Source organism: Mycetocola tolaasinivorans, from assembly GCF_003667565.1.
GTDB classification, from domain to species: Bacteria; Actinomycetota; Actinomycetes; order Actinomycetales; family Microbacteriaceae; genus Mycetocola; species Mycetocola tolaasinivorans.
The window spans coordinates 1-114,281 of the sequence record NZ_RCUX01000010.1 but is presented as its reverse complement, the minus strand read 5'-3'; the positions used below and the strand labels follow the sequence as shown (position 1 = coordinate 114,281).

General features: G+C 66.6%; 111 protein-coding genes and 1 pseudogene (1 of these 112 running past the window's edge). 49 read left to right on the top strand and 63 right to left on the bottom strand.

Translation table 11 applies throughout. From position 1 onward, the window contains the following. From D9V32_RS12880 to D9V32_RS12865, 4 genes are all read left to right on the top strand, one after another. Positions 1-1,446 carry the 3' portion of an MDR family MFS transporter gene (locus D9V32_RS12880; protein WP_121649322.1) on the top strand. It extends 234 nt beyond the left edge of the window, so the window shows 1,446 of its 1,680 coding nt (coding positions 235-1,680); its start codon lies off the left edge, out of view; the stop codon is at positions 1,444-1,446. A 712-nt stretch (positions 1,447-2,158) separates the two neighbouring features. Continuing rightward, entirely contained in the window at positions 2,159-2,683 is a 525-nt protein-coding gene (locus tag D9V32_RS16505; protein WP_245982325.1) for a hypothetical protein, read from the top strand. Beyond that, positions 2,661-3,179: a hypothetical protein gene (locus D9V32_RS12870; RefSeq protein ID WP_183086313.1), complete on the top strand. Its 519-nt coding sequence runs from the start codon at positions 2,661-2,663 to the stop codon at positions 3,177-3,179. Before D9V32_RS16505 ends, D9V32_RS12870 begins: the two co-directional genes overlap by 23 nt. A 167-nt stretch (positions 3,180-3,346) precedes the next feature. Further along, the gene (locus tag D9V32_RS12865) at positions 3,347-4,384 is read left to right on the top strand and encodes an aldose 1-epimerase family protein (protein WP_183086312.1); all 1,038 of its coding nucleotides are present in this window, start codon (positions 3,347-3,349) and stop codon (positions 4,382-4,384) included. Positions 4,385-4,396: 12 nt separating this feature from the next. Here the strand turns inward: D9V32_RS12865 and D9V32_RS12860 are convergent, their stop codons facing one another. After that, positions 4,397-4,846 carry a hypothetical protein gene (locus D9V32_RS12860; RefSeq protein ID WP_121649319.1) on the bottom strand — a complete coding sequence of 150 codons (450 nt, stop codon included), beginning with the start codon at positions 4,844-4,846 and terminating at the stop codon, positions 4,397-4,399. 281 nt (positions 4,847-5,127) lie between these two features. On the opposite strand from D9V32_RS12860, the gene D9V32_RS12855 reads away from it, so the two are divergent. Next, on the top strand, positions 5,128-5,553 hold the full coding sequence (locus tag D9V32_RS12855) for a hypothetical protein (RefSeq protein WP_121649318.1): 426 nt from the start codon (positions 5,128-5,130) through the stop codon (positions 5,551-5,553). On the opposite strand, the gene D9V32_RS12850 is transcribed toward D9V32_RS12855, so the two are convergent. From D9V32_RS12850 to D9V32_RS12805, 10 genes are all read right to left on the bottom strand, one after another. Then, entirely contained in the window at positions 5,550-5,909 is a 360-nt protein-coding gene (locus D9V32_RS12850; protein WP_121649317.1) for a DUF4180 domain-containing protein, read from the bottom strand. The genes D9V32_RS12855 and D9V32_RS12850 overlap by 4 nt on opposite strands. Before the next feature lie 32 nt (positions 5,910-5,941). Then, positions 5,942-7,045, bottom strand: a complete 1,104-nt coding sequence (locus D9V32_RS12845) for a TolB family protein (protein WP_121649316.1) — start codon at positions 7,043-7,045, stop codon at positions 5,942-5,944. Between the two features lie 64 nt (positions 7,046-7,109). Further along, positions 7,110-7,973, bottom strand: coding sequence for a 3-keto-disaccharide hydrolase (locus D9V32_RS12840; protein WP_183086311.1), 864 nt, complete (start codon positions 7,971-7,973; stop codon positions 7,110-7,112). Beyond that, entirely contained in the window at positions 7,966-8,895 is a 930-nt protein-coding gene (locus tag D9V32_RS12835) for a TolB family protein (protein ID WP_245982323.1), read from the bottom strand. The genes D9V32_RS12840 and D9V32_RS12835 overlap by 8 nt, the downstream gene beginning before the upstream one ends. Then, a complete protein-coding gene (locus tag D9V32_RS12830) occupies positions 8,892-10,082 on the bottom strand; it encodes a mandelate racemase/muconate lactonizing enzyme family protein (protein ID WP_121649314.1) in 1,191 nt (396 codons plus the stop codon). The genes D9V32_RS12835 and D9V32_RS12830 overlap by 4 nt, the downstream gene beginning before the upstream one ends. Further along, positions 10,082-10,927, bottom strand: coding sequence for a carbohydrate ABC transporter permease (locus D9V32_RS12825; protein ID WP_220700708.1), 846 nt, complete (start codon positions 10,925-10,927; stop codon positions 10,082-10,084). The genes D9V32_RS12830 and D9V32_RS12825 overlap by 1 nt, the downstream gene beginning before the upstream one ends. Then, entirely contained in the window at positions 10,924-11,772 is an 849-nt protein-coding gene (locus D9V32_RS12820) for a carbohydrate ABC transporter permease (RefSeq protein ID WP_121649312.1), read from the bottom strand. Before D9V32_RS12820 ends, D9V32_RS12825 begins: the two co-directional genes overlap by 4 nt. Before the next feature lie 43 nt (positions 11,773-11,815). Beyond that, entirely contained in the window at positions 11,816-13,051 is a 1,236-nt protein-coding gene (locus D9V32_RS12815) for an ABC transporter substrate-binding protein (RefSeq protein ID WP_121649311.1), read from the bottom strand. A 170-nt stretch (positions 13,052-13,221) separates the two neighbouring features. After that, positions 13,222-14,271 (bottom strand): LacI family DNA-binding transcriptional regulator, encoded by a 1,050-nt coding sequence (locus D9V32_RS12810; RefSeq protein WP_121649310.1) that lies wholly within the window; start codon positions 14,269-14,271, stop codon positions 13,222-13,224. 112 nt (positions 14,272-14,383) lie between these two features. Next, entirely contained in the window at positions 14,384-15,217 is an 834-nt protein-coding gene (locus tag D9V32_RS12805) for an RraA family protein (RefSeq protein WP_121649309.1), read from the bottom strand. A gap of 289 nt (positions 15,218-15,506) precedes the next feature. On the opposite strand from D9V32_RS12805, the gene D9V32_RS12800 reads away from it, so the two are divergent. From D9V32_RS12800 to purQ, 4 genes are all read left to right on the top strand, one after another. Next, complete coding sequence (locus D9V32_RS12800; protein WP_121649308.1) at positions 15,507-16,412, top strand: phosphoribosylaminoimidazolesuccinocarboxamide synthase; 906 nt, start codon at positions 15,507-15,509, stop codon at positions 16,410-16,412. Positions 16,413-16,528: 116 nt separating this feature from the next. Then, positions 16,529-17,764, top strand: coding sequence for an alpha/beta hydrolase fold domain-containing protein (locus D9V32_RS12795; protein ID WP_121649307.1), 1,236 nt, complete (start codon positions 16,529-16,531; stop codon positions 17,762-17,764). 232 nt (positions 17,765-17,996) lie between these two features. Next, positions 17,997-18,254: a phosphoribosylformylglycinamidine synthase subunit PurS gene (purS, locus tag D9V32_RS12790; RefSeq protein WP_121649340.1), complete on the top strand. Its 258-nt coding sequence runs from the start codon at positions 17,997-17,999 to the stop codon at positions 18,252-18,254. After that, positions 18,251-18,952 carry a phosphoribosylformylglycinamidine synthase subunit PurQ gene (gene purQ / locus D9V32_RS12785; protein ID WP_121649306.1) on the top strand — a complete coding sequence of 234 codons (702 nt, stop codon included), beginning with the start codon at positions 18,251-18,253 and terminating at the stop codon, positions 18,950-18,952. Before purS ends, purQ begins: the two co-directional genes overlap by 4 nt. 66 nt (positions 18,953-19,018) lie before the next feature. Here the strand turns inward: purQ and D9V32_RS12780 are convergent, their stop codons facing one another. Beyond that, the gene (locus tag D9V32_RS12780) at positions 19,019-19,723 is read right to left on the bottom strand and encodes an L-ribulose-5-phosphate 4-epimerase (RefSeq protein ID WP_121649305.1); all 705 of its coding nucleotides are present in this window, start codon (positions 19,721-19,723) and stop codon (positions 19,019-19,021) included. Beyond that, a complete protein-coding gene (gene araB, locus D9V32_RS12775; protein ID WP_121649304.1) occupies positions 19,723-21,426 on the bottom strand; it encodes a ribulokinase in 1,704 nt (567 codons plus the stop codon). The genes D9V32_RS12780 and araB overlap by 1 nt, the downstream gene beginning before the upstream one ends. Positions 21,427-21,613: 187 nt before the next feature. Between araB and D9V32_RS12770 the strand changes: the two genes are divergently transcribed. After that, positions 21,614-22,684, top strand: coding sequence for a LacI family DNA-binding transcriptional regulator (locus D9V32_RS12770; protein ID WP_121649303.1), 1,071 nt, complete (start codon positions 21,614-21,616; stop codon positions 22,682-22,684). 67 nt (positions 22,685-22,751) lie between these two features. On the opposite strand, the gene D9V32_RS12765 is transcribed toward D9V32_RS12770, so the two are convergent. The 8 genes from D9V32_RS12765 to D9V32_RS12730 all read right to left on the bottom strand — a co-directional run bounded on the left by D9V32_RS12765 (position 22,752) and on the right by D9V32_RS12730 (position 32,205). Continuing rightward, entirely contained in the window at positions 22,752-23,933 is a 1,182-nt protein-coding gene (locus D9V32_RS12765; protein ID WP_121649302.1) for a cupin domain-containing protein, read from the bottom strand. Positions 23,934-23,941: 8 nt separating this feature from the next. Next, a complete protein-coding gene (locus tag D9V32_RS12760) occupies positions 23,942-25,000 on the bottom strand; it encodes a DUF4432 family protein (RefSeq protein ID WP_121649301.1) in 1,059 nt (352 codons plus the stop codon). 34 nt (positions 25,001-25,034) lie between these two features. Next, the gene (locus tag D9V32_RS12755) at positions 25,035-26,027 is read right to left on the bottom strand and encodes an ABC transporter permease (RefSeq protein WP_121649300.1); all 993 of its coding nucleotides are present in this window, start codon (positions 26,025-26,027) and stop codon (positions 25,035-25,037) included. A gap of 4 nt (positions 26,028-26,031) precedes the next feature. Then, a complete protein-coding gene (locus tag D9V32_RS12750) occupies positions 26,032-27,057 on the bottom strand; it encodes an ABC transporter permease (protein ID WP_183086310.1) in 1,026 nt (341 codons plus the stop codon). After that, positions 27,054-28,622 carry a sugar ABC transporter ATP-binding protein gene (locus tag D9V32_RS12745; RefSeq protein WP_183086309.1) on the bottom strand — a complete coding sequence of 523 codons (1,569 nt, stop codon included), beginning with the start codon at positions 28,620-28,622 and terminating at the stop codon, positions 27,054-27,056. Before D9V32_RS12745 ends, D9V32_RS12750 begins: the two co-directional genes overlap by 4 nt. 138 nt (positions 28,623-28,760) lie before the next feature. After that, on the bottom strand, positions 28,761-29,774 hold the full coding sequence (locus tag D9V32_RS12740; protein WP_121649297.1) for a substrate-binding domain-containing protein: 1,014 nt from the start codon (positions 29,772-29,774) through the stop codon (positions 28,761-28,763). 133 nt (positions 29,775-29,907) lie between these two features. Next, positions 29,908-30,960: a hypothetical protein gene (locus tag D9V32_RS12735; RefSeq protein WP_121649296.1), complete on the bottom strand. Its 1,053-nt coding sequence runs from the start codon at positions 30,958-30,960 to the stop codon at positions 29,908-29,910. A gap of 159 nt (positions 30,961-31,119) precedes the next feature. Further along, positions 31,120-32,205, bottom strand: a complete 1,086-nt coding sequence (locus tag D9V32_RS12730; protein ID WP_147440483.1) for a VanZ family protein — start codon at positions 32,203-32,205, stop codon at positions 31,120-31,122. 171 nt (positions 32,206-32,376) lie between these two features. Between D9V32_RS12730 and D9V32_RS12725 the strand changes: the two genes are divergently transcribed. Both D9V32_RS12725 and purL read left to right on the top strand, forming a co-directional pair. Next, positions 32,377-32,649 (top strand): hypothetical protein, encoded by a 273-nt coding sequence (locus D9V32_RS12725; RefSeq protein ID WP_121649294.1) that lies wholly within the window; start codon positions 32,377-32,379, stop codon positions 32,647-32,649. A 126-nt stretch (positions 32,650-32,775) separates the two neighbouring features. Next, positions 32,776-35,148: a phosphoribosylformylglycinamidine synthase subunit PurL gene (gene purL, locus D9V32_RS12720; protein WP_121649293.1), complete on the top strand. Its 2,373-nt coding sequence runs from the start codon at positions 32,776-32,778 to the stop codon at positions 35,146-35,148. A 326-nt stretch (positions 35,149-35,474) separates the two neighbouring features. Here purL and D9V32_RS12715 read toward each other — a convergent pair whose 3' ends face one another. Next, positions 35,475-36,698, bottom strand: a complete 1,224-nt coding sequence (locus D9V32_RS12715) for a hypothetical protein (RefSeq protein ID WP_147440482.1) — start codon at positions 36,696-36,698, stop codon at positions 35,475-35,477. Positions 36,699-37,118: 420 nt separating this feature from the next. Beyond that, positions 37,119-37,772: a TetR/AcrR family transcriptional regulator gene (locus tag D9V32_RS12710; RefSeq protein WP_121649291.1), complete on the bottom strand. Its 654-nt coding sequence runs from the start codon at positions 37,770-37,772 to the stop codon at positions 37,119-37,121. Between the two features lie 120 nt (positions 37,773-37,892). On the opposite strand from D9V32_RS12710, the gene D9V32_RS12705 reads away from it, so the two are divergent. The 3 genes from D9V32_RS12705 to D9V32_RS12695 all read left to right on the top strand — a co-directional run bounded on the left by D9V32_RS12705 (position 37,893) and on the right by D9V32_RS12695 (position 43,957). Beyond that, positions 37,893-40,739 carry an MMPL family transporter gene (locus D9V32_RS12705; protein WP_220700707.1) on the top strand — a complete coding sequence of 949 codons (2,847 nt, stop codon included), beginning with the start codon at positions 37,893-37,895 and terminating at the stop codon, positions 40,737-40,739. Then, a complete protein-coding gene (locus D9V32_RS12700) occupies positions 40,736-42,886 on the top strand; it encodes a YhgE/Pip domain-containing protein (protein ID WP_121649290.1) in 2,151 nt (716 codons plus the stop codon). The genes D9V32_RS12705 and D9V32_RS12700 overlap by 4 nt, the downstream gene beginning before the upstream one ends. A 141-nt stretch (positions 42,887-43,027) precedes the next feature. Continuing rightward, the gene (locus D9V32_RS12695) at positions 43,028-43,957 is read left to right on the top strand and encodes an AEC family transporter (RefSeq protein ID WP_121649289.1); all 930 of its coding nucleotides are present in this window, start codon (positions 43,028-43,030) and stop codon (positions 43,955-43,957) included. Between the two features lie 167 nt (positions 43,958-44,124). On the opposite strand, the gene D9V32_RS12690 is transcribed toward D9V32_RS12695, so the two are convergent. The 6 genes from D9V32_RS12690 to D9V32_RS12665 form a co-directional block, all read right to left on the bottom strand. Beyond that, complete coding sequence (locus D9V32_RS12690; RefSeq protein WP_121649288.1) at positions 44,125-44,787, bottom strand: pentapeptide repeat-containing protein; 663 nt, start codon at positions 44,785-44,787, stop codon at positions 44,125-44,127. A 3-nt stretch (positions 44,788-44,790) separates the two neighbouring features. Beyond that, positions 44,791-45,093, bottom strand: coding sequence for a chorismate mutase (locus D9V32_RS12685; RefSeq protein ID WP_121649287.1), 303 nt, complete (start codon positions 45,091-45,093; stop codon positions 44,791-44,793). Between the two features lie 94 nt (positions 45,094-45,187). Further along, positions 45,188-46,585, bottom strand: a complete 1,398-nt coding sequence (locus D9V32_RS12680; protein ID WP_245982317.1) for an FtsX-like permease family protein — start codon at positions 46,583-46,585, stop codon at positions 45,188-45,190. Continuing rightward, the gene (locus tag D9V32_RS12675) at positions 46,582-47,370 is read right to left on the bottom strand and encodes an ABC transporter ATP-binding protein (protein WP_121649338.1); all 789 of its coding nucleotides are present in this window, start codon (positions 47,368-47,370) and stop codon (positions 46,582-46,584) included. Before D9V32_RS12675 ends, D9V32_RS12680 begins: the two co-directional genes overlap by 4 nt. A 117-nt stretch (positions 47,371-47,487) precedes the next feature. Continuing rightward, positions 47,488-48,123, bottom strand: a complete 636-nt coding sequence (locus D9V32_RS12670) for a GNAT family N-acetyltransferase (RefSeq protein ID WP_121649286.1) — start codon at positions 48,121-48,123, stop codon at positions 47,488-47,490. 71 nt (positions 48,124-48,194) lie between these two features. Next, positions 48,195-49,310 (bottom strand): lactonase family protein, encoded by a 1,116-nt coding sequence (locus D9V32_RS12665; RefSeq protein ID WP_121649285.1) that lies wholly within the window; start codon positions 49,308-49,310, stop codon positions 48,195-48,197. A gap of 200 nt (positions 49,311-49,510) precedes the next feature. Between D9V32_RS12665 and D9V32_RS12660 the strand changes: the two genes are divergently transcribed. After that, positions 49,511-49,909, top strand: coding sequence for an Hpt domain-containing protein (locus D9V32_RS12660; RefSeq protein ID WP_121649284.1), 399 nt, complete (start codon positions 49,511-49,513; stop codon positions 49,907-49,909). A gap of 50 nt (positions 49,910-49,959) precedes the next feature. Here the strand turns inward: D9V32_RS12660 and D9V32_RS12655 are convergent, their stop codons facing one another. The 9 genes from D9V32_RS12655 to D9V32_RS12615 form a co-directional block, all read right to left on the bottom strand. Beyond that, positions 49,960-50,823, bottom strand: a complete 864-nt coding sequence (locus tag D9V32_RS12655; RefSeq protein ID WP_121649283.1) for a response regulator transcription factor — start codon at positions 50,821-50,823, stop codon at positions 49,960-49,962. A 125-nt stretch (positions 50,824-50,948) separates the two neighbouring features. Beyond that, positions 50,949-51,596 carry an LPXTG cell wall anchor domain-containing protein gene (locus tag D9V32_RS12650; protein ID WP_121649282.1) on the bottom strand — a complete coding sequence of 216 codons (648 nt, stop codon included), beginning with the start codon at positions 51,594-51,596 and terminating at the stop codon, positions 50,949-50,951. Continuing rightward, positions 51,593-52,528: a hypothetical protein gene (locus tag D9V32_RS12645; protein ID WP_147440481.1), complete on the bottom strand. Its 936-nt coding sequence runs from the start codon at positions 52,526-52,528 to the stop codon at positions 51,593-51,595. Before D9V32_RS12645 ends, D9V32_RS12650 begins: the two co-directional genes overlap by 4 nt. Further along, positions 52,525-53,226 (bottom strand): hypothetical protein, encoded by a 702-nt coding sequence (locus tag D9V32_RS12640; protein ID WP_121649280.1) that lies wholly within the window; start codon positions 53,224-53,226, stop codon positions 52,525-52,527. The genes D9V32_RS12645 and D9V32_RS12640 overlap by 4 nt, the downstream gene beginning before the upstream one ends. Further along, the gene (locus D9V32_RS12635) at positions 53,223-53,825 is read right to left on the bottom strand and encodes an alternate-type signal peptide domain-containing protein (protein WP_121649279.1); all 603 of its coding nucleotides are present in this window, start codon (positions 53,823-53,825) and stop codon (positions 53,223-53,225) included. Before D9V32_RS12635 ends, D9V32_RS12640 begins: the two co-directional genes overlap by 4 nt. A gap of 211 nt (positions 53,826-54,036) precedes the next feature. After that, complete coding sequence (locus tag D9V32_RS12630; RefSeq protein ID WP_183086308.1) at positions 54,037-54,612, bottom strand: alternate-type signal peptide domain-containing protein; 576 nt, start codon at positions 54,610-54,612, stop codon at positions 54,037-54,039. A gap of 592 nt (positions 54,613-55,204) precedes the next feature. Beyond that, positions 55,205-55,969: a signal peptidase I gene (locus D9V32_RS12625; RefSeq protein WP_121649277.1), complete on the bottom strand. Its 765-nt coding sequence runs from the start codon at positions 55,967-55,969 to the stop codon at positions 55,205-55,207. Positions 55,970-55,975: 6 nt separating this feature from the next. Further along, positions 55,976-57,262: an adenylosuccinate synthase gene (locus D9V32_RS12620; protein ID WP_121649276.1), complete on the bottom strand. Its 1,287-nt coding sequence runs from the start codon at positions 57,260-57,262 to the stop codon at positions 55,976-55,978. Between the two features lie 110 nt (positions 57,263-57,372). After that, positions 57,373-57,852, bottom strand: coding sequence for a DUF3151 domain-containing protein (locus D9V32_RS12615; protein ID WP_121649275.1), 480 nt, complete (start codon positions 57,850-57,852; stop codon positions 57,373-57,375). Positions 57,853-58,093: 241 nt separating this feature from the next. Here D9V32_RS12615 and argG point away from each other — a divergent pair, with 241 nt between their 5' ends. Next, positions 58,094-59,515, top strand: coding sequence for an argininosuccinate synthase (argG, locus tag D9V32_RS12610; RefSeq protein ID WP_121649274.1), 1,422 nt, complete (start codon positions 58,094-58,096; stop codon positions 59,513-59,515). 78 nt (positions 59,516-59,593) lie between these two features. On the opposite strand, the gene D9V32_RS12605 is transcribed toward argG, so the two are convergent. The 10 genes from D9V32_RS12605 to D9V32_RS12565 form a co-directional block, all read right to left on the bottom strand. After that, positions 59,594-60,673 (bottom strand): hypothetical protein, encoded by a 1,080-nt coding sequence (locus D9V32_RS12605; protein WP_147440480.1) that lies wholly within the window; start codon positions 60,671-60,673, stop codon positions 59,594-59,596. Continuing rightward, complete coding sequence (locus D9V32_RS12600; protein ID WP_121649272.1) at positions 60,651-61,295, bottom strand: ABC transporter ATP-binding protein; 645 nt, start codon at positions 61,293-61,295, stop codon at positions 60,651-60,653. Before D9V32_RS12600 ends, D9V32_RS12605 begins: the two co-directional genes overlap by 23 nt. Beyond that, positions 61,280-62,359 carry a hypothetical protein gene (locus D9V32_RS16090; RefSeq protein WP_147440479.1) on the bottom strand — a complete coding sequence of 360 codons (1,080 nt, stop codon included), beginning with the start codon at positions 62,357-62,359 and terminating at the stop codon, positions 61,280-61,282. The genes D9V32_RS12600 and D9V32_RS16090 overlap by 16 nt, the downstream gene beginning before the upstream one ends. Then, a complete protein-coding gene (locus D9V32_RS12595) occupies positions 62,359-62,937 on the bottom strand; it encodes a hypothetical protein (RefSeq protein WP_147440478.1) in 579 nt (192 codons plus the stop codon). The genes D9V32_RS16090 and D9V32_RS12595 overlap by 1 nt, the downstream gene beginning before the upstream one ends. Before the next feature lie 745 nt (positions 62,938-63,682). Next, the gene (locus D9V32_RS12590) at positions 63,683-64,666 is read right to left on the bottom strand and encodes a CPBP family intramembrane glutamic endopeptidase (RefSeq protein ID WP_121649270.1); all 984 of its coding nucleotides are present in this window, start codon (positions 64,664-64,666) and stop codon (positions 63,683-63,685) included. Positions 64,667-64,796: 130 nt separating this feature from the next. Beyond that, positions 64,797-65,108, bottom strand: coding sequence for a helix-turn-helix transcriptional regulator (locus tag D9V32_RS12585; RefSeq protein WP_121649337.1), 312 nt, complete (start codon positions 65,106-65,108; stop codon positions 64,797-64,799). Between the two features lie 168 nt (positions 65,109-65,276). Continuing rightward, a complete protein-coding gene (locus D9V32_RS12580) occupies positions 65,277-66,209 on the bottom strand; it encodes an ABC transporter substrate-binding protein (RefSeq protein ID WP_121649269.1) in 933 nt (310 codons plus the stop codon). Then, positions 66,206-66,919 (bottom strand): ABC transporter permease, encoded by a 714-nt coding sequence (locus tag D9V32_RS12575; RefSeq protein ID WP_121649268.1) that lies wholly within the window; start codon positions 66,917-66,919, stop codon positions 66,206-66,208. The genes D9V32_RS12580 and D9V32_RS12575 overlap by 4 nt, the downstream gene beginning before the upstream one ends. Beyond that, the gene (locus D9V32_RS12570; protein ID WP_121649267.1) at positions 66,912-67,598 is read right to left on the bottom strand and encodes an ABC transporter permease; all 687 of its coding nucleotides are present in this window, start codon (positions 67,596-67,598) and stop codon (positions 66,912-66,914) included. Before D9V32_RS12570 ends, D9V32_RS12575 begins: the two co-directional genes overlap by 8 nt. Continuing rightward, positions 67,595-68,569 (bottom strand): ABC transporter ATP-binding protein, encoded by a 975-nt coding sequence (locus D9V32_RS12565; protein WP_121649266.1) that lies wholly within the window; start codon positions 68,567-68,569, stop codon positions 67,595-67,597. Before D9V32_RS12565 ends, D9V32_RS12570 begins: the two co-directional genes overlap by 4 nt. Positions 68,570-68,827: 258 nt before the next feature. Between D9V32_RS12565 and D9V32_RS12560 the strand changes: the two genes are divergently transcribed. Then, positions 68,828-69,382: an NADPH-dependent FMN reductase gene (locus tag D9V32_RS12560; protein ID WP_121649265.1), complete on the top strand. Its 555-nt coding sequence runs from the start codon at positions 68,828-68,830 to the stop codon at positions 69,380-69,382. A gap of 90 nt (positions 69,383-69,472) precedes the next feature. On the opposite strand, the gene D9V32_RS12555 is transcribed toward D9V32_RS12560, so the two are convergent. Then, complete coding sequence (locus D9V32_RS12555) at positions 69,473-70,240, bottom strand: helix-turn-helix transcriptional regulator (protein WP_147440477.1); 768 nt, start codon at positions 70,238-70,240, stop codon at positions 69,473-69,475. 71 nt (positions 70,241-70,311) lie between these two features. Between D9V32_RS12555 and D9V32_RS12550 the strand changes: the two genes are divergently transcribed. The 14 genes from D9V32_RS12550 (at position 70,312) to D9V32_RS12485 (ending at position 83,660) form a co-directional block, all read left to right on the top strand. Next, positions 70,312-71,163, top strand: coding sequence for a siderophore-interacting protein (locus tag D9V32_RS12550; protein ID WP_121649263.1), 852 nt, complete (start codon positions 70,312-70,314; stop codon positions 71,161-71,163). A 63-nt stretch (positions 71,164-71,226) separates the two neighbouring features. Then, positions 71,227-72,255: a Fe2+-enterobactin ABC transporter substrate-binding protein gene (gene fepB / locus D9V32_RS12545; RefSeq protein WP_121649262.1), complete on the top strand. Its 1,029-nt coding sequence runs from the start codon at positions 71,227-71,229 to the stop codon at positions 72,253-72,255. Next, a complete protein-coding gene (locus D9V32_RS12540; RefSeq protein ID WP_121649261.1) occupies positions 72,239-73,249 on the top strand; it encodes a FecCD family ABC transporter permease in 1,011 nt (336 codons plus the stop codon). Before fepB ends, D9V32_RS12540 begins: the two co-directional genes overlap by 17 nt. Next, on the top strand, positions 73,246-74,298 hold the full coding sequence (locus D9V32_RS12535) for a FecCD family ABC transporter permease (protein ID WP_121649260.1): 1,053 nt from the start codon (positions 73,246-73,248) through the stop codon (positions 74,296-74,298). The genes D9V32_RS12540 and D9V32_RS12535 overlap by 4 nt, the downstream gene beginning before the upstream one ends. Continuing rightward, positions 74,295-75,095: an ABC transporter ATP-binding protein gene (locus tag D9V32_RS12530; RefSeq protein WP_121649259.1), complete on the top strand. Its 801-nt coding sequence runs from the start codon at positions 74,295-74,297 to the stop codon at positions 75,093-75,095. The genes D9V32_RS12535 and D9V32_RS12530 overlap by 4 nt, the downstream gene beginning before the upstream one ends. Continuing rightward, positions 75,088-76,374 (top strand): enterochelin esterase domain-containing protein, encoded by a 1,287-nt coding sequence (locus tag D9V32_RS12525; protein ID WP_121649258.1) that lies wholly within the window; start codon positions 75,088-75,090, stop codon positions 76,372-76,374. Before D9V32_RS12530 ends, D9V32_RS12525 begins: the two co-directional genes overlap by 8 nt. Positions 76,375-76,483: 109 nt before the next feature. Further along, positions 76,484-77,188, top strand: a complete 705-nt coding sequence (locus tag D9V32_RS12520) for an NADPH-dependent F420 reductase (RefSeq protein ID WP_121649257.1) — start codon at positions 76,484-76,486, stop codon at positions 77,186-77,188. Between the two features lie 148 nt (positions 77,189-77,336). Continuing rightward, the gene (locus D9V32_RS12515; protein WP_121649256.1) at positions 77,337-78,266 is read left to right on the top strand and encodes a LysR family transcriptional regulator; all 930 of its coding nucleotides are present in this window, start codon (positions 77,337-77,339) and stop codon (positions 78,264-78,266) included. A 164-nt stretch (positions 78,267-78,430) separates the two neighbouring features. Beyond that, positions 78,431-79,471, top strand: coding sequence for a LacI family DNA-binding transcriptional regulator (locus D9V32_RS12510; protein ID WP_121649255.1), 1,041 nt, complete (start codon positions 78,431-78,433; stop codon positions 79,469-79,471). Next, positions 79,468-80,442 (top strand): nucleoside hydrolase, encoded by a 975-nt coding sequence (locus D9V32_RS12505; protein ID WP_220700706.1) that lies wholly within the window; start codon positions 79,468-79,470, stop codon positions 80,440-80,442. The genes D9V32_RS12510 and D9V32_RS12505 overlap by 4 nt, the downstream gene beginning before the upstream one ends. Before the next feature lie 60 nt (positions 80,443-80,502). After that, complete coding sequence (locus D9V32_RS12500) at positions 80,503-81,162, top strand: ECF transporter S component (protein WP_121649253.1); 660 nt, start codon at positions 80,503-80,505, stop codon at positions 81,160-81,162. 11 nt (positions 81,163-81,173) lie between these two features. After that, the gene (locus D9V32_RS12495) at positions 81,174-82,007 is read left to right on the top strand and encodes an energy-coupling factor transporter transmembrane component T (RefSeq protein WP_121649252.1); all 834 of its coding nucleotides are present in this window, start codon (positions 81,174-81,176) and stop codon (positions 82,005-82,007) included. Further along, the gene (locus tag D9V32_RS12490) at positions 81,995-82,852 is read left to right on the top strand and encodes an energy-coupling factor ABC transporter ATP-binding protein (protein WP_183086307.1); all 858 of its coding nucleotides are present in this window, start codon (positions 81,995-81,997) and stop codon (positions 82,850-82,852) included. Before D9V32_RS12495 ends, D9V32_RS12490 begins: the two co-directional genes overlap by 13 nt. Next, positions 82,839-83,660 carry an energy-coupling factor ABC transporter ATP-binding protein gene (locus D9V32_RS12485; RefSeq protein ID WP_121649250.1) on the top strand — a complete coding sequence of 274 codons (822 nt, stop codon included), beginning with the start codon at positions 82,839-82,841 and terminating at the stop codon, positions 83,658-83,660. Before D9V32_RS12490 ends, D9V32_RS12485 begins: the two co-directional genes overlap by 14 nt. 73 nt (positions 83,661-83,733) lie before the next feature. Here the strand turns inward: D9V32_RS12485 and D9V32_RS12480 are convergent, their stop codons facing one another. Further along, complete coding sequence (locus D9V32_RS12480; protein ID WP_121649249.1) at positions 83,734-84,999, bottom strand: MFS transporter; 1,266 nt, start codon at positions 84,997-84,999, stop codon at positions 83,734-83,736. A gap of 114 nt (positions 85,000-85,113) precedes the next feature. On the opposite strand from D9V32_RS12480, the gene D9V32_RS12475 reads away from it, so the two are divergent. Further along, positions 85,114-85,518, top strand: coding sequence for a MerR family transcriptional regulator (locus tag D9V32_RS12475; RefSeq protein WP_121649248.1), 405 nt, complete (start codon positions 85,114-85,116; stop codon positions 85,516-85,518). 15 nt (positions 85,519-85,533) lie between these two features. Here the strand turns inward: D9V32_RS12475 and D9V32_RS12470 are convergent, their stop codons facing one another. The 4 genes from D9V32_RS12470 to D9V32_RS12455 form a co-directional block, all read right to left on the bottom strand. Continuing rightward, on the bottom strand, positions 85,534-86,856 hold the full coding sequence (locus tag D9V32_RS12470) for an MFS transporter (RefSeq protein ID WP_121649247.1): 1,323 nt from the start codon (positions 86,854-86,856) through the stop codon (positions 85,534-85,536). A gap of 35 nt (positions 86,857-86,891) precedes the next feature. Next, entirely contained in the window at positions 86,892-87,353 is a 462-nt protein-coding gene (locus D9V32_RS12465; protein WP_121649246.1) for an RpiB/LacA/LacB family sugar-phosphate isomerase, read from the bottom strand. A 225-nt stretch (positions 87,354-87,578) separates the two neighbouring features. Further along, on the bottom strand, positions 87,579-88,559 hold the full coding sequence (locus D9V32_RS12460; RefSeq protein ID WP_121649245.1) for a LacI family DNA-binding transcriptional regulator: 981 nt from the start codon (positions 88,557-88,559) through the stop codon (positions 87,579-87,581). Positions 88,560-88,632: 73 nt separating this feature from the next. Then, the gene (locus tag D9V32_RS12455) at positions 88,633-89,880 is read right to left on the bottom strand and encodes an MFS transporter (RefSeq protein ID WP_121649244.1); all 1,248 of its coding nucleotides are present in this window, start codon (positions 89,878-89,880) and stop codon (positions 88,633-88,635) included. A 114-nt stretch (positions 89,881-89,994) separates the two neighbouring features. On the opposite strand from D9V32_RS12455, the gene D9V32_RS12450 reads away from it, so the two are divergent. The 4 genes from D9V32_RS12450 to D9V32_RS12435 all read left to right on the top strand — a co-directional run bounded on the left by D9V32_RS12450 (position 89,995) and on the right by D9V32_RS12435 (position 92,818). Further along, positions 89,995-90,375: a MerR family transcriptional regulator gene (locus D9V32_RS12450; RefSeq protein WP_121649243.1), complete on the top strand. Its 381-nt coding sequence runs from the start codon at positions 89,995-89,997 to the stop codon at positions 90,373-90,375. Between the two features lie 67 nt (positions 90,376-90,442). After that, positions 90,443-91,546, top strand: a complete 1,104-nt coding sequence (locus D9V32_RS12445) for a DNA alkylation repair protein (RefSeq protein WP_121649242.1) — start codon at positions 90,443-90,445, stop codon at positions 91,544-91,546. Positions 91,547-91,593: 47 nt separating this feature from the next. After that, positions 91,594-92,019, top strand: a complete 426-nt coding sequence (locus tag D9V32_RS12440) for an NUDIX domain-containing protein (RefSeq protein ID WP_121649241.1) — start codon at positions 91,594-91,596, stop codon at positions 92,017-92,019. A gap of 127 nt (positions 92,020-92,146) precedes the next feature. Further along, positions 92,147-92,818, top strand: coding sequence for a FadR/GntR family transcriptional regulator (locus tag D9V32_RS12435; RefSeq protein WP_147440476.1), 672 nt, complete (start codon positions 92,147-92,149; stop codon positions 92,816-92,818). Here D9V32_RS12435 and D9V32_RS12430 read toward each other — a convergent pair. After that, complete coding sequence (locus D9V32_RS12430; RefSeq protein WP_121649239.1) at positions 92,778-93,362, bottom strand: DUF1349 domain-containing protein; 585 nt, start codon at positions 93,360-93,362, stop codon at positions 92,778-92,780. The two genes, D9V32_RS12435 and D9V32_RS12430, sit on opposite strands and share 41 nt — an antisense overlap. Positions 93,363-93,517: 155 nt before the next feature. Here D9V32_RS12430 and D9V32_RS12425 point away from each other — a divergent pair, with 155 nt between their 5' ends. Then, on the top strand, positions 93,518-95,287 hold the full coding sequence (locus tag D9V32_RS12425; protein ID WP_245982316.1) for an ABC transporter ATP-binding protein: 1,770 nt from the start codon (positions 93,518-93,520) through the stop codon (positions 95,285-95,287). A gap of 95 nt (positions 95,288-95,382) precedes the next feature. Here the strand turns inward: D9V32_RS12425 and D9V32_RS12420 are convergent, their stop codons facing one another. Continuing rightward, positions 95,383-97,005, bottom strand: a complete 1,623-nt coding sequence (locus D9V32_RS12420; protein ID WP_121649237.1) for a sensor histidine kinase — start codon at positions 97,003-97,005, stop codon at positions 95,383-95,385. Beyond that, positions 97,002-97,766 carry a response regulator transcription factor gene (locus D9V32_RS12415; RefSeq protein ID WP_121649236.1) on the bottom strand — a complete coding sequence of 255 codons (765 nt, stop codon included), beginning with the start codon at positions 97,764-97,766 and terminating at the stop codon, positions 97,002-97,004. The genes D9V32_RS12420 and D9V32_RS12415 overlap by 4 nt, the downstream gene beginning before the upstream one ends. Positions 97,767-97,949: 183 nt before the next feature. On the opposite strand from D9V32_RS12415, the gene D9V32_RS12410 reads away from it, so the two are divergent. The 5 genes from D9V32_RS12410 (at position 97,950) to D9V32_RS12390 (ending at position 102,729) form a co-directional block, all read left to right on the top strand. Beyond that, positions 97,950-98,906, top strand: coding sequence for a hypothetical protein (locus D9V32_RS12410; RefSeq protein ID WP_121649235.1), 957 nt, complete (start codon positions 97,950-97,952; stop codon positions 98,904-98,906). Next, entirely contained in the window at positions 98,890-99,783 is an 894-nt protein-coding gene (locus D9V32_RS12405) for a hypothetical protein (protein WP_147440475.1), read from the top strand. The genes D9V32_RS12410 and D9V32_RS12405 overlap by 17 nt, the downstream gene beginning before the upstream one ends. Beyond that, positions 99,780-100,445 (top strand): ATP-binding cassette domain-containing protein, encoded by a 666-nt coding sequence (locus D9V32_RS12400; protein WP_121649233.1) that lies wholly within the window; start codon positions 99,780-99,782, stop codon positions 100,443-100,445. Before D9V32_RS12405 ends, D9V32_RS12400 begins: the two co-directional genes overlap by 4 nt. Before the next feature lie 109 nt (positions 100,446-100,554). After that, positions 100,555-102,030, top strand: coding sequence for an ABC transporter permease (locus D9V32_RS12395; protein ID WP_121649232.1), 1,476 nt, complete (start codon positions 100,555-100,557; stop codon positions 102,028-102,030). A 21-nt stretch (positions 102,031-102,051) separates the two neighbouring features. Then, the gene (locus D9V32_RS12390) at positions 102,052-102,729 is read left to right on the top strand and encodes an ABC transporter ATP-binding protein (protein WP_121649231.1); all 678 of its coding nucleotides are present in this window, start codon (positions 102,052-102,054) and stop codon (positions 102,727-102,729) included. Between the two features lie 54 nt (positions 102,730-102,783). Here the strand turns inward: D9V32_RS12390 and D9V32_RS12385 are convergent, their stop codons facing one another. After that, complete coding sequence (locus D9V32_RS12385) at positions 102,784-103,782, bottom strand: endonuclease/exonuclease/phosphatase family protein (RefSeq protein ID WP_147440474.1); 999 nt, start codon at positions 103,780-103,782, stop codon at positions 102,784-102,786. A gap of 177 nt (positions 103,783-103,959) precedes the next feature. Between D9V32_RS12385 and D9V32_RS12380 the strand changes: the two genes are divergently transcribed. Together D9V32_RS12380 and D9V32_RS12375 are read left to right on the top strand one after the other, a co-directional pair. Next, positions 103,960-105,708 (top strand): MDR family MFS transporter, encoded by a 1,749-nt coding sequence (locus tag D9V32_RS12380; protein WP_245982314.1) that lies wholly within the window; start codon positions 103,960-103,962, stop codon positions 105,706-105,708. Between the two features lie 9 nt (positions 105,709-105,717). Continuing rightward, the gene (locus D9V32_RS12375) at positions 105,718-106,308 is read left to right on the top strand and encodes a MarR family winged helix-turn-helix transcriptional regulator (protein WP_121649228.1); all 591 of its coding nucleotides are present in this window, start codon (positions 105,718-105,720) and stop codon (positions 106,306-106,308) included. Positions 106,309-106,388: 80 nt separating this feature from the next. Here D9V32_RS12375 and D9V32_RS12370 read toward each other — a convergent pair whose 3' ends face one another. Then, on the bottom strand, positions 106,389-107,003 hold the full coding sequence (locus tag D9V32_RS12370) for a hypothetical protein (protein WP_147440473.1): 615 nt from the start codon (positions 107,001-107,003) through the stop codon (positions 106,389-106,391). A gap of 135 nt (positions 107,004-107,138) precedes the next feature. Here D9V32_RS12370 and D9V32_RS12365 point away from each other — a divergent pair, with 135 nt between their 5' ends. Next, on the top strand, positions 107,139-107,774 hold the full coding sequence (locus D9V32_RS12365) for a YqaJ viral recombinase family protein (protein ID WP_121649226.1): 636 nt from the start codon (positions 107,139-107,141) through the stop codon (positions 107,772-107,774). A gap of 42 nt (positions 107,775-107,816) precedes the next feature. On the opposite strand, the gene D9V32_RS12360 is transcribed toward D9V32_RS12365, so the two are convergent. Both D9V32_RS12360 and D9V32_RS12355 read right to left on the bottom strand, forming a co-directional pair. Continuing rightward, entirely contained in the window at positions 107,817-108,449 is a 633-nt protein-coding gene (locus tag D9V32_RS12360; protein ID WP_121649225.1) for a M15 family metallopeptidase, read from the bottom strand. An 81-nt stretch (positions 108,450-108,530) separates the two neighbouring features. Continuing rightward, entirely contained in the window at positions 108,531-109,562 is a 1,032-nt protein-coding gene (locus D9V32_RS12355) for an ABC transporter substrate-binding protein (protein ID WP_245982312.1), read from the bottom strand. A gap of 134 nt (positions 109,563-109,696) precedes the next feature. On the opposite strand from D9V32_RS12355, the gene D9V32_RS12350 reads away from it, so the two are divergent. The 3 genes from D9V32_RS12350 to D9V32_RS12340 are packed head-to-tail and all read left to right on the top strand — an operon-like array spanning position 109,697 to position 112,829. After that, a complete protein-coding gene (locus D9V32_RS12350; RefSeq protein WP_121649224.1) occupies positions 109,697-110,755 on the top strand; it encodes an iron chelate uptake ABC transporter family permease subunit in 1,059 nt (352 codons plus the stop codon). Continuing rightward, on the top strand, positions 110,752-111,804 hold the full coding sequence (locus tag D9V32_RS12345; RefSeq protein WP_121649223.1) for a FecCD family ABC transporter permease: 1,053 nt from the start codon (positions 110,752-110,754) through the stop codon (positions 111,802-111,804). Before D9V32_RS12350 ends, D9V32_RS12345 begins: the two co-directional genes overlap by 4 nt. 41 nt (positions 111,805-111,845) lie before the next feature. Beyond that, positions 111,846-112,829, top strand: a complete 984-nt coding sequence (locus D9V32_RS12340; RefSeq protein ID WP_121649222.1) for an NADP-dependent oxidoreductase — start codon at positions 111,846-111,848, stop codon at positions 112,827-112,829. 121 nt (positions 112,830-112,950) lie between these two features. Here the strand turns inward: D9V32_RS12340 and D9V32_RS12335 are convergent, their stop codons facing one another. Beyond that, entirely contained in the window at positions 112,951-113,835 is an 885-nt protein-coding gene (locus D9V32_RS12335) for a dihydrodipicolinate synthase family protein (protein WP_121649221.1), read from the bottom strand. 123 nt (positions 113,836-113,958) lie between these two features. Next, a pseudogene (locus D9V32_RS12330) lies at positions 113,959-114,281 on the bottom strand (50S ribosomal protein L1); the annotation flags it as partial.

Genomic DNA, 114,281 nt, shown 5'->3' with positions numbered 1-114,281 from the left:
GGCCGTAAGGGCCTGTTCATCGGTGCCATCGCGCTGTTCATCGCAGGTTCCATCGTCGGTGGCCTCGCGCCCGACATGACCTGGCTCATCACCGGTCGCGCCATCCAGGGCCTCGGTGGTGGTGGACTGATGATCCTCTCCCAGGCGATCATCGCCGACGTGGTGCCCGCCCGCGAGCGTGGCCGCTACATGGGAATCATGGGTGGCGTCTTCGCACTGAGCTCGGTTGCCGGGCCACTACTGGGTGGCTGGTTCACCGAGAGCATCGGCTGGCGCTGGGCATTCTGGATGAACATCCCGCTGGGTATCCTCGCGATTGCCTCGGCCGTGGTCTTCCTGCGCCTGCCCAAGCACACCGGCGCGCGCCCTCAGCTCGATGTCGCGGGCATGCTGTTCATCGCCCTGGCCTCGACCTGCCTCGTCCTGGTGACCACCTGGGGTGGCACCACCTATGACTGGGATTCCCCCATCATCATCAGCCTCATCATCGGCGCCATCGTGACCGCCGTGGCCTTCGTAATGGTCGAGCGTCGCGCCGCCGAGCCGATCATGCCGCTGCACCTGTTCCGCGACCGCAACTTCAACCTCTCCACCGGTGCCGGTCTGATCATTGGTATCGCCATGTTTGGTGCGATGGCCTACCTGCCGACCTACCTGCAGATGGTGACCGGTGCCGACGCCACCCAGGCCGGCTTCCTCATGATCCCGATGATGGCCGCGCTGCTGGTCTCCTCAATCGGTTCGGGTCAGATCGTCAGCCGCACGGGTAAGTACAAGCTGTTCCCGATCATCGGTACCGCGCTGGTTGCCGTTTCACTGGTCCTGCTGTCCACCATGACCGCGGGTATGCCCGTCTGGATCATCTGCGCCTACCTCGCCATCATGGGCCTGGGCCTGGGCCTGAACATGCAGATCCTGGTGCTGATCGTCCAGAACTCGTTCCCCCTGGCTCAGGTGGGTACCGCGACCGCCGCGAACAACTACTTCCGTCAGATCGGCGCCTCGATCGGTTCCGCCGTCGTGGGTAGCCTGTTTGTTGCCCGCCTGCGCGACCTGTTCGCCGAGCGGATGCCGCAGCAGCCCGGTGGCGGGAGCGCCGGCGGCGACAGCAACTCGCTGACCCCCGCCGTGGTCAAAGCCCTCCCCAAGGAGGTGCGCGACATCATCATCGGCGCCTACAACGACGCGCTGACCCCGGTATTCCTGTATATGGTGCCGCTGGTGATCCTCGGTATCGTCCTGCTGCTCTTCATCAAGGAGAAGCCGCTGGCCACCTCGCTGGATCGCGCCGCCAAGACCGCCGAGCCGCCGACCACCACCGGATCAATCTCGGTGGACTCGGTGACCGCCGCCGCCGGTGCCGTGGTGGGTGCCGAGACCGGCTCGATCCCCGTGGTCACCGCGGAGAAGTCCGCCGGTTCCGGAGCATCGGGCACCGGGCGCTAACTCAATAACCGCGAAGCCCCGGGCCGATCGTTTATCGATCGGCCCGGGGTTTTGTCGTTATCCCGGTATTCGCCCGATTGCCAGCGCCCAAGATTCAGGAATATCTAACATTCCGTCGCGCGCGGAAACAACGTATTATCCGAATATGCCTGGTTTGATTGAGCGCTCGATTGTTCCTCCCACGGAGGCAGACATTGTCGCGGGTGGAATCGGACGGGTCCGTGACCGCCTACCCTCAGGCTGGCGTCTTACCGAGTTCGCACCGCCCGTGGGTTTGCCTCCCATTGACGCCGCGTACACGCTTCGCTCCCCCGATGGCAACGAAGCGCGAATCATCGTGCAGGCAAAACGGCTGGTCGAGGTGCGCGATGTTCCTCGAATCAGAGAGCAATTCGATGTGCTCCGTGCCCTCGAGCCGGCCGTGGTCCCCGTGATCTCGGCACGGTACCTGGCGAAGTCCACGCGTGAGCGCCTAGCTTTGGCCGGATTGTCCTATATGGATGCCACGGGAAACCTTTATTTGAGCGCGGATTTACCCGCGCTATTTGTTGCGGACAGGGGCGCGGACAGCGACCCCTGGCGCGGACCGGGCCGGCCTCGAGGCACGCTGAAGGGCGAACCAGCGGCCAAGGTGGTGAGGGCACTCGTTGATGCTCCGGGTCCTTGGAAAATCAGTGACCTGGTGCGATTCTCGGAGTCGTCAACAGGGTCGGTGTACCGGGTCCTCGAGTTCCTCGAGGCCGAGGCGTTGACGTTCCGAGAGGGCGGTCTCATCGCCGTCCCCGACTGGTCTGCGCTGCTACGTCGGTGGAGCGAAGACTACGGCTTCCTCGACACCAACACGGTCACCCGATGGATCGCACCGCGCGGGCTCGATTCGCTCCTCGACCGGATCCGCACGGGCCGCACCCTCAACTACGCGATGACCGGCTCGGTGGCCGCGGCCACCTGGGAACCGTATGCGCCGGTTCGCTCCGCCATGATCTACGCCTCGGATATCGAGGCCACGGCCTCGGCCTGGGGGTTACGCCCCACGGATACCGGAGCCAACGTTCTCCTCGTGCGTCCGGCCTATGAGGCGTTGCTCAGGCACACGCGCGAGCGTTCTGATGGACTAAGGATTGCGGCACCAACACAGGTTGCCGCCGACCTCATGACCGGACCAGGGCGCGCCCCCGCGGAGGCTGACGCACTCGTGGAATGGATGCAGCGAAATGAGCACATCTGGCGTAAATGACGGAGACCTGCTCGTACGCGCGCGCTCGGTGCTCCTGGATGCTCTCGACGCGCTCCAAATGCACGCCGACGCGGTTATCGTGATCGGTGCGCAGGCGATCTACCTGCGCACCGGCGGAATCGACGTCGCACTCGCGGAGGCCACAAAAGACAGTGACGTCGCTCTGGATCCCCGAAATCTCGCCAGAGTCCCGCAGTTGGAAGCAGCCATGAAGGGCGCCGGGTTTTTCCCTTCGGCGACCGAACAACCCGGGTCCTGGGTGAATCGTGAGGGCATCCCCGTCGATCTGATGGTTCCCGAAGCTCTGGCAGGTCCGGGGCGTCGGGGCGCACGCGTCCCACCCCACCATGTGCGGGCGACCCGGAGTGCACGCAGGCTAGAGGCCGCGCTCGTCGACTGCGAAGATATTGATGTTGCGGCGCTCGACCCGCACGATCGTCGGGTGAGACGGGCGAGGGTTACCGGCGCCGCCGCCCTCCTCGATACCCTCGAGTGACACGCGTCTTTACACCGCCAACTTACTTACACACAGGTCGGCGCCAAAACACACCGTCGATCATCTTTGGTGTTCCTCTCCCGATATCGGATGGAATGCGACAGGATGGTGGTGATCCATTCGGCCGCGACCCCGCGGCATCCACGCGAACACGGGAGTTCAGCGACGTGACCCTTTCCTCGTACTACGGCGTCTCGGCCGATCAGGTTCATCGGTATGCGGGGCGCGAGGCTCAGCTCGCCCGCGTCGAGTCGCTTGTAGAAACGAACGGCCCCGGCGCGGGATCACGCCGCCTGCACCTCGATACCGGTGGCGGCCTCGCGGTCGACCTCCACCCCGATCGGGCACTGGACCTCGGCCGCGTTACCTTCGCCGGCGTTCCCGTGGCGTGGCTTTCCCCGACCGGAATTCCTGGCGGGGCACACCAAGATTCGGCGGATGCCGGATTCCTGAAGACCTTCGGTGGCGGGCTGCTCGCCACCTGCGGCATGGACACCTTCGGGCCGCCCAGCACCGATGAGGGGCGCGAATACGGCACCCATGGGCGATTTGGCGCGCTGCCCGCGACCATCGAGACGGTGCGGATCCGGCGCGGCAAGATTCGCGTGGTGGGAACCATCCGTCAGGCCACGGTGTTTGGGGAAAACATCGAGGTACGCCGCACCATTTCGGCGCGCGTGGGCGGGCACACGCTGCGGGTGACCGATGAGGTGACCAACCGTGGCGATGCCGACCAGGCGCACATGGTTCTGTATCACGCGAACTTCGGCTGGCCGCTGCTCAGCCCGGAGAGCACGCTGGAGATTGCCGCCGATGAGCGCATCGGCATCGATGAGTACGCCCGTGCGGAGATGGCCGAGTGGGGCCGGTTCCACGAACCCACCGCCGGGATCGCCGAGCGGGTGTACCGTCACGATCCGCCCGCGACCGAGGCGGGCTCCTGGAGCCGAGCGCGCCTCACGAACCCCACGCTGGGGATCAGCGCCGAGGTGCGCTTCGATCGCGCGACCCTCGGCCACCTCTACGAGTGGAAGATGCTCGGCGAGGGCACCTACGTACTCGGCCTGGAACCCTCCAACTGCCCCACCATCACCGGCCGAGCGGCCGCCCGAGCGGCGGGAACGCTGCCGGTTCTCGCCCCCGGCGAGACGGTACGGCACCGCGTCGAGTTCGCGTTTGCCCGGCTGGGGTCGGAGGCGGCATAGCGGGTCTCGCCGCTAGCTGCCGAAGAAGTGGGGCGTCATATCGACGTTCTCGATCCCCACCGATATGACCATCCGGAGTATGACGGTCGCGATGGCCACGACCAGCAGCAGCCCCGCGATGACGTTGGCCAGCCAGGTTAGTCGCCGATTGGCACCCGGTGCGCGCAGGTGCACGATTGAGGCCACCAGCGTGATGAGTGCGAGCAGCAGAGCCACGAGTGTGGAGATCAGTATCATCGCGATGCTCGCGCAGGCGGCGACCACAGCCCAGAGCGCGAAGCGGTCGGACGCGGGCGGCCCATCAATCACGACTGCCACGGGCGCGGGGGTCGCTGTGGCGGCGATGTCTGCCGGGGCACCGAGGTCCGCGAGGACCCGGCGTACGGTCTCCGTCGAGGCGTCCTCGGCGAGGGCCTCATCCAGGTGGCCGCGAGAGCAGCGGATACAGCGTGCCCGCCGCACCAAACAGAGCGCGGTGTGGGGCGAGCCGCTGCGCGAGCGTTAACCCGATGCGACACGAAATAGTGCACTAGGCCACACGCATGTGCGCAGGGAAAACAGCGCGGATACCCTGCAACCAGGCCTCTCGGGCCACATACGCGGGGTGGGCGAATGGGAAAGTTTCAGATAGACCCGGATGAGCTTCGGCAGGCATCCGCTGAGATACGAGCGGCACGTCGCTGCGCGGTCGGGGCATGATGCCGGGACGAACACACGTCGTCACCGCCAACGGCGATACTCACATGTACCTCATCGATTCGTTTCGGTCCTACCGCGACCAGATCCGCCACGGGCTCTCGATTCTTGACGGGACCAAATACTGGTCCTACTCACTGTGGAAAGCTCCGGAAGGAGTCGACTTCGATGACATCGACTTCTTCCGCCCCGAACCCCGATACATGCAGAGCGCGGGCATCGGCACCGCACTCGTCATCGAAGTCCGGTACGTCGAGGCCGATGGCGAGCACCGCCAGTACTGCGTCGGGCACCCGGGAACCGACTACACGGGTGAACCCTCGGTACCCATTTTCACTGAAATCACGGCGTACCCCGGCGAGGTGTTCGATGCCGACGAAGCGGCAGACATCTACTACCAGTATTTCCTCACCGGACGAGTGCCCGAACCCTACCTGCTTCGCAGGCTCGACCTCTCAGCCGCCACCGACTAGGCGCGAAGGCGCTCCCGCAGTGCGTCGAGACTCGGCTCAAACCACACCTGGGTGCCGCGGTTCGACTCCCAGACGAAGTCGTGCAGCGGCGCGCTCGCAGAGACCTCGGCGGTGATGTCGCCGATGATCGCAACCGGGGTGCGATAGTTCACGAGCTTCTGCAGAAACTCCCCGGCTACCCCGGAGGCGAGGCGGAAAAACTCGGGGTCAAGGCGTTCTCGCGGGATCGCGACCAGGGTGACGGACTGCCCCCACAGCGAACCGATGAGCTCGGCCATGCCATCCGGCGTGGTCACATACTCTCCGATTTCGGGCAGCACCATCACGCGATGCTCGGCGATCTCCTCAAGTCTCATGCATCCAGGCTAACGCCGGCACCGCCGCGAAACTAGCCGATCGGGTACGCCACGTAGGCGAAGCGGGTGGAATCCGGTGCCCAGCCGTTGACGTTCGTGGTGCCCTGCCCGCCATACAGTCGCACGAGCGTGCGGGGCTCGGCGGCATCCGGGGTACCGAGACGCAGCTCGACGTCGAGGTTTTCCGGGTGGCCGAGCGTGCCCGCGGGATAGGAGAGCCACAGCAGATGCGCGCCGTCCGGCGAGGGGTGCGGGAACCAATTCACGCGCTCATCATCGGTCAACCGGGTAGCCACGGGCAGGCCGTGCTCGGTACCCGAACCATCGGCGAGGGTCGCCACCGTCTCGGGCGAGCGCTCCCCGTACAGGGCGGGCGGGGCGCAGTCCTCGATGTGCTCGGCCGCGGTGCGGAACGGGAAGGCCGACTCCCCCAGGATCTCGACGATCGAGAGCGGCGAGGTGGGGTCCTTCACCTCACCCAGCGTGGCCTGAATATCCGTCGCACCGATGCGGTGCAGCTGCGCGTGACCGGGCGCGGAACCCTCGGGCTCAGCGTTGAAGTACAGCGCGCCATCCGGCCCAAACTCGGCACCGTCCTCGGGACGGGCGGCCGAGCTCAGCGGAATCAGGGCGCCATCGGCGATGCGGACGATCGCGACGCGGAACCGTGCAAAGTCCGGGGTGTTCGGGCCGTGCGGGAAACTCAAGCCCACGATCGAGAGCAGCGTGCCGTCGGCGCTGATGCCGTGCAGGTAGTGCTTCACCAGGCCGTCGTTCTCGCGGGTAATCCGCGCGGGCACACCACCCGAAATCGGGAGCGAATAGAGGTGGCCATCCTTCGCCGTGACGTAGACCGTGCGGCCATCCGGAGACAACACATGATCGTTGTTGAGATCGCCGCGGCCGCCGGTGTCAATGGGCTCGGGGGCGCCACCGCTCAGCGGCACCCGGACGAGCCCGCCCTCGTAGTTGAGCACCAGATACTCGCCATTGGGATGCCAGTTGGGAGCCTCGAGGAGCTCGGTCTCCGAGGCATAAACGAGGGTGTCCTCGCCCGTGGTCACATCGTAAACGCGCACCTCGGTGCGCTGGCCGGGCAGCAGTGTGCGCCAGATCGGGGTGGGAGAGTGTGCCATGAGACCTCCAGGGTGTGTGCCCTCCAGTGTGCCGCACAATCCATGCGACACACCGGAAGCACACCTACAGTTCGGTGATCCTCGGGTTCCGCCAGCGCACCACCGCGTCGGCGCCCCAGCGATCCACACCCATGCGCGCATCGTGATCGTGCACCTCGAGCGCGATGTGTCCGCGCTCACCCAGGAGTTTGGCCACGGCCTCACGGTCATAGTGCGGGTGCTCGAGGGTCCCGGTGTCCAGCCGGGCGATCCGTACCCCGTTGATCCAGGTGGTGATCACCGGATAGGTGCCCTCGCAGCGGATGCTCACGCGGTTCCATCCCGACGGGTTCCAGGCGGCCAGAAACTCCGAAACCGTAGCCGTCTCCGCGAGAAGAGCGGGCTTATCCGCCGTCATCGGTTCGAGGGTGGTGGCCGGATCCTCCGCGATCAGACGAACCGTATCACCGTCCCGCTCGGCATCCAACGTGAACGCGATCGCGTGAAAACTGCCGATGCCGTTCCCAAAAAATCCGCCAATATTGCCGGACTTCCGGTGATCCAGCAGGATCTGAAAACCGCGGGTCCCGTCGGGGGTCGCCCGCACCAGAATGCCGGTGTCCGCGGGCCAGTCCGGCCACACATCGATCTCAAACTCGAAATCGTCATACGCCGCGTCGGAGACCAGGTATCCGCCCAGCCCGCTGCCCGGCGGCTCCTGCGAGGACGTAATGACATCGCCCTCCCGAGACCAGCGCGCGGTGTTCAGCGCTGCACGCTGGAAAGCTTCGGAGTCGCGATCAGGCTCCTCAGCACCGGGCCAGCGGGGCACCGGGACCCGGGCGGTCCGGTGCCAGCCGGCGAGACCATCGGGCCCCGCTGCTGCGGCCGGCCGCAGCAGCGGCGTCGGCAGGGCGACGGGAGCAGATTCTCCGCGAGTATCAGGCATCTTCCGACCCGGCCACCGGATAGGCGACATAGGCAAAGCGCGTGGAGTCCGGTGCCCAGCTGTTGACGTTGATCGTGCCCTGTCCTCCAAACAGCCGCACCACCGTCCGCGCGTGCTCGAGATCGGGGGTCGCGATGCGCAGCTCCACCGGCAGGTTGGCGGGATGACCGGCGGTCCCGGCCGGGTAGCTGAGATAGACCAGCCGCAGGCCGTCGGGCGAAACGTGAGGGAACCAGTTCACCCGCTCATCATCGGTGAGCTGCTCGATCGTGCCACCGCTGCGGTCCATCCGGAACAGCTGGGCGTGCCCGGCTACCACGGATGCCCGCTCGGAGTTGAAGTAGATCAGCTCACCGCTCGGGTGATACTCGGCACCATCGTGCGGGGCGTCCAGGGCACTCAGCGCGCGCACCTCACCGGTCGAAACCTGCGCGGTATAGATGTTGTAACGCACCTCGCCGGAGAGCTCGGCCGCGCCGATAAACGCGAGCTCGGCACCATCCGGGCTGATGCCGTGCAGGTAGCGCATGAGAATGCCATCCTCGGGATCGGTCACCCGGCGCGGGGTACCGCCCTCGATGGCTACCTCGTAGATGTGGCCATCCTGGGAGGACGCGTAGATCCACGCACCATCGGCCGAGAGCACGTGATCGTTATTGCTGTCGTCGAGTTCCCCGGTGGCGATCAGTTCGGGCTCACCGCCATCCGTGCTCACGCGATAGAGCAACCCGTCGCGGTTAATCACGAGCCAGTGGCCATCGACGCTCCAGTTGGGTGCCTCGATCACCGCGGAGGTGGTCTCATACACCAGCACATCCGAGCCGGTGGTCACATCATAGATCCGCAGCTCCGAACGCTGCCCGGGCAGCAGGTCTCGCCAGGGAGACTCCTCGGTGGTGGGAGCGGAGGGAGAAACTGTCACTGAAAGAAATCCTTGTCTTCGGGACGCAGGTAGGCCGCGGCAGCCTCCCGGTCAAAGTCGATGCCGAGGCCCGGCGCATCCGGCACATCGATAAATCCGTCACGCACGATCTGGCTGGGCAGCCCGGTCACGATGTCGTACCACCAGGGGTGCTCGGCCACCGGATACTCAAACGCGATGAAGTTCGGCGGCAGGGTCGCGCACACCTGAACGAGCGCGGCCAGACCAATCAGCCCATCCAGGACCCCGTGCGGGGCGATCTGAATACCGTGCAGATCAGCGTACTCCGCCACCCACTTGAGTTCGGCGAGACCGCCCACATCCGCGGGATCCGGACCGATCACGCGCACCGCCTGGCTCTCGATCAGCTCACGGAACCCCTGACGCAGATAGATCTGCTCGCCGGTGTGCGTGGGGGTCGTGGTAGCGCGAGTGATCTCGCGGTACTGATCCACGTCCACCCACGGTACGTAGTCGCCGCTCAACAGGTCCTCGCCCCAGAGAATGTTGTACGGCTCGATTGCGCGCATGACGCGGATCGAATCCGACACCGTCCACCCCGGGCCCATATCCAGCGCGAGACCAACCTCATCGCCGAGCACCTCCTTCATGGCCGCGACCGTGCGCACCACGTGGGTGAGCCCCTTCTCCGTGAGCGGGCCGCTGTTGGGATGGCGCGGTGCCATCCGCGACTCACCCAGCATGAAGTCCGGTGTGTTCTGGCTCATGAAGCCGTGGTAACCCACACCCTCCTTGATGATGGTGAACCCCTCGGGAGCCGCCTTCATCTCGGCCATGGCCTCGGCATAGTGCTCGGGCTCGTGTCCACGCAGCGTCGGGCGAATGCCGCCGTTGTAGACGCGGACGCGGTCGCGCACCTTGCCGCCCAGCAGCTTATACACGGGAATGCCATACGCCTTCCCCGTGAGGTCGTACAGAGCCATCTCGATCGCCGAGACCGCACTACCCCAGGGCTTGAAGGCCCCCAGTCGGCGAATGCGCGACATGCAGCGCTCAATATCGGTGGGGTCTAGCCCGATGAGTTCCTGACGGTACATCGGGATGACCTGGGTCATGAACGGCTTGGAGTGCTCGATCTGGCCAAAGCCATCCACACCCTCGTCGGTCACGATTCGGATGATCGGGCTGTTACCGATCAGCGCACACTTCACATCGATGATTTTCATTAGCCCTTTACCGCCCCACTGGTCAGTCCCGCCACGAAGTAACGCTGGAGGCACAGGAAGATGATCACGACCGGCACGGTCAGCACCACGGCCGCGGCCATTGTGGCACCCCAGTCCACGGTGAACTCACCGGCGAACTCGGTCAACGAGATGGGGCCGGTACGCGAGCTCGGCGACTGGGTAATGACCGAGGCAAACACAAACTCGTGCCAGGACTGCAGGAACGCAAACATCGCGGCCGCGGCGAGCCCGGGCATCGCCACCGGGAGCGTGATCTTCAGGACCGCGCCCAGACGGGTGGAACCGTCGATCATCGCGGCCTCCTCCAGCTCGATCGGAACCGAGGCGAACTGGTTGCGCACCATCCAGGTCACCAGCGGAACGGTGATCACGAGGTGGGTGATGGCCAGACCGCCGATGGTGTCGATCAGCCCCATCGCGTTGATCGCGATGAAGAACGGCAGCAGGAGCACGGTGATCGGGATGAACTGCCCCATCAGAATAAAGAGGCTGAGCGCCCGCGAACCGCGATAGCGGAAACGGGCCAGCGCATAGCCCGCGCTGAGTGAGAGCACCATCGTAATGGCGGTGGCGAGCACACCCACCAGCACCGAGTTCAGCAGTGCCTGCGGCACGGTGGAATCGGTGAGGACGTTCACGAAGTTGTCGATCGTCCAGTTCTGCGGCAGCAGGGTGTTCGGCTTCGCGAACACCTCGTTACCGGGCTTGAACGAGGTGAACACCATGACCGCGATCGGGAACATCGTCCAGATCACCAGCAGGGCCAGACCGACCCAGCTGAGCGTCCCCCAGGTGAGGGTGCGCGTGGTTCTTGTCATTTTCATGCGGCCGACTCCTCCAGCTCGTTACGCATCGACCGAATATAGACGGTGGCGAAGATCGCGCTCAGCACCAGCTGAAGCAGCGCGATCACGGCCACCATGGACTCGTCACCGGTCTGGAATGCCTGATACAGCAGCACCGGAAGGATCGTGCTGGATCCGGCCGGCCCACCCTTGGTAGCCACAAAGATGATGGTGAACGCGTTGAGCGCCCAGGTCACGAGTGTCAGTGCCGACAGTGCGGTGGTGGCCGACACCGCGGGCAGGGTGATGTAGCGCAGCAGGTTGAAACCGTTGGCCCCATCCAGACGTGCGGCCTCATAGCGCTCGGCAGGAATTCCCGTCAGCGCGGCCGAAACCAGCAGGATCACGAACGGTGCCGTAGACCAGATCTGCACGATCACGAGGGCAAAGAGCACCAGGTTGGGATCCGAGAGCCACTCGATCGGCGAGGAGATGACGCCCATATTCAGGAGCACCTGGTTAATCTGGCCGTAGTCTCGGGAGAAGTTCCACTTCCAGATGGTGGCGCCCACCACCCCGGGAATGATCCAGGGGATCAGGAACAGGCTGCGCCACAGCCCGACGCCGCGGAGGTACTTCGACTGCAGGATCATCGCGCCGAAGTACCCCAGGACGAGGGCTCCCACCACCGAGAGAACGGTCCACAGTGCGGTGTTCACCATCACCTGGCTGAAGCCGGGTGAGGTGAACAGCCGCCCGAATGCCTCGTTGCCGCTGAGGGCACGCTGCAGAACCGAGACCACGGGGATGATTGTCATCGCGGCCATGAGTAGCACCGCGGGTAGGGTCAGGTAGAACCCGACTTTTCTATTTCTTTTGAGCATGGGGGAGTCCTCGTCGAGCGATCACGCGGGCCGGGGGAAGGGCCTACTTGCCCTTCAGTGCGGCGTCCGCCGCCTGCTGGATGGTTTTTGCGGCCTCTTCGGAGGTCGACTGTCCGATCGCGACCGCCTGGATCTGTGCGAACAGGGTCGGGGCAAGCTTGCCCCAGCTCGGGTCGTACGGCGCGGGGATCGAGTGGTCCGACAGCTGGGCGGCAAACGGTGCCGCCAGGTCGGTGTGGAAGCGGTCATCCTGCGCAGCGCTGGTGCGTGCGGGGAAGGTCAGGGTGAGCTTGTTCATCGCCTCAGGGGTGGTGAGGTAGCTGACGAGCTTCTCGGCAGCCGAGACGTTCTTCGATGCCTTCGGGACGAGGTACACCCAGCCATTGGCCGCGGTCTTGGACGGGCCGTCGAAGCCCGGGGCCAGCGCGGTACCGACGTTCATCTTGTTCTTCTGCAGCTCAACGAGGTCGTAAACACCGCCGAGGTACATGCCGATCTGACCGTTGATAAACAGCTGACGCACGGCGGTCGAGTCGGCCTCGAGCGAGCTCTTGGACGCCCAGCCGTCGCGGACCGAGGCACCAATGATGTCGAGGGCTGCCTTGCTGGAACTCTCGGTGAGGTGGGCGGCACCGTCAACGTTGGTCGCCGGGTCCTTCGGGGCCGAGGCGGCGAGGCCGAAGAAACGCAGGATGGTGCTGTCGCTGTTTCCCAGCTGCCAGCCGATTCCGGTGGTGTCACCGGTGGAGAGCTTCTCGGCGTCGGCCTTCAGCTCGTCAAGGGTCGTGGGAGGCTCGGTGATACCGGCCTTCTCGAAGAGGTCCTTGTTGTAGAACAGGCCCAGGTTGTCCCAGCGGTAGGGCACCGCGAATGCCTTGTCACCGGTCGAAACATCCGCCAGGGTGCCCGGCAGGAAGTCTGACTTCGGCATCGCATCGGTGTAGAGCTTGTCGAGGTTGGTGAGCTGGTCCTTGGCGATGTACTGCTGGGTGCGCGAGGCCAGTTCGGTGATGACATCCGGGGTGGTGCCGGAGTTCAGCGCAACGCTGACCTTGTTGGCGAGGGTGTCAGCGGTGGTCTCCACCAGCTTGACCTTGATTTCCGGGTTGGCCTTGGTGAAGTCGGCAACCAGCTCCTTGGCAGCCGGCGCATCCCAGTTCGGGACCCACCAGGTGACGGAGTTGCCATCAGCCGATCCGCCGGATGTCGAGCATCCGGTCAGCAGGGCCGCGGCGGTAAGGGCGGCGACGCCCAGGCTCGCGAGACGACGAGTGTTCATGTTTTTTCTCCTTTGAAACCACAACGGACCCCACTTAAGGAAACCGGTTTCGAAAGACTAACACACAAGTATTCAGTGTCAAAACAGAGAAAACATGAAGATTTAGTAAATCGGTTTCGAGCCGCGTTTCACGGGGTGAAAGCGCTCGTCTCCGCGCGGCGGACGGGCCGCTAGCCGGCGACGGGGGAGGTGGATTCGCGCACGATCAGCTTGGGGTCACCGAAGGGTCCGTACTCCTCCACGTCCTCACCCAGGATTCCCAGCAGACGGTTGGCGCAGCGCGCGCCCAGCCCCTCAATATCCTGGGAAACGGTGGTCAGCGCAGGGGTAAACCACTTACTGACATACAGATCGTCGTGGCCGACCACCGCGACGTCCTCGGGAATGCGTAGGCCGCGCGAGCGGATTGCCCGGCACCCGGCGAGCGCCATCTGGTCATTGTCGTAGAGAATCGCGGTGGGGCGCTGCCGCTGATTCAGCAGCTCCTCGGTCGCCGCAAAACCCTGTTCCGCGCTCGCGTTGGTGGGCTTGATTCCCACGAGGGATGCCCCCTGATCGGCGATGGCCTCCAGCAGCGTTTGCGTACGGAACATCACGTACGAGCGATCCGCCGGACCGGAAACATAGGCGACCCGGGTGTGCCCGCCCTCGACCACGTGCCCCACGGCCTCGTCCATGCCTCCACCCGGCGAGGTCGGCCCCTCCCAGGGCACATCCACTTCGGCCCAGGGCTTCGAAATAATCACCGCGGGGATGCCGAGCTCACGCACGAGCGCCAACCGGAAGTCATCCACCCGGGTCTCGGCCACGAGCACGCCATCGATGCGCTCGGACTGCACCAGCTCCCGGTATGCCTGAGCCTCATCCTCCGGGGTGTCATAGTGGCCGATGCGCAGCAGCAGCCAGTAACCATGCTTTGCGAGCACCGACTCGATACCCGAGAGCAACTCGGCGAAGAACGGGTCGGACGCCAGCAGATCGGGCGAACGGTTCAGCAGGAACGCAATCGTACGGGTGCCCTGGCTCGACAGCGCTACCGCCCGCGCCGAGGGCCGCCAACCGGCAGCCTCGGCTACCCGCAGGATGTGAGCGCGCGCCTTATCGGATATTCCCGGCTGATTGTTCATCGCCTTCGATACCGACCCCTTTGAATAGCCGGCGAGCTCCGCAACGTCTGAAATATTCACCCGGCGCACCGCACCGTCAATCGGCTTCACCATGTCTGTTTCCGGATGCCCCTCTGAGTCCTGAACCTATTCCGACGCCCCACCAGCGTCGATACTACCGCCCGGTCGAAGATCGGCGACCGGGAAGCGCCCGCGAAGCTACTGCTCAACGGGCGTTATCCGCAGAACCCTCGGCCAGCCACCGAGCGTAGTGCTCCTCGATTGCCTCGGGCCAGACCAGGACGTCAATCTCCGCCGTGGTATACACGCGCTCGGCAAGAACCTGCTTGGAGAAGATATCGCGATTGGTGATGTCGAGGGCGGTCACCGCGATCTCCTCCGCGTACTGCGGCGGAATGAAGGTCACCCCGGTGTCGGTGCCGAGCACGATATCCCCCGGAAGCACGGTCACACCGCCGATGCGGATCGGGGTGTTCATCCCGGAGAGCACGACCCCGCGAATCGGCGTCGGGTCGGCCGCACGATAGAAGAAGACCCCGTTATCGATCGCCGTCAGCCCTGGAAGATCGCGGACTCCCCCATCGATAACCGCCCCGGCACCGGTACGGCTCGCGATCGCGGTACCGAGGTTATCGCCGATCACCGTGCCCTCGGTGATCTTGCCAAAAATGTCGGTGACCATAACGTCACCGGGTTCCAGTGACTCGACGACCCACGAGTTCTGTCGCTCGCCGTCGTGGTGCCCTTCCCGGGCACCGGCGGTTACGACGGCCGCGTCAAAGTCCGCGCGATGCGGAAGAAACTGGGCGGTAACCGCGCGACCCACGAGATTGACTCCGGGCTTGGTCGTGCGCCAGCCACCGGCGAACTGGTGCGGATAACCGGCCGCATCCAGCACGTGCCACGCCTGCTCCGCGGTGATCGCGGATAGTGCGATGAGAACATCCTCGGAAACTCGTGGACGCCCATCCGCGCTTCGCTCACCCGTCCAGGCGGCGGTGAGATCGATGATGTCCTGAGCTGTGGGCTGAATTCGCATCGTAAATAACTCTTCCTTGAGTAATGAGCAACCGGTTTCGTATTTCTCATTAGGATACGCGCATTTCCCGGAGATCAGTGCCAGATTTTCCGAAAACTGGCGCATCTCGACATGTAAATGCGGCAATCTCGCACAGAAATAGTGAGTGTACCGGTTTCGTGAATCGCCCATGGCTCGCGCTTTCTCCTCGACAAGACACGCCAGATGCATTCCGAATCCTCGGCGAGCGCGAGCGGGTTTTGGTGGCGGCGCTGAGCGGATATCCAGCGCGGTTTTCCCACGCGGACGAATGCCCGATAATAGACCCGTGACCGAATATGCAGAGCTGCCCGGATGGACCCACTTCTACTCCGGGAAGGTGCGTGACCTCTACCGTCCCGCCGGCCTGCCCGAGGGCGCGCCGGCGCCGGAGATTCTGGTCGTCGCCAGCGACCGTGTGAGCGCGTTTGATCACGTCCTCTCCCCCGGCATTCCGGACAAGGGCGAGCTCCTCACGAGCCTCAGCAACTGGTGGTTCGAACGCCTCGACTTCGTCCCGAACCACCTGCTGCCCCTCGGCGACGACCTGCCGGCCCCGGTGGCCGCCCGCGCAATGCGTGCAAAGTCGCTCGATATGTTCCCGATTGAGGCCGTGGTACGCGGCTACCTCACCGGCTCCGGCTGGGCCGAGTATCAGGTGAGCCAGAGCGTCTGCGGCATCCCGCTGCCCGCCGGGCTGCAGAACGGCGACCGCCTCCCCGAACCGCTTTACACCCCGGCATTCAAGGCTCAACTGGGCGAGCACGATGAAAACATCACCTTCGAGCGCAGCATCGAGCTCGTAGGAATCGAGGACGCCACGGCCCTGCGCGACCTCTCCCTCGAAATCTTCCGCCGCGCCTCGACCATCGCCGAGGAGCGCGGTGTCATCCTCGCGGACACCAAGTTCGAGTTTGGCCGCGACCCCGAAACCGGTGCGATCACCATCGCCGATGAGGTCCTCACCTCGGACTCCTCCCGCTACTGGGACGCCGACATCTACGCCGCCGAAACCGACCCTGCCGCACGCATGGCGAGCTTCGACAAGCAGATCGTGCGCGACTGGCTCGCGGCCAACTGGGACAAGACCGGCACACCGCCCGAGCTGCCCCTCGACATTCGCGAGCGCACCGCCGCCCGCTACCGCGAACTCCTGGAGCGTCTGCGCGGCGCCTAGCCAAAGTTCCCGGACCGCCGCCGCGCACCGAGGTAGCGCGGCGAGCACCGGGGCTGTTGCCGGGCTCGCGTGATCGCTACCCTGGAGCACAGGACGCACCCAGGGGAGGGGCCCGCATGCCGATGGACCCGTATTTCGAGGATCAGCTTCGCGAGAATCGACGCGGAACCATCGCCGGTGTGCGCACCCGCATCGTCTCCGCGCTGCGGGCAGCCCCCGGCACGGCGCTCGCCGCCCTCGCGGCGCTGCCCGGGAGGATCCGCGCCGGCCGGCGAACTGCCGCACCTGCGACCGTGGCCGAACCGAGCTCTCTGGCCGCACCAGTTCTCCCAGCACCGGCCGAACCTGCACCGGCCTCACCAACCCCGGCCACACCGCCCCCGACCCGCACCTGGTCCGAGATCCCGCCCATCACCGCGCTCGAGGCATTCACCACGGCGAAGGCCCACCGGGTCGATCGTTACTCCCCCGCCGGGGAACAGCGCAACGCCCTGCTCTGGGATCGCAAGCTCCACGGCCGCGTCGGTCTCGATGGCCCCGAGCTCACCACGCGCGAGTTCGTGATCCCCACCTCCGGGTTCCCCGACGTGCGCGTGCGCCTCTACCTCCCCGATACTCCCGCACCCACCGGCGGATTTCCCGCGGTGCTGGCGTTTTTCGGCGGGGCCTTCCACGTGGGCGGGATCGACTACACGAGCGTCGATGCCGGATATCGCCGGCGCACCCGCGACAGCGGGGTCGCCCACGTCGCCGTGGACTATGCCCTCGCGCCCATCCATCGCTTCCCCACGCCGGTGGAGCAGGGCTACGCGGCTCTCGACTGGCTGGTCGCGCACGCGCCGGAACTCGGCCTCGACCCCGCTCGCCTGGGCATCACCGGTACATCCTCGGGCGGCAACATCGCGGCCGCACTCACGATTCTCAACCGCGAGCGTGCGCACCATCCGCTGCGCCTGCAGCTCCTCGAGGTGCCAAGCCTCGACCTCACCGGAAAGCACGTGGACTTCGCACCCCTCCGCGAGATGCGGGTACCGCGACTCCTGTTGGCGCGCGAGCTCCGCCGGATCCGCGGGCGCTACCTCGCCCACCCCGATCAGGCGCGCACCGCCCTGGCCTCACCGCTCCTCGCCCCCGACCTCGCCGGCCTCCCGCCCGCACACATTCTGACCGCCGAGTACGACACCCTGCGCGGCGACGGTGCCGCATATGCGCGGGCGCTCCGCCTTGCGGGGGTGCCCGCAAGCGCCATCCAGTTTGGCGGTGCCACCCACGACGCGATCATGTACACGGCGGCGGTGCCACTGGCCGAACACTGGCACCTGCACGCGGTCGCGATCCTCCGAACGCTCTAGCCCGGCGGCCACGCCGGGCATTACGGCCGTCGTGGCAACGCTACGAAGCGCACAAAAAGCGGGGGAAAACTGGCACCTCCGGAGCTCCGGGACGTCGGATTGTCAGGATGATCAGCCTCAAAATATCGCGGGATACCGCGGGGTGTCGCATCCGTTCAGGGGTGGAAAAAATCTTGCCCGCCGCACACTAGACTGAATGCGTATCCGCCCCCTGACTCACCGGGAGACACTGGTGCCAAAAATCATCGTAGAAGTTATGCCGAAGGCCGACCTGCTGGACCCGCAGGGCAAGGCCGTAGCCGGGGCACTCAGCCGCCTGGGCCACGACACCATCACCGACGTGCGCATCGGCAAGCGCTTCGAACTCACCGTCGAGGGCGAGGTCACCGAGCAGGTTCTCGCCGACGTCGCGACCCTCGCCGACGAGATCTTCTCCAACCAGGTCATCGAGGATGTCACCAGCATCCGCGTGGACGAGGCGCAGGCATGACCCACCGGATCGGTGTGGTCACCTTCCCCGGTTCGCTGGATGATCGTGACGCCCAGCGCGCGATCCGCATCGCGGGTGCCGAGCCGGTAGCGCTCTGGCACGCCGACCACGACCTGCAGGGCGTTGACGCCATCATCCTGCCCGGTGGTTTCAGCTACGGCGACTACCTCCGCGCCGGTGCCATCGCGGCCCGCGCCCCGATCATGACCGAGGTCATCTCGGCCGCAAACGCGGGCATGCCCGTGCTGGGTATCTGCAACGGCTTCCAGATGCTGACCGAGGCGCACCTGCTGCCCGGTGGCCTGATCCGCAACGAAAAGGGCAACTTTATTCGTCGCGATCAGGGCCTCATCGTGGAGTCCACCGACACCGCCTGGTCCAACGCCTTCACCCAGGGCCAGGAGATCGTCATCCCGCTGAAGAACGGCGAGGGTGGCTTCATCGCCTCAAACGAGGAGCTTGACCGTCTCGAGGGCGAGGGCCGCGTGGTCTTCCGCTACTCCGGCTCGAACCCCAACGGTTCGATGCGCGACATCGCCGGCATCAGCAACGCCGCCGGCAACGTGGTGGGCCTCATGCCCCACCCCGAGCACGCTGTGGAGCCCGGCTTCGGCCCGGACACCCAGAACGCCATGCGCTCCGGCACCGACGGCCTCGGCTTCTTCGCCTCGGCCCTCACCGCCCTGCTCGCGGTCTAGGCTCACAACACAAACGGCCCGGTGGCCCCGCAACAGCGGGGCCACCGGGCCGTTTGTGTGAATCGTCTAGAGCTGGCCCTCTGGGGCTTGGCCGTAGACGTTCTGATAGCGGTCAAACAGGGCGTCAATGTGTTCCTGGCGCAGGGGCACGAGCTCACCGCCGGAGCGGGCGATGTGCACGGTGCGCGCCACATCCTCAACCATGACCGCGGCCTTCACCGCATCACGCGCATTTTTCCCAATGGTGAACGGACCATGGTTGGCCATCAAAACCGCGCGGGAGCGGTGTCCGCGCAGGGTCTGCACGATGCCGCGCCCAATTGAGTCATCACCGATGATCGCGAACGGCCCCACGGGGATCTCCCCACCAAACTCATCCGCCATCGCGGTAATCACGCACGGGATCGGTTCCCCACGGGCGGCCCAGGCGGTCGCATACGTCGAGTGGGTGTGAACCACCCCGCCCACCTCGGGCATGTTGCGGTACACATAGGCGTGGGCGTCGGTATCGCTCGACGCCGCGGCCTCCGAACCGGGGATCCCTGGCACCGGGATGCCGTCAAGGGTGCACAGGATCATGTTTTCCGGACGGAGATCCTCGTAGTCAACGCCCGAGGGTTTGATCACAAAGAGGTCGGCACCCGGCACGCGGCCCGAAACGTTCCCTCCGGTCCACACCACGAGCTCGGAGCGGGTGAGCTCGCCATGGAGTGCGGCAACCTCGGCACGCACGTCCTCGATGGCGGCCCGAATTTCAGCGGTGAATTCCATTAGTTCTCCTCGGTGGATGTCCGGGTGGCGAGTGCTCCCGCACGCTTGAGTGCGCGCAGGCGGTGCATAACGTTGTTTCGTCCGCGCCCGAAGTAGTCATAGAGTTCCGCATACTCGGCATAGAGCAGGTCGTAGGCGTCGGCGGATTCCGGGTTCGGCTGATACACCGCATGGTTGAGCTTGCCCATGGCGCGACCCGCCTCCCGCACCGAGGCGTACGCACCGGCCGCGGCGGCCGCGTGAATGGCCGAACCGAGCGCGGGGCCCTGCTCACTCGCGATGGTCGAGATCGGCAGGCGCAGCACATCGCTGTAGGTCTGCATGAGGAACGGGTTCTTGAGCAGACCACCGGCCACGATGAACTCGGTCACCGGAACGCCCGCCCCCTCGAAGGCCTCCACGATCATCCGGGTGCCAAACGCGGTGGACTCCAGCAGGGCACGGTACCCCTCCTCGGCCTGAGTCGCGAGGGTCTGACCCAAGATCAACCCGGATACCTCGTGGTCCACGAGCACCGATCGGTTGCCCGATTGCCAGTCCAGCGCCACCAGGCCGTGCGCACCCACCTGGGCGGGAGCGGCGAGGTCGGTGAGGTACTGGTGGATGCTCTGGCCGGCCTCTTCCGCGGCAGCAAAGTAGCGCGCGGGCACCTGGTTCTTCACGTACCAGGCGAAGATGTCGCCCACACCGGACTGCCCGGCCTCATAACCGTAAAGGCCGTCGAGAATGCCACCGTCAACCACACCGCACATACCCGGCACCTCGGCGAGGACGTCGGAGTTCATCACGTGGCAGGTCGAGGTCCCCATGATCGCAACCATCTGCCCCGGAGCCACGGCCTGAGCGGCGGGTGCCGTCACGTGGGCGTCGACGTTCCCCACAGCCACGGCAATCCCTTCGGGCAGCCCCGTCCAGCCCGCGGCCTGCGCGCTCAGGGTGCCGGCGGCATCGCCCAGGCGGCCAATCGGATGCGCCACCTTGTCCAGGGCGAATCGCTCAAAGTCCGGGTTGAGACCGGCAAGGAACTCCGGGCTGGGGTACTCGCCGTCCTGCAGGATGCCCTTGTATCCGGCGGTGCAGGCGTTGCGGACATAGCGACCGCTCAGCTGCCAAACGATCCAGTCCGCCGCCTCGACCCAGTGGTCCATCCGTTCGTAGACGGCCGGATCGTTTTCCAGCAGCTCGAGACCCTTCGCGAACTCCCACTCACTCGAGATGAGTCCGCCATAGCGCGCGAGCCAGGATTCTCCACGCTCGGCAGCCAGTTCGTTGATGCGATCGGCCTGGGGCTGCGCCGCATGGTGACGCCACAGTTTGACGTAGGAGTGGGGGCGATCCTCAAATCCGGGAACCTCGTTGAGCGGGGTGCCATCGGCGAGGGTCGGAACCATCGTGCACGCGGTGAAATCGGTGCCGATACCGATGACCTGCGCGGGGTCAATGGCCGCGGCCCGCAGCGCGGCGGGGACGGCGATCTTGAGGACCTCCACGTAGTCCGCGGGCACCTGGAGCGCCCAATCCGGTGGCAGAGTGGCACCGGTGTGGACGAGCACGGTGTCCATTACCGCGTGGGGGTACTCGTGCACTGCGGACGCGATCTCCTGACCGTCGGAGACGCGCACCACGACGGCGCGGCCCGAGAGCGTGCCGTAGTCAACACCGATCACGTAGCGTTCGGTTTCCTGCTCTGTGTGCTTCGACATGACTTCCTTGTCTCGAATTGCCGGGGAAAACGCACCGGAGTGCGCTAGGCTTTGATACGTATCAATTACTATAGATGACGATTGACCGAGGGAGCAAAATCCACCCCGCACCGCCCCGCTCAGCCGCGGAGGCCCGCCGAGGCGATAGGATTCCCGCACGTCGACACTGCCAAGAAAGCACACACAGATGCCCTCCCAGCGCCCCGAGCGATCCACCACCAAGCGGGGTTCGGCGACCCGTTCCCGCCTCACCTCTCGGGATATCGCCCTCGCGGCCGGCGTCTCTCAGGCCACGGTCTCAAATGTGCTGAACCGCCCGGAAATCGTGGCGCCGGAAACCCTGAAGCGCGTCAATGACGTGATCGAGTCAATGAACTTCGTGGTGAACGACTCCGCGCGCACCCTGCGCGCCGGGCACTCACGCGCGCTCGGCGTCATCGCATTAGATCTCTCAAACCCCTTCTGGGGAGAAGTCACCCGCGGCATCGAGGCCACGGCTTCCCAGCTCGGCTACTCGGTGCTGCTCGGGTCCTCCGAGGAAAAGCTAGACAAGGAAACCCGTCTCCTCCGGCTGTTTGAGGAGAACCGTGTGGAGGGCATCCTGGTGTCCTCCGTGGACATCGGTTCGGAAACCCTGGCCACACTCTACGAGCATGGCATGAAGGTGGTCCTCCTCGATCAGCCCGACCCTGCCGGAACCTACAGCTCGGTCTCCCTCGACCAGGTACAGGGCGCGCGCCTGGCCGCGCAACACCTCCTGGAACAGGGGCATCGCCGCATTGCATTCATCAACATTCCGCACTCCGTGTCCTGGTCCCGGGACCGCCTCCAGGGGCTCTCCGAGGGCATCGCAGCCGCCGGCCTTGATCCTGCCGAGGTCATCACCGAGATCACGATTGAATCGATGACCGCGCACGCCGCCGAACCCGCGGTAGAGACGCTGCTCGCGGGCAGCCCGGATGTCACGGCCGTGCTCTGCGCCAACGATATGGTGGCCCTCGGCGTGCTCAAACAGCTCTCCGAGCGTGGGGTGACCGTGCCCCGTGACCTCTCGGTTGTGGGTTTCGACGACAGCTACTTTGCCTCGATGCTCTCCCCCGCCCTCACCACCGTGCGTCAGCACCCGTTTGAGCTGGGACAGACCGCAGCCGAGATGATCATCAAGGCCACCGACGGCGTGGTCCCCGAGTCGGTGCTGTTTGATCCGGAGCTGATCGTGCGACAGTCGGTACGCAACCTGACCTCCGCCGCAGGCTAGCGCCAGAACACCTGTTTCCGGCGCGAAAGGGGCCCCGCACCTGTCGGTGCGGGGCCCCATTCGGTTGCTAGGCGGCGCGGATTCCCGCATCCGGAGCGTCGTCGTTGATGTCGGGGCCAAAGAACTTGATCAGGAACAGTTCCTCGGTACCGGTGTTGACGATCTCGTGCTCACGCACGGCGGCCTCGTGCACCACGAGGAGCTCATCCTCGCCGAGCACCTCGCCGCGCACGGGTACCCCGCCCACGGTTCCCTCACCGCGCCACACCAGGATGTTGAACACGCCCTTTTCGATGTCGGTCACGCGGGCACCCGGGGCTAGGCGCAGGCGCTTGCCGCTGAACTTCTGCGTGCCACAGAAGATCCACGACTCGTCAACTCCGGGCTCGGTCTTGAACGGAACCGGGGCGATGTGGCGACGCGAATAGAACTCGGGGTCGCCGTTGGCCTCCCAGTCCACCCAGCGGAGGGCCGCGCGCTCGCCCAGCTCCTCGCGGTCGGTGTCCGAAATGTCCTTGTAGAGGAGGTCCTTACTGATGATCTCCCCGGCGTTCAGCGCCTGGAACATCGCCAGGGTGTCCGAGTCCTCCTGCAGCTCAATGGTGAGTGCGGTGCCCGGGGCGTGCAGAATGCCCGAGTCGATAAAGAAGCCCTCCTCGGCCACCTGCTGGTAGGCAAAGGCGTGCTTCAGGATCGCGTCGTCTTTCCACTCCTCCAGGTACGGAAGCAGGATCTCGCGATCCTGGTCACGCACGATATAGGGGTGCACACCGAAGAAGGTTTCCGGGTGCGCGCCCATGTCCACGCCCGGCGGGAAGTAGTAGGCCTCGTCCTTAGAGTTGCGCCCCACCTTGGCGGCCTCCGCGGTCGGCGGATGAATGTGGAAGGGAATGCGGGCACCGAAATCATAAATCTTCGCCAGGCGGCCGAGGCCGTCGTGCGTGCTCGCGTACTCTGCTCCCATGATCAGCTCGGGGGCCGCGGCGATGGCCTCCTCCAGGTTGATTCGGTCACCGGCCTCGGTGCGAATGTAGCTGACCCCCTCGTCGGCCGGGCCCTTCTTGTTGTCCGCGTGGGTCGTGGAGCCGAGCCAGCGCTCACAGATGAAGCCACGCTCACCCACGTTGTACTGCTCCTCGGTCAGGCCCAGACGACGCCCCGGCGGCAGCCAGTCACGCGCCACAAGCGCGGCGTCGAGCTTGAGAATGCCACCGTTTTCGGCGAGCGCGGCGGAGATCCGATCGTGCATGGGGTTCCTTACTTGTTGGGGGTGCTGCGCTCGGCAGCATCCGATGAATACACGCTGATGCGTGTGGAAAATTGGGTCTGTGCGCCGGGGTCCAGATCGTGCAGGTCACCGCGGGCGCGCGCGGCCGCACGGCCGTGATCGTCGTGACTCGAGGGTTCGAGTGCGAGCACGTTCATTCCGGCGCGGGGGTACTTCCACACCAGCAGGTGTGGAAGGGTGGCGGCATCCCAGTCGATCCCGATTCGTGCGGACCCGGTGACGGGGTCCACCAGCTCGACCCGGGGACGCTCGGCGTTCAGGCTCACCTGGAACACCTCCTCCCCAGCCCCCGGGGTGGGGGCGACGATGGTCCGCCAGTTTTCCTGGGTCGTGGCCGGGAGCGGGTCCCGGGAGCGTACCGGGGCGGTCATATCCGGGGTGAGCCGGATCTGGTCCCCGTCCCGTACGAGGGGGAAGCCCAGGTTGATGTGGTGGCGGAACATCACCGGTGCGGGGACCGTCCCGATATTGGTCACGGTGTCCTGGATGTCCAGCATGCCGGTCCCAACCACCGTGGAGATGGTGCGGTGAAGCTCCAGCCCCACACCGCCGAGCGTGGTCTCCCTCACTCGGCCGGAGATCTCCAGTACGAGGTCATCGCCCGCCCAGAAGCGCCGGGAGGTCACGTCCTGTGCGGGAATCGATCCGATCCGGCCGTGCAGCCCGTGGCTCTCCCCGGCGTCCTCCGAGGGCAGCCCGATTGAGGAGAGCCCGCACGTGCTGAGCAGCCCACCACCGAAGCCGCGCGCCCACCCGAAACCACCGGGTTCGGTGAGCCCAGGTGCCGCAAATCCGCGCGGCGAGTGCCAGGCCAGCGGAAGCCCGTCATGACTGGCCGCACCGAGATCGAGCCCGCGATCCGGCAGTACGTCCACCTGCAGTCCGCAGGCTGAGCGTAACTGGAGGACCCGGCTGCCTCGGGCGGGGCCATCGCTGAACTCCGCCGCGGTGATGCTCCCGAGTTGATCGAGATCGCCAACCCGGTCCAGCACGGTGGCGCGATCCAGGCGTTCTCCCCGCAGGATCATCGCGCACCGGCCGGCATCGCGCGGGCCGCCCCCATCACAGCGCGGCCGCGCCGCCGGGTACCGCGGTCGCACGACGACGACGGGCGCCCAGGGCGAGTGCGGCGATCAGAACCACACCCACGGCGATGTTCTGCCAGTAGGAGGGCACGCCGAGAAGGTTCAGCGAGGAGTTCATGGCGGAGAACAGGAACGCCGCGGTGAACGTTCCGAGCAGCGACCCGTTTCCTCCACGCAGCGAGGTACCGCCCACCACCGCGATGGCGATGGCCGAGAGCTCAATACCGATGGCCATCGTGCCATTGGCCGAAGAGAGCAGCGCCGAGAGGGTCACCGCGGCGATGGCGGTGAAGACTCCGGAGATTGCAAACGTGGTGATGATCACACGATCCACGCGGATACCGGCCATGCGGGAAGCCACCTCGCTACTGCCGATCGCGCGCATGTTTCGCCCGAGCGGGGTGTGCTGCAGGATGAACCAGCTGAGCACACACACCGCCACGAAAATCACAAAGGGGATCGGAAGTCCCAGCAGCGTACCGCTCCCGAGTGCGTGGTAGTGCGAGGAGGAGATCGGCTGAACGCGGCCGTTGGTGCTAATGAACGCGATCGCAAGGTACACGTTGAGCATGCCAAGGGTCGCAATAAACGCGGGGATCTTCAGCTTGGTCACCACGAGGCCGTTGATGGCACCGAGGACCGCACCCACGATCAGCGCAACCGCAACGGCCCCGCCAATGGTGGTGTACGGCAGCACCGCGGAGGCCGTGACCGCGCACACCGCGAGGAGACCGGCCACCGAGAGGTCGATCATTCCGGCGATGATGAGCAGGGTCATGCCACACGCGATCGCTCCGGCAAAGGAGGCCTGGGTGAGCATCGAGGCAATGTTTCCGCTTGAGCGGAAGTTGGGCTCGATTACGGCCATAATCACGACGGCAACAAGAACAATCAGCTGCAGACTGTACTTCGAGACCGCGGCGGAAACCGTCGTCCCGCGAGATGGGGCGGTTGAGGTAGAGGTAGTCATGTGGTTACGCACCCATCAATCGGTTCCGCTGGATGCGGCGGCGCAGCGTGTCCAGGGACAGCGCGAACAGCAGCAGGACACCCACGGCGAGGTACTGGTAGAAACTGGGGATGTTGAGGAGGTTTAGCGAGGAGGCGATCATCGCGAGCAGGACCGCGGCCACCAGGCTGCCGGGCATGTTGCCCGAACCGCCCAGCATGCTGGTTCCACCGAGCACCGCGATGGCGATGATCTGCAGCTCCAGACCGGTGCCGAGAGTGCCGTCGACAAAGCCGAGCTGGCTGGTGAGCAGCAAGCCGGCGAGGCCAGCGCACACCCCCACGATCACAAAGGACACCACGGTGACCCGTGAGACGTTGATGCCGCTCTCGGAGGCGGCGTCGGGGCGGCCGCCCACGGCGCAGACGTGTCGGCCAAACGGAGTGCGCTCCAGCACGATGTACATGACTGCGAGGATCGCGATGGCCAGGAGGAACGGGTAGGGGATGCCCAGCAACTTGCCGCTGGCGAACAGCCCGAAGTCCTTGTTTTCCACGAGGACCGAACCACCATCGGTGAAGACGAGCGCGGCACCGCGAGCGATACCCATGGTGCCGAGGGTGGCCACAAACGCGGGAACCTTCAGGTATGCAATGAGCACACCGTTGACGAGGCCGACCAGGGCCCCCACGATCAGTCCCACCACGATTCCGGGCAGAATTCCCATTTGGTTGACGGCGGTGGCGCACACCACGGCGCTCAGGGCCTGAATGGATCCTACCGAGAGGTCAAGACCGCGAAGCGCGATCACCAGGGTCATTCCATAGGCCACGATCGCGAGGATCGCGGCATTCACGAGCACGTTGCCTATGTTCGCGGCCGAGAGGAAGTTGGGCGCGAGAATGATTCCCAGCACCGCAACGATCACAAAGGGGATGAACACCCCGAAGCGTTCCAGGGCGGCCGCGGTGCGGGCAGCGCGATCCGCGGCCTGGGCGAGAGCGGCGCGCTGATCGGCGCTGCGCTGATCCGCACTAATCTGCGTGGTCAATTGGCCACCTCCTCGGAGGTCGATGCGGCACCAAGGCTCGCGGAATGGGTGATGCGCTGCCCAAGCGAGGCGGCGACGATGTTGTCCTCGGTGACGAGTTCGGGCGGCAGGGTGTCGAGGTGTGCGCCCGCGTAGAGCACGAGGCAGTCATCGCTGACCGCTGCGAGTTCGGCCGCTTCGGAGGAGCTGACCACGATGGCGACGCCATCTGCGGCCAGTTTGCGAATGAGCTGATAAATCTCCGCCTTCGCTCCCACGTCAACACCTCGGGTGGGCTCGTTCAGCAGGAGCACTCGGCACTGTGTGAGCACCGCGCGGCCAAACAGCACCTTCTGCTGATTACCACCGGAAAGCGCACCGATCAGGCGCTCGGGACGGTCAACGCGGATGCGCAGGCCCTCCTTCAGCTCGCCAAAGGTCTTGCGCTCCTCGCGGCGCCCAATGACCCAGCGGCGCGGGTCGAAGAGCCCGCGTTGTGGTTCGGAGATCACGGTGTTTTCAAGCACGCTGAGGTGGGGCAGAATGCCCTCAGCCTTGCGATCCTCGCCGAGCATGAAAATGCCCGAGCCTATGGCTCCCGCGGGCGAGGAGGTGTCCACGCGCGCGTCCCCCACGCGCACCGCACCCGACTGCACCCGCTGGGCACCAAAAATCGCCTTCAGGAGTTCCGCGCGCCCGGACCCCACGAGCCCGGCCACGCCGAGGATCTGCCCTGGCCGTACCCCGAACGAGATCGGCTGGGAGATTCCCGCGGTGCGCAGGTCGGTGACCTCGAGTACCGCCGCATCATCGGGGTTCCAGCCGCGCTCGTGAGAGTCTCGGGACTCGGCCTCGAGTGCCTTGCCCAGCATGAGCTCAACGAGCTCGGGCTCCTGCACACCCTCCATCGAGATATCGGCCACAACCTGACCGTCGCGGAGCACGGTTGCGGTGGAGGCGAGGCGCAGCACCTCGGGCAGACGGTGCGAGACGTAGAGGATTGCGGCTCCGCGATCCCGCAGCTTCTCGACCATCGCGAGGAGTTTCTGCACCTCGGCCTCATTCAGCGCCGCGGTGGGCTCATCCATGATGAGGACCTGGAAGTCGCGCGAGAGAGCACGGGTGATTTCCACGAGCTGCTGGTCGGCAACGGTCAACGAGTCGATGCGACGACCGGGACTGATGTCGAGTCCCAGCTGGTCGAGGAGTTCACGCGCGCGCTCGGTCTGCTCGCGACGGCTGATGAGCCCGCCGCGGGTCAGTTCATGCCCCAGGAAGATGTTTTCGGCGACGGTCATCTGCGGGACCAGGCGGAACTCCTGGCTCACAACCGAAATGCCGGCGTTCTGGGAGTCGAGGCTACCGGAGAAGACCACGGGAGCACCGTTGACGTGCAGCTCACCCGATGTGGGGGCCTGCAAGCCGCCGATGATCTTAATCATGGTGCTCTTACCTGCACCGTTCTCCCCCAGCAGCGCCCGAATTTCTCCGGGTCTGAGGGTGAGTGTGGCGTCCTTCAAGGCGGTCACACCGGGGTAGCTCTTGGTGATCTGTCGCACCTCGAGAATCGGGGGTTTGGTGGACAAAACACGCCTCCTTTCGCTGGGGCAATGTTGGGGAATTGTGGTGCGCAAAACGCGGGCGAACGTGCGGCTAGAACGATCGTCCGGGTTCGGTGATCACCGGGTCGCGGGGAGGCCGCGACCCGGTGCGTGCGGGGCTACTTAGCCCTGCTTGGCACGCTCGGCGCGGAACGACTCCAGGTTGTCCGAATTCACAACGGTCACCGGGAACTCGATGACGCGCTTTTCGGCATTGCTGAAGCCGGCGTCCTTACCATCGAGGAGGGCGATCGCGGTCTTTACCGCCAGGCGGCCCTGACCGTAGGGGTCCTGGGCGATGGTGGCGGACTGCTCACCGGACTTGATGAGGTCGAGCGAGGGGTCGTCACCGTTGAATCCCACGAGGACAAAGCCCGAGGAGAGCGACTTACCAGCGGCCTGAAGCGCACGTGCAGCACCCTGAGCGGAGGGGTCGTTTGCCGCGTAGATAGCGTCCAGATCGGGGTTTGCGGCGAGCATGTCCTGCGCGGCCTTGAAACCGCCCTCGACGGTGTCATTGCCGTCAAGGCTGGCAACGATTTCGAAGTCCTTGTTCTTGGCGATCTCGTCCTTGAATCCGCCCACGCGGTCGTCACCCACGGCGGAGCCGGAGTGCAGTTCGATGACGCCGACCTTCTTGGTCCCCGACTTGGCGGCAAGCTTGGACTCGATCTCCTTGGCCGCGAGGGCACCACCGGCACGGTTGTCGCTCAGGATGAAGGCGTCATAGTCGCCCTCGGCACCGATGTCGGCGACGATGATCGGGATCTTGGCGTTGTGAGCGGCGGTGATGGTCGCGGGCAGCGCCGGCGGCTGGACCGGGGTGATGATCAGGGCGCTGATGCCCTGGTTGATGAGGTCGGCGCTGCCGGAGACCTGGTTCTGCTCCGAGCTCTTCTGGTCGGCCACAACGATTTCGATCTTCTGAGCGGCACCCTCGTCCTTGATGCCCTTGGTGTACGCCTGCCAGTACGGCGACTGCAGGTCATAGGTGGAGTACCCGATCTTCAGCGGGTTCTTCTTCTCAAACGTGACCTGTGCGCCCGAGGTGCCGGGTTCGTCGGCTCCGCTGGCGCAACCGGTGAGTGCAAGCGCGGCCGCCGCGATCGAGGCGATGAGTACTCGACGTGCTTTCATTTCCTTCTCCTTTGAAGTGCGAGGTATGGTGCGAACGGCTGCCTGAGTGAGCCTCGCCCGATTAGTTTATACGTATAAATTGATACGTATCAACCTGCGCTGAAACTTTTCTCTCCGCCAGGGTGCGCGCACCCTATTCAGCCACGGGGAAAACCGCCGTCGATTGCTGCCGACGCGCGATCATCGCGGCGCGCACGGTCGCTCCCGCCGTCGACAGCAGCGACAGCAGGAGCAGGAGACCGAGTGCCCGCATTCCGGTTACCGCGATGGGCGTGGGTGGCGGGAACCCCGCCCCGGCCACGCCGGAGGCCGCACGTACCACCACGCTCGGCACGTATCGCAGGGCCGAGACGGGGAGGAACCCCGCGGTGACGCCCACCCGCACCACCGCATCCGCCACCACGACAACCACGCCGACGATGACCAGGGCGAGGGGCCGCGAAAACCGCAGTACCGCGCCGAGGCCGGCCCCGGTCACGACCAGCAGGCCGCTCGCCAGCACCATCCGGGCACCCAGCACGAGGGTGTGCTCTTCGGTCAGCCCCAGGGACGCCCCAAAAATCGTGAGCACAACCGCCGATCCCAGCACGCCGGCGACCAGGAGAACCGCACCCAGCACCACGCCCGCGCCGCCGGCGACCAGGGCACGCGCACAGGCCACCACCACCGGATCCGCGGCACCGCTCACTCGATCAGCTACCCGAGCCGACCGCCAGCGCGCACGGATTGTCGCCGCGCGACGCTCGACGGCGCGCTCGGCACCCGCGCGGCGAAGCATCGCCATATCGGCACCGCTGCCACGTCGAGGAGCAGGGCCGGGCCCAGCGTGTGCCTGATGGTATGCGGGAGCGGCAGCGGCAGCGGCGACCGCCTCCGCGTGGCGCGGCACCGACGGGCCGCGCGGCGACCCGATCACCACACCCCACACCAGCGCGGGGAGCGCGGCGATGCCGGCGCCAGCCAGGTAGAGGGATCTCACCACGTTCGGATCATCGAGCCGGAGATCGGCCGGGGCCGGGGCATCGAGTGCGATCACCCCACCCATCAGGGCCGGAACGATGGCAGCGATACTCGCCCCCAGTGCACTCAGCCCGAGCACCCAGCGCGCGGCCCGAGAGTGCCATACCCGAGCCGATTCAGCTCGCAGTACCCGCGCCAGTGAGCGATCCGACCATACCTCCGACATGCGCGTCCCTCCGCGAAATTAGTCCCCGGGTCAAGAGTGCGGGCTGCGACGCCTCGCCGCAAGTACGCCCGGCACCGCACATGGGTTCCCCAGAATACTCACATCGTTTCCGGGGATTTCGAGTACGGAGAAGTTCTCACCGGCGCAGCACCACGAGCACTACGCAGAAGGGCGTACGGCACCGTCAACAATCAACCGCGCATCGGCCACCGAGCTTCCGGCAATAGCGTCCGCGAGGCCGCGGCGGTCCCGGGTTGCGAAGACCCCGATGACGGTGGCGATCACGAAGAATGGCAGGATTACCTCGGTCACCGAGTTCTGAATCGTGGTGAGTGCCACGTACCCGCCAAGGCCAAAGATGAAGCGCAGCAGGCGTGAGAAGAAGGCCGGAACGCGCCCGTAAATGGGCCCCAGGAGCACCGCGGCCTCACCGATGGTGACCCCGGAGAACATCACCGTGAGGAACTGGATGGCTACCGGAATGAGCCCGATGAGGAGATCCGACTGCGGATCCGACACGATGTCCACCCCGGATTCGCCCAGCACCGTTGCGCGATAGAACCGTACGGCAATGATCAGTCCGGAGCCGAGGAGCCAGAGGAACAGCAGGTCACACAGCATGCTGAGGAACCGTCGCCCCATGGTCAGCGGGCGAGGTGCACGCTGCTCCACCTCCTCGCGGCGGGCGAAGCCCACGAAGACAAACGCGAAGATGGATCCGAGGAATGCGCCCAGGGTGTTGGTCATCAGGTCGTTGACGTCAAACACCCGGTAGGGGCGCGGGAACAGGCCCCAGACCGCGGTGAGCTGGGTGGTCTCCACCAGCAGCGACAGCGCGAATCCGGAGAGCGTTGCGATGAAGAAGCCCCGGCGGAACAGCGTACGGATCAGGAATCCGAGCGGCATGAACAGCACCACGTTGAGCGAGACCTGGAGGAATGCCTTATTGTGCAGGAGTTCCTGAATGCTGCCGTGCGCGTAGTGCTTGATATCGCGGAGGCTCGCCGTCACGTCGAACGAGGGCCGCGTGGCCGGATAGTCCGCGTTGCTCGGAACCGGAAGCAGCGTGTAGCACCAGATAGCGATGATGTAGATGAGGAGTGCGAGCCACCCGACGCTGCGCCAGAAGGTGAGCCCGCCTCGGCGTCGATAGCTGGCCGCGATAAACGGAATCATCAGCACGACGGCGAGGCCGGAACCGGTGGCAATCGCTATCAGGGCGGGGGTCAGCATGTCATCGTTCACCCCGGAACACTAGCATCGGGACCGGGGCGTTGCGGCCCAAAAACCCGTATGTTGCACCGCTCGGATGACCCGGATCAGCCCACGGTAGGCCACCAATAACCCCCCGACTGATTCCTCGCGGGCACCCGCGTAACCCTCGACTTTTGGTGCCGGCAGGCGTAGATTCGCCCTATGGGTACAACGTGGCACCCCGCCGATCGGGGGATTATTACGGTCCTGGTGATCCTGGCGATTCCCGCGCTCCTGGGAATCCTGGCACCGGCGGCCCTCATTGCGCTGCCCTCGGCCGCGGGCGAGAGCGCCTCGCAGCTCGCCGAGACCGGCGCATCGGGCCTCCTTCCCATCATTGTCATCGCCGCGATCCTCATCATCGCGGGTGTGGCCCTCGCCCTGTTCCGGGCACGAAGTGCACGCAAAAAGGGCGAGTCCGCGAACGGCGGATAGCGGTCCTCCACAGCACCGAGCATGCATCGTCCGGTCGCTCGAAAAAGCACCGGCGGGGAGCGGCGTGTCGCACCGGTTTGGTCATGCGTTCGCGACGGTGATTTACACCCTCCGACACCCTCTAGGATGGGAGTTGTCCGGCACCAGCTGCTTCGAGGAGAAACCGTACCCGTGACCGCTATTCCCCCCACCGTAGAGAACCAGGCCGCGTCAGCCGCGGCCGCCGAGGCCGATACCGTGGCCAACGCGATCGCCACCCCGGAACGCGAGCAGCCGTATGCGGCCCTCGGTCTGACCGAGGGCGAATACCTCAAGATTCGTGAAATCCTCGGCCGCCGCCCCACCTCGGGCGAGCTGGCCATGTATTCGGTCATGTGGAGCGAGCACTGCTCCTACAAGTCGAGCAAGAACTACCTCCGGAAGTTTGGCAAGAAGGTCACCCCGGAGATGACCAAGAACCTCATGGTCGGCATGGGCGAGAACGCCGGTGTGGTTGACATTGGCCAGGGCTGGGCGGTGACCTTCAAGGTCGAGTCGCACAACAGCCCGAGCTACGTGGAGCCCTTCCAGGGTGCCGCGACCGGCGTCGGCGGCATCGTCCGCGACATCATCTCGATGGGCGCTCGCCCGGTAGCCGTGATGGACCAGCTGCGCTTCGGTGACATCGACCACCCCGACACCGCGCGCGTTCTGCACGGTGTGACCGGTGGCATCTCCTTCTACGGCAACTGCCTGGGCCTGCCCAACATCGGTGGCGAGACCGTGTTTGACCCGATCTACCAGGGCAACCCGCTGGTCAACGCCCTCGCCGTGGGTGTGCTGCGGCACGAAGACCTGCACCTGGCCAACGCCTCGGGTGTGGGCAACAAGGTTGTGCTGTTTGGTGCCCGTACCGGTGCCGATGGCATCGGTGGTGCCTCGATCCTCTCCTCGGTTGCCTTTGAGGAGGACGGCCCCTCCAAGCGTCCCGCCGTTCAGGTGGGCGACCCCTTCGCCGAGAAGGTACTCATCGAGTGCTGCCTCGAAATGTACCGCGATGAGCTGGTTGAGGGCATCCAGGACCTCGGTGCCGCGGGTATCTCCTGCGCCACGAGCGAGCTGGCCGCAAACGGAGACGGCGGCATGTTCGTCGAGCTGAGCAACACCCTGCTGCGCAACCCGAACCTGACCCCCGAGGAAATCCTCATGTCGGAGTCGCAGGAGCGCATGATGGCCGTGGTCACCCCCGAGAAGCTCGACGCCTTCCTGGCCGTCGCGGCCAAGTGGGACGTGGAGACCTCGGTGATGGGTGAGGTGACCGACACCGGCCGCCTGATCATCAACTGGCACGGCGAGGAAATCGTCAACGTGGACCCCAGCACCGTCGCGGTGGATGGCCCGGTCTACGACCGTCCGGTTGCCTACCCGACCTGGCTCGACGCCCTGCGCGCCGACCGCGGCGAGGCCCTGCCCCGCGCAACCGAGGGCACCGAGCTGCGCGAGCAGTTCCTCTCGATCGTGGCATCGCCCAATCAGGCCGATAAGTCCTGGATCACCGACCAGTACGACTACTACGTGCTCGGCAACACCGCGCTGTCCTTCCCCGATGACGGCGGCATGATCCGCGTCGACGAGGAGACCGGCCTGGGTATCGCCATCGCGACCGACGCCAACGGCCGGTTCTGCCAGCTGGATCCGCGTCAGGGTGCAAAGCTCGCCCTGGCCGAGGCCTACCGCAACGTGGCCGTGACCGGTGCCGTTCCGGCCGCCGTGACCGACTGCCTCAACTTCGGCTCCCCCGAGAACCCCGAGGTCATGTGGCAGTTCTCGGAGGCCGTTGACGGTCTCTCGGACGCCTGCCTCGAGCTCGGCATCCCGGTCACCGGTGGAAACGTCTCGTTCTACAACCAGACAGGTGACACCCCGATCTTCCCGACCCCCGTGGTCGGTGTGCTCGGCGTGATCGACAACGTCGCGGACCGCACCCCGAGTGGATGGCAGGACGACGGCGAGAACCTCTACCTCCTGGGCATCACCCGCGAGGAGCTCTCCGGTTCGGCCTGGGCTGGCACCGTGCACAACCACCTCGGCGGAACCCCGCCCGAGGTCGACCTGCCCGGCGAGATCGTCCTGGGTGAGCTGCTGCGTGCGGCCTCGGCCGAAGGCCTCGTCAGCGCCGCTCACGACCTCGCCGATGGTGGTCTCGCACAGACCCTCGCCGAGGGCGTTCTGCGCTTCGGCGTGGGTGCCCGCATCTGGCTGGGCGACATCATCGAGCGTGACGGCGTAGACGCCACCACCGCGCTGTTCTCCGAGTCGACCGGCCGCGTGCTGGTCTCGGTTCGCCGCGAGGACGACGTTCGCTTCCGCGGACTGTGCGAGGGCCGCGGCTACCCGGTGCAGCGCATCGGTGTGACCGACGCCTCCTCGAACACCCTCGAGGTACAGGACGTCTTCACCGTGGGCCTCGACGAGCTGCGCACCGCACACGTCGACACCCTGCCCAAGCGCTTCGCATAGCGGTGAGGCGGTACGGCAGTGGGCCGGGCACTTCGGTGCCCGGCCCACTGCCGTTTATTGCGTGACGAAATCTAGGCGAATCGGCTTTTGCCGACTCGAGACGTGGGAGAGCTCATCACCGAGACGTTCTCGTTCGTCTTATTGGTCTTTCGCGAGGCGCGATCCGTCAGGGTGTTCCCTCCCGCGATGGAAGAGATTCGAGCACCACGAACGACAAAACCTCGTGCGATCTTATTGTTTTTCGCTGCGTCTTTTGTCATGGTTCCCTCTCTTTGCACGTCGCTCAGGGGTATTACCGCGAGTATACGTGAGCCCCATGCTGCGCTCTACTGTTCCGTAGGGGCGATACGTGTGAATGATCCGCCAAGCACGAGAAGAAGCGTCAGGAGAACCGAAACGACGAGACTAACCGACCACAGTAGGACAAGTGGGCCATGGCGCAGCTGCCCGACCAGGCTCCCAGCCATGGCAAATAGGAGCAGGGCACAGACCACGAGCATGAAGCGCAGTGGCACCAGCATCCGGGACGTAGACACGTTTTCGGAGTGTGCTGCGAGGAACGAGATGAACACGGCAGGCACGGCAAGAAACAGGGCAGCGGCGCTGCCTCCCTGCTTCATGAGCGTCGGGGTGGCACCGTCAAGGAAGAGCGCCAGACTGAAGATCAGCGCGGTGAGTGCCGTCACAAATAGTGTGATCATTCGCAGGCCCCTCCACGGCACTGCGAGCCGAACACTCGCCTGTCCTCCTGGTTGGATCTCGTAGGTTCCGTGGACATGAGCCACCGGAACCCCCGACGCATCGCTGAGGATTTGTCCGTGTACTGGGGTACTCGCGTCGGGACAGGGGATCCGGAGATTGCGTACGTCCAGTTGCGAAGGAGTGTGAAACTCAAGATGATACGAGGCCGTCGCATGTGGCATATGCATGTTCATGGAGACCTCTTTCCCCGCCCAGCCTGTCGCCACAAGGACGCTCAACATACGCGACTTTAGGCTCGTATCCTCCTCCGTAACCCAGTGATAGGAGAATTTCAGTATCTGACGAATTCCGCTTTGCCGGGCGGGAACGAGACCTATGAGAAGGAAGCTTGACGCAAGTCGTTCCAGGAGATCTACCAGATCATTGGGCAGGTAGATATTTTCTGGCCAAATCTGCTCGCCCTCCCACCTTCCTGTCTGGCAGAGTTCCGGAAGCTGAGCAGATTGGCCCATCCCGTCAATCGCGATGATCAGCCGGATCACGCGTAAAACCTCAGCCGTTTGTTCCACACCGGAGAGCTCCAACAGGTCCAAGACCGTGTCAAGCATGATGGCGTTACTCTCAGCGGCTCCTAGGAGCGGCATGGGATTGCCACGAGCATCCACGGCATCCAGGTGTCGCATTGGCCCCTTCGCGATAAACGCCAACGGAACCATCAGCAGTCCACGAACCTCATCAATACTCTCCTTATCCCGCTCTACAGCGTCATAGGCGAGTAACGGATCCGGAACGGGGGTGCAATCCATCGAGTGTTTGAGTCTTCCGCGCTCGCCCTCAAGAGGATGCACGCTATCAACTCTGCGATGGACCCAGATCGGCCACTTTGCCAAGACATCAGCAAGTGCGCGCGACGACCGAGTATCGGGATGCTCGCGTCTGCCACCGTGATGAGCTCCTGATCGATGCGGGGATGGCCCGTTCCGGCCTGCAACCGTACTGAGACTCCCCAGTAGTCGCTTCATCAGCCTCGGCATCATTGGCTCCTCCCAGATCTTGGTCACCGTTGGTCTTCGAAAACCCAAAGGCCTGACATTCGTCACGCCGCCAGCACGGAGCCTCAGCACGCTTAAGACGACGGTGCCACAAACACCATCACTCAAGACTCTAGAATTCTGCGATCCGATATCGGGGCGTTTTCACCGGACCAGTGGAGAGCGGTATCGCTTCCGCAAGCTGTGGAGAATCGCCCGCCCGAACGGGAGTGCGTACTAGACGGGTTCCGTGAATGCCTGCACGATGCGGGCGATGGTGTCCGAGACGGCGTCGACGGTGTCTGGGCCGGGGTTGGTGGAGCCCGCGAGCATGACCCGAGCGATGCCGTCGGAGTAGATGGCACCGAGCACGGTGGAGAGCTCACGGGAGTTCATCGTGAAGCGCAGGCCCACCATGGCCACGAGCTCGTCCAGGCGATCGCCGAGCATCGTCATGGCGCGCTCCTCACCCGCGATGTAGGTCTTGCCCACCTCGGGGTCGCGTAGGGCGAGCATTTGGAATTCGCTCTGCATCAGGCACCAGGAGCGATTGTCCGGCTGTAGGCCGAGGAAATCGCGGACGATGCTGGAGATCTGATCCGTGCTGATCCGGCCATTTTCGGGCAGATACTCGGTGAGCCCGGCCTCGAGACGATCGAAGCGCACCTGGTTTTCGCGGTCGGCGAGGGCGAAGAACAGCTCCTCCTTCGACTCGAAGTTGGAGTAGAAGGCACCGCGGGTGAATCCCGCGCGCTCGGCGATCTGCTCAACCGTGGCGGTCGCGATCCCGTATTCGGCGAACACCTCGTAGGCGGCATCGATGAGTCGGTCCCGGGTGCGCTTGCGACGGGCGCTCTCGATGACCGGCGCGTCTCCTGAGTCAACACTCATAAGATCCTCAGCTTTCTCCACTACAAATTGCGATACACCAATGTATCGAATACAGTCGTGTATTGAATACACCAGTGTATCTAAACTTTCCCCACGAGCCCCTCGTTCAGGAGTTATTTCGTGTCATCCCTACTCTATTCGCTGGGCCGCTGGGCCTATGGCGCCCGCAAACTCGTGCTGGGAATCTGGATCGTGATTCTCGCGCTGTTCGGCGTGGGTGCCGGCCTGTTCGGCCAGGGCACCGAGAACAGCTTCTCGATCCCCGGCACCGAATCCCAGGTCGCCCTCGACAGCCTGAAGACCACGTTCCCGCAGATCAGTGGAGCCTCCGGCCAGATCGTCGTGGTCAGCGGGGACGCCCAGAAGGTCGATGACCCGGCGATCAAGAAGAGCGTCGAGGACGCCGTCGCCGCTCTCACCAAGATCAACGGAATCGAGGGCGCCGTCTCGCCCTTCGATGCGACGGTGAAGGGTAATATCGCCGACAACGATCGCGCGGCCCTCATCTCGATCCAGTTCTCCGGCACCGCACTCGAGGTCAAGGAAAAGACCATCGACGGCGTCAAGGACGCCCTCGCGGACCTCAAGAAGGAGCTGCCGAGCGGCGCGGATGCCTCGCTCGGAGGCGACGTCTTCAACGCCGAGGTGCCCGGGGTGACCCTCACCGAGGCCATCGGTGTGATCGTGGCCCTGATCGTACTTCTATTCACCTTCGGTTCGGTGATCGCCGCGGGTATGCCGCTGCTGAACGCCCTGATGGGTGTGGGTGTCTCTGCCCTGGCCATCATGTTCGTGACCGTGTTCGGCTCGGTGCCGTCCACCACCCTGATGCTGGCGCTGATGCTGGGGCTTGCGGTGGGTATCGACTACGCCCTCTTCATTCTGGCGAGACACACCGAACAGCTTGCCCGTGGCATGGAGCCGCGGGAATCCGCGGCCCGCGCCATTGCGACCGCCGGATCGGCCGTGGTCTTCGCCGGCCTCACGGTGATGATCGCGCTCGTGGGTCTGTTCGTGGCGGGAATCCCCTTCCTCACCACCATGGGTATTGGTGCCGCGGCCTCGGTGTTCGTGGCCGTCCTCATCTCGCTCACCCTGATGCCCGCCATGCTGGGCTTCGCGGGCGAGCGGCTGCGTCCGAAGGTCGGCACCCGTGCCGAGCGTCGGGCACTCAAGAACGCCGCGCGCACCGAGAAGCGTGCCGCCCGCAGCCGCCGCGGAACGAACGAATCGCTCCCCGCGGTACCGCCCGCTCCCGCAGCACCGGCACACGCTGCCGCCCACGCCTCGGCCCCCGTCGCCGAGGCTCACCCCGAGCCCAAGCCCAACCGCTTCTTCCTCGGCTGGGTACGCGCGGTCACCCGCTTCCCTCTGGTCACCATCATCATCGTGGTGGTGGGCCTCGGGGCCGCGGCCCTGCCCGGTCTAAACCTGCGCCTGGCCCTGCCGGATGCCGGCTCGCACGCTCCGGGTAGCGAGTCTCGCGAAACCTACGACCGAATCGCCGAGAACTTCGGTGCCGGATTCAACGGCCCGCTGATCGTCACCGGCACCATCGTGAAGAGCACCGATCCGCTCAAGCTCATGGATGACATTGCGGACGAGATTCGTGACCTGCCCGGCGTGAAGTCGGTTCCGGTCGCGACCCCGAACGCCTCGGCCGACACCGGATTCGTCCAGGTCATCCCGACCGACGGCCCGAACTCCGAACAGACACAGGAGCTGGTTGCGAAGATCCGCTCGCTGCACGACCACTTCGAAAAGAAGTACGGCGTCTCCCTCTCGGTCACCGGCTACACGGCCATGGCCATCGACGTCTCGAGCATGCTCGGTGGCGCGCTGCTGCCGTTCGGTCTGCTCGTCGTGGGCCTGTCCCTCGTGCTGCTGACCATGGTGTTCCGCTCGATCTGGGTGCCGGTCAAGGCCACCCTCGGATACCTTCTCAGCGTGGGTGTGTCGTTCGGTGTGGTCGCCGCGGTGTTCGAGCTCGGCTGGGGTGCCGAGCTGTTCAACGTGCATCAAACCGGCCCGGTGATCTCGTTCATGCCGATCCTGCTGATGGGTGTGCTGTTCGGCCTCGCGATGGACTACGAGGTGTTCCTCGTGGCCCGCATGCGTGAGGAATACGTGCACGGTGCCACCGCGAAGCAGGCCATCGAGCGCGGCTTCACCGGATCGGCGAAGGTCGTGACGGCCGCCGCCATCATCATGATCGCCGTGTTCGCCGCCTTCATCCCCGAGGGCGACAACAACATCAAGCCGATCGCGTTGGGCCTCGCCGTGGGTGTGGCCGTCGATGCCTTCATCGTGCGCATGATGCTGGTGCCCGCGGTACTCGCCCTGCTCGGCGATCGCGCCTGGAAGATGCCGCGCTGGCTCGACCGCGTCCTGCCGTCCTTCGACGTGGAGGGCGAGGGTCTGGCCCACGAGATCAAGCTGCGCGACTGGCCCGAACCCGGCAACACCGATGCCATCGTGGGTGCCGACCTGCGGCCCGCGGGCCCCGGCTTCGCCCCCGTCGGCGTCTCGGTACGCCCCGGCGAGGTGCTCGTCGTGACCGGCCCGAACGATGCCGTGGCCACGACCCTGCTGACCCTCACCGGCCGGCACGAACTCACCGAGGGCATCCTCAAGGTCACCGGCCGGGTGCTTCCCACCCACGCCGGAGCGATCCGCCGCCGCGCCGCCTGGGTGGACATCACCCACACCAGCGAACGCGCGTTTGAGGCCCTCCTGGCCGAGTCGCCCCGCGTGCTCGCGATCGACGGCGTTGACCGGCTCGACGCCGCAACCCGCACCCGCCTGCGCGAACGTCTCGAGCGCGCCCGAGCGGCGGCCGGCACCGAGCGTCCGCTCACCATCATCCTGGGAACCACCGATTCATCCCTCGCCGCCGAGTGCGTCGCGGCGACGACCCCCCTGGTAACCCTGACCCTCTCGACCGTGGAATCCGAGGTGCTCGTATGAGCTCGCTAACCGACATGCTTCAGCGACCCGGGCGCACCCCGCGCCGCCGGGTGCTCTCGATCATCGGGCTGGTACTCGTACCGTTCGTGATCGCCGGCATCCTGGTGTGGGCGCTGTGGGATCCGGCCAGCCGCCTGCACACGGTGCGGGCAGCGATCGTCAACAACGATCAGCCGGTCACCGTGGGCGAGCAGCTGGTACCGCTCGGCCGCCAGCTCACCGCCGGGCTGGTCTCGGCCCCGGGCAAGACCGAAACCAACTACGACTGGATCATCACCGACTCGGATGACGCCGCGAGCGGCCTTGCCAACGGTGACTATGTGGCCGTGGTGACCATTCCGAAGGACTTCTCGGCGGCCGCGACCTCCATTTCCGGCGACAAGCCGCGCGAGGCCGTGATCGATGTCACCACGAGCGACGCCTCCAAGCTCGTGGACAGCGTGATCAGCGACACCGTGGCCCGCACGGCCGCCTCGCTGAGCGGCAAGCAGCTCACCGAAACCTACCTCGACAACATCTATGTGGGCTTCAACACCCTGGGCACCCAGATCGGCCAGGCCGCCGATGGCGCAGCCCAACTCGCCGATGGCGCGGGTAAGCTCGGCGACGGCCTCGGCCAGGTCGGCGAGGGTGTCACCCAGCTGGGATCCGGCGCCAGCCAGCTCAGCTCGGGTGCGAGTCAGCTCAACACCGGTGTGGGGGCCCTCGCCTCCGGTGCCGATCAGCTGAGCTCGGGAGCCCGGGATCTCTCCGCGGGAACCGTGCCGCTCGCATCGGGTGCCCAGCAGATCGCCAGCGGACTCGACCAGCTCCACGGTGGACTCAACGGCCTGAGCCAGGGGCTGACCCCGCTGAAGACGCAGGGCCCCCAGCTGGGTGCCGGTGCCAACCAGACCAGCGCGCTCGTGACCGGCAATACCGCGGTGGCCGGGCAGCTCGGCGCACTCGTCCAGGAGTGCTTCACCACGAGCGGTGCGAGCGCAGAGTTCTGCGGCAAGCTCGCGAAGGTCGTGGGTGACCAGAAGGACCCGAACGGTGCGATCACCCGCCTGGCCGGTGCCGAAATCGCGATCAACGGCGACGGAACCGTCAAAAACCCCGGCCTCGCCGCCGGCGTCAACGCTCTGGTCGACGGACTCACCAAGCCCCAGGGCGACAACCCCTCCGCGGTGGACGGTCTCGCCGCCCTCGCGAAGGCCAGCGGAGACCTCGCAACCGGTGCCCACGGCCTCGCCGATGGCGCGGGTAAGCTCAGCACCGGTGCCGCGGGCCTCGCCCAGGGTGCCTCCGGTCTCGCCGATGGTGTGCACAAGCTGCAGACCGGTTCCTCCGGCCTCGCCGATGGTGCCAGCAAGCTCAGCACCGGTATCTCCCAGCTCGGCGAGGGCTTCACCCCGCTGACCGAGGGTGCCACCGGGCTCGAGGGTGGTGCGACCCAGCTGGCCGACGGCCTGAAGACCGCGGTAAACCAGCTGCCCTCCTACTCCTCGCAGCAGCGCGAGACGCTGGCCTCGGTGGTGGCCGATCCGATCCGCACCTCCGGTGGCGATGCCACCAGCGGGCTCGGTGCCGGTCTCGGCAAGCAGGGTGCACCGTTCTACGCGGTCCTCGCCCTGTGGCTTGGAGCCCTGGCCACCTTCCTGGTGCTGCGTCCGCTGCCGCTCGGCGCGCACGGTTCGACCCGTCCGTCCCCGCTGCTGGCACTGCGTGCCTTCTGGCCGGGTGCGCTGCTCGGTGCCGTGCAGGGTCTGCTGGTGGCGGCCATCCTGTCACCGCTGCTCAAGATCGAGTTCGGGCCGTGGCTCGGCTTTGCCGCCATCGCGATGCTCGCGGGTGTGGCCTTCGCCGCAACCAACCAGGCTCTCGGCGCACTGTTCGGCGGCATGGGCAAGTTCATCTCGATGATCATCGCCATCGTGGTCATGGCCGGCGGTATCATCGCCACCGCGCCGGGCCTGCTGCAGTCGGCGATCAACTGGTTCCCCGTGGGCCCCGCGACCGACGCGCTGCGCGCGGTGATCGGCGATGGGTCTGCCGCGGGGGCCGTGGTGCTGCTGGTGCTGTGGACTATTGCGGGTCTGATCGTCAGCACGCTGGCCGCCGCTCGCGCCCGTCGCCGGCCCGAGCCGGTGGACGCGCGCATCTAGCGCCACCCCTCCGCGAGCGCGGGGCGACACCACCTCGGTGTCGCCCCGCGCTCTCGTTAAATCCCCCAATTTGTGGTGTGGATGAACAAATCCCCGAAGTCGCTGCACCATCATGCATGCGCACCCCGATAGGGTTACGGCATGGGCGGAGTACTTACCGGGTTCGGGATCATTGCGGTTGTCATCTTTGCGGGCTATCTGCTCGCCCGATCCGGAGCCGCGGGCCCACAGGGCCAGTTTGTCCTCAACCGGGTGGCATTCTTCGTGGCAACGCCCGCGCTGCTGTTTTACACGCTCGCGCACGCCGAGATCGCGACGATGTTTTCCAGCCGACTGCCGCTGGCCGCGCTCAGCGCATTCGGTGCGGCGGCGATCTATCTGCTGCTCAGCCCGCTGGTGCGGCGTGGACGCACTCGCACCACTCCCGAGCTCGCGCTCGGTGCGCTCGGGGCCTCCCTGCTCAACGCCAACAACATCGGCCTGCCGGTCGCGCTCTACGTGTTTGGCAACTATGCCGAGGTGGTGCCGGTGCTGCTGTTCCAGCTGCTGATCCTGAACCCGATCATCCTGATCGTGCTCGATCTCGGCACCTCGGGAAAGGTCACGCTGGGGCGGGTTCTCAGCCAGCCGTTCCGCAACCCGATGGTGATCGCCTCGATGCTTGGCGTGCTGGTGGCGGTCTCCGGTATCAAGATTCCCGACGCCGTTTATGAGCCGTTCCACATCATCGGTGGGGCCGCGATCCCAATGATTCTGATCGCCTTTGGAATGTCGCTCCACGGTTCAAAGCCGCTGGCGGGTGGCGAGCACACGGGTGAGATCATCCTCGCGAGCCTGATCAAGGTTGCGGTAATGCCGGCGCTTGCTCTCGGCATCGGCAGCCTCGTGCTCGGTATCGAGGGGCCGGAGCTCGCAGCGGCGGTGATGATCGCCGCGCTACCCACCGCGCAGAACGTCTACAACTTCGCGAGCCGCTACAACGTCGGCCTGGTGGCCGCCCGCGATACGGTGCTGCTCACCACGGTGCTCGCCGTGCCCGCGCTGAGCCTCATCGCCGCCCTCATGATGTAGCTGCTGGCTGCATTGCTCGGGCTAGGCGGTGAGATTCACGCCCAGGTACGCCGCACGGAGCGAGCCGAACACCGGAGACGCTGTGTTGCTCGGGCTAGGCGGTGAGATTCACGCCCAGGTACGCCGCACGGAGCGAGCCGAACACCGGAGACGCTGTGTTGCTCGGGCTAGGCGGTGAGGTTTACGCCGAGGTGGGTGGCGAGGAGGGGGGCGAGCCAGGAGAATTGTTCCTCCGTCATCGTCGCCCCGGCGAGGGACTCGATGCCGTTCAGCACGCGCGGCTCGAGCCCGCGCAGGTCGGCGTCGGTCAGCCGCGCCGCGGTGAGATCCAGCGTCTGCACGGTTGTGCCCGGGAAGGCGAGCCGCGTAACGGTGGCCCCGCCCAGATCGAGCTCGTCGATCGTGCAGTCGGTGAATTGGAGGCTGGTGAGGGTGGATCCGCGCAGGTTGAGGTACCCGATCTTGCACCCAATCAGGTGTACCGACTCCCAGCCCGCGTCATAGGCCTCGGCGGAGCCGAAGCGGGAGGATTCGATCCGAACCTCGCGCAGGGTGGAACGTGGAATCTTCAGTACCGGGGCGTTGATTCGGTCGAATCGGGTGTCGATGGCGCGCAGGCCGCGCAGGTCGGTGCCGTCGAACTCGCCGCCGAGGAACTCGCACTCGGTGAGGTCGAGGCCCACGAGGTTTTGCTCGGAGACGTCGACGCCAGTGAAGCGCAGGGAGTCGAGCCGCTCCCCCGCGCGCAGCTCGGACTCGAGGCCGACCTCGAGGTGTTCGAGCGGCGGCGGGTCAAACAGGGGTGCACGTACCGCACCGGGCCGAGCCATGGCCTAGGCCTCGCGTGCCTCGGCCAGGGTCACGTGGTGCTGGATAACCTCGGCCACCACGAAGTTGAACCACTTTTCGGCGAATGCCGGATCGAGCTGAGCGTCTTCCGCGAGGGCACGCAGGCGGGCGACCTGGCGCTTTTCGCGGTCCGGGTCAGAGGCGGGCATCTGGTGCTCGGCCTTGAGTTCACCCACGGCCTGGGTGCAGCGGAAGCGCTCGGCAAGCATGTGGATGAGCGCCGAATCGATGTTGTCGATGCTGCTGCGTAGACGGTTGAGCTGTTCCTGAGGGGTCAATTCGGCCATGCATATAATCTACTGCCCCGCGCGGACATCCGCACGGCCCGCGCCCGATCCGCGGCTCGTGCCGGGACCGGGCGCGAGGCCGCAATGACGGCGGCTACGCGCGTTCGGGATGTGCCAGGACGGCGCGCTGAACGGGGGTGGTGGCCCGCACCGCGAGCCACACCAGGCCGATGCCCAGGGCGATGCTGCCAAAGACCACGAGCAGGGTGCTGGGGCTCAGCAGGAGCGTCATTCCCGCGAGCGGGAGGACGAGCACCCCACCGATGATCGCGGCGGTCACGGCAACGAGCAGCACCGGCGCGATCGCCTGTCGGGCGCGGGCGGCCTCGATCATTTCGCGCGGCATACCGAGGCGGTCGAGGCTGACGGTGATGTCTCGTCGATCGAGCACGGCGGCTGCCTGGTTGACGCCCACGGACACGGCGACCATGAGGAACGAGGCGATCAGGGTGACCACGATGCCGGTGAAGATATCGCCGGGCAGGGTGCCAAGGTCATCGGACTGCGAGGTGTCGATGGCGAGGAGGAGCCCAATTCCGCTGCCGGCAACCACGGCCACGAACGAGGTCATGGCCACGCCTCCCACCTGACGCCAGACGGCACCGGAGTCATCCAGTACGGCGCGGGCGGCCAGCAGCCGCGGGACCGTCCGAGCTCGGCGCACCTGGAGGCGCGCCCACACGGCGATCAGCCACGGCCCGAGGAGGCCCAGCACGGCCAGCCCTACGGCGAAGGCACCGCCGATCGCGAGCACCAGACCGAGCTCGCTCTGCAGCGCGCCAATACCCTGCAGCGCGGTGCCGAGCATGGCGATCACGGCCAGCGCGATCAGCGGGCGTGCCCAGTGCGGAAACGCCTTACGCTGCCGGGTGCGCACACCCAGCGGGGAGATCACGACGCGGCGAAGACCAACCACCGAGCTGACCGTAGCCAGCGCGGTGACGGCGGCGATCACGCCGAGCATCGGCCAGATGCCGATCCACAGTTCGGCCGCCCCAATTGGCCCGCCGAGGAACGGAATGAGGCCCACCAGCGGGCTGATCGCGAGCGAGAGGAGCGCGCCGCCGACGGCACCCACGAGGGCCACCACGGTGGATTCGAGCACGGTGATGCGGATCACGTCGGCCCCGGTCGCACCGAGCAGCCGCAGCGAGGCGAGGCGGTCATCGCGACGTCGGGCCGATAGCCGCGCGGCTGCGGCACCGAGGCCCAGCAGGGGCACGAGGAGGAGGGCCAGGGCGAGCACGCTCAGAACACGGTAGATTCCGCCGTCCTGCCCGGGGATGCGCCAGAACATCGAGGTACCGCCGATGACGGTGATGATGAGCGCACTGGTGACGCCGAATGCCACCGCGGGGAGCACGAGTGTCGCGGGGCTCTGCGTGCCGGGGCGTGCGAGCATCCAGGTGAGGCGACGAATCGGGACGTGCCGCCGCCGGGGTGCGGCCGGCGGTGCCGGGAAGGCGGTGGGCAGCGTGGTGGGGGCGCTCATCGGTTCGTCTCCGCCGAGCGATCCCAGCCCTCGCCCACGAATTCGAACCCGGGAGCGGCCGCGGCCGGCACGGGCTCGCCGCTGGCGGTGTGCACGCGGCCGTCACGCAGGTGAATGGTGCGGTCGCAGCGGGCCGCAACCTCGCGATCGTGGGTGACCACCACGAGCGTGTGCCCCTGGCCAACCGTGGAGTGCAGGAGGGCGTCCATCACGTCGGCGGAGGTCTGTGAGTCGAGGGCCCCGGTGGGCTCATCAGCGAAGATGATGCTCGCCCCGGTGACCTGGGCGCGGGCGATCGCGACGCGCTGGGCCTGCCCGCCGGAGAGCTCGCCGATGCGGCGATCGCCGAGGCCGGGCAGCCCGAGGGCATCGAGCCAGCGCCGGGCGTGGGCCTCGCTTTCCGGGCGCGGATAGCCCGCGAGCATCATCGGCAGGGCCACGTTTTCGAGGGCGGTGAGCTCCGGCACCAGCAGCCCCTGCTGGAAGACGAATCCGAAGGATTCGCGGCGCAGCCGGGCGCGATCGCGCTCGTTGAGCGCACTGACCTCGACCGGGCCGACGGGCCCGGCGAAGCTCACGCGGCCCCCATCGGGCACGATGATCCCGGCGAGGGCATGGAGGAGGGTGGTCTTTCCGGAACCCGAGGCCCCCATGATGGCGACGGATTCGCCGGACTGCAGCGCCAGGTCGACGCCGGCGAGGGCTCGGGTTTTTCCGCCGTATACCTTGACCAGGTTGGCGGCGGTCAGCACGGTGCGCGCGGGCACGGAGGTGGAAGAGTTCATGTTTCCATCCTCCGCCCGTGCCCGCACGCCGGCATCGGCCGCCCGGGGGAACCGGCTCATCCGGCAGAGGTATCCGCGGGTAGTCCGTAGGACAGGCAGCGCCCGCAGTAGTGGGCGCTATGCGGCGCGCAGATCCACCGGTCTGGTCCAGCGCGCGAGGCGTGATTCCAGGCCGTGGCGAACCTCGGGCCACTCGTCCACGATGACGGAGTACACCGCGGTCGTGCGCCAGGTGCCGTCCGCGCGACGCTGATCGCGGCGCAGCAGGCCCTCAAACTTCGCGCCGAGCTTCAGGATGGCCGCCCGGGAGTGATCGTTCAGGGCATCGGCCTGGATGCGCACGCGTCCGAATCCGCTCGTAAAGGCGAGATTCAGCAGCAGCAGTTTCGCCTCGGCATTGACGGCGGTGCCCCACACGGCGGGGTCATACGCGGTCCAGCCGATGTGTGCGGCCTCGCGGGGGAGGTCGAAGTCGCCGAGGGTGGTGGTGCCCACGATGGTGCCGTCGGCGTCACCTCCGACGAGGCGCACGGTGTAGACATTTTTACGGGTGCGGCTGTAGTAGCGCGCGGCAAACTTCGTGAAACCGGCGAGGTCCTTCGGCAGCGCGGCCAGCCCGCCGCCATAACCGTCGGCAAACACCTGGGGGCGGCCGATGGCGGTCCACAGCGCCGGGAGATCGGCATCCACCATGGCGTCCAGGCGGATAAAGCGGCCAATGAGCGGTTCGGGGGAGGGAATCCGTGCGGTCATCTCATGATTGTAGGCCAAAATGACCGCACGCCGACAGGGTGTCGGCAACGTTTGGTGATGTGGGCGGCCGGTTACACCGGTGTCGCAACCGGATCGGCAAGAATGCAGGTCGGTGCCCCGATCTCGGCGATCCCGATTGGCCGGCCGGGCACCCCGCGCGCATCCAGCCGCAGCGTCGTGATCGCGTGCGAGTGCTCATGGGCGACGTGCAGCAGGTCGCCGGCGAGGAGGTGGTGGCGCGGCCAGCGTCCGCCGCTCTCGGTGTCGGCGATGGGGCGCAGGGTCTGCCCGTTTCCCGAAACATCGAGGGTGACGATGCGGTCGCTTCCGCGCACGCCCACGTAGAGTCGATCGCCCGCGGCGCTGCGCGAGATTTCCGCGGCGGCATCGCGCTCCTCGGCACCGTCGGCCGTGGCCGGCGCGGCCGCCACGACCCGCCAGTTTCCGGCATCGGCCGGGGCGAGGGTGAAGATCTCGATGCTGCGCTCGGTGACGACGTGCACGTGCCCGCTGGGGTGGGTGATGAGGTGGCGTGGGCCCACGCCGAGGGGCAGCGCGAGGGTGCGATCGAGCGCGAGGCCGGATCCGGTACGCCGCCAGAATCGCAGGGCGTCGTGGCCGAGATCGGTGGTGAGGATGCGGCCGTCCGGCAGCTCGACGCTCGCGTGCGCGTGGGAGTCACGCGCCGGCGCGGCCTCGGCCACGTGCGAGGCGAGGCTCAGGTCGGTAAACGAGCTCGGGCCGGGGCCACCGGTCAGTTCGCCACCGGTGAAGGGGCTGCGGTGCGGGTCGATCGATGCGGGCGGTTCGGCCGCATCGGCGAGGATCGCGCCATCCGGACCCAGGGGGTAGGCGAGCACGCGTCCGTCCCCATATCCGGTGGCCACGAGGAGCGCGCCATCGGCGGTCACGGTGAGGTGGCAGACGGATGCCGCGGAGGCGCGGGCCGGACCAAAGCGCACCGCCCGTGCTCGCGCGTGATACGCCTGCACGAGGCCGGAGTGCTCGAGGGCGGCGTAGATCACCGGGAGGGTGGGGTGTGCGGTGAGGAACGAGGGCGAATCGGCCGGGGTTTCCCCCGCTCCGGCCAGCGAGCCATCCGGGCGAGAGCCGAGGGCGGTGATCCCCACCCCGGGTGCCTGCGCGTCGGCGGTATAGGAACCCACCCAGAATCGAGAATCACTCATCGCTTACCTCCAGGGATACCCGGATCGCCGGGGGTCGCAGTGCCATGTCCACATGCTATCGGACACGCGGATGACGCCCATTTCCTCGAAACCTGCGGCAGTCTTGAGGTTGGCGAGCGCTCAATCTTGAGTACAAGACGCGACCATTATAAGAGTCACCACCCCTATCACGAGGGTCAGCATCGCAGGAAAGGAGCGTCATGAGCATAAGCCCAGAAGAACGCCCGCTCCTGGAGCATGCCGAGATTCGCCGCCTGTGCGATGCCCTCAACGGGGATCGCGCCGCCTGCCGGCTCTTCCTGCAGTCGTTCTGCGACCGCTGGGCCGAGCGCCTTGCGGCCCTCGAACAGAGCCTTTTACACGCTGATGTGATGCATGCTCGCGACAGCATATTGAGTATTCGTACCTCGAGTGCCATGGTGGGCGCACAGCGCCTCACCCAGATCGCCTCGACGATCGAGACCACGCTCACCGCCGGACACACCGACGAAATTGGCGAACCGCTGCGCGCTCTGCGCCTCTGCGGCGTCGAAACCGTCGCCGCCCTGCGGGCCTTTATGGTCGAGCAGGCCGCCGCGCACGCCGCCGCGACGCACTAACTCTCGGTCCACAAAATGGTGGACATTCCGAGCGATGATGACCCGTCGGGTTATCGAGCACCCGTAATCGCTGCCGACTCATTCGGCGTGGCGAGATCGGCCTGCAGCGGCGCGAGCCGGTAGCCCACCCCACGCACGGTTTCGACCCAGGTCGGGCGGCGAACGTCATCGCCGAGCTTGCGGCGCAGGTTTCCGAAGTGCACCTCAATCGAGCGCTCCTCGGACTCGCTCACGTAGTCACTCACCGAGTATTCGCCGGAGCGCAGCTCGCGAACGAGTTCGGCCTTTGACCGCACTCGACGGCCCGAGCCCAGTAGAGAGGCGAGCAGATCAAACTCGGTGCGGGTGAGGGCGATCGATTCGCCGAGACGCTCCACGGTGCGGGTATCGCGGTCGAGCACGAGCCCGTTGTGGACGAAGCTGCGGTCGTTTCCGGCCGCGGCGGCGGGTGTCCCGACGGCGGGTGCCGCGGCGGGGGTGGCCACCGAACCCGCGGGTGGGGCCTCGGAAACGGCCGGGGCCTCGGGCGCGATGCCGCCGCGCGGACGCCGCATCATTGCCTCGATCCGGGCGCGCAGTTCGCGCGGGCGGAAGGGCTTGGCGAGGTAGTCATCGGCACCGGACTCGAGACCAAAGAGGATGTCTACCTCATCGGCCTGAGCCGTGAGCATCACGATGTAGCAGTCGCTGAAGAGACGGATGCGCCGGGCGACCTCGAGGCCGTCGATATCGAGCAGACCAATATCGAGGGTGACGATGCTGGGCTTCTGGGTACGAACCAGCTCCACGCCCTCGATCCCGCTCGGCGACGTGGCAACGGCAAAGCCAGCCTGCGTCAAAATCGTGGTGATCAGACCGCGAATATCGGGGTCATCTTCGATCACGACCGCGGTGCGGATCGTCTCGGTGGTCATCCTGCTGGTACTCCCTGACTGCGGCGGGGAAAAACGCCGTTCGTCCAGCCTACCCTCCGGTGCACCGAAATGCGTCAGAAAGCCGTGGGAATGCTCCGAATCAGACGAGCATCGGGGATGAGTCGCTAGTCGCGGGAGCGTCTGCGGCGGGCCACAATCAGCGCCGCGGCACCGATAACGAGCGTAATTCCGCCGATCCAGGGCCACACCCCGGTGTTCGAACCGGTCTCGGAGAGCCAGCCCGATCCGTTACCCACCGAGCCGTGTCCCGCGGGAATCACCTCCGGCGTGGCGGTGCGATCCTGGGCGGTCACCCGAATACGGAAGGGCACGGTGCGTGCCATGGTGCCGTTGCCAGACTCCGCAGGCAGGGCGATCTCGAGGTGAACCGGGGTCACCTGCTCGGATCCGGTGCCCAGATCCATCGTGGAGTGCGCGAGCAGAAGATCACCGAGAACCGAGGTTTCCTCGGCCAGCGGGGTCCGTACGGTGACGAGGGCCGCCTGACCCAGCGCACCCTTCGGGTCCAGATCCGCGAGCATCTCCATCGAGAGCGAGGACACTCCCCCACCGCGGCGCACCACGTTGAAGTCGGCGGAGATCCGGCTACCGGGGATCAGCAGCTGGGCACCGAACATGTCGCCGATTTCGCCGTGGCCGCTTCCGGTCAGTTCGATCGAGCGATCGGCCGGGCTGGCCAGCGCGACGGTGGGTACGGCGACGGTCAGCGCGAGGGCGAGCGCCCCGCCCGCCACGATCCTGCGCAGACTCATCCGGCAAACACCTCAATCTCAAAGGTCGACGGAGCGGTGGCGCCGGTCCATTCCAGGACCACCCACTGCAAAACGTTGCCGGTGGTGTCAGCGAGCGGGTTTGCACCCGCGGCTGGGGTGCTCAGCACGGTGTTGCGCACGGCGGGGGCCGCGGGCTTTCCGTTCGAACCGTTCGGCCAGGTGCCACCGGGAGCGTAGTAGTTTCCGGCGAAGTACACGGCCGAGTTTGCGTTGACCGCACCCGACGCGGGAGCCGCGGCGTTTCCGGAGAACACTGTGTTGATCGGGGCAGCGGCGGAGGGCAGGGCGACGCAGTTGATCCCGGTGCAGGCCGCGGCGGCACCCGCGCGGGCACCGCTGTTTCGGGAGGCGTCAACGATCCAGGAGAACCGTGCGGTGGAGGTCGGGATCGGCGCGGCCTGGGGGCCTCCGGCCGGTGCACCGGCCGGGACCGTAGCATCGCCCGCGTGCAACTGACGCAGCGATGTGCCGAGGGTGCTCGTGGGGTTCACCCGGGCGACGGCATAGTTGCCGCCGGCGGGCATGACCGAGAAGTCGGTGCGAGCCGGGGTCTCGGTGGAGCGCCAGGCGGTTACCTTCACGGAACCGGCGGGCAGTGTGTCGGCGCAGCCCCAGAGCCGCACACCGAGCTGACCGGGCGATGCCTCGATGCCCTCGGTGGGCAGGTACTGTGCGCTGCGCACGACCGGGACGATGAGCATGCGGGTATCGCCGACCTGCTGGAAGTCGGAGAGCGAGTAGACGTTTTTCTTGACCGTGCTGTCCGGAACGGTGCAGTAGGAACCCATTGCGGTGTCGGCGGTGGCCGAGACGGAAACGTTCAGGGCGGCACCGGTCACGGCGGTGGGAATACCCACGGCGACGAGGGCGAGCCCGACGCCGAGCGCGATCATGCGGGGACGAAGCTTCACGGGCGCTCCTCCGATCGGGGTACCTGGGTCAGGGTTGCATCCAGCGCGAAGCTTGCGACGGGGGCCTTCTGCTGGGCGCGCATTTCGCGGGCCACATCGGTGCCATCGGCGAGGGTCGCCGGCACGGCAACGTTGACGGTGATCGTGCAGCTCTCCCCGGCCTTCAGGGTTGCTCCGGCGGACATTGACACATCGGCGATGAGCTTTCCCTCCACCAGGCGGGCGTCGCTCACGACGCAGCCGGCGGTGCCCTCCGAGCCGATGAGGAGCGCGCCGCGCCCCCACATCGTGACGCCCAGCGGGGTGGCGGTGGCCGAGATCTTGCCCGCAACCACGGTCTGGGTGGGGTTGCTGGCGCCAGCGGTCACGACGAAGCTGATTCGCTGGGCGCGCACGCCCGGGACGATGCCGGTGCCGGGCGCGGCCACGGTGAAGCGGGAAGAGCCGGTGGTCACGGTGTCGACCTTCGCGGTGGCGGTGGCGGTGAGACCCGCGGCGGCCGAGATCGTGGCGCTGGGGCCCTCTGCCTGATCGCTGAGGTAGGCGATGGTGCCCGGGCCGCCCAGCAGCGCGAAGCCGGTGATGGCGGCCAGCACGGCGGTGGTCACGATCCGTGAGGTGCGGGTGCGGAACAGCCGGCGAATCAGCGGGGTGCGCTCGGTTTCCGTGGCATCGGGGGTGCGCTGATCGGTGCTCACGAGGCGGCTCCGATCGGCTGCTGGGTCAGGGTGTAGGTCATTGCGAGCTTTACGCTACCGGACATTGCGGACGTCGTGGCCCAGGGCAGGGTCGCGCTGATCACGACCGGCACGGTACGTACGTCTCCACGGATCGTCGCGGTGGGGGCCTGGCCGTCGGGGCCTGCCTGGGCGCTACCAACGCTGACCACCCGGGTGACGAGGCTCTGCGCGAGACCCTGGTCGGCCGCCTTACCGCTCGCGGCGGTGACGGTGAGGGCGGAAACGGCGAGGCTCGCGGCCATATCGGTTCCCACGAGTTCAACCGGAACGTTCACGGTTGCGGTGAGAATGTCGCCGGGCACGAGGGCCTGGCCGGTGTAGCGTACGGCCGCGGATCCGCGGCCGCCGGGCACATCCTGACCGAGGGTCCAGGTGGCGGCTTCCGATCCGATCGGGCCGATGCTCAGCGATCCGGACTGGATGGTGAGCGGAGCCGCATCCTTACTGTCGGTCCAGAACGCGAGGGTTCCGGCACCGCCGAAGAGGAGGGCGGCACCCACGAGGGAAGCGAGCGCTGCGGCGATGAGTTTACGCACGGCCTGGTCCTCTTCTGTCATGGGGGAGATAAGGGGGATCGACCCCGCGAGGCTTGGGGGAATACTCGCGGGGCCGATCGTTTCGCTGAGCGGGGCTCAGACCGGGGCATCAACGCTGGCGATGTCCCACCCGGCGGGGCGTAGCCCGCGCACCGGGGGTGATACGCCACCGATGGTGCGGGGTGACGTATCCGTGAGGCCGAGATTGGGGGGAACCTCGGCCTCACGTGGCTTACTTCTGGGTAACGGGTACCTGGGTCAGGACGTACTTGGCGCGCAGGGTGGCGCTGTTGCTGAACTCACCGCGGTTGTTTGCGCGCTGGGTTGCGCCGTCCCACTTGTAGGAGACCGAAACCACGACGGGCACGTTCACGGTGCTCTGACCGGGGGTCGCGGCGATGGTGACGGCACCGTTTACCGGAGCCTGGCCGTTGATGCTGACGACGGTCGGGGTGAGCTGGTCGCGCAGCGAGCTGGACTCCCAGTAGATGTCATCCACCTTGAGGCTGGCCTTGATGTCGGTGCCCACGAGGGTTACCGGCACGTTGACCGTGGTGGTGAGAACGTCACCCGGAACGATGCGGAAGTTGTTCGGGTCAACCTTTACCGCGTCGCTCTTCTTGTCGCCAACGATCTGCTGAACGCTCCAGGTAGCGGAGTCGATCTGACCGAGCTCGAGGTTACCCGAGTTGATGACCTGGGGGGAGGCATCCTTGGTGTCGGTCCAGTAGGCGAGGGTTCCGGCGCCGCCGAGCAGCAGGGCTGCGCCGAGGGTAGCGGCGATGGCGGCAGTGGTGGTCTTCTTCATGGTGGGTGTCCTTTTGGGGGGAGGCGTCATGGGGGGAGGTGAGGCCGCTGCATCGGGTGAGCTCAGTTTCGGGTTGAGCTCGGGATGCGGTTTCGGGTGGCCCCGGTGAGGACGGGTTTCGGGTTGTCCTCGGTGGGGCCAATTTCGGGTTGGTCCCGGGTGAGATCAATTTCGGGTTGGTCTCGGGGTGGGTGCTTGGGGTCACCCTCTGGCTGCGAGAACGTTGGGGGTGTTCTCCGCGGTGAGAACAGTTTCGGGTTGTTCTCGCTTGCCGTTGACTCAATAATTGCGAGCCCGCCTCAAGATGAACGCCGCAATCGCGACAACGTTTCCCTTTTTTTCGCGCGGGGGACACCATTTGCTCAAGAAAAGCTCAAGATTTGAGATATTGACGCTGCGCAAATGCATATTCTGTGCAAAATGTCCCCCAAATGGGGCTTAAGGGGGACACGGAATTGTCCGCCTTGCGCAAGAAATCTTTGGGGTTGTCCCCCGCTTGAGAGTCGTTTCGGATGATTTTGGGCACAAAAAAGCACCTCACCCCGCAATCTTGCGGTGGGAATGCGGGTGAGGTGCGGTTGTGATCGTGCGGTTAGCGCGGGGTTTCGGCGTCGTGCTCTTCGGCCGAGTGTTCCTCGGTCGTGTGCTCCTCGATCGTGTGTTCCTCGGCGGCGTGTTCTTCGGCTCGGCGGCGGGCGCGGCCGCGGACGGCGCTGACCACGAGGTAGCCGGCGTATCCGATCAGGGCGATGCCGATGCCGCGGGCGATCCAGGTGCGGGTGTCGGTCTGGACGCCCTGGCTGAGGTAGCCCACGACCGGTGCCCAGTACCAGACCTTGCCGCGCACCTGTTCGGGCCGGATGGGGTTCTGGTCGGGTGCGGGGTTGGCGTCGCCCTTGGTTTCGAGGCGTGGGCCCTCGGGGGTGATGTTGACGGCGATCACGCGGTGGGTCACGACCTCGGGCTTGCCGGAGGCGATCTGGTAGGTGATGACGTCGCCCACCCGGATGGTGTCGAACTCGACGGGGCGCACGACGACGGTGGTGCCGGGCGGCATGCTGGGGCGCATCGATCCGGTGAGCACCGTGTAGGGGGTGGCGCCGGTGACGCGGGGCACCAGCACAAAAGCGATGATGAGGGCGGCGGCGGCCCCGATGACGACCCAGGAGACGATCTTGGTGATGAGGCCGGCGATGCGGCGGGCGCGCGAGCGCTGCGGCGGTGCCGCGGCGGCAGGCCCAGCAATGGCGTCCTCGGGCACGGATGAGGAAGACCCCGCCCCCTCGGTCGTGGCCGGTGTGTGCGCCTCTCGGCGGCTCACCGGTTTCTGTTCCGGGGTGGCGGGGTCGTTCGTCATGGGGTGTTAGCCGATCAGGTCGTGACGCACGATGATGGCGTCGCGGCCCGGGCCCACGCCGATGGCGGAGATGCGCGAACCGCTCATCTTCTCCAGGGCGAGCACGTAGTTGCGGGCGTTCTCGGGGAGGTCATCGAACTCGCGGATACCGCTGATGTCGGTTTCCCAGCCGGGGAACTCCTCGTAGATGGGGGTGGCGTGGTGGAAGTCGGTCTGCGAGACCGGCACCTCGTCGTGGCGCACACCGTCGACGTCGTAGGCGACGCAGACGGGGATGGTCTTGAGCTCATCGAGGATGTCGAGCTTGGTGAGCACGAAGTCGGTGACGCCATTGATGCGCGCGGTGTAGCGCGCGATCGGGGCGTCGTACCAGCCCACGCGGCGCGGACGGCCGGTGGTGGTGCCGAATTCGAAGCCCTTGGCGCGCAGGTAGTCGCCGGAGGCGTCGAACAGCTCGGTGGGGAACGGGCCGGCACCCACGCGGGTGGTGTAGGCCTTGACGATGCCGATGATGCGGTCGAGACGGTTCGGAGCCACACCGGAACCGGTGGCGGCACCGCCCGAGGTGGCGGAAGACGAGGTCACGAACGGGTAGGTGCCGTGGTCGATGTCGAGCATCGTGGCCTGGCCACCCTCGAAGAGCACGTTCTCGCCGCGGTCGAGCGCACGGTTGAGCTCGAGCGAGGCATCAACAACCATGGGGCGCAGACGCTCGGTGTAGCTGAGCAGGTCCTCCATGATTTCGTCGACGGTGATGGCGCGACGGTTGTAGACCTTGAGCAGCAGGTGGTTCTTGACGCCGAGGGCGCCCTCGACCTTCTGGCGCAGGATGTTCTCGTCAAACAGGTCCTGAACGCGGATGCCCACACGGTTGATCTTGTCGGCGTAGGCCGGGCCGATGCCGCGACCGGTGGTACCGATCTGGCGCTTGCCGAGGAAGCGCTCGGTGACCTTGTCGAGGGTGCGGTGGTAGTGGGTGATGATGTGGGCGTTGGCGCTGATGCGCAGCTTGGAGACGTCCACGCCGCGAGCCGAGAGGGCTTCGAGCTCCTGGAACAGGACCGAGAGGTCAACCACGACACCGTTGGCGATCACCGGGGTGACGCCCGGGGTCAGGATACCCGAGGGCAGCAGGTGCAGGGCGTACTTCTCGTTGCCCACAACCACGGTGTGGCCGGCGTTGTTTCCACCGTTGAACTTGACCACGTAGTCGATACGCGAACCGAGGAGGTCGGTGGCCTTCCCCTTACCTTCGTCGCCCCACTGGGCTCCTACGATCACGATTCCGGGCATGGTGGTGTTCCCTCTTTCGGTGCTGCACGTACAAATTTATGGTGGAGGCGCGGTCGGGCGCGCTCACAGAGCGGTGTTGCGGTGACGGTTTCTCGAACCGCCGCGACGGCCTAATCCAGGCCGCGGATGAAGAACGCCTCGGTGGTCGGGGCGGGCTCGACCGGGGTGTTTTCGTTCTCGATCTGGGCGATGGCGGTTTCATCGGCGTCGCGCAGGAACTCGGTGAGGCGGGTGACCTCGGCGGTTTCGCCGATGTCCAGCGCGGCGCGACGCAGCAGGTAGAGCGCGCGCAGCACACCGCGGTTGGGCTCATGCGACCAGGGGATCGGCCCCTGCCCACGCCAGCCGGCCTTGCGCAGTGCATCGAGCCCACGGTGATAGGCGACGCGTGCGGCGGAGTACCCGGCGATGGGCCGCGCGGGGTTCGCGATGGCCGCGGCGTATGCCGACCAGGCGAGCGAGGACGACGGGTTTGCCGCAACGATCGCTTCGAGTTCGTCGATGCCCACGGCCTTCTTCAGGGCGCGGCTAACCTCCGGTTCGTCCGGGAGGCGGGTTTCCGGGATTCCGAGCAGGTTATGTTCTGTCACCCCTCCAGCCTACCGCGCGATACCCGACACGTCCTCCCCCGGCCGTTTTTTCCCGGATTTTCCCGGGTTTCCGAGAGAAATCCGCGGGGTTCCGCCTGGGAATTTGGCGCACCCCTATAAGGGGGAATCACGGTGCCGGTGCCTGACCGGGTCGATTCTGCGGGTCTCATGATCAGAAACCTGCACCGATGCACGCCTCGCGCAGGTGCGCGGAGGCTCGCCGCGCACCTAGGATAAAGACATGTCCAAGGTTCTTTCTTCTCTCCCCGTAGGCGAGCGCGTCGGTATTGCCTTCTCCGGCGGCCTCGATACCTCCTGTGCAGTCGCGTGGATGCGCGACAAGGGCGCGATCCCCTGCACCTACACCGCCGATATCGGTCAGTACGACGAGCCCGACATTGACGGCGTCACCGCCCGTGCCCTCGAGTACGGTGCCGAGCTGGCCCGCTTTGTCGACGCCAAGCGTGCACTCGTGGAGGAGGGCTTCATCGCCCTCCAGACCGGTGCCTTCAACGTGCGCTCCGGCGGCAAGACCTACTTCAACACCACGCCGCTCGGTCGTGCCGTCACCGGCACCCTGCTGGTGCGTGCCATGAAGGAGGACGGCGTCGAGATCTGGGGCGACGGATCCACCTATAAGGGCAACGACATTGAGCGGTTCTACCGCTACGGCCTGATGGCCAACCCCGCGCTGCGCATCTACAAGCCCTGGCTCGACAGCCAGTTTGTGGAGGAGCTCGGTGGCCGCCAGGAGATGAGCGAGTGGCTCGTGCAGCACGGTTACCCCTACCGCGACTCCGCCGAGAAGGCCTACTCGACCGACGCCAACATCTGGGGTGCCACCCACGAGGCGAAGAAGCTGGAGTTCCTCGACGCCGGCCTCGACATCGTTGAGCCCATCATGGGTGTGGCCGCCTGGCGCGAAGACGTTGAGATCGCCACCGAGGAGGTGTCGGTACGTTTCGAGGCCGGCCGCCCCGTCGCGATCAACGGCGTCGAGTACACCGACCCGGTTGCACTGGTCTACGAGGCCAACGCCATCGGTGGCCGTCACGGCCTGGGCACCTCCGACCAGATCGAGAACCGCATCATCGAGGCCAAGTCTCGCGGTATCTACGAGGCTCCGGGTATGGCGCTGCTGCACATCACCTATGAGCGCCTGGTCAACGCCATCCACAACGAGGACACCCTCACCAGCTACCACACCGACGGCCGCAAGCTCGGTCGCCTGATGTATGAGGGCCGCTGGCTCGACCCGCAGGCCCTGATGCTGCGTGAGTCGCTGCAGCGCTGGGTGGGCTCGGCCATCACCGGTGAGGTCACCCTGCGACTGCGTCGCGGCGACGACTACACGATCCTGAACACCACGGGTCCGAACCTCAGCTACCACCCCGAGAAGCTCTCGATGGAGCGCACCGTCGGTGCCGCGTTTGGCCCGGAGGACCGCATCGGTCAGCTGACCATGCGCAACCTCGACATCGCCGACTCGCGTGCCCGCCTCGAGCAGTACGCCGCCCTCGGCATGGTCGGCGGCGCAACCGCCGAGCTCGTGGGCGAGCTGGAGCAGGGTGCCGCGGCGAAGATCGCCGAGGCCGTTGGTGGCATCGACGCCGACGCCGACACCCTCGGCCTCTCGGCCGCGTTCGAAACCGGCACCGACTAGTCACGACCCGTCTGCGCCGGGCTCACGCCCGAAACACCGCACCCGCCCGGATACTGATCCAGGCGGGTGCGGTGTTTTCTAACCGCGGCCCTTCATCGTCCGGCCGAGGTCACTGGACAGTACCAAACCGAATCCAAGGGCGACGGCTACGACGATGCCCGAACCGACGATCTTCAACGTCGTCGTGCTAACGACCGCGAAGACATCTGCGTCCAGAGTTCCCCGACCTGCAAAAAACATCGCAGCTGCGCTCGCTGCGATTAGAGATGGAAGTAGTACAAGAATGATGATCTCCAAGTAGGAGATGAGAGCGACATCCTGGGCGGCAAATCCACTCACTCGATACAGCGCGTATTCCGATGCTCGGGCACGAAGGTGCGTCAGGATCACCCCGCCAATGATGGGCCCTACGACCAGCCACAGCCAACCGGTGAGCCGAGAGTCGTAACCGGCGATAGCGGATTGTGCAGATCCGGGGTCCACCAACGATCTGATCCGGAGTGCATCAGTCCCGCTGAACGCAGCCGCGGCCGCCTCCCGAACCTGATTGAGATATCCAGAGTTGGCCTGCACCCAACACTCCCGGATGGCGTCTTCGTCACTCACCACCCGCACGTTATATATCCATCTCGCCCGATCTGCAGCTCGTGGCGATGCGGGCAGCGCAGATCCAAACCGGGTATCGGTTTCACTCTCCCCCAACCGCAGCTCTGACCCAGGCGCAAGGCCCACCGTATCTGATGCTTCGGGCCCCAGAACGGCACCCGGCGTGGCGTCCCAGTCTGGGCTAAGGATCATCAGATACTCGGCAGACACCGTTCCCTGGCGGAAAGATATCGAGGGCTCAATGCTTGAGTGGACGGTTGCAACGCCCACCATCGCTCCCGCCCGGATGACCCCCCGAACGTCGGAAAGCGTCGAGCAAGGTTGCTGAGGTATGGATGCGCCTTCAGCGTCCACCACGAGAACATTTCCGCCAGCCTCTTCAAAGGTGCTGAGCTGAGCCTTTAACGCTCCCAGCGAGTGCCCTTCGACAATTAGCGTGGTCATCGCCAAGAAGAACACGAGGACAGAGATGCTGAGCGCCGCCCGTCCCCGAGCGTGGAGAGATAGCACTCCCTCTCGACAGAGAGTGCTATATCGAGGCTGATATGTCACGCTTCCCCTTATCGAGTACAATGTTGCGGTCGCAATCCTGCATGAGGATTGCATCGTGGGTGGCGATAACAACGATCCGGCCCATAAAGGCCGCGCGCTTTAGCGCGTGATATATAAGAGTGGAGTTTTCTCGATCAAGTTGACCGGTGGGTTCATCGGCAAGAATCACTGACGATGGGCCAAGAAGGCATCTGGCGATACAGACACGCTGGATTTCTCCGCCCGAGAGACGGCTGACTGGTTCGTCAACTCGGTCTTCAAGACCCATCTCTCCAAGCATTTTCACGGCGTTCCTGCGGGCGTCACGGTGGGTGCTTCCGGCGGAGAGGAGTGAAAGGGCAACGTTCTCTGCAGCAGTCCTGCCCAGGAGAACAGGATTGTGCTGCACAATCCAAGACGCGGCGGTGACGGGGCCACGGACACCGCGAATCTCACTGTAGATATGGCCCGAGGTAGGCTCCCGCAGCCCACCAAGAAGGTCCAGGAGAGTGGATTTTCCACTTCCGCTGGGCCCCGATACGGCGGTCAACGCTCCTTCCTGGAATGTGAGTGACAACTGAGAAAACAGCGGGGCCCTTGCGGAGGGGAAGGCATAGTCCACATCGGTCATGATGAGGGGCATGCAAGCTTTCCGTCCTCGCGGAGCGGATGGGAGAACACCCGCAACTCATTTGGCAGCTCTCCCGCGATCCATGCAACGCCGGGTGGTGCGCCGCTAATAACGGAGACCGGGGTGACTGCGGCATCAGGTGATGCTGCCTCGGCTTGGGTTCCAGGCGCAGCAGGAATGACAATGCAGTAGGCATCTGATTTCCCAATAAGAAGTGCGCTGGCGGGTACAACCCATCCTTCGCCAAAGGATTCGTTGACGATCTTCCCTGGGAGGGTTTCCGGGTTATCCGCGCCGACGGCCGTTGCGAGCACCATCAATGATTCAGCGTCGGTGATCGGAAACTCCGTCACCTCGATTTCCACCCCGGATGTTCTGAGTTTCAGGGGCGTTTCGGGCCGTACGACGGGAGGGGATCCATCAGAGAGTGCAATGGTTTCGAGCATGCGCGGTGTCTCAAATATGGGCTCACCCTGAGCGGGAGCAACCGCTCCGATGGCGGGGAGGTGCCGGCCAATTGTGATCGATTCTTGGGGAAGCCAAATGCCCCATGCGGGGTCAAATGAATCAACGTCCTGGGCGTCGGGGACTCCGAGATCCTGCGCAATCGTGCGAACAATCGTGGCGAACGGTTGCCGACTGGTCTCGCCACCCTGATGGCCCAAACGGTGGAAAAGGTCTATAACGATTTTACGCCAGGCCAACGGGCTACTCGCCTCGACCGGAGCAATAAGGGGAGCAGCAGAGTGATAGGCGATGCGCGATACATTGTCGATGTGAACGGGGCGATCGCCCGCTGTTAGCGTTCCCCCGGGGACGATCGAAACCCCCGTTACAGTGCCCGTCCAAGCAGGAGAAAGCACCGAGGCGGACTCAGACCACTCCAACGCCAGTTCGACGTTTATCTCGGGGGCCAGCGGGCCTCGAACTGCGGGATAAACAGCCGAACCGACATCTGGTTGAATGGTTTCACGAGCGATCTGCATAGTGAGGGCTGTGCCCGCCGCGAGCCCGGCCAACGGAATCGCCAGTGCCCCCGCCGTCACCACCCAAATAAGCAGGTTGCGGCGCGACATCAGCGAGCGCGACCCGGGGTGGAATCCTGCCGGGGGGATTGTACGAAGAACTCGGGGTAACGATCCATACACGGTTGAAGAGCCGAGGTGTTCGCAAGCCTTTCAAGCTGGGTATACAGTTCCTTCATCGTGAATGTATCCGAGACTTTTATCCCCACGTCACGCAGACAGGACGCCACGTCCGGGCGGATCGCGTCGAGTTCCTTTTCACTGAGGAGCTGCTGGTAGACCCACACGTCGGCTACGTCCGACAGGTATTCACCATGGCAGGCTTCCGCCAGGGAATCGATGCGGGCCGCCTCCTCTTCAGTGTCCGCAATAATCTCCACCTGGAAGCCGCGCTGGTTGTGTCCCAGCGATTCAATTTCTCCCGGTGATGCCCCAGCATTTTCCACACACGAGCGGTGCGCCAGGACCGCACTCTCGTACTCTGCCGCGGTGACAACACCGTCTTCAAGAATGGTCAATTGAAAGGGAGTTGTCGATTCTTTCACCAGGGCAATATCAAATGGCGCCGCGGTAGGTTCGGCCGCGCATGACACCAGACCGAGCACTACGCTGGCGAAAAGTATCGTCACAGCGCACCTGGTCGATCTGCGACGAGGCAGCGGGGCTCTCACGTTATGCCCGGATCAGGAGCTGCGGTATTCCCGGGGCCCAACTGCCATCATGGTACGACTGCCCCTTAATCATCGTGCCGTGTTTGAGAACCACAGTTCCTGCGGTACGACTAGTGAATCCGATAGGGAAGCACCCCGAGGAGAATCCTGACCTTTTGATGTACTGGCGACCGTTTGCCAAGGTGCCCCAGACCTTTCCTCGCACACCGCAATAACTAAGCCACGGTTCAGCGCTGTGACCGTGACTCACAGCAGCCGCAGTGACCGTTCGGGAAGACCCCCAAACGTCAAGAATGGTGCTGCCGGCTGCACCATGTGAAAGCGCAACGCTGGTTCCGCCCGCATGCGCAGCTGGCGGCAATATCAAAGTCCCCAAGATGAGCGTTACCGACGCGTCTAGAGCTGACAGATGCCGAGTTGTTTTCTTCATTGAGTGCTCCAGTCCTGAAAATGATCCCAGTTGCAACTACCCCATACGCGTCCGTGCGCGGGGCATTTCTATTCACGAAGCTAACAAAACGCCGGTTCGATGGAATTCAAATGGCACCAATTGCACGCTGTGATGACGCCAGATCGTCGACGTGCCCTCAGATGCAGGATTCCGCGTTCGAAACCGGCACCGACTAGTCACGACCCGTCGACGCCGGGCTCACGCCCGAAACACCGCACCCGCCCGGATACTGATCCGGGCGGGTGCGGTGTTTTAGGCCGTGGGAACGCGCCGCGGTGCGAGCTGCGGCTCGTGCTTGAACTGGCCGGTGAGGTACAGCACCAGCACGATCACGGCCAGCACGATCCAGCCCGAGACGCCCAGCGGGTTCACCAGCGCGAGATCCATCGGGGCACCCGCCTGGGTCACGAGGAACACCAGGCCACCGGCTGCGTTGAGGGATCCGTGACCGATGGCGGCGGGCCAGATCGATCCGGTGCGCAGCCGCACCCAGCCAAACAGCACACCCCAGAACACGCAGCCCACCACCATGAGCAGCACACCAAAGCCGTTGGTCAGCCCAAAGTTGTGCCCCAGCAGAATGATCGGTGTGTGCCACAGGCCCCAGATCACGCCGCTCACGATGAGAGCGGGCCAGAGACCCAGCGGGCGCAGCGCCGGCAGGAGCCAGCCCCGCCAGCCGATCTCCTCACCCAGCGCGGGAATCGTGTTGAACAGGGCAGCAAACGGGATCGTCAGGATCTGGGTGATAACGATAACGCCCAGCAGCGAATCGTCCACGGGTAGTGCGCCGCCGGCCAGCTCCTTGAACCCGGAGAAGTTCACGAGGTCGAGCGTTACCCACCCGAACAGCGTCGAAATGCCCAGCGTCGCCGCGACCAGCAGGAGCGGAACGATCGTGGCCAACACCATGAACCACACCACGCGCTTGGCCGGGCGCAGCGGCCAGACGCCGAGGAACCGCAGCCGCTCCCCGCGCGGCACCCTCAGCGCAAACACCACCACGAGCACCGCGAGCAGCGGCGTAAACATCATCACCAGCGGCAGCGTGCCGGTCAGCAGCGGCCGCACGGGGCTGTCCTCGTTGGTGAGCCACAGCGGCAGGATCACCAGCCAGGCGAGCCCCCACGCCACCAGCGTGAAGATGGTGACCGCGCGCCACGGCACGCGAGCCAGTCGATCGGGCCGAGTATCGGCTTTCGGAAGGTTGTATTCGCTCACACCGGTGTCAGACATAATGGTTCCCGATTATTGCGGACATCCCCACGAGAAGTCCACCCTCCCCCGAGATCCCAGCAAACCGTTACCTCTTCCGCGCAAAAACCGCCCGCCCGTATCGCGGATCCAGGCGGGAGATATCAGGCCACTAACTCGATTTCGGGAAGCGCACGCGCTTTCGCTCAAGCAGCCCCGCACGGGCTCGGCCGAGGTCCGTGCTCAGCGGGTCAAGGGCGTCGGCCAGGGTCTTCAAGACCCCCAGCGCACGCGCGACGCGCAGCACAACGTGGAAGCTCACCGTGGGGTCCCCCCGCTCCACCTTGCGCAGGGTGTCCCGGCTGATGTCCGCCCGCTCGGCCACCTGCGTGGTGGTGAGCCCCAGAATCTTGCGCCAACCCGCGAGGTCTTCCCCCATGCTCCTGGCGGCCTGCACGACGGGTACCGACAGCTCAACAGCCATGAACACTCCTCAGATAACGACGACCCAAATAGCCATAAAGTCACTTATGGACGATGTTACTCGTCATTAGAGAAAATAGATACCGGCAATTCTCGACCGCGATGGCAGAAAAACACCGCCCGCCCGGATCAAGATCCGGGCGGGCGGTATACGTTACTGCGGGCGAAACTAGATCAGCTTCTTGGCCTTCAGCCAGTCGGTGGCCAGCTGCTTGGGGCTGGCCTTCTCGGCACCCTGGTTCTTACCGTTGAGCTCGATGAGGTCCTCGGTGGTCAGCTCGGAAGACACCTTGTTGAGCACATCGGCCACCTTCTCGGTGTTAGCCTTCTTGCTCACCAGTGGAATAACGTTCTGCGGCAGAATCATGTTCTTCGGGTCCTCAAGGGTCACGAAACCGTTCTCCTTGATCGCCGGGGTGGTCGAGAAGATGTCCGCCAGGTCCACGGTGCCATCCTTCAGCGCACCCACGGTCAGCGGTCCGCCCGAGTCACTCAGCGGCACGAACTTGATCTTCGCGGCGCTCAGCCCGTAGATCGACTCCAGCCCGGGAGGGCCATAGGGGCGCTGCTCCAGCTCGGGGTTACCGCCCACGGTCAGGTCACGGTCAAGACCCGCGAGATCCGCGAGGCTCTTCACGTTGTTCTGCTCGCTGAACTCCTTGGTCACGTTGTAGGAGTCCTTGTTCTCGGCCGGCGAGGCCTTCAACACCGACAGCCCGTTGGTGAGGGCCGAACCGAGCGCCTTCTCGACCTCCGCCGAGGTTGCCGCCGTCGAGTTCTTGTCGAACGCCTGCAGGAGGTTACCCGAGTACTCGGGCACGATGTCCAGCGAACCGTCCTCCAGCGCCTTCAGGTAGACGTCACGCTGACCGATCTGTCCCTTAAAGTCGACCTTGATATCCTTGGCCTCGAGCGCCTGGGAGTAAATCTGCGCGATGATCTCGTTCTCCGCAAACGCGGCCGAACCAATCGCGATCGTATCGGCCGCGGCACTGCCGCCACCACCGCTCAACGGGTCACCACTCGCGCACGCGCTGAGGGCAAAAATCGTACCGGCTGCCAGGGCCAGGGTCAGTCCCCGTTTTGCTCCACGAATGTTCATGCTGCTGTCCTTTCGGTAGGGGTTTTACTGCGTCTAGTGCCGCGGGTCGCGCGCACCCCCGCGGGGAGCACCGCCTTACCCACGAGCAGGAATAGGAGGTCAAGGATGAGTGCCAGCGCCGCGACGAGGATCGCCCCGGCGAGCATCTGCGGGTAGTCCCGCAGCGGAAGGGCATCAAACAGGAAGCGGCCGAGACCGCCGAGGGAAATGTAGGCGGCGACCGTGGCGGTCGCGACCACCTGCAGCATCGCCGAGCGCAGCCCGCCCACGATCAGCGGCAGGGCGAGCGGGAACTCCACCCGCCACAGGATCTGCCACTCGGTGAGGCCCAGCGCACGCGAGGCATCCACCGTGGCGGGATCCACGGATTCCACCCCGGCATACGCGCCGGCCAGAATCGGCGGAATCGCGAGCACCACGAGCACGATCAGCGTCGGAATGATCGCCAGGCGCACCCCGAACCCGAACTGCACCGCGATAAACACCAGGAGCCCGAGCGTGGGCATCGCGCGCAGTGCGCCACTCAGCCCCACCACGAGACCGCGCCCCCGGCGCGTATGCCCGATGGCCAGGCCCGCGGCCAGCGCGATCACACCGGCGATCAGCAGGGTCAGACCGGTAATCGCCAGGTGTTCCAGGAGGCGCGTCGGAATACCCCGCGAACCACTCCAGTGCGCGGGATCCAGCAACCAGTTCAGGCCGTCAAGCATTCGTGGTCACCTCCAGGGTCTCCGCGTTGGTCTTGGCACGGACGCGACGGGTCCGCGACCAGGGCAGCAGGGCCTTGCCGATCAGCACGATGATCAGATCAAAGATCAGCGCGATCAGCACGGTCCCGACGATTCCCACGCCGATCTCAAATGGGAACGACCGCTGGGTACCATCCGTAAACAGGTAACCCAGCCCGCTCATTCCCACCAGCGCACCGAGTGTCACGAGGCTCACCGTGCTGCTCGAGACCACCCGGGTTCCGGCGATGATGATGGGCGCGGCCAGCGGAAACTGCACCTGCCAGAACCGGCGCCACGGGCCATAGCCCAGCGCGGTCGCGGCATCCAGCACCTGCGGGGAGACCTGGTCGAAGGCATCGGCCGCGGTGCGCACGAGCAGCGCCACGGCGTACAGCGTGAGCGCCGCGATGAGGTTGATTGGGTCCAGAATCTGGGTGCCGAGGATGGTGGGCATCGCGATGATCAGCGCCAGCGAGGGAATCGTGTACAGCAACCCGGCGATGGTCAGCAGCGTGCCCCGCCCCCAGCGGTAGCGGTGCGCGAACCAGCCCAGTGGGACGGAGATAATCAGCCCCAGCAGGATCGGCGGCACACTCAGCGCCACGTGCGTGACCGCGAGCGCCCACACATCGGAGAAGTTCTCGAAGAGCCAACTCATCGAGGAGTATCCACCTCCGGAACGCCACTCGCCGTCGGCGCATCATTCACGGCCGGAGCGACCTCGTGTGGGGCCTCCGCCGCCTCGGTACCCAGGGTAATTTCGCCCAGGTGCTCGTCGCGGCCACCCGCGCCCACCGAAACCGGCCCGGTCGCGGTTTCGGCGCCGAGCACGCCGGCGATCCGGCCGGTGCCGTCGACCACCAGGGTGCGGCCGTTACTCTCGCGCAGCGTCAGTGCACGCCGACCGCGGTCGGCACCGATGAAGTCGGCCACAAACTCGCTCGCGGGGTTCGACAGGATCTCATCCGGGGTGCCGTGCTGCGCGATCTGACCGCCGCGGGCAAGGATCGTGACGTGATCGCCGAGGAGAAACGCCTCATCGATGTCGTGGGTGACAAAGACGATCGTCTTGGCGAGCTCCTGCTGGAGGCGCAGCAGCTCCTCCTGAAGTTCGCGCCGCACGATCGGGTCGACCGCACCGAAGGGTTCGTCCATGAGCAGGATGTTGGGGTTCACGGCCAGGCCACGCGCCACACCCACACGCTGCTGCTGCCCGCCGGAGAGTTCGGCGGGATAGCGGTTCGCAAAGGCGGCGTCGAGGCCCACGGTGTCCATCAGCTCGCGGGCACGCGCCACGGCCTCGGCCCTGGGTACCCGGTTGAGCAGCGGCACGGTGGCAATATTCTGCAACACGGTGCGGTGCGGCAGCAGGCCGGAGTTCTGCATGACGTAGCCGATCCTGCGGCGCAGGGTCACGGGGTTGAGCTGCGCGACATCCTCATCGTCGATCAGGATGCGACCCGAGGTGGGCTCGACCATGCGATTGATCATGCGCAGCAGCGTGGTTTTGCCACTGCCCGAAGACCCGACAAACACGGTGATTTCGCGCGAGGGCAGGCGCAGCGAGAAGTTGTCCACCGCGAGGGTGCCATCCGGGAAGCGCTTCGAAATTCCGTCAAACTCGATCACAGATCATCCCCATCTCGCACGTTTTGCGTGCGGTTGTGAGTACCTAGCGTAGACACTGCCCTCCGACATTGTGTGAATTGTTCCCGTTTTGTCATCTATTCGGAGCCGCTCGATCCGCGGATTGGGGCGGATCCCAGGAATATCTGAAAAAGTTTGAAAAAGTTCCAAATGCGGGAATGGAACCCCGCATGAGTTAGTTTCATATGAATGGACTTCCCGGAGAACCGCGGAACGTATTCGGAATCAGAAAGGGTCACCATGACCACCTATCGCATCGGTTACCTCGTCGGTAGCCTCTCGGCCAACTCGATCAACCGCAAGCTTGCGCTCGCTCTGAAGGCCCTCGCACCGGCGAACCTCGAGCTCGTTGAGATCGAGATCAAGGACCTCCCGCTCTACAACCACGACCTGGATGGTGCCTACCCCGCCGAGGCCACCGCCCTCAAGGACGCGATCGCCGCGGCCGACGCCCTCCTGTACGTCACCCCCGAGTACAACCGCTCGATCCCGGGCGCACTGAAGAACGCCATCGACTGGGCCAGCCGCCCCTGGGGCCAGAACTCCCTGGGCAAGCCCTCCGCCGTCGTCGGCGCATCGATCGGTGCCGTCGGTACCGCCGTTGCCCAGCAGCACCTCAAGGGCATCCTGAACTTCTCGGACGCCACGCTGTTCAACCAGCCCGAGGTCTACCTGCAGTTCACCGAGGGCCTGATCACCGAGTCCGGTGAGGTCACCAACGAGGGCACCGCCGCATTCCTGAAGGCCTGGCTCGAGGGCTACGCAGCCTTCGTCGCCGCTCACGTCTCCAAGTAGTTCTCCCCCGCAGTACCCCGCCGAACCCGAATATCGGCGAAGGAAGCCCGGACACCACAGGTGTCCGGGCTTTCTCACGTTTAGCGGCCGCTACCTGGTCCCGACAGGCTCGGGGTGCAGCGCGCTCGGCGGCATCCCGAACTCGCGCCCAAACGCCGTGCTGAACGCCGGCGGGTTCGTGTACCCCACCTGCACGGCCACGTAGGCCACCGAGTGCCCCGCGCGCAGCAGATCACTCGCTGCGGCCATCCGCACGTGTGTGCGCCACTGACCGAAGGTGCAGCCGGTCTCCTCAACAAAGTGCCGCTGCAGCGTGCGCGCCGAAATTGCCGCACGCCGGGCCCACTGCTCCATACTCAGCGGCGAGGCGGGGAATGCCGCGAGGGAGCGGGCAACGCCGAGGGCTCGGGGATCGGCCGGATAGCGCGGGCCCGAGGCGGGAGCCTCCGCACACACGCAGCGACGCAGCAGCGCGATCTTTGCGGCCCGCTCGGTGGCGGTGGTGAGCCCGGGCTGCAGCAGCACGCGCCCCACCTCCTCGATCTCCGGGGTGCGCGCGATCGACCGTACCCGCGTCTCGCGCGCACCGAACTCGGCCACGGTGATGTACAGCGGCAGCAGCAGCGATCCTGGATCGGGGCGCACCTCGTGGGCGAGACCCGCGGGAATCCACAGCGCCCGCTCGGGATCCACCCGGAAGTGCGCGCCATCGAGCACCAGCGTCGCCCCGCCGCTGATCACCCAGGTGAGCTCATGCCCCTCGTGCGCGTACCCCCAGCTTTCTCGCGGGGGCTCGGCGAAGAAGGCCGGGTCGGTACCCGCGGTGTCCAAAACTCGAAGTCCCGATGTCCATCCCACCAAAATATTAAAACATAGGCTCGCCTAACCTAAAAACTCACCGGATTAATTACACCCGAAAGAGGTGGGCCTTGCCCCAGCAGCACCGTGTCCATCCGGGCAGCCAGCGGGTCCGTCAGCCCCTGCACGCCCGGGCACTCACCGTTCACTCGCGCCGCCGCCTCTCGGCCACGCTGGTCGAGCTGCGCCTGCGCGGAGACTTCGAGGCCCAGCCGCTCACCTCCGTGACCGGGGCCGCGGCCGAACACGTGAAGCTGATCGTGCCCGATGCCAAAACCGGCGTGCTCACCCTGCCCCGCATCGTGGACGGGCGCCTCGCGCCGCCCGTGGACGGTGCCGCCTGGAGCTCGCGCGACTACACGGTGCGCGCATTCACCCCGGCGAGCGCCGACTCCCCCGCCGAACTCGTGCTGTGGGGCGTCGAGCACCCGCACGGCCCGGTGGGTGCCTGGGTGGCCGGGGCCGCGGTGGGCGACACCGTGGGGGTGATTGGCCCGCGGGGATCCGAGCTGTTCCCCACCGACTATCCGCACTACCTGGTGGGCGCCGATGAGACCGCGCTGCCCGCGCTGACCCGCTGGATCGAGGAGGCCCCGCACTGCGCGCACCTCACGGTGTTTGCCGAGGTTGCGCACGCGGGGGCCCGGATCGAGCTTCCGCACCGCGACAACGCGACGGTCACCTGGCTGTACCGCGACGCCGGGGAGTCTCTCGCCACCGCGATCGGGGAGCTGCCCACAAACCTCGGCAACACGTTCGTCTGGGTGGCCGGCGAGGCCGGCGCACTGATTCCGCTGCGCCGCCACCTGCTGCGCGAGCGCGGCCTCGACCGGAATCAGATCGATATTTCCGGCTACTGGAAGCGCGGCGTCGCAGACCTCGATCATCACCTGCCCCTGGACGCCGAGGACCCCGAGAACTAGCGTCCCGCGCCCCACAGATTTCCCCGGCTTCGGCCGCCCTTCCCCAGATATGGAGACACCCTCATGACCACATCCGTGCGCCCGCCGCGACTGCTGAAAACACTCGGCAGTCTCGCGCTCGCCCTCGGCCTCACCGCAGCTCTGGCCGCCTGCGGCCCCGCGAGCGGCACCACCGCCGAGGCCCCCGCGGCCTCCTCCAGCACCGACTCCGGTGTCTGGCCGCGCACCATCACGCACGAGCTGGGTGACACGACGATTCCGGTCCAGCCCAAAAAGGTGGTGTCGACCTCGCTGACCCTCACCGGCACGCTGCTCGCGATCGATGCCCCGGTATTCGCCACCGCCGCCGGTACCCCCGGCAATGGCCTGGACAAGAGCGGATTCTTTGATCAGTGGGGCCCCGTGGCCGATAAGCGCGGTGTGGAGGTGCTGTACCCCAACCTGGAGCTCGACCTCGAGGCGGTCACCGCGGCCAAGCCCGACCTCATCGTGATCTCCGTCACCGGTGCCGACAGCACCAAGGACGCCTACGATGCGCTGAGCAAGATCGCACCGACCATCGCGTTGAACTACAGCACCCAGAGCTGGGAGGACATCGCCACCAAGCTCGGCCCGGCACTCGGCCTGGAGAAGAACGTGGAGTCGACCATCAGCGACTTCTCCGCGAAGATTGCCGAGGCGAAGGCCAAGATCGTGAAGCCCGCCGGAGACGTTCAGGCCATCGTGTTCAACGGTGCCCAGGAGGATGCCGCGTTCGCGCTGCCCAGCGGCCCGCACAACGCCCTGCTCACCGAGCTGGGCCTACCCCTGACCAACCCGGAGTTCCCCGGCGATAAGCCCGACGCCTCGGCCCGCAAGGACTTCCAGTTTGTCTCCGCCGAAAACTCGGTGATCTCACTCGTGGCCCCCACCGTGCTGCTGGTGAGCGCCGATGACGCCACGAAGGAGAAGCTGATCGCGGCCGCGCCGTTTGCAAATATCCCCGCGCTGAACGGCGGCACCGTGATTCCGCTCGGCCTGAACTCCTTCCGGATCGACTACTACAGTGCGCTGGAAGTCGCGAACACCCTGGTCAATGCCCTCCGAGCGTAAACGAAACCTCACCTGGGTTCTCACCGGTGGCGGAGTACTGCTGATCATTCTGGTGATCCTCAGCTTCGCCATCGGTTCCCACGTGATCCCGTTTGGCACGCTGTTTCGGGCGGCCACCGCGTATGACCGCACCGATAACGACCACGTAATTCTCGCGCACCTGCGCTTTCCGCGGACGGTCATCGGGATCCTCGCCGGCTGCGCCCTCGGGGTGGCCGGGGCCGCAATGCAGGCGCTCACCCGCAACCCGCTCGCGGAGCCCGGTCTGTTGGGGATCAACTCGGGGGCCGCCGCCGGGGTTGTGACCGGGCTGGTGTTTTTCCCCGCGCTGTCCTCCTTCGGCGGCATCCTGCTCGCGTTCGCGGGGGCCGCGGCCGCCGCCGTGCTGGTGTTCACCCTGGGTGGCGCGCTGCGCACCCCGAGCAACCCGGTACGCCTGGTGCTCGCCGGGGCCGCGAGCGCGGCCATTCTCGGGGCCTACACCTCCGCGCTGCTGCTCAATGTACCCACCGCGTTCACCTCGTTCCGCGCCTGGGACGCCGGTTCGCTGCAGGGCCGGCCCTGGGACGCAATTCTCGCCCCCGCACTCGCGATCATCGCGGGCCTGATCCTCGCCCTGCTGCTCGGACGCTCGCTCAACGCGGCCGCCCTCGGGCAGGACCTCAGCCGTGCGGTGGGAGCCTCGCCCATGCGGATCACCCTACTCACCGGCACCTGCATCGTGCTGCTGGCCGGTGGCGCGACCGCCGCGGCCGGGCCGATCTCGTTTGTCGGCCTCGCCGCCCCCATGCTGGCGCGCACCCTGGTGGGGCCGGATCACCGCTGGCTCCTCCCCACCGCGATGATTCTCTCCGCCGATCTTCTGCTGGCCGCGGATATTCTTGGCCGCCTCATCCTCTGGCCGAGCGAGCTGCAGGCCGCCATCGTGATGGCCCTGATCGGAGCCCCCGTGTTCATCCTTATCGTGCGACGCCGAAAGCTGGTGCAGCTGTGACCCCACACGACACCCTCGCCCCGGGGTTCCGGGCGCTGAGCCTGAACCGCGGGCGGATCAGTGTGCGCTGGCATCCGCGCACGATCATCTGCTGCGTAATCCTGATTGGGATCGCGCTCGCGGTCGGGTTTGCCTCGCTCAGCCAGGGGCGGCTCGAGCTCTCCCCGGGCGAGCTACTCAGCATCCTTGCCGGGCAGGGGGATCCCGCGGCGGCCGCGATCGTCTGGGAGATCCGTCTACCGCGAGCACTCACCGGCCTGTTCACCGGGGCTTGCCTGGCAATCTCGGGTGCGGTGTTCCAGTCGCTCTCGAGAAACGCGCTGGGCTCCCCCGACCTGATCGGGTTCACCTCGGGTGCCGCGACCGGTGCCGTGGCAGCCATCATGCTCGCCGGAGCGGGCGCGGTAGCCGTGGGGTTTGCCTCAATCGCCGGGGGCCTGGTCACCGCGACCGCCGTGTACGTGCTCGCCCGGAAAAACGGGGAGACCGATGGTCAGCGGCTGATCCTGGTGGGTATCGGGGTCGGGGCGCTGCTCCAGGCGGTGACCGTGATCCTGCTGACCCGCGGTCACCTCGACATCGCGATCGGCGCGCAGATGTGGCTCACCGGCACGCTCAACCTGCGGGGCTGGGACAACGTCGCAACCGTGGCGATAGCGCTCGCCCTGCTGCTGCCCGCGCTCATCCTCGGTGCGCGGCACCTCAACGCGCTCGAATTCGACGAGGGACTTGCCCGCCAGCTCGGTGTGAAAACCGAGCGGGTGCGCCTGCTCACGATGGGGGCCGGTGTGGCCCTCGTCGGTCTCGCGACCGCGGCCACCGGCCCGATCGGGTTCGTGGCCCTCGCCGCTCCGCACCTCGCCCGCCGCCTGGTGCGCGTGTCTCACGTGCCGCTCGCCGCCTCTGCCTGCCTCGGTGCGGCGCTGCTGCTCGCCGCCGACCTGCTCGGCCAGGTCCTGCCGATCTCCGCCAAGCTTCCGGTCGGTCTGATGACCGGCGTGCTCGGCGGCTTTTACCTGCTTTGGCTCCTCATCCGGAAGACACCATGACCTCACCCCTGCACGCCCGCGACGTCACCCTCGGCTACGACACCACGGTGGTCGCTCACAACCTCAGTGTGGAGATCCCCGCGGGGAAGTTCACCGTGATCATCGGCCCCAACGCCTGCGGGAAGTCCACCCTGCTGAGCGCGCTCTCCCGGCTCACCAAACCGCGAGCGGGCAGCGTGCTGCTCGATGGTGCCGACATTCACTCGCTGGACACCCGGGTGGTCGCCCGACGGCTGGGCCTGCTCCCGCAGGGTTCGGTGGCGCCGCACGGCATCTCCGTGCTCGACCTGATCTCCCGCGGCCGCTTTGCCCATCAGGGGCTACTGCGCCGCTGGAGCGAGGATGACCGCGAGGCCACCCGCTATGCGATGGCCGCGACCGGGGTCACCCACCTCGCCGAGCGCAACGTGGATGAGCTCTCCGGCGGCCAGCGCCAGCGCGTCTGGCTCGCGATGGTGCTCGCCCAGCAGACCCCACTGGTACTGCTGGATGAGCCCACCACCTACCTCGATCTCTCCCACCAGCTCGACACCCTGCGCCTGTGCCGCTCGCTCGTGCAGAACGAGGGTAAGACGCTGGTGGCGGTGCTGCACGATCTCAACCAGGCCGCGCGCTACGCCGACCACGTGATCGCGCTCAACGAGGGGCGAGTGATCGCGACCGGAACCCCCGAGGAGGTCGTGACCTCGGACATCGTCCGCACCGTGTTTAGCGTGGACGCCCTGGTAATTCCCGACCCGGTGACCGGACGCCCGCTGATCGTGCCCACTGAAGAGGAGACCCACACCCGTGGATAACGAGCTTTCGCCCACCCCGACCGCCGTGACCGGTGCCCCGCTCCCAGCCGACCCGGCCTGGTTTGCCGCCTGGCTGGACCGCCTGGCCGCGGGCGAGAGCGAGGAGACCTTCTGGGCCGCGCTGCCCGAGTCGCCGGTACTCGGCGAGGCTCGGCACATCGCCGGTGTGGCCCTGCGTGAGGTCACCTTCCTGTGGCGCGGCGATGAGCCCGAGGTGATGGTGCACATCAACTCGCTGACCGATGCGCACCGCGAGGATATCACCCCGGCGCTGCTCGCACGCATCCCGGGCACCACCATTCGGCACATCAGCTATCTCATTCCCGAGGATCTCCTGGCCGGTTACCGGTTTGTACCGGATGCCCACATTCCGCGCGATGCCGGCCGGGAGCGCCCCGGGTGGCTGCGGATCCATGAGCTCGGTCGCCCGGATCCGCGGAACCCGCGCACCCTGCCGCATCCGCTCGGGGAGACCTCCTCGATGCTCGTGATGCCGGGCTTTGCCGCGCACCCCGTCTGGTCGGCGGGCATGGCCGCGTCGACTCGGCCGGAGGGCACCTATCGAACGCTGCGCACACGCTCCGTACTCTCGCCCGAACGCACCGTCTATCTCTACACACCCCCAGAGCCGGTTACCCGATTGCTGCTGCTCTTTGACGGCGACCGCTGGGATGCCCTGGGCCTGCACACCGCGCTGGACCGCTTCGCCGCGGCCGGGCTCGCGGTCGCGATGATCTCGGCGATCTCCCCGGAGGACCGCTCGCGGGATCTCCCCCACCCCGCACGCATCGCCGAGATCCTGCGCCGCGAGGTATTGCCCGCGCTGAGCGTGGAACTGGGCGGGCTGCCCGCACCGGCCAACACGCTGGTGGCGGGGCAGAGCTACGGGGGACTCGCGGCGGGCGCGCTGGTCCTCGAGCACCCGGATATTGCGCACACCGGGATTGTGCAGTCCGGTTCGTTCCACTTCCGCGCGGATACCGAGCCGAGCCCTCACGCCGAGGAACCCGGAGACGTCAGCGAGCGCCTGTCGATCCGGACGCCCGGGCCCCAGACCGGCGCTCTGATCATGCAGCTGGGTTCGGAGGAGGGCATCCTGGTCCCGCAGGGCCGACGCCTGCGCGACCGCGCCCGCGCGGCCGGATACCCGGTGAGCTACCGCGAGGTACGCGGCGGTCACGACTTTGCCTGGTGGTCGCACGGACTATTCACGGCGCTGGAGGAGGCGCTTGGGCGGGCGGTCGACCCGTACGCGGCTCGGGACGACAGCGCGGGGTAATCTCCGGACACCCGTGGAATCATTCCGGCAGGATTCTGGTTACCCCCGCTAAGCCGGCTCCGCGCGAGCGACCGGGTTTCGCGCTGAGGCGCACGTCGGAAGGATCATCATGACCACACTCGGCATCATTGGCAGCGGACACATTGGCACCGCGGTCGCGACCCTCGCGCAGCGCGCGGGCGTACACACGGTTCTCGCGAACTCCCGCGGGCCGGAGTCCCTCACCGAGAAGGTTGCCGAGCTCGGCGACCGCGTGAGCGCGGGCACCGTCTCGGAGGCCGCGGCCCAGGACATCGTGGTGCTCACGATCCCGCTGTTTGCGGCCCGAGACTTTCCGGCCGACCTGCTGGCCGGAAGGGTCGTGATCGACACCAGCAATTACTACCCCTCGCGGGACGGCCGCATTCCCGAGCTCGATTCGAATGACCTTACCGTGGCCGAGCTGCTGTCCGCCCACTTCGTCGGTGCGCGCTACGTGAAGGGCTTCAACAACATTGCCGCTCGCCATCTGCCCCAGCTTGCGCGGCCGGCGGGTGCGCCGGACCGTTCGGCGCTCATCCTCGGTTCAGACGATGCCGAGGCACTCACCCGAGCCGCCGCGCTGCTCGACACCCTGGGCTGGGACACCGTTCCGGTCGATTCGCTCGCCGAAACCTGGCGCTTCGAAAACGACACCGAGCTCTACGGTGTGCCGTATCTCGATGCCGCCTCGACCGACCCCGGCGGCCAGGATGCCCGCCCGGCCTCGGTGGCCGTGCTGCGCGAGGCTCTCGCGGGAGCCACGCGCGCCGACGTGGGCGCACGCACCGTCTAGGCACTCCACCCACACAAAAATCGGCGTATGCCCCGAGGGGTATACGCCGGTTTTGTCCGGGGCAAACGAAGAATATCCGACTTAATTCGCGCGGATGCTCCCGACTCGATACGGTAGGCGCACTCGACACTGTTCATCGGAGAGCACCATGTCAGAAATAAGCCTGCGCCAACTCGAATACCTCGTGGCCACCGCGGAGGCCGGGAGCGTGACCGCCGCAGCGCAGCGACTCTTCCTGTCCCAGTCGGCACTGTCCGGCGCGCTCAGCTCGCTGGAAAACACCCTCGGGGTGCAGATCTTCCTGCGGCACCCGCGTGGAATCTCCCTCACAAACTCCGGCCAGGAAATCCTCGTTGATGCCCGGCGCCTCCTCTCCGGGGTGGAGGATCTGCAGAACCGCGCACGGGAGAACACCGAGGAGCTCACCGGCACCCTCACCATCGGCTGCTTCACCCCCATTCTGCTGCCGGGGGCCATCACCGAGTTTGTGCGCCGGCATCCCGAGGTCGAGCTGAACTTCGTGGAGGGCTCTCAAAACGAGCTCGAGGAGCAACTGCGCCGCGGGATCCTGGACATGGCGATCCTCTACGACTACGGGGACGGCATCGGGCAGCAGCGTATCGCCGCCGGCCTCACCACGCAGACGGTACTCGAGACCCTGCCCTATGTGATCCTCCCCGAGGGGCATCCGCTCACCGCGGCCGAGTCGCTCTCCCTCGCCGACCTCGCGGACGAACCGATGATCCTGTTTAACCTCCCACCCGGCGGGGAGTACTTCCTGACGCTGTTCCGGCAGGCCGAGGTGGAACCGAACATTCGCTTCCGAACCACCAGCTTCGAAATGGTGCGGGCGCTCGTGTCGCGCGGCCTGGGTTACTCGATCCTGAACCAGCGCACGAGCATCAGCACGAGCTATGAGGGTCTCGGTTTTGTCACCCGCCCGCTTCGAGGCAACGCCGAACGACTCGATGTGATTGCCGCCCACCTGATGGGGGCACGGCTCTCTCGACGAGCACAGGCATTCATCGATCAGTGCCGCGAAACCGCCCGCGAAATGCACCGGCCACCGCTGACCTAGCGCGCGGAACCGACCCGCCTGAGCCCCGATAGCGTGCCCGATCGGGGTTCGAGAAAGCCCATATCTGGCATCGATATTTCCGATACTTGAGGGCCTAGACATCGGTCAAAGCGATTCATAGAGTTACCACTGCGCTTCGTAAACGATTACATGGAGGTGATCGCGTGAAAAAGGTATCCGTGCACCACGTTGCCGCCGATGCCGGGGTCTCAACCGCGACCGTTTCCCGCGCACTCAACGACCACCCCACGGTCACGGCCGAAACCCGGGCACGCGTGCTCGCCTCGGCCAAGCGCCTCGGATACACCCCGTCCTTCGCCGCCCGCAGCCTACGTTCGCGGCGCACCGGCGTACTCGGGTTGATCCTGCCGTCACTGCGCAACCCCTTCTTCCCCGAACTGATCGACCACACCACCCGCGCCGCCGAACGCGTCGGCTTCGGGATCTCCCTCGCCGTCACCGAGAACGCCGAGCAGCACGTGCTCAGCATGGCCGGCCAGGGATCGGTGGACGGCATCATCCTGGTCGGTACCGATACCGACCCCGAGGCCCCCAAGCGTGAGCTGCCCGTTCCGGTTCCACTCGTCTCGATCGACCGGGCACCACGAGGCATCGCCACCGATGTGTTCCAGGTGGACAACGCCGAGGGAGCACGGTCCATCACCGAGCACCTGCTCGCTCTCGGGCACCACCGCATCGGCCACATCTCCGGCCCGATCGGCACGGAGGTGGGTGCCGCCCGCCGCGGCGGATACGAGCGCGCTCTCCGCTCCGCCGGCATTCCCGTGGACCCCACCCTGATCGTGCCCGGGGCGTTCTCCGAACGGTCGGGGTTCGCCGCCACCCGCATCCTGATGGCGCGCGAAAACCCGCCCACGGCGATCTTCGCCGCCAATGACATGACCGCGATCGGCTGCCTCTCCGCGCTGCGCCAGCAGCGCGCGGCCGGGCCCGTCGCGGTGGCCGGCTTTGATGACATCGGTCTGGCCGGATACGTCTGGCCCGCACTCACCACCTATCGGCAGCCCATCGCGGAACTCGCCGTACGCAGCGTTGAACGCGTACTACACGGCATCACCGTAGGCACCGCAATACCGCGGGCACTCGCCCGTGCGCCCACCCTGATCCCCGGCATTCTCGTGGTGCGTGAATCCACTCTGGACCCCCACCACCCCCTCATCCCCCTTCCCCAAGGAGCATCATGAAACTGGTCATCGACACCGATCCCGGGATCGACGACGCGATCGCGATCCTGTTGGCCACGGCCTCGCCGAAGCTGGACCTGATCGCCCTCACCACCGTCGGTGGCAATGTCGGCATCGACGTGGTCACCCCCAACGCCCTCGCACTGCTCGAGCTGGCCGGCGCGAAGGACGTGCCCGTCTATCGCGGCGCGGATCGCTCGCTCGGCCGGGAACGACCCCGCGCATCCGCCGCCCACGGGGACGACGGCCTCGGTGGGTTCCGCCCGGTGTTCCCCGCCAGCCGCACCGCCGAGACCGAGAGCGCGGTGGACTTTCTGCTGCGCATCACCCGCGAGCAGCCCGGCGAGATCACCGTTCTCGCGATCGGCCCCCTCACCAACATTGCCGAGGCGGTTCGCCGTGATCCGGGCTTCCCCGGCCGCGTCGCGCGGCTAGTGCTGATGGGTGGTGCCGAGGGTACCGGAAACATCACCCCGTCGGCCGAGTTCAACTTCTGGCACGATCCCGAGGCCGCGTCCGAGGTCTTCGCCGCGGGCTTTGATACCCCGGTAATGGTGGGTCTCGATGCGACCCGCCACGCCTTCATGACCCCGGGCGTGCGCGAGCTGGTGCGTCAGATCGGTACCCCGACCGCGAGGTTCATCCACGGATCCACCCGGCAGTACACCGACCACTACTGGAACCGCTACCACGAGGTGGGTTCCGAGCTCTGCGATGTGCTCGCCGTCGCCCAGCTGATCGATCCCGCGCTGGTTCCCACCGTGGCCGCGCACGTGGAGATCGAGACCGCGGGCATCTGCGAGGGCCGCTCGGTCGTGGCCCGCACCGCCCGCTATACCGACCGCACCGCCAACGCGCTGGTCGCCACCGACGCCGTGGACACCCGCGGATTCTTCGAGCTTCTGCTCGGCACGCTCTTCCCGGAACACCGGGCAGACATCGAACGCACCATCGGCCACGAGTACCGCTAGCGTTCACCGGTTTTACCCGCATCACCCATCCACCCCCCTAATAACAAGGACGTTATTCACATGTCAAAGCTGTTTGCAATTAAGCAGGACTTCACCCTGATGGCCATCCTGCTGATCCCGATCGCGGTCGCCGTGAACTTCGTGGGTGGCTCGCTCGCCCTCGCCCTCAAGCTGCCGCTCTACCTCGACTCCATCGGAACCTTCATCGTCGCGATGCTCGCGGGCCCCTGGGTCGGTGGCGTAACCGGGTTCCTCAGCCTGCTGGGCGTCTCGATCACCGACCCGACCTCGCTCCCCTGGGCCGTGCTCGCCGCCCTCGTCGGCGTCGTGGTGGGTACCCTCGCCCGCGGCAAGATGTTCCTCACCTGGGGCCGCATCATCTCCTCGATCGGCATCATCGTGCTGGTCAGCGTCGCCCTCGTTGTGATCATGCGCTTCCTCTTCTTCGGTGGTTTCACCACGAGCGGTTCCTCCCTGGTTGCCGCCGCCATGATGACCGCGGGTATGCCCTTCTGGTTTGCCCAGGTGCTCTCCTCGATCGTCTCGGAAATCCCGGACAAGACCATCACCGTGCTGATCGCCGTCTTTGTGATCCGCTCGATCTCCACCCGCACGCTGCTGAAGTTCGGCACCGGCAGCATCTTTGCCGAGTACCGCACGGCGCGTAAGGCCAAGAAGAAGGCGGCCGCCACCCCCGTCGCCGCCGGCACCACCAACTAGCAAGGATTCATATGTCTGCCTCCGCGGTTTCCCCCGCGCGCACCTCCCGGGGATCGTACAGCGATCCCCGGGAGTCCCCCGCCACCGAGGTGCTCCGCACCGGCAACGGGGTGCGCGACCTCAACCCGGCCACCCAGCTCTCCCTGGCCGGTGGCCTCGCCCTGACGGCGGTGCTGTTTGGCCCGCTGTGCATGGTCATCGTGGTCACGATCTGCCTCGTGCTGAGCGCACTGGCCGGACGTGCTCGTCCCTTCCTCACGCTGTTCACCCGGACGATCCTCATCCTCGGCATCGCGATCGTGGCGCTGCAGACGTTCTTTGTGCCCGGCACCACCGAGCTGTTCTCCTGGTGGCTGTTCACCGCGACCGCGGAGGGCCTCGCCGCCGGTATCCAGATCGCCTCGCGGGTGCTGGGTGTGGGTGCGTCCGTGATCCTGCTCATCCAGATCCTGAACCTCGACCGTCTCGTGCTCGACATGGAGCAGCGCGGCATGAGCCCGCGCGCAACCTACGTGATCACCGCCACCGTGAACATCATTCCCCAGATGCGCAAGCAGATGGGCGTGATCATGGACGCTCAGAAGTCGCGCGGTGTCGAGACCGACTCCAACCTGTGGGTGCGCACCCAGGCGTTTGTGCCCACCATCGGCCCGCTGATTCTCAACTCCATCATGGGGGTGGAGGAGAAAGCACTGACCCTCGAATCCCGTGGATTCTCCGCAACGGGAACCCGCACCTCGCTGCGCTACGTAGAGGACCGCCCCCGCGATAAGCGTCTGCGTGTGCTCATTGTCTGCGCCCTCGTGGCCATCATCGGAGTAAGGATTGTGCTGTGGATTCTGTAACCCTGACCGACGTTACCTACACCTATCCGGGTTCCGAGGGACCCGTGCTGCGAGACATTAACCTCAGCATTCGTGCGGGTGAGTTCTGCTCGATTATTGGCCCCAACGGCGCGGGTAAGACCACCCTCTGCGCGGCCATTCGTGGCTTCGTCCCGAAGTTCTATAAGGGGGATTTCGAGGGCACCGTCCGAATCAAGGGCGAGGATATCGCGGACGCCTCGATCGGCGAGATCGCGCGCGACGTGGGTTTCGTGTTCCAGAACCCGTTCACCCAGATGAGCGGCATCACCGCGAGCGTGTACGACGAGCTCGCGTTCGGTCTGCGCAACCTCGGCGTCCCACCGGCGCAGATCCGCGAGCGGGTCGAGGGCATGCTGGAGCTCGCCGGGATCACCGCGTTTCGCGACCGTGATCCGTTCCAGCTCTCCGGCGGGCAGCAGCAGCGCGTGGCGCTCGCGGCGATGCTGATCATGGAGCAGGACGTCATCGTGATCGATGAGCCGACGAGTCAGCTGGACCCGCAGTCCACCGACGACGTGTTCGCCCTGATCGAGGCCGCGCAGAAGCAGGGTCGCACCATCGTGCTCGTGGAGCACAAGATGGGCCACGTGGCCCGCTATTCGGACCGCGTTGTGCTCATGGGCGAGGGCCGCATCCAGGCCATCGGGACCCCCGCCGACGTCTTCACCGATCCCGCCGCCGCGAGCCACGGCATCACACTGCCCGAATCCATCGAACTCGCCCAGCGTCTCGCGGGTCACGGTGTCACCGTGCCCGGCTCCCCGCTCACCGTTCCCGCGCTGATCGGCGCGCTCTCCGGAGGTTCCCACCATGTCGCTGATTAGCCTGCAGGACGTCACGTTCTCCTACCCCAACGGCGTGCTCGCCGTGGAGGGTGTGAGCATGAAGCTTTCGGCCGGGGAATCGGTCGCGATCGTGGGGCAGAACGGCGCGGGAAAGTCGACCACCGTAAAGATGATGAACGGACTGCTGCGCCCCACCTCGGGCGAGATCATCGTCGCCGGGGTCAACACCCGGGAGCGCACCACCGCCCAGGTCTCCCGCGAGGTGGGCTACGTCTTCCAGAACCCGGATGACCAGATCTTCAACAGCTCCGTGCGCAAGGAGATCGAGTACGGTCTCAAGCGCATGAAGCTCGACGAGGATGAAATCGAACGCCGGGTGGATGACGCCGCCGAACTGACCGGTATGGCACCGTTCCTTGAGGAGAACCCGTTTGATCTCCCGCTGTCTATTCGCAAGTTTGTGACCATCACCTCGGTGATCGCGAGCGACTGCGCCGCCCTGATTCTCGATGAACCCACCGCCGGGCAGGACCGCGCGGGGCTCGAGCGTCTGGGCGAGCTGATCCGCACGCTGCAGGCGCGCGGCAAGGCCGTGGTCACGATCACCCACGATATGGAGTTTGTGGCCGCGAACTTTGAACGAATCATCGTGATGGCTAATCGCCGCGTGGTTACCGAGGGCTCGCCATCCGCGATCTTCTACGACCGGGAGGCCATGGCCGAGGCGCGGCTCAACCCGCCCGCCGTGGCCGAGGTAGCCGCGGCGCTGGGGTGCCCCGAGGTTGGTCTCGACGTGACCGCCCTCGCGCGCGTGCTCACCGAGCGCGCGGCACTGGCACGCGCGTAGCTACGCACGCACACCCACACAAAACCGGCGTATACCCCTCGGGGTATACGCCGGTTTTTCCTGGAGGCGTGAACTAGATCGCGGCCACCACCGCGGGTTCGACGGCCGCACGGGCGTCCTCGGCCCGCACTCCGGCGAGCACCCGCAGCACCGGGAACAGCGCGAACACCATCAGCACGGCCCCGATCGGCAGCAGCGCGAGCGTTCCGATTCCGGCGAGGATGAGCCCACCGAGGAGCCCGCCGAGCGCGATCGAGATGTTCCATACCGTGACCATGACCGACTGCGCGGCGTCGGCCGCGGCACCACCCGCCCGAGCGATGAGCACCTGGAACAGCACCGAGTACCCGCCAAACGCATAGCCCCAGAGCAGCGCCGACACGAAGGTTACCGGGGCGGCGACCGCGGCGGGCAGCACCCCCGGCCAGACCGCCAGGCCGATTCCGGCAAGGCCCAGCACGCCGGCCGCCATGGCACTCACGAGGGAGACGGCGAGGTACCGATCAGAGAGCCGACCGCAGCCAAACGTGCCCACGATCGAGGCGATTCCGAACAGCGCAAACACGAGGCTCGGGGCAAGCACCGGCTCGCCCGCGCCAAACGTGAGAATGGGCGTGAGGTAGGTGTAGCCGAGGTTCTGCGCCACGATACTCAGAGTGACCGTGGCGAGCACGAGCAGCACCGCCGGGGTGCCAAGGGCCGCCCGCAGGCTCGCCTCGGCGGGAATCTTCGCATCCGCCCCGCGCGTGATGCCGGGCACCCGGGGTGCCCAGATCGCCACGATTACGCCCACCAGCACCGTGACGCCCACGATGATCGCGAATACCGCGCGCCACCCCAGGCTCTCCCCCAGGACGGTGCCGAGCGGCACACCCAGGGCGAGCGACAGCGTGCCGCCGAGAAACGCAACCCCGAGGGTGGCGCCGAGGCGGCCCGGGGCGGTGAATCCGCGGACGTATCCCGGAATCATCGCCCAGACCACACCCGCCGCAAGCCCCGCCACGAATCGCGATGCGAGGTGGGAGACGATCTCGGGGGCCACCGCGGTGCCAAGGTTTGCCACGGCAGAGACCACAACCACCGCGATGAGCAGTGAGCGGCGGTTCCAGCCGGCCGCGGCCCGGGTCAGCGGGATCGCGGCGACGATGCATCCGATCGCGAACGCCACGATGCCCTGGCCGGCAACCGAGACCGACACCCCGAGGTCGCGGGCAATCTGCGGGAGCAGCCCGGCCGGGAGGATCTCGGTGAGCAGGCTGATGAACCCCACACACGCGATGAGAATCGCGGCGGGGAGGGGACGAACGGGGCGGGCTTCCTGGCCCACAAAAGAACTCATGCCATCAGCATGAACCGCTACCACTAGTGGCAGGGTCAAGCCCACATCCCGAAAGCGGGAATGTGAGCGCGCGAGCGATGGTTGTGACGAGGACACCCACCGGATCGGAACCCCATGTATATCGGCGAGCTCGCTACCCGCACCGACACCTCCCCGCGCCTGCTGCGCTACTACGAGGAGCAGGGCCTGCTGTGCGCCGAACGGGATTCAAACGGATACCGCACCTATGCGCCCTCCGCGGTGGATCGCGTCGAAACGGTCCGCTGCCTGCTGGGTGCCGGGGTACCCACGCGCCTGATTCCGCTTCTGCTTCCCAACTATGCACCCGGTCAGTCGGTATTTGATACCCCGATCGATCCCGCGATTCGCGCCGAGCTGGAGGGCCACCGCCAGCGCCTGTACGAGCGGCAGGTGCGGGTGAGCGCGAGCCTCACGGCGATCGACAACTATCTCGCCCGCACCTGCACCGACACCGCGTGCACGGATGCCGTATCCGCGACGCCGGCCGAAACCGCCTAACCGCGGTAACCGCCCCTAGCGGTGTTCCGCACGCTCCGCGGCCACGAGGGCGTTGATGCGGGCACGCTCCGCGGGGCCGTAGGTCTCCCGGGTCACGAGGATCGCGATCAGACCAATAATGGCGGCCGCCATGTAGAGCAGTGAGGCACCGGGCCACCCGATCCAGCCCACCAGCGCGGCGGCCAGCAGCGGGGCGAAACCGCCCAGGGTCGCGGCGATCTGGTAGCCGAGCGAGGCACCCGAGGTGCGGGTCGAAGTGCCAAACTGCTCGGTCAGCAGCGAACCCTGCGTTCCGGTCAGCGAGGCGTGGATGATGCCGATTCCGAAGATAAACACGGCCACCACGAGCGCCGGCGTTCCATCATTGGTGAGCAGGTACATCGGGAACGCAAACAGGATTGCCACGATGCAGCCCACGATGTAGATGGGCCGCCGACCGATGCGGTCGGTGAGCGCCCCCGACAGGAACGTCACAAAGATCGCCAGGATACTCGCCGCGGTAATCGCTCCGAGCGCGGTGGGGCGGATGTCCGGGAAGCGCTCGGACAGGTAGTTCAGCAGGTAGGTGGCCGTGGAGTAGTACGCGAAGGACTCCACCACGCGCAGACCGATCACCCGCAGAATGCTGCGCCAGTCGCGACGGAGGGTGGTGAGGAACGGATTCTTCTCGATCTTCCCGCTGGCCTTCGCCTCCTCAAACTCCGGGGACTCCGACAGCCGGGAACGCACGATGAGGGCGACGATCACGAGCACCGCGCTCAGCAGGAACGGGATACGCCACTTCCAGTCGCCCTCAAGCTGGGCGCACAGCAGAAACATTCCGCTGGCGAGGGCAATACCCAGCGGGTTTCCCGCCTGCGGGATTGCCGCGTACATGCCTCGACGGTTCCAGGGCGCATGCTCATACGCCATGGTGATCGCGCCACCCCACTCGGCACCAAAAGCGAGCCCCTGAATCATTCGGATGATCACCAGCAGCACGGGTGCCAGCGCACCAATCTGCGCGTAGGTGGGCAGTAGGCCGATGAGGAACGTGGCCCCACCCATCACGAGCATCGCCGCGACGAGCACGGGTTTGCGCCCAAAGCGATCGGCCAGATAGCCACCCACCGCGCCACCGAGCGGGCGCATCAGGAAGCCCACGGCCAGCGTGGCGAAGGAGAGTAGCGTGCCAATGAAGCGGTCGCTCTCGGGGAAGAACACCGCGCTGAAGTACAGCGCCGAGGCGGTGCCGTACGCGATGAAGTCGTAGTTTTCGACGCTGGTACCAAGCGCCGCCGCTATCGCGGTCTTATTGCGGTCCTTGGAGCCAAGAACCGATGGCTGGGTGGTGGACACGGGGATCTCCTTTGATCGGGGGGGGGGAGGGAAGGTTAGGGCTGAGCGGTCGGCACGAGGTCGTCGAGCGCGTTGAGTTTGGCCACGCGGCGACGGGTATCCTCGTCATCGTCGAAGGTCGCGGCCAGGAACTCGCGCACGATGTCGGTGATGAAGGCGGGCGGCACGAGCCAGGCGCCCAGGGCGATGACGTTCGCGTCATCGTGCTCCACGGCCTGGTGTGCCGAGTACGCCTCATTGGCGAGGCCGCAGCGAATACCGGGAATCTTGTTTGCGGCCATAATGGCACCCGCACCGGTGCCGCAGACGAGGACCGCTCGGTCGGCGGTTCCATCGAGGACGGGGGCGCAGGTTGCCTGGGTGATGTCGGGGAAATCCACCGGATCGGTGCTGTGCGTGCCCCGATCAATCACCGTGTGGCCCAGTGCTTCGATCGCGTCGATCACGCGCTGCTTCACGGGGAAACCGGCGTGATCGGCACCAACGGCAATTCTCATAGTGTCTGGGGTCCTCTCGGTGCGGTGCGTCTCACCGCGCTTGGAATCGATTCCATGGAAACGATTCCATGAACATCACCATGATGCAGCACCGATCCCCGACGCGCAAGTCCCGAGCGCCACAGAGGTTCTTCCCAGGGCACGATTGCGCCACTGAAGAGCGCATGCCGCGCGAGGCATACGCACGACGGGTGCCGCCCGGACACGAGCGGGTGGGGCGCGAAACTAGGAGCGATCCACCAGGGTCAGCGGCACGCGTGCGGAGGTTGCAGGCAGTCCCTCAATGAGGTTGAGCAGGCCCTGAACCCCGAGCCTGCCGATGCTGGCCGCATCGTGACGCAGTGCGGTGATGGGCGGGGTGGCGAATTCGAACCAGTCCAGATCATCGAATGAGACCACCGCGATCTTCGCCGCGGCCGCGCTTCCCAGCCGGTGGTGCAGGCCGCGCACCATGCCCATCGTGGTGGGCCCGTTTACCCCAAACACCGCCGTGGGGATCACGCCGCGATCGAGAATACGGATCATCGCCGCCTCGCCCCCGTCGGCGAGGAAGTTGCCCACGTCGAGGAAGGCATCATTCTCGGTGATGCCGTGATCGGCACGCCCCGCCAAATACGCGGCCTGCCGCTCGGCACCGGTGGACATCGCCGCCGGTCCGCCCACAAACGCCACGTCCCGGTGCCCACGATCGCGTAGCCAGTCAAGCACGAGACGCACCCCCTGCGCGTTATCGGTGGCGTAGAGCGGGATGTCGAGCCCCGGAGCCGTGCGGTTGAGGAGAACCATCGGGAACCCCGAGCTCACGAGCGAGGCGAGCTTGGGAGACACCGGGCCCTGCGGGGAGAACAGCAGCCCGTCCACCCGCTGCGCGGCAAAGATGCTCAGGTACTCATCGGCCTGATGCTCATCCTCATTGGCATTGGCGAGCAGGATCGTATAGCCGCGGCGCATCGCCTCGCGCTCGGCCGCATGGGCAAGCTCGGCAAAGAAGGGGTTTCGAATATCGGAAACCAGCAGGCCCAGGACGTCGGTGCGGGCGCGGCGCAGCGATCGCGCGGGGCCATTGGCCACGTAGTTGAGCTCGGCCGCGGCCGCCGTCACACGCTCACGAGAGTCCGGGGAGGTACTGCTGGAGCCACTGAGCACCCGGGAGGCGGTGCCCACCGAGACACCGGCCCGGTCCGCCACGTCCTTGATCGTCGGCATCTAGCCCTCCCTATGGAAACGATTCACCAGTCTAACGTGGTCCCCGATTTATCCGAGTTGTTCCTCCGTACCGTCAGACGGCCGAGCTCGCAGTCGAGTGCGGTGCCTTCGCCCGGATACCGGCGAGGACGCGCAGGACCGGGGGCAGAGAAACCGCCATCAGAATCGCGGCGATGGGCAGCAGAAAGAGGGGCCCGATTCCCGCGAGCAGGACGCCGCCGACGAAACCTCCCAGCGCGATCGAGATGTTCCACACCGTGACCATCACCGACTGCGCGGCATCCGCCGCCGCACCACCCGCGTGGGCAACCACCACCTGGAACAGCATTGAGTAGCCGCCAAATGAGTATCCCCACAGCATGACCGAGATCGTGAGGAGGGCGCTCCCCACCGGTTCGGCGAGCAACCCGGGCCAGGCCGAGAGGCCGATTCCCGCGAGCCCCACCGCCCCGGCCGAGAGGGCGGACACGAGGGTTCCGGTGAGGTGTCGGTCTGCAAAGCGACCGGATCCGATCGTCCCCAGAACCGAGGCGATCCCAAACAGCCCGAAGACCAGTCCCGTGCTCAGGGCGACCCCTCCGAATTCGAGGATCGGGGCAAGGTAGGTATAGCCGAGGCTCTGGCCCACAACGATCAGCACTACCGCTAACAGTACGAGCTGCACGGCGGGAGTGCGCACGGCTGCGCCGAGGGTCTGCTCGACCGGAATGCGTGCATCGGTTCCACGCGCGACTCCGGGAACCCGAGGTGCCAGGAACAGTGCAATGATCCCCATCATGACGGTCAGCGCGGTGATGATCACAAAAACCAGACGCCAGCCGACTGTCTCACCCAGCAGTGTGCCCATCGGGACCCCGAGCGCGAATGCGAGCGTTACGCCGAGGAACGCCACACTGAGCGTGGATCCCAACCGCTCAGGCGGCGTGAAGCCACGCACGTACCCCGGGAACATTGCCCACATCCCGCCGGCCGCGAGCCCCGCTGCAAAACGGGTGATGAGGTGGGTGACGATATCCGGTGCGAGGGCCGTTCCCAGGTTTGACACCGCCGAAATCACGAGCACCCCGAGGAGAAGCGAACGGCGATCCCAGCTCGCAGCGGCACGGGTCAGGGGAATTGCGGCAACGATGCATCCGATCGCAAACGTGACGATTCCCTGGCCGGCGAGGGAGGGAGACACCCCGAGCCCCAGCGAAATCTGTGGCAGAAGGCCCGCCGGCAGAATCTCGGTGACCAGGATAATGAACCCCACGCCGGCGAGCATTATCGCGATGGGGAGGGGATTGAGGGGTCGGGCGTTCTCGCCCACGGTTTGAGTCATGGACACAGCCTGAGGGGTTGGCAGTAGTGTCAGGGTCAAGGCGGCACTCCTTCGCCGGGAATGCACCCGCACGTGGGACCGTTGTCACCGGGAGACCCAGCAGATCGGATTCCCATGTACATCGGCGAGCTTGCCACCCGCACCGCGACATCTCCGCGGCTCCTCCGCTACTACGAGAAGCAGGGACTTCTTCCGGCTGGGCGTGATGTGAATGGTTACCGGCTCTACGCTGATTCCGCCATCCACACCGTCGAGACGATCCGCTGTCTCCTGGATGCCGGGGTGCCCACGCGGCTCATCCTGCTCCTGTTGCCGGAGGTGGAGCCCGGACAGGAGGTGCTAGACATCCCGCTCGACCCCGCGATTCGCCTCGAGCTTGAGGGCTATCGCCAGCGTCTCTACGATCGACACATTCTGGTGGCCGCCAGCCTCACGGCGATCGACAACTATCTGGCGCGTGCGCGCGCACGTTCTGCCTGCACGGCCGATGCCTAGCGGCCGGTCAGGGCGCTGTCACCGGTTTCGGCTAACCTAAACCCACACGCTGACCACGGGAGCCACCTTGCCTTTTGCCGATGAACTGCTCGGTATCGATGCCGTCCGCTCGCTCGAATCCACGCTGCACGCGGCCGGGCTCAGCTCAGCACCCGCGCTGTCGGCGGTGAGTGCACAGACGCTGTCGCCGCTCACACTGCGCGAGCGCACAGACCTGCTGCGCGATGCCATCCTGGCCGATGTTCCCGGCGATTTTGCGGCCCTCGCCACGCTGGTGCACGCCGCCGTAGCCCTGCCCACACCACCCACCGGCTGGGGCGTCTGGCCGCTGACCGAGGCCGTCACCACCCGCGCGCTGAACACCGATGCGGATGCCCACCTGGCCGAAGCGCTCGCGCTGCAGGCGGCACTGACTCCGGGGCTCACCGCCGAGTTTGGGATCCGCGGGCTCCTGCGCCACGACCTCCCCCGCTCGCTCGAGATCGTTCAGGGGTGGACGACCCATCCGGACGAGCACGTGCGTCGCCTCGCCTCCGAGGGCACCCGCGCGTACCTACCCTGGGGCGTGCGGGTACCGGCCCTGATCGCCGCCCCCGAGGCTACCCTGCCCATCCTGCACGCGCTCTACCGCGACCCCAGCGAATATGTGCGCCGCTCGGTGGCCAACCACCTCAACGATATTGCGCGCCATAGCCCCGAGCTGGTGACCGAGACCACCGCGGCCTGGCTCGCAGCGCCCGATGAGAACACCGCCTGGCTCGTCAAGCACGCGCTGCGCACGCTGATCAAGAAGGGCGATCCGGCGGCCCTCGCCCAGCTCGGCTTTGCCCCCGCCACGGCCGAGGTGTCCCCGCTTGTCCTCAGCGCCGATCGGGTGCCCGCGGGCGGCTCGCTCGGCTTCTCGGCGATGGTCACAAACACCGGATCGGCCGCCGCCAAACTCGCGATCGACTACGTGGTTCACTTCCAGAAGGCAAACGGCACCCTCGCCCCCAAAACCTTCAAGCTGGTCACGCGGACGCTCGAACCGGGCGAGAGCATCCGGGTGGCCAAGGAGCACTCGTTCCGGCCGATCACCACGCGGCGCTACCACCCGGGCGCACACGCGATCGCGCTGCAGGTCAACGGCGTCTCCTTCGAGCGCGCCGAGTTTGCATTGGACGCCGACTAGCCCCGCACCGATAGTCTCGAAGTCCCGCCCGCGTCCCTGGAGGCCCCATGTCACACCCCGCTCCCACCGAACCGCGCGTCGGCTGCGGTGCCGCGATCCTGCGCGATGGCAGGCTCCTGCTGATCCGTCGGCTGCGGGAACCCGAGGCGGGGGCCTGGGGGCTACCGGGCGGCAAGGTCGACCTCGGCGAAACCGTACCCGCGGCCATTGCCCGCGAGATCGCCGAGGAGATCGACATCGCCCTCGCGGGCACCACGCTGCTGTGCGTGGTGGATCAGATCGATGCCGAGGCGGGCACCCACTGGATCGCGCCGGTGCACCTCGCCACCGCGTTTACCGGCACTCCGCGGCTGGTCGAACCGCACAAGCACGACGGGCTCGACTGGTTTCCGCTGGACGCCCTGCCGACCCCGCTGACCGTCGCCACGGTGCAGGCCGTTGCCGCACTGAACGCACGCGAAATGTCGGCGTAGGAAAATCTCTCGGGGCACTCGCGCACGCGAGGGCACCGAACCCGCCAGGACGGCACCGCGCGACCCGGGCTCGCACAATAATGGTCGGGTGGGCACCCGCCCATCCCGTTCCATCCCGGGAGGCCCCGTGTCGATTGACCGTATTCCGCCGCTACCGGGTCGGTCTGCGCCCTCGGGAACCGACGTCCTGGTGCACCTCCAAAACCTCATCCTCGCCGGCACCCTCGAGCCGGGAGAACGCCTTCCGAGCGAGCGCGATCTGGCGCTGCACCTTGGTGTTTCACGCCCGCTGCTGCGGGAATCGCTGAGCCGGTTGGAGGCGCGCCGCCTGGTGGTGCGTCGCCGGGGAAGCGGCACCTCGGTAACCGCGGACTTCGGCCGGGAGGCCGCCCTGATCGGCGCGGTGCTCGCCGCGAGCGACGACCATCGCGATGCCGCCGAGCTGCGGGCGGCCCTCGACGCGCACATCCTCGATCTCGCCGCGGAACGCATGGACGAGGCGGCGCTGGCGGCCCTGTCGCGGGCGATCGACGATCATCCAGAAGCTCTCAGCGCCGATGCCTCACTCACACACGATGAGGACTTCCACGCGGCGCTCGCCCGCGGCACCGGCAACGCGCTGATCGCCGCGATCTCCGAACTGCTGAGCGCCTGGGCTCGCCCGATCCGCGCAGGAGCACACACCGATGCGGCGGCCCGGCGCGCCACGATGGAGCGCAACCAGCGCACGCTGGCGAACCTGCGCGGGCGCGTAAGCGCTAGTGCAGATCGGTATCCGCGGCCGTCTCCACCCAGCTGAGGAAGGTGGTGCGGAACCCGGCCCGGGTGGGGGCGCAGATCAGCGGCCCGGCCCCGATGTCGAGGTTTCCGGCGAGCGGCGCAACCCGAACGAGGCGCCAGGGTTCGGCATCCACGCGGGCGCGAACGGTCACCGAAGTGTCATCGCGGCTCACCCGGATGGTGATGTTGCGGTCGTTCCACTCGGGCACCGGAGCGACCGACCAGTCGGAGTTGGTGTGGGTGACCACGGCCCCCAGCTGCAGAGCGCCGTCGGCGAACTCGACGCCGGCTTTGATCCAGGTTTCCTCACCGGCGCGCAGGAAAACGCCCGCCTGATCGAACTGCTCGCGGAACGCGGCCGTGAACGTGATCTCGACCGCGCGGCCCACCGCGAAGGGCACGAGGAGCGCGTGCTCGGTATCGTGCACAAAACCATAGGAGGTGTGCCGCCAGGCATCGCTGCCCTCGACGGCCTCGACCTCCAGTCCCACCGAGGTGACCTCGGCAGACACCGGCTCGGTGGTCCAGGTTCCGGCGCTCCACGGGAGTAAACGGTCGGTCATCGGGAGTCCTCTCCATCGTGGGCGCACCTCGCCCTCCGCCGAGCATATCCAACACCCGGAGGCACGCCCGGATGAATCTTCGAGAAACGGTCCCGCGGGGGTGCAAAAGCGAGTACTCTCGTGTCTCGACCCATCCACCACTCACCCGGAAACTCGTGAACGCACCACACACCTCCCCCATCCCGCTGCCGCCCCTCGGTCAGAACCCCGGCCGCGCATTCCTCAGCCTGCTGCGCCCCCACCGCGGCAAGCTGCTCCTCGCGGCGCTCGCGTTTGTGGTGAAGGACAGCCCGCTGTGGCTGATGCCGGTGATTACCGCGCGCGTGATCGACATCGTGGTGGACCGCCGATCCCTCACCGAGCTCGCGATTGCGGCCGGTTTGGCCGTGCTGCTGCTGGTGCAGAACTATCCGCTGCACATGGCCTTCACCCGGCTGTTCAGTACCGTGACGCGTCGGATCGCCGCGGATCTCCGCAACACCCTGACCGAGCACCTGCAGTCGCTCTCGATCGGCTACCACTCGCGCGCGAGCGCCGCGGTCATCCAGACCAAGGTGGTGCGCGATGTGGAGAACGTCGAGCTGATGATGCAGCAGGCCTTCCCTGCCGCGCTCTCGGCGGTGGCGGCGCTCACCGGTGCGATCATCATGACCGCCATTCAGGTGCCCGCGTTTGTGCTCGTGTTTGCACTGACGGTACCCATCGCCGTGCTGCTCATGCGCTACGTCCGCGCCCGCTCCCGGCACCGCAATGAGGACTTCCGCCGCCAGGTGGAGCGGTTCTCCAAGGGTGTGGGCGAGATGGCCACGCTGATCCCGATCACCCGCGCGCACGGTCTCGAGAAGGTAGCCGTGGAGCGCGTCTCGAACCGCACCGAGGAGGTACGTAGCGCCGGCATTAACCTGGACGTGCTGAACGGCCGCTTCGGTGCCATGTCCTGGGTTGCGTATCAGCTGCTCGGTGTCTTCTGCCTGGTGGCCGCCGCGGCCGCGTCGCTCACCGGGTTGCTGCCGATCACGCCCGGCCAAGTGGTGCTGCTCTCCACCTACTTCACGATTCTCACCGGCGGCATCGTGACCCTGCTGAGCCTCGTGCCGGTGTTCACCCGCGGGCTGGAGTCGATCCGTTCGGTGGGCGAGGTGCTGCAGGATCCGGACGTCGAGGAGAACGACGGCAAGGCGCACCTCACCGAGGTGGCCGGCGAACTGCGCTTTGAAGACATTCGGTTCCGCTTCCCCGGGGATCCGCGGGTCGCGATCGACGGTGTGAACCTCACGGTGAAGCCCGGCGAGACGATCGCGTTTGTGGGCCCCTCGGGGTCGGGAAAGTCCACGATGCTGAACCTCGTGCTGGGGTTCCTGCGCCCCACCGGCGGCCGCATTCTGCTGGATGGCCGCGACCTGGAGTCGCTCGATCTGCGCGAGGTACGCCGCTTCGTTTCGGTGGTGCCGCAGGAGTCGGTGCTGTTTGATGGCACGGTGCGCGACAACATCACCTATGGCCTCGAAAACGTCACCGATGAGCGGGTGTTGAAGGCGCTGACCGACGCCCACGCGATGGACATTATCGAGAACCTGCCGAACGGCTGGGACACCGTCGTGGGTGAGCGCGGGGCGAGCCTGTCGGGCGGTCAACGTCAGCGTCTCGCGATTGCGCGGGCGCTGGTGCGGGATCCGCGGATCCTGTTCCTCGATGAGGCCACCTCGGCTCTGGATTCCGAGTCGGAGTCGCACATCAAGGAGGCGCTGGATTCGCTGCTGCGCGATCGCACGACCCTGATCGTGGCGCACCGGCTCTCGACGATTCGCTCGGCCGACCGCATCGTGGTGCTTGCCCGCGGAAAGATCGTCGAGATCGGCAGCCATGACGAGCTGCTGGCGCTGGGCGGGCACTATGCCCGCTTGCACGCGGCGCAGAACGGATAGTTTTTGCCGGTGCCGGTCTGCACCGACCGGCACCGGTGAGGTTTGCCGCCGAGCTCCCGTAGCCTCCCTTCAAGAACTACGGGCGCTCGGCAGGTTTAGGGGAGCAGCGGGAGCGTGATCCGGAACACGGTGTTGCCCGGTTCGGATTCGAGTGCCACTCGGCCGCCGTGGGCCTGCACGACGGCGGCGACGATGGAGAGCCCGAGGCCCGAGGTGCCACCGGATCCGGGGGCGCGGGTGCGGGATTCGTCGCCGCGCACGAAGCGCTCGAACACGTGGTCGCGGAGGTCTTCGGGGACGCCGGGGCCGTTGTCGCTGATCTCGAGCAGCGCCTCGCCGTCCTTCGCCTCGAGGTGCGCGCGGATCTGCGTGCCGGCGGGGGTGTGGACGCGGGCGTTTGCGAGGAGGTTGACGATGACCTGCTGCAGGCGCGGGGTGTCTCCGAGCACGCGGATCGGCACCTCGGGGGCATCGAATTCGAGCGGATGGTCGGGGCCGGCCGCGTGGGCGTCGTTGACCGCGTGAAACACGATGTCGGTGAGGTCCACGGGGCGCCGGGTGAGTTCGCGGCCCTCGTCCAGGCGAGCGAGCAGCAGCAGGTCTTCGACGATGCCGGTCATCCGGATCGATTCGGAGCCGATGCGCGAGAGCGAGTAGGCGATGTCTTCGGGCAGGTCGGTGCCGATGCGGCGGGCGAGTTCGGAGTAGCCGCGGATCGAGGCCAGCGGGGTGCGCAACTCGTGGCTGGCGTCCGAGACGAAGCGGCGCAGCTTGACCTCGCCGGCGCGACGCACCTGTAGGGACTCCTCGACGTGCGTGAGCATGAGGTTGAGCGAGGCTCCCACGCGGCCCACCTCGGTGCGCTCATCGGCATCACGTTCGGGTACGCGCACGCGCAGTGCTGCCTCGGTTCGGTCGCCGCCCGGGGTGGTGCCGGGGTCGCCGTCGGCCCCGACCGAGAGCCGGGATACCTCGGCAGCGGTGGCGGCCACCCGGTCGAGCGGGCGCAGCGCGAGCCGCACCACGAGGTAGGCCGCGGCGGCAACGATGAGGAGCACGCCGACGGCGAGGATCAGGATGGCCCGGGTCAGCTGCGAGAGCGTGAGTTCGGTAGCCGCGAGGGGCAGGCCGGTGACGCTGATGCCGGTGCGCAGGGTGGTCGGGGTGACGAGCACCTGTATTTCGCGGGCCATCACGCGGTAGTTACCGAGCCCGGGAATGGTGATGTTCGCGGGTTCTACGTGCGTGGAGGCGCGCAGGATCGCCTGGTTTTGCGCCTCGGTCAGGGGCGTGGGTGAGCCGTCGGTGGAGAGTGCGGCGGAGCGCACCACCTCGCCGTCGAGGATCACCGCGCCGAGCGCGCCCGGGCCGGTGCCGGGGTCGCCGAGGAAGCCGGGGTTCTGCGGGTCGAAGCCGCCGAGGGTGCGTTCGGGCCGCTGCGAGAGGTGCACGAGCTGTTCGTCCACCCTGTTTTCGAGGAGGTTGCGCACGGTGAGTACGCTCGCACCACCGATCAGCGCGCTCGCGGCCGCGATGCCCACGAGCAGGATCGCGAGGAGGCGCTGGCGCAGGGTGAAGGCGCGGCGACGCTTCTTTTTCGGAGCCTCGCTGGTGTTCTCTGCGGGTGCACCCTCGTTCCCGGTGGGTGCGCCTGCGCCCTCGGGCCTCTGCGGCGGCAGGGGCGGGCGCGGGGGAAGCTCGGTGTTGTGGGCGCTCATTCGGCGCTCACCCGGGCAGGCTTGATCATGTAGCCCACGCCCCGCGAGGTGTGGATCATCGGCTCGCGGCCCGCATCGATTTTGCGGCGCAGGTATGAGATGTAGAGCTCAACGATGCTGGTGCGGCCGTCGAACTCGTAGTTCCACACGCGGTCGAGGATCTGCATCTTGCTGAGCAGGCGGCGGGGGTTGCGCATGAGGTAGCGCAGCAGTTCAAACTCGGTGGCGGTGAGGTCGATGGGGTCGCCGCCGCGCTCAACCTCGTGGGAGTCCTCGTTGAGGATGAGGTCGCCGACCTGCACGATCGGGCCGATCTGTTCGGGGGTGACGAGCGCCGCCCGGCGCAGCAGGCCACGAATGCGCGCCACGAGCTCTTCGAGGCTGAACGGCTTGGTGACGTAGTCATCGCCGCCGGCGGTGAGCCCGGCGATGCGGTCGTCGAGGGCGTCCTTTGCGGTGAGGAAGAGCACGGGGAGGTCGGCATCGCGGGCGCGCAGGCGGGCGAGGATGCTGAGGCCATCGAGGTCGGGGAGCATGATGTCGAGGATCACGAGGTCGGGGTTGAATCGGCGCGCGGTCGCGAGGGCGTTTGCCCCGTTCCCGGCGGTCTCGACCTCCCACCCCTCATAGCGCAGCGCCATGCGCAGCAGGTCGGTCAGGGCGGGCTCATCGTCCACCACGAGGATCCGCAGGGCCCCGCCATCGGCACGGGTCATCGCGCTCAGGGGCACGGCGGGTCGGAAACTGCTGCTGTCGCTCATTCCTCCAGTATCCGCGCAAACCTATGAGAAACCTATGCGCTTGCAGAATGCTCGCTGAACAACCCCAAAAGCGATGTTCCTGGCGCACACCCAAAACACAGGGCCGGGCGCATAGCCTCACTCCTAATGGCTCACTCAGGGAGGTTCCGAGCGTTACCCCTCGCTCTGTGTGGGGCGCTCGGGGTGATCTTCTGGGGTGCGCTCGCGATCATGGTTGTTGAGGGTTCTGCCGCGGCCGCCGAATCGCGGCTGGGGGTGCAGGAGCCCTCCGCACGCGTTACGGTGATCGGTGCCGATCTGAACGATGCGGATACCGCCCGCCTCACCTCCGCGGCACGGGAGGGCGGGTCGTCCGTGGCGTTTTCACACTGGTACGAGACCGGGCTGGTGACGCTCTTCGATCCGGAAAAACGGATCGATGCGGCCAGGGAGCTGCGTTCGGATCCACCCGGAGCGCGGGCGATCGTCACAACCAATTTCCCCGGTGCGCCGGAACAGACGGTGCGCGCGGCACGTGCCGGGAACGACAACCTCACCGACATCGTGGGGCGTTTCAGCACGACGGCATCATTCGAGGACCGCACCCCGGCGGCGTTTTTCACACCCGAGGCGCTGAGGTTCGGCGGGGGCACCTACTGGATTTTTGGCACCCGAGAGAACACCGTGCAGCCCATTACCGATGCACTGGAAGACGGCGGTCTCAGGATCGTCGATATCTCGTTCACGCCCGACACCGCGCTGCCCGCCCTGATCACGCGCGGAGTAGCGAGCCCGTTTGGCATCATCGCTGTCGGGTTTGGATCCGTGGTGGTGCTCGCCCCAATCTTTGCGATGGTGGCGCTCCTCACCGCGCACGGAACGCGGTACACGGTGTGGGCGCAGGCGGGAGCGAGCCGCGGATTCCTGCGCCGTGACCAGTTGCGCACCACGCTGGGCCCTGCCCTCCTCGGCGGTGCGGTGGGCGCGCTCATCACGGCCGGATGGGTGAGCGCTGCAGCGGAATCCCTCCTCTCCGCACCCGAAACGATCGCGCTCACCCTCGGTGCCGCGCTCTGTCTCCACGTCCTCTCACTCGCCATCCAGACGGGCATCGCCCTGCGCTGGACCTCCACCACCGTGCGCCATGTCGTCCCGCACTAGGGTGGGGCGCGACTTCCGCTCCGCCACCGGATGGTTCGTGCTCTGCGCGGTGATCCTCGCGGGCCAGGCCGCACTCGTGGCGAGTTTTGCGACGTTCACCGTGGGCTATGCAGACGCGGCCGCCTCACCCTCTGAAACGGAGCTGCCCGCGGGGCAGGGGAGCGCCGTCCGCGTGATCGATCCCCAGGCGCGCAACGTGCAGGACCTCGAAGAACCCGCCCTGCTTCCCGGTGCCCCTGTTCTCTTCGGGGCCCTCGGCGAGCGCGCTGATCTCTTCCTCACCGGGGAGGATGGCCGCATCGACCCGGGGGCCACCACCGCCGAGGAGTTCACCGCCGGGATGCGCGCCGAGGATCTCGCCCGGCTGATTCGCTGTCTGTGCGCCCCGGACGCCCTCGAGGACGTGATCGTCTCGATAAATGCGGCCGAGGACGCCGCCGAAACCGGGAGACGCTACGAGGCCGTTCCAGTGAAGGAGCTGATCTCCCCACTCGAGCGCTCGGGCACCCTGATCGACCGGCTAAACCTCACGCTCGGCATCACCGTCTCCCTGCTCGGAGGCGTGGTGGTGGCCGCCGGTGCCCACCGACTGCGCGCACACACGCTTCGGCGCTTCCTCATCGAGCACCTCCACGGTGCACGCCCGGGTATGCTTCACCTGCGCGCCCAGCTGGTGCTGGCCCTGGGGATTACCCCGCCACTGCTCCTGGGGTTCACCGCCGGGCGGATCGTCTACGCCGGGGCGGACTGGCCGCCGCTCCTCCCCGCGCACTACCTACTGTTTCCCGCACTCTTTGCCCTCGCGCTCCACCTACTCATCGGGATTCCGTTTGCCCGCAGAATTTCCCGCACCCTGCACCCGAAAGGTCCATCATGACCAGCGCGCTCCTGCACGCCGATAACCTCTCCCATGCCTTCCCCGACGGTGAAAACACCCGGCTCATCTTGGACGGCTTCTCCCTCGATCTCTCCGCGGGCGAGATGGTGGGAGTGCACGGCCCCTCGGGCACCGGTAAGACCACGCTGCTGCGCATTCTTGCGGGACTTCTTCCCCCGCAGGAGGGCACCGTCTGGGTGGCCGGCGAGAGCCTGAACTACGCTACCCCGCGGGCGCTCGCCCGCATCCGTACCGCCCACATCGGCTTTCTGGCGCAGAGCGGGGACCTCCTCCGCTCCGAGTCGGTCGCGGCAAACATCGAGCTGCCGCTGTTGTTTATCCGCCCCCGCGTCGGCCAGTCCGAGCGCGCGCGACGGGTCAGGGCCGCCCTCGGAACTGTGGGGCTCGGTGATCTCCGACCCGAACAGAACGTGGACACGCTCTCCGGAGGGCAGCGGCAGCGGGTGGCCCTCGCGCGGGCACTCATCCGCGCCCCGGCGATCCTCATCGCCGATGAGCCCACCGCAGCCCTCGACGCGGCCGCCGCCACGCTGCTCGCGACGCATCTTCGCGCCCTCGCCGATGCCGGAACGGCCGTGCTCCTGGCCTCCCACGATCCGAGAATCCTCACCCCCTGCGACCGCCTCATCCCCCTCGGATAAACAAAACATAAAAACTCATAAGTTACGCATAGGTTCTCCTTGAGCTCGCCATAGGGTCGCTGCCTAACGTCGGTTTCGCGGCATCCGGCCGCGGAAAGCGAGACCCGCAGTGTTTCTGACATCCCTGCGCCGAGAACTCCTCGGCCGCAAAAAGCAAACCCTCATCGTGTCCCTCGGGCTCGCCCTCGCGATTGCCCTCGTGGTCATCGTGGGCGGCGTCTCCGCGGGGATCGCGAACGCCCAGGCGAAGGTACTCACCGGTCTCTACGGTGTGGGCACCGACATCACCGTAACCGCCGAGCCGCAGGCCCCCGGCACCGGAGCCCCCGGCACCGGCCAGCAGTTCAGCTTCTCCGGCGGTGCCCCCGGCACCGGCAGCGGAGACACCAACGTCTCCACCTCACGTCTCGTGGCCTCCCGCGGAGCCGGGCTCCTCGATCAGGGCATGGTCAAAACCGCGGGCACCGTGAGCGGGGTCAAGGATTCCAGCGGCGCACTGGCCCTCAACAACATCACCTTCGGCGGCACCTTCACCGGGGCCACCCCGGGTACGCAGAACCGCCGTGGCGAGGTCGAGGGCGGCCGCTCCGGCGGCGGTAACTTCAACGTCGACACCATCTCGGTGCTCGGGCTCGACCCGGCCGCGACCATCGGCCCGATTTCCGGCGACAAGACCACCTCCGGCCGGGCGCTGGCCACCTCGGATGCCGCCGCCAACGTGGCCGTGCTCGACTCCACCTACGCGACCACCGCGAACCTCGCCGTGGGCGGCACCGTCTCCCTCGGCGGCACCGAGTTCTCCATCGTGGGCATCGTGGACGACGCCGGAGACCCGGGGGCCGCAAACGTCTACATTCCGCTGGGTGTGGCCCAGCAGCTCTCCGGCGAAACCGGCAAGGTCAGCACCATCTACGTGCAGGCCACCTCCGCCGATACCATCCCCGCCACCAGCACCGCCCTCACCACGGCGCTGACCGGCACCAAGGTGTCGACCCAGGCCGACCTCGCCGCCGGAATCTCCGGCTCGCTCGGCAGCGCCGCGAGCCTCGTCAGCTCCCTCGGCACCTGGCTGTCGATCATCGTGCTCGCCGCCGCCGTGCTGCTCGCGATCCTGTTCACCGTCTCCGGCGTCACCCGTCGCACCCGCGAGTTCGGCACGCTCAAGGCCATCGGCTGGAGCAACGGGCGCGTGGTTGGTCAGGTGGCCGGAGAATCGGTCGTGCAGGCCCTCATCGGCGCGGTCATCGGTGTGGTTCTTGGCCTCATCGGCACCACCATCGTCAACGCCATCGCCCCCACCGTGGGTGCCTCCACCCGGGCCGCGGGACGCGGATTCGGTGGGGGTGGGGGTGGCGGAGGCGGCGGCTTCGGTGGCGGTACCGGGGGCGGAACGGGTGCGGGAGATGCGGCACGCACCGCCGCGGCCGAACACACCACCAACATCGCGCTGCACCTGCCCTTTGATCCCTCGCTGATCCTCCTCGCGGTCGGTCTCGCCGTCCTCGCCGGCCTCCTCGCCGGTGCCATCGGCGGCTGGCGTGCCTCCCGCCTCAGCCCGGCCGCGGCCCTCCGCGCCATCGTCTAACCTCGACGCTAAGGAACACTCGTGTACACCCTCACAAACCTCACCAAGACATACAAGACCGCCCGCGGGCCGGTCACCCCGCTGAAGGACGTCAACCTACGCATCGAGGATGGCGAGTTCATCGCCATTCAGGGCCCCACCGGCGGTGGCAAGTCCACCCTGCTGCAGATGCTCGGGGCCCTCGACAAGCCCACCACCGGATCGATCCACCTCGCCGGAGACGAACTCGGCGCCCTCGGCGAGGGCCGCCGGGCGAAGGCCCGCGCCGAACGCATCGGCTTCGTGTTTCAGGGGTTCAACCTGCTGCCCACCATGACCGCCGGTGAAAACGTCGAGACGGCGCTCGTTCCCCTCGGGGTCCCGGCCGCCGAACGCCGCAGTCGGGCCCGCACCGCCCTGGCCCAGGTGGGGCTCGACGACCGCATTGATCACCGGCCGAGCGAGCTCTCCGGCGGCCAGCAGCAGCGCGTCGCCATCGCCCGCGCGCTGGTCAAAAACCCCACCGTGATCCTCGCGGATGAGCCCACCGGCAACCTCGATGAGGACACCCGGGACGACGTCCTCGCCCTCCTCGAGGGGCTCTGGCGCGACCAGGGCCTCACGATGATCATCGTGACCCACGACTCCGCGGTCGCGAAGCGCGCACCGCGCCGCCTGCACCTGGGCGGCGGCGGGGTGAGCGAGATCACCGGCAAGTAACCGGCCAAAACGGCAGCGGCCGGCCCTCCACGAGGGGCGGCCGCTGCCGTATTACTAGAACGACACCAGGATGGGCCAGTGGTCGGCCCGCTCGGGCTGGATCTCCCGAAGCACCCGGACGCTCGCCCGCTCGGGATCAAAACCCGTGCCCATCAGGAAGCGATCGAGAGACACCCCGAGGCCGCTCGGCAGCCAGGTCGGCCAGGTGGCCGTGGCCCCCGCACCGTGGGCGGCGGCCACGTCACGGCAGACGCCCACGGTATCGCCGCCGAGGTTGTTCAGGGTCGAGTTCATGTCCCCCAGCACCACCACGAAGGGGCTCTCGGCGCAGAGGCCGGCCACCCAGTCCAGGTGCATCCGCCAGGTCTCGATGTTGCCCGGCGAGGGCTGCTGAAGGTGCGTCCCCACGATGATCGGCGTTTCCGGCGACGGCGTCTCGGGCCGCAGAGCCAAGCCCGCCCAGGGCGGCATATTGGTGTCCACCCGGTAGTTCCCGGCCGCGGCCAGGCGCGGCGAGAGCAACACCGAGGTGGCGGTGCCCTCATCGGTATACGCCACGTTTGCGAAGCCGCGCTCCCCGAGGTACTCCGCGGCGATCTCGGCCGTGCGCCACCCTGTTTCGGGCAGCACCAGGATCTCCACGCCGTATGCCTTGATCACGGGCATGAGGATATCAGCCGGGGCGGTGTTATCCTCCCCGGCGGCGTTCCAGGCCAGCGCCCGCAGGCCCGAGTTCTGGCCGGGATCCGAGCCCTCCGCCGTGCCCTGAGCGAGAATGCGCGCACCAAAGAGCCCGGCGAGCGCGAACAGCACGCAGGTTACGCCGATCAGCAGCGAGCGCCCGCGACCGCCACTGCGGCGCCACACGGTGAGCGCGAGGATGAGCGCCGCCACCGCGGCCCCGGCCAGCAGGAGGGTAATGATGCGGTCGATCGCGACCAGGTGGCTGCCGATCGGCCAGGCTCGCGCCGGGGTATACGGGAGCACCCAGACCGCGAGCCCCACCAGGAGGAGACCGCCCCAGACACCGCCACGGATCACGTTAGATTTCACGCATTGACCCTAGTGGAGGGCCCCGCGGCCCCGGCGAAGGACGCGCATGCGGCTCGAAACCCACGCGCGAAACCCCGGCACACAGCCAATCCCACACTTAGTTGACAGAAATCAACCATCGGCATATAGTTGACTTTTCGCAAGGATATTAACGAAGCCACGGAGTACGCGCACACAATGTCAGCAACAACCACCGAAGCGGCACCATCACCCGCCGCCATGTCACATCCCGCCGTGATGCGGGCCCTCTCCGGGCTCCTCATGGGTATGTTCGTCTCGATCCTCGCCGGAACCGTGGTCTCCACGTCGATGCCGCGAATCATCTCGGACCTCGGCGGTAACCAGGCCGCCTTCACCTGGGTCATCACCTCGACCCTGCTCGCCACCACGGTGTCCACACCGATCTGGGGTAAGTTCGCCGACATCATGAACCGCAAGCTGCTGATCCAGCTCGCGCTCGTGATCTTCGTGCTGGGCTCGGCCCTCGCCGGGTTCTCGCAGAACACCGAAACCCTCATCATCTTCCGCGTCCTGCAGGGTCTCGGCGGTGGTGGCCTCGCCGCCCTCAGCCAGATCATCATGGCCGACATCATCAGCCCGCGTGAGCGTGGCCGCTACATGGGTCTCTTCGGTGCCGTCATGGCCGTGGGTACCGTGGGTGGCCCGCTGCTCGGTGGCGTGATCACCGACGCCATCGGCTGGCGCTGGAACTTCTTCGTGGCCCTGCCCTTCGCGATCGCCGCGATCTTCCTGCTGCAGCGCAACCTCAACCTCCCCGCACTCGAGAAGATCAAGATCAAGATCGACTACCTCGGCATGGTGCTCATCACCGGCGGTATCTCGCTGCTGCTGATCTGGGTCACCATGGCCGGCCACGAGTTCGACTGGGACTCCACCGCCAGCTACGTCATGATCGGTGCCGCCGTCATCATGCTGATCCTCGCCGTGATCGTTGAGCTGCGGGTCTCGAACCCCATCATCCCGATGACGCTGTTCAAGAACCCCACCTTCTCCCTCGCCGTGATCGCCTCGATCGCCGTGGGTGTGGCCATGTTTGGCACCTCGGTGTTCCTCGGTCAGTACATGCAGCTGGCTCGTGGCGCGACGCCGACGCAGTCCGGCCTGCTCACCCTGCCGATGATCGCCGGTCTGCTGCTCGCCTCGACCTTCGTGGGCATGCTGATCAGTAAGTACGGTAAGTGGAAGGCGTACATGGTCTTCGGATCCATCGCCCTGACCGTCGGTATGTTCCTGATGGGCACCATCAAGTACGACACCAACTACGTGCTGGTTTCGGTCTACATGTTCATCCTCGGTGTGGGTGTGGGTATGGTCATGCAGAACCTCGTGCTGATCGTTCAGAACACCGTCTCCCCCAAGGAGATCGGTGTGGCCAGCTCGGGCGTCACCTTCTTCCGCAGCCTCGGCGGCACGATCGGTATCTCGGTTCTGGGTGCCGTCCTCGCCACCAAGATCACCGATGGCATCAGCGCGAAGGCCGCCGACATCCAGCAGGCCCTCGTGGCACTCGGACCGTCGGGTGCCGAGGTGGGTAAGCAGCTTTCGAGCGGCGTCCTGCCGAAGGTGTCTGAACTGCCGGACAGCGTGCGCGTCATCATCGAGTCCGTCTACGGACAGGGTGTGGCCGATATCTTCCTCGTCGCCGCCCCGCTCGCCCTCATCACGGTGCTCGCGATCGTGTTCCTCCCGAACCGCTCGCTCAGCACCCAGACCGCACGCGAGCGCATGGCTCCCGGTGCCGACGACCAGACCGAAGACGCCCCCGAATCCCTCGGGACCGAGGCCGCCGAGAACCTGATCGCCGTGGGCGAGGCCAGCATCGGGGCGCAGGGCGACCTGCTCACCACCGGATCTATCCCCCAGGTGGGCGGGAACGGCCAGCGCCGACCCGACGCGGACAACTAAACTGACGGCATGACCGTGGATACTCCCGCAGCCGCCCCCGTGGCCCCCAGCGACCGCGCGGCAGACCGGCCGGACTCGGTGGACGCCCCCCTCGCGGGGGCATCCACCGGGCCCGTGCGGCACGAACCGCCCCTGTGCGCCCCGGTCTCCGTGGTCACGACTGCGGATCCGGACTTCAACGCCGCCGTAGCCGACCTCGAACACCAGCTGATCGGGCTGTTCGCGAAGGTACGCACCACGATTCGTGAGCGCGCGGAGCTCCTGCGTCCCGGCCTGCAGCCGGGCGCGTACAAGGCACTCGGCACGATCATCTCGCACGGTTCGCTCCAGGCGGGCGAGCTGGCCGAGCTTCTGGGCAGCGATCGCAGCACCACGAGCCGGCTGATTCGCCAGCTGGTGGAGCATGAGCTCGTGATCCGCACCCCGGATGCGCGCGACGGCCGGGTCATCAACCTCTCGGCCACCGATGCGGCCATCGCCGAGATCAAGGCACTGCGCGAGGCCGGTCGAAGCCGCCTCTACGAGAATCTGCGTGGCTGGGAAACCGGCGATGTGGAGCACCTCGCAAAACTCCTCCGGGACCTCACCGACCTGGTGTAGCTCCGCGACTCCCGCGAAAACACGAGGGGCCACTCACGATCGATCGTGAGTGGCCCCTCGTGTTGCTTCAATACGGCTCGCTACGCACCCACTCGGGCGACGCTAAACGGCGCGGCCCAGCGGCGGCCGCGAGCCGGGCTCACCGTGGGGGCATAGTCGCTGGCGATCGGCGCGTATTCGCCGGTCGACACAAGATCACCGGCGTTCGAGACAAGATTGCTGATGCTGGCCGGCTGCCCGAAACTCGGCTGCCCAAGGCCCGACTGCACGGTGCCCGACTGCACGAGGGCGGGCGTACCCGCCGGCACTCGATCGGCGCGAAGCGGACGGGACCCGCGGGCAAGCAGCGCCTCGGTTGCGTGGGCGTTGGCACCGAGTACTACCACCGGTTCCTCACCCGCGCGTGCAATCACCCACTCCAGTAGCTCCGCGTCCGGAGCGACTACGATGAGCGCGTCGAGGCCGTCGATCCCGCGGTTGCCGTGCCGCACGCTGTGCGCCCAGGCACCGCGGACGGGGATCCGGTCGGTGACGGCACGCACGAGCGCGCGCTCCGACTCGGAGGTGTGGCTCGTGGAAACCACGAGCCCGGCCCGGCGGCTGGAACCCAGCCAGGATGCGGCCGCGGCGGCCGCACCACGACGCTCGACCTCGGTGGAGGTCGGGCCAACGTGCACCGCGAAGTCCTGTCCCATAGCATCAACGGTGCCACGACCCACCGACATTGGATCGCTGCCCGGGTGAACGCTGAGCGAACAGCCGGTGGCGGGCTTCCACGACGCGCGGGGGACGTGGCTCGCGGCGTCACCGATCCGGGGGACAATAGGGAAGTGACATCTGGATATCAGGAACGCTTTGTAGCCGACTCAAACGATCGGGTCGCGTGGCTACGGGCCCGGGCCCGCGGCATCACCGCTACCGACGTGGCAAAGCTTTCCACCCCGCGGTCGATCGACACCGCGGCCACCGCGAAGCTGCACGGCACCGGATTCACCGGAAACGCGTTCACCGAGCACGGCCGCCGTCGCGAGCCCGAGATCGCCGCCTGGGTGGCCGCCACCCACGGCATCCAGCCCTCCTCCGCGCTGTACCACTCCGAGCTCGAAAAGCGTCACCTGGCCACCCCGGACGGCGTCACGACCACCCCCGAGGGGCACGTGATCCTCTCCGAGATCAAGACCACCACGAAGCCGTGGCGCAGCGTCCCGCGCAACTACATGCGTCAGATCTGGTGGCAGCAGTACGTGCTGGGCGCCGAACGCACCCTCGTGGTGTGGGAGGAACACAAGAACTTTGTACCGGTGAGCGATGAGCCGCTGTGCCGCTGGATCGATCGCGATGAGGCCGAGATCACCAAGCTCGTGGGCCTCGCGAACGACCTCATCAACGAGCTGCACCGCCGCACCTTCATCCCGATGCCCGAGGGCTACGAACACCTGGAACCGATCGCGCCCTACGCGCCGTAATAGCGCGCACCTTGCCCGCGACGGGATCGTACTCGCGCGCGGCTAGGCCTCGACCACGGGGCCGAAGAGGGCGTGATCGGCACCGCTGCGGAACGCCCAGTAGCGGTCGCCGTAGCTCCAGTGCCACCACTCGTGCGGGTAGTTTTCGAGGCCCGCGGATTCGAGGGCGCGCGCCAGCAGGTCACGGTTTGCGCGCGCGATCGCAGAGATCCCTGGGGCGTCGAAGCGAATCGCGCCGTCGCTCTGCTCGGGGGTGGCGTCGATAACGGTGCCCATATCGAGATCGATTCCGGCATCGTTCACCAGGGTGAGGTCCACGGCCGCACCCGCCACGTGCGGGGCCACCTCAACGGGGGCAACGTAGCGCGCGCTCAGTTCGGCCAGCTCGGCGTCACCGGCCTCGGGAAACTCCACACGAAGCGTGTTCACGTAGTCTTCGATGATCGCGCGCTGGGTTTCGACCGGGCGCAGCCCCTCGGCCACGCACAGGTGAAAGCCGTCCGGCAGGGCCTGATCGGCGGCGCGCAGCCGACGTGCCAGCTCGCGGCGAACCCGTGATCCGACGCCGATGTTCGGGCGACAGCGTACCTCGAAATCCGAGAGTTCAACGAGCGCGTCACCGTCATCTACAACGGTGATCCGCGCGACGCGGGGATCGGAAATCAGGATAATCACGTCCTATAGGCTAGGCCATCTCGGCGGTTAAAGACACCGCCCCACCCACAACGTCGTGATGGGCGGGGCGGAGAGCGGACGCTACTTGCTGGGAACCAGGTAGGTGCGCAGGTCCTTCAGGATCTTTCCCGCACCGATCGGGCCGAGGCCCAGGTACCAGACGTCGTCGTCCACGCGCTGCACGTGCTTGTTCTTGACGGCGTCAAGGGTGGGCCAGATCGGTCCGGCCAGCGCCGCGGATTCACCGGTGGCCTCGGGGGTGCCATAGCTGGTGTAGAAGATCCAGTCGCCCTCGGCCTGGGCGAGGTTCTCCGAGGAGATCTCGGTGGCGAGCTCATCGATGTCCTGAATCTTGGGGCGGGCGAGGCCCACGTCCTTCAGGATCACGCCGATCAGCGAGGCGTTGCCGTACAGGCGGGTCTTCTGCGGCATGAAGCGCAGCAGCGAGATGGTGGGGTTGCCGGGGATGTCTGCGCGCAGCTTATCGGCCTCGGCCTGATACTCGTTGAGCAGGCTCACGGCCTTGTCCTCATCACCGGTCGCGGCGGCGACCAGGCGCAGGTTTTCCTTCCACGGGAACCCCGGACGGATCGAGAACACCGTGGGCGCGATCTGGGAGAGCTGCGGGTACAGCTTGTCGGCGCGCAGCTTCGAACCGAGAATGAGGTCCGGCTTGAGCGCGGCGATGGCCTCGAGGTTGGGCTCCTGAATGGTGCCAATTCCGGTGGCATCCTTGACCCGGTCGGCCAGGTAGCCGGGAACCGAGTTTGCACCCTCGGTGGAGGGAATACCGACCGGGGTGATGCCGAGGGCGAGCACGTCATCCAGCTCGCCGGTGTCGAGCACCACCACCCGCTTGGGCTTGGCCTTAATCTCGGTGGTGCCCTCGGAGTGCTTGACCTCGCGCGGGAAGACGCCGGGCTTGGCGGTGCTGCCAAGCTTCGCGGTTTCCTCATCGGCGGTCTTGAAGTGGGCGCCGCCGGTGGCGACGTCGGTGTTCCCCGAACCCGACTTCAGTCCACCACCATCGGTCGCGGCACAGCCCGCGGTCATGGCGATCATGAGGGCAACGGCCGCGGCCTGGAGCGCTCGCTTCTTTCGTAAATCAAACATCGTTTTAGACGGTAGCGTAGATTCGCGCGACAGGCTAGGTAAGGCTTGCCAACCTTAGGACCGACTGTGTGACGGGAAAACGCGGGTTAGACTGTCCCCTGTTCCGGTGCGACTCGAGGGGAAGGATACTCAGCATGGTTCCGCCCTCCGCCGAGGCCCCCGCGAACGCGGCCGCCGCGCCCGCGTCGCCTCGCAGCACGCGCACGGGCCGCCGGGTTTTGCTCCTGATTGCGACACTCGCGTTCCTCGTATTGCTCGCACTGGGCTCGCTCCTCATCGGTTCCAAGCCCATCCCGCCGCACACCGTGTGGGCCGCACTGACCGCACCGGATGGCTCGGCCGATCACGCGATCATCCTGGGCTCCCGCCTACCCCGCGCGCTCCTCGGCATCCTCGCCGGGGCGGCGCTCGGCGTGGCCGGTGCCCTCGTGCAGGCGTTCACCCGCAACCCGCTGGCCGAACCCGGGTTACTCGGGGTCAACGCCGGGGCCTCGCTCGCGATCGTCCTCGCGGTGGGGAGCTTCGGGATCACCGCCTACAGCGGCTACGTCTGGTTCGCGTTTGGTGGCGCGCTGCTGGCCGCGGGGCTCGTCTCGCTCATCGGCATGCGCGGATCCCGCCGCCTGGATCCCGCCCGCCTGGTGCTGGCCGGTGTCGCGCTCGGGGCCGTGCTCTCCGGGGTGGGTACCGGGCTCGCCCTGCTGAAGCCGGCGGCCTTCGATCAGCTGCGCGCCTGGACGGTGGGCTCCCTCGCCGACCGCGGCAGTGACCTCCTCGTTCCCGTGGCGATCACCGTGGGCATCGGGCTGCTGCTGGCCGCGTTCACCGGGCGTGGGCTGAACGCCCTCGCGCTCGGCGAGGATGCCGCTCGGGGTCTCGGCTACCACCCGGGCCGCTCGCGCGTACTCATTCTGCTGGCGATCACCGTGCTGGCCGGATCGGCCACCGCCGCGGTGGGCGCGATCGGGTTCCTCGGGCTCATGGCCCCGCACCTCGCCCGCCGCATCTCGGGCACCGATCAGCGCTGGCTGCTGGTGTTCTCGGCGGTGCTCGCGCCCATCATCCTGCTCATTGCCGATGTGATCGGCCGGGTGATCCTGCCCGGTGAGCTCGAGGCCGGGGTCACCTGCGCCCTGATCGGCGCACCCGTGCTCGTCTACCTCGCTCGACGTAAGCGGGTGGCCGGCCTATGAGCACCACCACCGCACGTACCGGCGCGGCCCGCTCCCCGCGTGTCCGTCCGCGTTCCCAGAGCCGCACCCGCACGCTGATCGTCTGCGTGGTGCTGCTGGCACTCGCCGCGCTGGTCGGCATTCTGATGATTGGCAGCGGCGACTACCCGCTCGGCCCGGACCGCGTTCTCGGCGTGCTCTTTGGCGGCGGTAGCGACCTTGAGCGCTCGATCGTGCTCTCCTGGCGGGCACCGCGCGCCCTGGCCGCGATCGTGTTCGGGGCGGCGCTCGGCGTCAGCGGTGGCGTCTTCCAGTCGCTCACCCGTAATCCCCTGGGTAGCCCCGACGTGATCGGCTTTGGCACCGGCGCCTACACGGGCGCACTGATCGCGATCATGGTGGTGGGCGGCGGATACGCGGCCACCGCCGTGGGTGCGCTCGCGGGCGGCCTCGGCACCGCGCTGCTCATCTATTTCCTCGCCTGGCGGCGCGGATCGCACGGCTACCGCCTCATTCTTGTGGGTATCGGTATCAGCGCGGCCCTCGCGGCGATCAACCAGTGGCTCGTACTGCGCGCCGATATCGAGGTGGCGATGGCCGCGGCGGTGTGGGGCGCGGGCTCGCTCGGCGGCACCACCTGGGCACAGGCGCTCCCCGCGATCCTGGTGATCCTGCCCGTGCTTGCGCTCACCCTCGCCGGCGGGCGCACCCTCGGCATGCTCGAACTCGGCGACGATGCGGCGCAGGCGCTGGGCGTTCGTACCGAGCGTGCCCGGCTGCTCCTGGTGGTTCTCGCGGTCGCGCTCACCGCTGCCGTCACCGCGGTGGCCGGCCCCATCGCGTTTGTCGCGCTGGTGGCCCCGCAGATCTCCCGCCGCCTCACCGGAAGCGCCGGAATCGCGCTGATCCCGGCCGCCTGCATGGGCGCATTCCTGCTCGTGAGTGCGGACCTCCTGGCGCAGCGCGCGTTCTCCCCCATCCAGCTGCCGGTGGGTCTCGTGACCGTGTGCCTGGGTGGCGTATACCTGCTCTGGCTGCTCGGCCGTGAGGGCGCCAAACGCCTGCGGTAACACCCTGTTATCCGGCCCCGGATCGTGACAGACTCGAAAGCATGACTCCCGCCGACTCCACGCTTCCGCAGACCATGCTTGCCGCCGTCTATGATGCCCCGGGTGAGGCCCAAAACCTGCGCCTCACCGATGAACTGCCGCTGCCGTTTGCGCTCTCGGATGAGCTGCTGGTGCGCGTGCACGCCTCCGCGCTGAACCCGATCGATGCGAAGACCCGCGCGGGCCGCGGCGTCGCTGCGGGAATCGTCCGGTATCCGGCACTGATCGGCTCGGACTTCGCCGGTGTCGTGGTCCGCGCCCCCTATGAGGCGCACCCGCTGCAGCCCGGCACCGAGGTGTACGGCATGCTGCCGGTGCCGCGGGTGGGCGGCTCCTACGCACAGTATGTTGCGGCACCCTCGCTCTCGGTGGCCCCGAAGCCCGCGAACCTGTCCTTCGCCGAGGCGGCGGCCGTTCCGCTCGCCGCGATGACCGCCTGGGGCGCGCTGGACGCCGCCGAGATCGAGCACGGCCAGCGCGTGCTCATCCATGCCGGCGCGGGCGGGGTGGGCCACTTCGCGGTGCAGCTCGCGGCGCTGCGCGGTGCGCACGTGATCGCCACCGGCTCCGGCCGCAACCTCGACTTCCTGCGCGAGCTCGGCGCGGCCGAGGCCATCGACTACACCGCGGTGAGCTTCGAGGATGCCCTCGCCCCGGTGGACGCCGTGATCGACCTCATCGGTAACGTCCACGCCAACACCGGCTCGCGCTCGCTCGGGGTGATCGTCGAGGGCGGCGTGCTGGTCAATGTGCCCTCTGGCAGCTGGCCCGGTTTTACCGCCGAGGCGGAGGCCGCCGGAGTACGCGGCACGCACTATAAGGTGTCGCCGGATGCCCGGGTGCTCGAGCAGATCACGGCGCTGATCGAGTCCGATCAGCTGCGGGTAGAGATCTCCGAGACGTTCCCGCTCGAGCGCATCGTGGATGCCCATCTCGCGCTGGAGTCCGGCCGGACCCGGGGCAAGATCGCGATCTCGATTCCGTAATCGAGCTGGTTCGCGCTGCCCGCGGGCCGCACGTCGAGCACTCCGAGAGCACCGGGAGCCCCCTAGCGGTGCCTGGGAGCCCCGAGAGCACCGTTTCCCGGCGTGGGTGACCCCGTGGAGCCTAGGACAGCGCCGCGACGATCTCCGCGGTTTCCTCCGCCGTGGCGGGGAGTACCGGGCCGAGGGGATCCGCGGTGGTGGATCCCTGGGTGCGCGCCGCGACGTGCAGTCCGCCGATCGGGCTGTGCCCGGACGCGAGGGCCTCGGCGAGGCGGCGCAGCGCACGACGTGAGGTGTCGGCGTAGGCGTCCTGCGCCCACACCGAGTGATACTCGGCGGGGAGGAACGCGGCGAGGCCGGTGTGCCAGGCATCCACCGCTGGCGGCTCGGCCAGCAGGCCAAGGTCACCGCTCAGCCCGAGGGAAAAACCGGGCCCGCCGGCCGAGCGCAGCTCCGCCAGGCGCGTTTCGAGGATGGCCCGATCGTGCTGGCCGGGACGGATCGAGGGCTCCTTGATGGCGCGCACGTGGGCGTGGGTCACGAGGTAGTCGAGGGTGTCCGGGGTGATGTCGTAGCCGAGCTGCACGGGCTTGTTGTAGAACGCGATGGGGAGATCGGTGGCGTCACTGACCCGGCCGATGAGCTCACGCACCTCGGCATCCCCGAGCGGGAGGTAGCTGAACGGTGCCAGGATCACGCCGGCGGCGCCGGCGGATTCCGCGGCCTGGGCGCGGGCGATGACGGCGGGGGTGGAGTGGGCGGTGATGGCCGCGTACACGGGCAGCTGTCCGTCTGCGGCGGTCACGGCCTGGGCCACGATCGCGGCGTGCTCGTGGGCTTCAAAGCTGACGCCGGCACCGGAGGTGGCGAGCACGGTGACGGCGTCGATTCCGTGGCCGTGCAGCGGGGCGATGATGCGTTCGAGTGCGAGGAGGTCGGGGTTTTGCGCGGCGTCCAGCGGGGTGATCGGGTATGCGATGAGGCCGGTAAAGGGGGTGGCTGTCATCGGGCGAGTCTACGCGAGTCAGTACGGTGCACGCTGAATCCATTCAGATGAACGGGCCTGCACACGCAAAACCGGGCCACCCGCGGAAGCGGATGGCCCGGAAATAATCTCGGAAAACCGAAATTAGATGCTGTTGACGTCCAGCGGGATGCCGGGGCCGAAGGTGGTCGAAACGGCACCCTTGGTGATGTAACGGCCCTTCGAGCTCGACGGCTTCAGACGAACGATCTCTTCCAGAGCGGCGGAGATGTTCTCGTTCAGCTGCTCAGCCGAGAACGATGCCTTGCCCACAACGAAGTGAACGTTGGAGTGCTTGTCAACGCGGAACTCGATCTTTCCACCCTTGATCTCGGACACTGCCTTGGCGGTGTCCGGGGTCACGGTACCGGTCTTCGGGTTCGGCATCAGGCCACGCGGACCCAGGACCTTACCCAGACGACCGACCT

Bases quoted from the DNA above. Each gene is read 5' to 3' on its own strand.
- D9V32_RS12680 (WP_245982317.1), bottom strand. From the start codon at position 46,585: ATGAGCGCCCCCACCACGCTGCCCACCGCCTTCCCGGCACCGCCGGCC.
- D9V32_RS12840 (WP_183086311.1), bottom strand. From the start codon at position 7,973: ATGCCTGATACTCGCGGAGAATCTGCTCCCGTCGCCCTGCCGACGCCG.
- D9V32_RS12575 (WP_121649268.1), bottom strand. From the start codon at position 66,919: ATGCTTGACGGCCTGAACTGGTTGCTGGATCCCGCGCACTGGAGTGGT.
- D9V32_RS12635 (WP_121649279.1), bottom strand. From the start codon at position 53,825: ATGACAGAAGAGGACCAGGCCGTGCGTAAACTCATCGCCGCAGCGCTC.
- D9V32_RS12465 (WP_121649246.1), bottom strand. From the start codon at position 87,353: ATGAGAATTGCCGTTGGTGCCGATCACGCCGGTTTCCCCGTGAAGCAG.
- D9V32_RS12685 (WP_121649287.1), bottom strand. From the start codon at position 45,093: ATGGCCGAATTGACCCCTCAGGAACAGCTCAACCGTCTACGCAGCAGC.
- D9V32_RS12825 (WP_220700708.1), bottom strand. From the start codon at position 10,927: ATGAAAATGACAAGAACCACGCGCACCCTCACCTGGGGGACGCTCAGC.
- D9V32_RS12340 (WP_121649222.1), top strand. From the start codon at position 111,846: ATGACTCCCGCCGACTCCACGCTTCCGCAGACCATGCTTGCCGCCGTC.
- D9V32_RS12355 (WP_245982312.1), bottom strand. From the start codon at position 109,562: ATGTTTGATTTACGAAAGAAGCGAGCGCTCCAGGCCGCGGCCGTTGCC.
- D9V32_RS12810 (WP_121649310.1), bottom strand. From the start codon at position 14,271: ATGGTGAAGCCGATTGACGGTGCGGTGCGCCGGGTGAATATTTCAGAC.
- D9V32_RS12655 (WP_121649283.1), bottom strand. From the start codon at position 50,823: ATGACCACCGAGACGATCCGCACCGCGGTCGTGATCGAAGATGACCCC.
- D9V32_RS12620 (WP_121649276.1), bottom strand. From the start codon at position 57,262: ATGCCCGGAATCGTGATCGTAGGAGCCCAGTGGGGCGACGAAGGTAAG.
- D9V32_RS12700 (WP_121649290.1), top strand. From the start codon at position 40,736: ATGAGCTCGCTAACCGACATGCTTCAGCGACCCGGGCGCACCCCGCGC.
- D9V32_RS12845 (WP_121649316.1), bottom strand. From the start codon at position 7,045: ATGGCACACTCTCCCACCCCGATCTGGCGCACACTGCTGCCCGGCCAG.
- D9V32_RS12805 (WP_121649309.1), bottom strand. From the start codon at position 15,217: ATGCGAATTCAGCCCACAGCTCAGGACATCATCGATCTCACCGCCGCC.
- D9V32_RS12760 (WP_121649301.1), bottom strand. From the start codon at position 25,000: ATGATCCTGCGGGGAGAACGCCTGGATCGCGCCACCGTGCTGGACCGG.
- purL (WP_121649293.1), top strand. From the start codon at position 32,776: ATGGGAGTTGTCCGGCACCAGCTGCTTCGAGGAGAAACCGTACCCGTG.
- D9V32_RS12350 (WP_121649224.1), top strand. From the start codon at position 109,697: ATGGTTCCGCCCTCCGCCGAGGCCCCCGCGAACGCGGCCGCCGCGCCC.
- D9V32_RS12450 (WP_121649243.1), top strand. From the start codon at position 89,995: ATGTACATCGGCGAGCTTGCCACCCGCACCGCGACATCTCCGCGGCTC.
- D9V32_RS12820 (WP_121649312.1), bottom strand. From the start codon at position 11,772: ATGCTCAAAAGAAATAGAAAAGTCGGGTTCTACCTGACCCTACCCGCG.
- D9V32_RS12495 (WP_121649252.1), top strand. From the start codon at position 81,174: ATGTCTGCCTCCGCGGTTTCCCCCGCGCGCACCTCCCGGGGATCGTAC.
- D9V32_RS12335 (WP_121649221.1), bottom strand. From the start codon at position 113,835: ATGACAGCCACCCCCTTTACCGGCCTCATCGCATACCCGATCACCCCG.
- D9V32_RS12815 (WP_121649311.1), bottom strand. From the start codon at position 13,051: ATGAACACTCGTCGTCTCGCGAGCCTGGGCGTCGCCGCCCTTACCGCC.
- D9V32_RS12800 (WP_121649308.1), top strand. From the start codon at position 15,507: ATGCCCGATAATAGACCCGTGACCGAATATGCAGAGCTGCCCGGATGG.
- D9V32_RS12630 (WP_183086308.1), bottom strand. From the start codon at position 54,612: ATGAAGAAGACCACCACTGCCGCCATCGCCGCTACCCTCGGCGCAGCC.
- D9V32_RS12485 (WP_121649250.1), top strand. From the start codon at position 82,839: ATGTCGCTGATTAGCCTGCAGGACGTCACGTTCTCCTACCCCAACGGC.
- D9V32_RS12500 (WP_121649253.1), top strand. From the start codon at position 80,503: ATGTCAAAGCTGTTTGCAATTAAGCAGGACTTCACCCTGATGGCCATC.
- D9V32_RS12375 (WP_121649228.1), top strand. From the start codon at position 105,718: ATGACCGTGGATACTCCCGCAGCCGCCCCCGTGGCCCCCAGCGACCGC.
- argG (WP_121649274.1), top strand. From the start codon at position 58,094: ATGTCCAAGGTTCTTTCTTCTCTCCCCGTAGGCGAGCGCGTCGGTATT.
- D9V32_RS12440 (WP_121649241.1), top strand. From the start codon at position 91,594: ATGTCACACCCCGCTCCCACCGAACCGCGCGTCGGCTGCGGTGCCGCG.
- D9V32_RS12475 (WP_121649248.1), top strand. From the start codon at position 85,114: ATGTATATCGGCGAGCTCGCTACCCGCACCGACACCTCCCCGCGCCTG.
- D9V32_RS12560 (WP_121649265.1), top strand. From the start codon at position 68,828: ATGACCACCTATCGCATCGGTTACCTCGTCGGTAGCCTCTCGGCCAAC.
- D9V32_RS12600 (WP_121649272.1), bottom strand. From the start codon at position 61,295: ATGCCCCTCATCATGACCGATGTGGACTATGCCTTCCCCTCCGCAAGG.
- D9V32_RS12770 (WP_121649303.1), top strand. From the start codon at position 21,614: ATGCCCTCCCAGCGCCCCGAGCGATCCACCACCAAGCGGGGTTCGGCG.
- D9V32_RS12795 (WP_121649307.1), top strand. From the start codon at position 16,529: ATGCCGATGGACCCGTATTTCGAGGATCAGCTTCGCGAGAATCGACGC.
- D9V32_RS12540 (WP_121649261.1), top strand. From the start codon at position 72,239: ATGCCCTCCGAGCGTAAACGAAACCTCACCTGGGTTCTCACCGGTGGC.
- D9V32_RS12400 (WP_121649233.1), top strand. From the start codon at position 99,780: ATGACCAGCGCGCTCCTGCACGCCGATAACCTCTCCCATGCCTTCCCC.
- D9V32_RS12455 (WP_121649244.1), bottom strand. From the start codon at position 89,880: ATGACTCAAACCGTGGGCGAGAACGCCCGACCCCTCAATCCCCTCCCC.
- D9V32_RS12850 (WP_121649317.1), bottom strand. From the start codon at position 5,909: ATGAGACTTGAGGAGATCGCCGAGCATCGCGTGATGGTGCTGCCCGAA.
- D9V32_RS12625 (WP_121649277.1), bottom strand. From the start codon at position 55,969: ATGACGAACGACCCCGCCACCCCGGAACAGAAACCGGTGAGCCGCCGA.
- araB (WP_121649304.1), bottom strand. From the start codon at position 21,426: ATGTCGAAGCACACAGAGCAGGAAACCGAACGCTACGTGATCGGTGTT.
- D9V32_RS12650 (WP_121649282.1), bottom strand. From the start codon at position 51,596: ATGAGTCTGCGCAGGATCGTGGCGGGCGGGGCGCTCGCCCTCGCGCTG.
- D9V32_RS12480 (WP_121649249.1), bottom strand. From the start codon at position 84,999: ATGAGTTCTTTTGTGGGCCAGGAAGCCCGCCCCGTTCGTCCCCTCCCC.
- D9V32_RS16090 (WP_147440479.1), bottom strand. From the start codon at position 62,359: ATGTCGCGCCGCAACCTGCTTATTTGGGTGGTGACGGCGGGGGCACTG.
- D9V32_RS12710 (WP_121649291.1), bottom strand. From the start codon at position 37,772: ATGAGTGTTGACTCAGGAGACGCGCCGGTCATCGAGAGCGCCCGTCGC.
- D9V32_RS12430 (WP_121649239.1), bottom strand. From the start codon at position 93,362: ATGACCGACCGTTTACTCCCGTGGAGCGCCGGAACCTGGACCACCGAG.
- D9V32_RS12855 (WP_121649318.1), top strand. From the start codon at position 5,128: ATGTACCTCATCGATTCGTTTCGGTCCTACCGCGACCAGATCCGCCAC.
- D9V32_RS12580 (WP_121649269.1), bottom strand. From the start codon at position 66,209: ATGAACATTCGTGGAGCAAAACGGGGACTGACCCTGGCCCTGGCAGCC.
- D9V32_RS12515 (WP_121649256.1), top strand. From the start codon at position 77,337: ATGTCAGAAATAAGCCTGCGCCAACTCGAATACCTCGTGGCCACCGCG.
- D9V32_RS12415 (WP_121649236.1), bottom strand. From the start codon at position 97,766: ATGAGCGACAGCAGCAGTTTCCGACCCGCCGTGCCCCTGAGCGCGATG.
- D9V32_RS12765 (WP_121649302.1), bottom strand. From the start codon at position 23,933: ATGCACGATCGGATCTCCGCCGCGCTCGCCGAAAACGGTGGCATTCTC.
- D9V32_RS12520 (WP_121649257.1), top strand. From the start codon at position 76,484: ATGACCACACTCGGCATCATTGGCAGCGGACACATTGGCACCGCGGTC.
- D9V32_RS12370 (WP_147440473.1), bottom strand. From the start codon at position 107,003: ATGGGACAGGACTTCGCGGTGCACGTTGGCCCGACCTCCACCGAGGTC.
- D9V32_RS12505 (WP_220700706.1), top strand. From the start codon at position 79,468: ATGAAACTGGTCATCGACACCGATCCCGGGATCGACGACGCGATCGCG.
- D9V32_RS12420 (WP_121649237.1), bottom strand. From the start codon at position 97,005: ATGAGCGCCCACAACACCGAGCTTCCCCCGCGCCCGCCCCTGCCGCCG.
- D9V32_RS12740 (WP_121649297.1), bottom strand. From the start codon at position 29,774: ATGAAAGCACGTCGAGTACTCATCGCCTCGATCGCGGCGGCCGCGCTT.
- D9V32_RS12585 (WP_121649337.1), bottom strand. From the start codon at position 65,108: ATGGCTGTTGAGCTGTCGGTACCCGTCGTGCAGGCCGCCAGGAGCATG.
- D9V32_RS12665 (WP_121649285.1), bottom strand. From the start codon at position 49,310: ATGAGTGATTCTCGATTCTGGGTGGGTTCCTATACCGCCGACGCGCAG.
- D9V32_RS12590 (WP_121649270.1), bottom strand. From the start codon at position 64,666: ATGTCTGACACCGGTGTGAGCGAATACAACCTTCCGAAAGCCGATACT.
- D9V32_RS12570 (WP_121649267.1), bottom strand. From the start codon at position 67,598: ATGAGTTGGCTCTTCGAGAACTTCTCCGATGTGTGGGCGCTCGCGGTC.
- D9V32_RS12870 (WP_183086313.1), top strand. From the start codon at position 2,661: ATGAGCACATCTGGCGTAAATGACGGAGACCTGCTCGTACGCGCGCGC.
- fepB (WP_121649262.1), top strand. From the start codon at position 71,227: ATGACCACATCCGTGCGCCCGCCGCGACTGCTGAAAACACTCGGCAGT.
- D9V32_RS12830 (WP_121649314.1), bottom strand. From the start codon at position 10,082: ATGAAAATCATCGATGTGAAGTGTGCGCTGATCGGTAACAGCCCGATC.
- D9V32_RS12695 (WP_121649289.1), top strand. From the start codon at position 43,028: ATGGGCGGAGTACTTACCGGGTTCGGGATCATTGCGGTTGTCATCTTT.
- D9V32_RS12670 (WP_121649286.1), bottom strand. From the start codon at position 48,123: ATGACCGCACGGATTCCCTCCCCCGAACCGCTCATTGGCCGCTTTATC.
- D9V32_RS12660 (WP_121649284.1), top strand. From the start codon at position 49,511: ATGAGCATAAGCCCAGAAGAACGCCCGCTCCTGGAGCATGCCGAGATT.
- D9V32_RS12735 (WP_121649296.1), bottom strand. From the start codon at position 30,960: ATGTCGGAGGTATGGTCGGATCGCTCACTGGCGCGGGTACTGCGAGCT.
- D9V32_RS12380 (WP_245982314.1), top strand. From the start codon at position 103,960: ATGTCAGCAACAACCACCGAAGCGGCACCATCACCCGCCGCCATGTCA.
- D9V32_RS12460 (WP_121649245.1), bottom strand. From the start codon at position 88,559: ATGCCGACGATCAAGGACGTGGCGGACCGGGCCGGTGTCTCGGTGGGC.
- D9V32_RS12675 (WP_121649338.1), bottom strand. From the start codon at position 47,370: ATGAACTCTTCCACCTCCGTGCCCGCGCGCACCGTGCTGACCGCCGCC.
- purQ (WP_121649306.1), top strand. From the start codon at position 18,251: ATGACCCACCGGATCGGTGTGGTCACCTTCCCCGGTTCGCTGGATGAT.
- D9V32_RS12405 (WP_147440475.1), top strand. From the start codon at position 98,890: ATGTCGTCCCGCACTAGGGTGGGGCGCGACTTCCGCTCCGCCACCGGA.
- D9V32_RS12690 (WP_121649288.1), bottom strand. From the start codon at position 44,787: ATGGCTCGGCCCGGTGCGGTACGTGCACCCCTGTTTGACCCGCCGCCG.
- D9V32_RS12530 (WP_121649259.1), top strand. From the start codon at position 74,295: ATGACCTCACCCCTGCACGCCCGCGACGTCACCCTCGGCTACGACACC.
- D9V32_RS12780 (WP_121649305.1), bottom strand. From the start codon at position 19,723: ATGGAATTCACCGCTGAAATTCGGGCCGCCATCGAGGACGTGCGTGCC.
- D9V32_RS12755 (WP_121649300.1), bottom strand. From the start codon at position 26,027: ATGACTACCTCTACCTCAACCGCCCCATCTCGCGGGACGACGGTTTCC.
- D9V32_RS12725 (WP_121649294.1), top strand. From the start codon at position 32,377: ATGGGTACAACGTGGCACCCCGCCGATCGGGGGATTATTACGGTCCTG.
- D9V32_RS12345 (WP_121649223.1), top strand. From the start codon at position 110,752: ATGAGCACCACCACCGCACGTACCGGCGCGGCCCGCTCCCCGCGTGTC.